102 protein-coding genes and 1 tRNA gene (2 of these 103 cut by a window edge) are annotated in these 115,343 nt (G+C 42.1%); 47 read left to right on the top strand and 56 right to left on the bottom strand.

Going from position 1 to position 115,343, the window contains the following annotated elements; genetic code table 11:
• From AC1DV1_RS08070 to AC1DV1_RS08145, 16 genes are all read right to left on the bottom strand, one after another.
• Positions 1-174, bottom strand: partial view of a CIS tube protein gene (locus AC1DV1_RS08070; RefSeq protein WP_477357347.1) — the beginning only. 510 nt of this gene lie to the left of the window's left edge; the window shows 174 of its 684 coding nt (coding positions 1-174); the start codon lies at positions 172-174; the stop codon falls past the left edge of the window.
• On the bottom strand, positions 174-332 hold the full coding sequence (locus AC1DV1_RS08075; protein ID WP_477357350.1) for a DUF5908 family protein: 159 nt from the start codon (positions 330-332) through the stop codon (positions 174-176). Before AC1DV1_RS08075 ends, AC1DV1_RS08070 begins: the two co-directional genes overlap by 1 nt.
• A gap of 6 nt (positions 333-338) precedes the next feature.
• Complete coding sequence (locus AC1DV1_RS08080) at positions 339-806, bottom strand: phage tail protein (protein ID WP_147056196.1); 468 nt, start codon at positions 804-806, stop codon at positions 339-341.
• A gap of 1 nt (position 807) precedes the next feature.
• A complete protein-coding gene (locus AC1DV1_RS08085; RefSeq protein WP_477357352.1) occupies positions 808-1,245 on the bottom strand; it encodes a phage tail protein in 438 nt (145 codons plus the stop codon).
• A 170-nt stretch (positions 1,246-1,415) separates the two neighbouring features.
• Positions 1,416-2,855: a phage tail sheath family protein gene (locus AC1DV1_RS08090; protein WP_477357354.1), complete on the bottom strand. Its 1,440-nt coding sequence runs from the start codon at positions 2,853-2,855 to the stop codon at positions 1,416-1,418.
• 24 nt (positions 2,856-2,879) lie between these two features.
• Positions 2,880-4,064, bottom strand: coding sequence for a hypothetical protein (locus AC1DV1_RS08095; RefSeq protein WP_477357356.1), 1,185 nt, complete (start codon positions 4,062-4,064; stop codon positions 2,880-2,882).
• An 8-nt stretch (positions 4,065-4,072) separates the two neighbouring features.
• Positions 4,073-4,687, bottom strand: a complete 615-nt coding sequence (locus AC1DV1_RS08100) for a Pvc16 family protein (RefSeq protein WP_477357358.1) — start codon at positions 4,685-4,687, stop codon at positions 4,073-4,075.
• A gap of 1,653 nt (positions 4,688-6,340) precedes the next feature.
• A complete protein-coding gene (locus AC1DV1_RS08105) occupies positions 6,341-7,801 on the bottom strand; it encodes a glycoside hydrolase family 30 protein (protein ID WP_477357360.1) in 1,461 nt (486 codons plus the stop codon).
• Positions 7,802-8,010: 209 nt separating this feature from the next.
• Positions 8,011-8,859 carry a glycoside hydrolase family 16 protein gene (locus AC1DV1_RS08110; RefSeq protein WP_477357362.1) on the bottom strand — a complete coding sequence of 283 codons (849 nt, stop codon included), beginning with the start codon at positions 8,857-8,859 and terminating at the stop codon, positions 8,011-8,013.
• Positions 8,860-8,918: 59 nt separating this feature from the next.
• A complete protein-coding gene (locus tag AC1DV1_RS08115; protein ID WP_477357364.1) occupies positions 8,919-9,761 on the bottom strand; it encodes a PKD domain-containing protein in 843 nt (280 codons plus the stop codon).
• A gap of 19 nt (positions 9,762-9,780) precedes the next feature.
• Positions 9,781-11,328 carry a RagB/SusD family nutrient uptake outer membrane protein gene (locus tag AC1DV1_RS08120; RefSeq protein ID WP_477357366.1) on the bottom strand — a complete coding sequence of 516 codons (1,548 nt, stop codon included), beginning with the start codon at positions 11,326-11,328 and terminating at the stop codon, positions 9,781-9,783.
• Between the two features lie 11 nt (positions 11,329-11,339).
• On the bottom strand, positions 11,340-14,768 hold the full coding sequence (locus AC1DV1_RS08125) for a TonB-dependent receptor (RefSeq protein ID WP_477357368.1): 3,429 nt from the start codon (positions 14,766-14,768) through the stop codon (positions 11,340-11,342).
• 267 nt (positions 14,769-15,035) lie between these two features.
• Positions 15,036-16,067, bottom strand: a complete 1,032-nt coding sequence (locus tag AC1DV1_RS08130; RefSeq protein WP_477357370.1) for a FecR family protein — start codon at positions 16,065-16,067, stop codon at positions 15,036-15,038.
• A 331-nt stretch (positions 16,068-16,398) separates the two neighbouring features.
• Positions 16,399-16,980 carry an RNA polymerase sigma-70 factor gene (locus AC1DV1_RS08135; RefSeq protein ID WP_477357372.1) on the bottom strand — a complete coding sequence of 194 codons (582 nt, stop codon included), beginning with the start codon at positions 16,978-16,980 and terminating at the stop codon, positions 16,399-16,401.
• A gap of 547 nt (positions 16,981-17,527) precedes the next feature.
• Positions 17,528-17,659 (bottom strand): hypothetical protein, encoded by a 132-nt coding sequence (locus tag AC1DV1_RS08140; protein ID WP_477357649.1) that lies wholly within the window; start codon positions 17,657-17,659, stop codon positions 17,528-17,530.
• A gap of 823 nt (positions 17,660-18,482) precedes the next feature.
• Positions 18,483-18,555 (bottom strand) — tRNA-Phe (locus AC1DV1_RS08145).
• A gap of 287 nt (positions 18,556-18,842) precedes the next feature.
• Between AC1DV1_RS08145 and AC1DV1_RS08150 the strand changes: the two genes are divergently transcribed.
• On the top strand, positions 18,843-19,208 hold the full coding sequence (locus AC1DV1_RS08150) for an iron chaperone (RefSeq protein ID WP_477357374.1): 366 nt from the start codon (positions 18,843-18,845) through the stop codon (positions 19,206-19,208).
• A gap of 35 nt (positions 19,209-19,243) precedes the next feature.
• Here AC1DV1_RS08150 and AC1DV1_RS08155 read toward each other — a convergent pair whose 3' ends face one another.
• From AC1DV1_RS08155 to AC1DV1_RS08190, 8 genes are all read right to left on the bottom strand, one after another.
• The gene (locus tag AC1DV1_RS08155) at positions 19,244-19,684 is read right to left on the bottom strand and encodes a hypothetical protein (RefSeq protein ID WP_477357376.1); all 441 of its coding nucleotides are present in this window, start codon (positions 19,682-19,684) and stop codon (positions 19,244-19,246) included.
• A gap of 181 nt (positions 19,685-19,865) precedes the next feature.
• Positions 19,866-20,588 (bottom strand): hypothetical protein, encoded by a 723-nt coding sequence (locus AC1DV1_RS08160; protein WP_477357378.1) that lies wholly within the window; start codon positions 20,586-20,588, stop codon positions 19,866-19,868.
• Between the two features lie 86 nt (positions 20,589-20,674).
• Positions 20,675-21,421, bottom strand: coding sequence for a DUF72 domain-containing protein (locus AC1DV1_RS08165; protein WP_477357380.1), 747 nt, complete (start codon positions 21,419-21,421; stop codon positions 20,675-20,677).
• Between the two features lie 86 nt (positions 21,422-21,507).
• Complete coding sequence (gene mmuM, locus AC1DV1_RS08170) at positions 21,508-22,434, bottom strand: homocysteine S-methyltransferase (RefSeq protein WP_477357382.1); 927 nt, start codon at positions 22,432-22,434, stop codon at positions 21,508-21,510.
• 145 nt (positions 22,435-22,579) lie between these two features.
• Entirely contained in the window at positions 22,580-23,368 is a 789-nt protein-coding gene (locus AC1DV1_RS08175) for a hypothetical protein (protein ID WP_477357384.1), read from the bottom strand.
• Between the two features lie 132 nt (positions 23,369-23,500).
• Entirely contained in the window at positions 23,501-24,229 is a 729-nt protein-coding gene (locus AC1DV1_RS08180; protein WP_477357386.1) for an SDR family oxidoreductase, read from the bottom strand.
• A gap of 94 nt (positions 24,230-24,323) precedes the next feature.
• Entirely contained in the window at positions 24,324-24,896 is a 573-nt protein-coding gene (locus AC1DV1_RS08185; RefSeq protein ID WP_477357388.1) for a Pvc16 family protein, read from the bottom strand.
• A 147-nt stretch (positions 24,897-25,043) separates the two neighbouring features.
• A complete protein-coding gene (locus AC1DV1_RS08190) occupies positions 25,044-25,376 on the bottom strand; it encodes a hypothetical protein (RefSeq protein ID WP_477357390.1) in 333 nt (110 codons plus the stop codon).
• Between the two features lie 164 nt (positions 25,377-25,540).
• Between AC1DV1_RS08190 and AC1DV1_RS08195 the strand changes: the two genes are divergently transcribed.
• From AC1DV1_RS08195 to AC1DV1_RS08205, 3 genes are all read left to right on the top strand, one after another.
• On the top strand, positions 25,541-26,842 hold the full coding sequence (locus AC1DV1_RS08195) for a hypothetical protein (protein ID WP_477357392.1): 1,302 nt from the start codon (positions 25,541-25,543) through the stop codon (positions 26,840-26,842).
• A 210-nt stretch (positions 26,843-27,052) separates the two neighbouring features.
• Positions 27,053-29,533: an AsmA family protein gene (locus AC1DV1_RS08200; protein WP_477357394.1), complete on the top strand. Its 2,481-nt coding sequence runs from the start codon at positions 27,053-27,055 to the stop codon at positions 29,531-29,533.
• 342 nt (positions 29,534-29,875) lie between these two features.
• Complete coding sequence (locus AC1DV1_RS08205; protein ID WP_090652399.1) at positions 29,876-30,736, top strand: sigma-70 family RNA polymerase sigma factor; 861 nt, start codon at positions 29,876-29,878, stop codon at positions 30,734-30,736.
• 254 nt (positions 30,737-30,990) lie between these two features.
• Here AC1DV1_RS08205 and AC1DV1_RS08210 read toward each other — a convergent pair whose 3' ends face one another.
• Positions 30,991-31,182: a cold-shock protein gene (locus AC1DV1_RS08210; RefSeq protein WP_090652398.1), complete on the bottom strand. Its 192-nt coding sequence runs from the start codon at positions 31,180-31,182 to the stop codon at positions 30,991-30,993.
• A gap of 149 nt (positions 31,183-31,331) precedes the next feature.
• Positions 31,332-33,269 (bottom strand): alpha-amylase family glycosyl hydrolase, encoded by a 1,938-nt coding sequence (locus tag AC1DV1_RS08215; protein ID WP_477357396.1) that lies wholly within the window; start codon positions 33,267-33,269, stop codon positions 31,332-31,334.
• A gap of 326 nt (positions 33,270-33,595) precedes the next feature.
• On the opposite strand from AC1DV1_RS08215, the gene AC1DV1_RS08220 reads away from it, so the two are divergent.
• Entirely contained in the window at positions 33,596-34,147 is a 552-nt protein-coding gene (locus AC1DV1_RS08220) for a hypothetical protein (RefSeq protein ID WP_477357398.1), read from the top strand.
• A 103-nt stretch (positions 34,148-34,250) separates the two neighbouring features.
• Entirely contained in the window at positions 34,251-36,431 is a 2,181-nt protein-coding gene (locus AC1DV1_RS08225; RefSeq protein WP_477357400.1) for a TonB-dependent receptor family protein, read from the top strand.
• Between the two features lie 57 nt (positions 36,432-36,488).
• Here the strand turns inward: AC1DV1_RS08225 and AC1DV1_RS08230 are convergent, their stop codons facing one another.
• Positions 36,489-36,857, bottom strand: coding sequence for a response regulator (locus AC1DV1_RS08230; protein WP_477357402.1), 369 nt, complete (start codon positions 36,855-36,857; stop codon positions 36,489-36,491).
• 165 nt (positions 36,858-37,022) lie between these two features.
• Entirely contained in the window at positions 37,023-37,595 is a 573-nt protein-coding gene (locus tag AC1DV1_RS08235; protein ID WP_477357404.1) for a thymidine kinase, read from the bottom strand.
• Between the two features lie 272 nt (positions 37,596-37,867).
• On the opposite strand from AC1DV1_RS08235, the gene AC1DV1_RS08240 reads away from it, so the two are divergent.
• Positions 37,868-38,881, top strand: coding sequence for a hypothetical protein (locus AC1DV1_RS08240; protein ID WP_477357406.1), 1,014 nt, complete (start codon positions 37,868-37,870; stop codon positions 38,879-38,881).
• Positions 38,882-38,977: 96 nt separating this feature from the next.
• Here AC1DV1_RS08240 and AC1DV1_RS08245 read toward each other — a convergent pair whose 3' ends face one another.
• Together AC1DV1_RS08245 and AC1DV1_RS08250 are read right to left on the bottom strand one after the other, a co-directional pair.
• Positions 38,978-41,557, bottom strand: a complete 2,580-nt coding sequence (locus AC1DV1_RS08245) for a family 20 glycosylhydrolase (protein ID WP_477357408.1) — start codon at positions 41,555-41,557, stop codon at positions 38,978-38,980.
• A 219-nt stretch (positions 41,558-41,776) separates the two neighbouring features.
• Positions 41,777-42,703 carry a cobalamin-binding protein gene (locus AC1DV1_RS08250; RefSeq protein ID WP_477357410.1) on the bottom strand — a complete coding sequence of 309 codons (927 nt, stop codon included), beginning with the start codon at positions 42,701-42,703 and terminating at the stop codon, positions 41,777-41,779.
• 203 nt (positions 42,704-42,906) lie between these two features.
• Here AC1DV1_RS08250 and AC1DV1_RS08255 point away from each other — a divergent pair, with 203 nt between their 5' ends.
• The gene (locus tag AC1DV1_RS08255) at positions 42,907-43,530 is read left to right on the top strand and encodes a LysE family transporter (RefSeq protein WP_477357412.1); all 624 of its coding nucleotides are present in this window, start codon (positions 42,907-42,909) and stop codon (positions 43,528-43,530) included.
• A 159-nt stretch (positions 43,531-43,689) separates the two neighbouring features.
• Here AC1DV1_RS08255 and AC1DV1_RS08260 read toward each other — a convergent pair whose 3' ends face one another.
• Complete coding sequence (locus tag AC1DV1_RS08260) at positions 43,690-44,934, bottom strand: aminotransferase class I/II-fold pyridoxal phosphate-dependent enzyme (RefSeq protein ID WP_477357414.1); 1,245 nt, start codon at positions 44,932-44,934, stop codon at positions 43,690-43,692.
• 353 nt (positions 44,935-45,287) lie between these two features.
• Between AC1DV1_RS08260 and AC1DV1_RS08265 the strand changes: the two genes are divergently transcribed.
• Together AC1DV1_RS08265 and AC1DV1_RS08270 are read left to right on the top strand one after the other, a co-directional pair.
• Positions 45,288-46,922 (top strand): hypothetical protein, encoded by a 1,635-nt coding sequence (locus AC1DV1_RS08265; RefSeq protein WP_477357416.1) that lies wholly within the window; start codon positions 45,288-45,290, stop codon positions 46,920-46,922.
• Between the two features lie 14 nt (positions 46,923-46,936).
• Positions 46,937-47,737, top strand: coding sequence for a hypothetical protein (locus tag AC1DV1_RS08270; RefSeq protein ID WP_477357418.1), 801 nt, complete (start codon positions 46,937-46,939; stop codon positions 47,735-47,737).
• Between the two features lie 105 nt (positions 47,738-47,842).
• On the opposite strand, the gene ftsZ is transcribed toward AC1DV1_RS08270, so the two are convergent.
• The 13 genes from ftsZ to mraZ all read right to left on the bottom strand — a co-directional run bounded on the left by ftsZ (position 47,843) and on the right by mraZ (position 63,789).
• The gene (gene ftsZ / locus AC1DV1_RS08275) at positions 47,843-49,453 is read right to left on the bottom strand and encodes a cell division protein FtsZ (RefSeq protein WP_477357420.1); all 1,611 of its coding nucleotides are present in this window, start codon (positions 49,451-49,453) and stop codon (positions 47,843-47,845) included.
• 127 nt (positions 49,454-49,580) lie between these two features.
• The gene (gene ftsA / locus AC1DV1_RS08280) at positions 49,581-50,921 is read right to left on the bottom strand and encodes a cell division protein FtsA (protein WP_147056140.1); all 1,341 of its coding nucleotides are present in this window, start codon (positions 50,919-50,921) and stop codon (positions 49,581-49,583) included.
• Between the two features lies 1 nt (position 50,922).
• Entirely contained in the window at positions 50,923-51,783 is an 861-nt protein-coding gene (locus tag AC1DV1_RS08285) for a cell division protein FtsQ/DivIB (RefSeq protein WP_477357422.1), read from the bottom strand.
• Positions 51,776-53,134, bottom strand: a complete 1,359-nt coding sequence (gene murC / locus AC1DV1_RS08290; RefSeq protein WP_477357424.1) for a UDP-N-acetylmuramate--L-alanine ligase — start codon at positions 53,132-53,134, stop codon at positions 51,776-51,778. Before murC ends, AC1DV1_RS08285 begins: the two co-directional genes overlap by 8 nt.
• 61 nt (positions 53,135-53,195) lie before the next feature.
• Complete coding sequence (gene murG, locus AC1DV1_RS08295) at positions 53,196-54,359, bottom strand: undecaprenyldiphospho-muramoylpentapeptide beta-N-acetylglucosaminyltransferase (protein ID WP_477357426.1); 1,164 nt, start codon at positions 54,357-54,359, stop codon at positions 53,196-53,198.
• Between the two features lie 48 nt (positions 54,360-54,407).
• Positions 54,408-55,553, bottom strand: coding sequence for an FtsW/RodA/SpoVE family cell cycle protein (locus AC1DV1_RS08300; RefSeq protein WP_090652420.1), 1,146 nt, complete (start codon positions 55,551-55,553; stop codon positions 54,408-54,410).
• A gap of 108 nt (positions 55,554-55,661) precedes the next feature.
• Positions 55,662-57,047 (bottom strand): UDP-N-acetylmuramoyl-L-alanine--D-glutamate ligase, encoded by a 1,386-nt coding sequence (gene murD, locus AC1DV1_RS08305; RefSeq protein WP_477357428.1) that lies wholly within the window; start codon positions 57,045-57,047, stop codon positions 55,662-55,664.
• 78 nt (positions 57,048-57,125) lie between these two features.
• Positions 57,126-58,367 (bottom strand): phospho-N-acetylmuramoyl-pentapeptide-transferase, encoded by a 1,242-nt coding sequence (mraY, locus tag AC1DV1_RS08310; RefSeq protein ID WP_477357430.1) that lies wholly within the window; start codon positions 58,365-58,367, stop codon positions 57,126-57,128.
• Between the two features lie 94 nt (positions 58,368-58,461).
• Complete coding sequence (locus AC1DV1_RS08315) at positions 58,462-59,922, bottom strand: UDP-N-acetylmuramoyl-L-alanyl-D-glutamate--2,6-diaminopimelate ligase (protein WP_477357432.1); 1,461 nt, start codon at positions 59,920-59,922, stop codon at positions 58,462-58,464.
• A complete protein-coding gene (locus AC1DV1_RS08320) occupies positions 59,919-62,033 on the bottom strand; it encodes a penicillin-binding protein (protein ID WP_477357434.1) in 2,115 nt (704 codons plus the stop codon). The genes AC1DV1_RS08315 and AC1DV1_RS08320 overlap by 4 nt, the downstream gene beginning before the upstream one ends.
• Positions 62,020-62,433 carry an FtsL-like putative cell division protein gene (locus AC1DV1_RS08325; RefSeq protein WP_147056126.1) on the bottom strand — a complete coding sequence of 138 codons (414 nt, stop codon included), beginning with the start codon at positions 62,431-62,433 and terminating at the stop codon, positions 62,020-62,022. The genes AC1DV1_RS08320 and AC1DV1_RS08325 overlap by 14 nt, the downstream gene beginning before the upstream one ends.
• Positions 62,430-63,332: a 16S rRNA (cytosine(1402)-N(4))-methyltransferase RsmH gene (rsmH, locus tag AC1DV1_RS08330; RefSeq protein ID WP_147056124.1), complete on the bottom strand. Its 903-nt coding sequence runs from the start codon at positions 63,330-63,332 to the stop codon at positions 62,430-62,432. The genes AC1DV1_RS08325 and rsmH overlap by 4 nt, the downstream gene beginning before the upstream one ends.
• Positions 63,325-63,789 (bottom strand): division/cell wall cluster transcriptional repressor MraZ, encoded by a 465-nt coding sequence (gene mraZ / locus AC1DV1_RS08335; protein ID WP_090652428.1) that lies wholly within the window; start codon positions 63,787-63,789, stop codon positions 63,325-63,327. Before mraZ ends, rsmH begins: the two co-directional genes overlap by 8 nt.
• Positions 63,790-64,100: 311 nt before the next feature.
• Here mraZ and AC1DV1_RS08340 point away from each other — a divergent pair, with 311 nt between their 5' ends.
• A complete protein-coding gene (locus AC1DV1_RS08340; protein WP_477357436.1) occupies positions 64,101-64,520 on the top strand; it encodes a DUF4259 domain-containing protein in 420 nt (139 codons plus the stop codon).
• A 49-nt stretch (positions 64,521-64,569) separates the two neighbouring features.
• On the opposite strand, the gene AC1DV1_RS08345 is transcribed toward AC1DV1_RS08340, so the two are convergent.
• The 3 genes from AC1DV1_RS08345 to AC1DV1_RS08355 form a co-directional block, all read right to left on the bottom strand.
• Positions 64,570-65,298 carry a copper homeostasis protein CutC gene (locus AC1DV1_RS08345; protein WP_477357438.1) on the bottom strand — a complete coding sequence of 243 codons (729 nt, stop codon included), beginning with the start codon at positions 65,296-65,298 and terminating at the stop codon, positions 64,570-64,572.
• Between the two features lie 46 nt (positions 65,299-65,344).
• Complete coding sequence (locus AC1DV1_RS08350; RefSeq protein WP_477357440.1) at positions 65,345-66,556, bottom strand: PepSY-associated TM helix domain-containing protein; 1,212 nt, start codon at positions 66,554-66,556, stop codon at positions 65,345-65,347.
• Positions 66,557-66,735: 179 nt separating this feature from the next.
• Positions 66,736-69,198: a TonB-dependent siderophore receptor gene (locus AC1DV1_RS08355; protein WP_477357442.1), complete on the bottom strand. Its 2,463-nt coding sequence runs from the start codon at positions 69,196-69,198 to the stop codon at positions 66,736-66,738.
• A 170-nt stretch (positions 69,199-69,368) separates the two neighbouring features.
• Here AC1DV1_RS08355 and AC1DV1_RS08360 point away from each other — a divergent pair, with 170 nt between their 5' ends.
• Positions 69,369-70,679 carry a polysaccharide deacetylase family protein gene (locus AC1DV1_RS08360; protein ID WP_477357444.1) on the top strand — a complete coding sequence of 437 codons (1,311 nt, stop codon included), beginning with the start codon at positions 69,369-69,371 and terminating at the stop codon, positions 70,677-70,679.
• Between the two features lie 18 nt (positions 70,680-70,697).
• Here the strand turns inward: AC1DV1_RS08360 and AC1DV1_RS08365 are convergent, their stop codons facing one another.
• The 3 genes from AC1DV1_RS08365 to AC1DV1_RS08375 form a co-directional block, all read right to left on the bottom strand.
• Positions 70,698-71,117 (bottom strand): hypothetical protein, encoded by a 420-nt coding sequence (locus tag AC1DV1_RS08365; RefSeq protein ID WP_477357446.1) that lies wholly within the window; start codon positions 71,115-71,117, stop codon positions 70,698-70,700.
• Between the two features lie 120 nt (positions 71,118-71,237).
• Positions 71,238-71,507, bottom strand: a complete 270-nt coding sequence (locus tag AC1DV1_RS08370; protein WP_477357448.1) for a hypothetical protein — start codon at positions 71,505-71,507, stop codon at positions 71,238-71,240.
• Positions 71,507-73,372 carry a CocE/NonD family hydrolase gene (locus AC1DV1_RS08375; protein ID WP_477357450.1) on the bottom strand — a complete coding sequence of 622 codons (1,866 nt, stop codon included), beginning with the start codon at positions 73,370-73,372 and terminating at the stop codon, positions 71,507-71,509. The genes AC1DV1_RS08370 and AC1DV1_RS08375 overlap by 1 nt, the downstream gene beginning before the upstream one ends.
• A 361-nt stretch (positions 73,373-73,733) precedes the next feature.
• On the opposite strand from AC1DV1_RS08375, the gene AC1DV1_RS08380 reads away from it, so the two are divergent.
• Positions 73,734-74,972, top strand: coding sequence for an endo-beta-N-acetylglucosaminidase H (locus tag AC1DV1_RS08380; protein WP_477357452.1), 1,239 nt, complete (start codon positions 73,734-73,736; stop codon positions 74,970-74,972).
• Positions 74,973-75,023: 51 nt separating this feature from the next.
• Here the strand turns inward: AC1DV1_RS08380 and AC1DV1_RS08385 are convergent, their stop codons facing one another.
• The 6 genes from AC1DV1_RS08385 to AC1DV1_RS08410 all read right to left on the bottom strand — a co-directional run bounded on the left by AC1DV1_RS08385 (position 75,024) and on the right by AC1DV1_RS08410 (position 80,362).
• The gene (locus AC1DV1_RS08385; protein WP_477357454.1) at positions 75,024-75,452 is read right to left on the bottom strand and encodes an N-acetyltransferase family protein; all 429 of its coding nucleotides are present in this window, start codon (positions 75,450-75,452) and stop codon (positions 75,024-75,026) included.
• Between the two features lie 67 nt (positions 75,453-75,519).
• Positions 75,520-76,710: a phosphoglycerate kinase gene (locus AC1DV1_RS08390; protein WP_477357456.1), complete on the bottom strand. Its 1,191-nt coding sequence runs from the start codon at positions 76,708-76,710 to the stop codon at positions 75,520-75,522.
• Between the two features lie 101 nt (positions 76,711-76,811).
• The gene (locus AC1DV1_RS08395; protein ID WP_477357458.1) at positions 76,812-77,246 is read right to left on the bottom strand and encodes a GNAT family N-acetyltransferase; all 435 of its coding nucleotides are present in this window, start codon (positions 77,244-77,246) and stop codon (positions 76,812-76,814) included.
• An 82-nt stretch (positions 77,247-77,328) separates the two neighbouring features.
• A complete protein-coding gene (gene gap, locus AC1DV1_RS08400; protein WP_477357460.1) occupies positions 77,329-78,330 on the bottom strand; it encodes a type I glyceraldehyde-3-phosphate dehydrogenase in 1,002 nt (333 codons plus the stop codon).
• Between the two features lie 113 nt (positions 78,331-78,443).
• A complete protein-coding gene (locus AC1DV1_RS08405) occupies positions 78,444-79,547 on the bottom strand; it encodes an MraY family glycosyltransferase (protein WP_477357462.1) in 1,104 nt (367 codons plus the stop codon).
• Positions 79,548-79,624: 77 nt separating this feature from the next.
• A complete protein-coding gene (locus tag AC1DV1_RS08410) occupies positions 79,625-80,362 on the bottom strand; it encodes a glycosyltransferase family 2 protein (protein ID WP_477357464.1) in 738 nt (245 codons plus the stop codon).
• Between the two features lie 177 nt (positions 80,363-80,539).
• On the opposite strand from AC1DV1_RS08410, the gene AC1DV1_RS08415 reads away from it, so the two are divergent.
• From AC1DV1_RS08415 to xrtY, 34 genes are all read left to right on the top strand, one after another.
• The gene (locus tag AC1DV1_RS08415; protein ID WP_477357466.1) at positions 80,540-81,238 is read left to right on the top strand and encodes a polysaccharide biosynthesis/export family protein; all 699 of its coding nucleotides are present in this window, start codon (positions 80,540-80,542) and stop codon (positions 81,236-81,238) included.
• Positions 81,238-83,658 (top strand): GumC family protein, encoded by a 2,421-nt coding sequence (locus tag AC1DV1_RS08420; RefSeq protein WP_477357469.1) that lies wholly within the window; start codon positions 81,238-81,240, stop codon positions 83,656-83,658. Before AC1DV1_RS08415 ends, AC1DV1_RS08420 begins: the two co-directional genes overlap by 1 nt.
• 21 nt (positions 83,659-83,679) lie before the next feature.
• The gene (locus AC1DV1_RS08425) at positions 83,680-84,192 is read left to right on the top strand and encodes a UpxY family transcription antiterminator (RefSeq protein ID WP_477357471.1); all 513 of its coding nucleotides are present in this window, start codon (positions 83,680-83,682) and stop codon (positions 84,190-84,192) included.
• Between the two features lie 164 nt (positions 84,193-84,356).
• Complete coding sequence (gene asnB, locus AC1DV1_RS08430) at positions 84,357-86,147, top strand: asparagine synthase (glutamine-hydrolyzing) (RefSeq protein ID WP_477357473.1); 1,791 nt, start codon at positions 84,357-84,359, stop codon at positions 86,145-86,147.
• Positions 86,140-87,258 (top strand): glycosyltransferase family 4 protein, encoded by a 1,119-nt coding sequence (locus AC1DV1_RS08435; RefSeq protein ID WP_477357475.1) that lies wholly within the window; start codon positions 86,140-86,142, stop codon positions 87,256-87,258. The genes asnB and AC1DV1_RS08435 overlap by 8 nt, the downstream gene beginning before the upstream one ends.
• Positions 87,255-88,118 carry an ABC transporter permease gene (locus AC1DV1_RS08440; RefSeq protein ID WP_477357477.1) on the top strand — a complete coding sequence of 288 codons (864 nt, stop codon included), beginning with the start codon at positions 87,255-87,257 and terminating at the stop codon, positions 88,116-88,118. Before AC1DV1_RS08435 ends, AC1DV1_RS08440 begins: the two co-directional genes overlap by 4 nt.
• Complete coding sequence (locus AC1DV1_RS08445; protein WP_477357479.1) at positions 88,118-89,410, top strand: ABC transporter ATP-binding protein; 1,293 nt, start codon at positions 88,118-88,120, stop codon at positions 89,408-89,410. Before AC1DV1_RS08440 ends, AC1DV1_RS08445 begins: the two co-directional genes overlap by 1 nt.
• Positions 89,411-89,419: 9 nt before the next feature.
• On the top strand, positions 89,420-90,052 hold the full coding sequence (locus AC1DV1_RS08450; protein WP_477357481.1) for a CatB-related O-acetyltransferase: 633 nt from the start codon (positions 89,420-89,422) through the stop codon (positions 90,050-90,052).
• On the top strand, positions 90,036-90,677 hold the full coding sequence (locus AC1DV1_RS08455; RefSeq protein WP_477357483.1) for a CatB-related O-acetyltransferase: 642 nt from the start codon (positions 90,036-90,038) through the stop codon (positions 90,675-90,677). Before AC1DV1_RS08450 ends, AC1DV1_RS08455 begins: the two co-directional genes overlap by 17 nt.
• The gene (locus AC1DV1_RS08460; RefSeq protein WP_477357485.1) at positions 90,664-91,533 is read left to right on the top strand and encodes an alpha-1,2-fucosyltransferase; all 870 of its coding nucleotides are present in this window, start codon (positions 90,664-90,666) and stop codon (positions 91,531-91,533) included. Before AC1DV1_RS08455 ends, AC1DV1_RS08460 begins: the two co-directional genes overlap by 14 nt.
• Entirely contained in the window at positions 91,518-92,567 is a 1,050-nt protein-coding gene (locus tag AC1DV1_RS08465; protein ID WP_477357488.1) for a glycosyltransferase family 2 protein, read from the top strand. The genes AC1DV1_RS08460 and AC1DV1_RS08465 overlap by 16 nt, the downstream gene beginning before the upstream one ends.
• Positions 92,567-93,700, top strand: a complete 1,134-nt coding sequence (locus AC1DV1_RS08470; protein WP_477357490.1) for a glycosyltransferase family 4 protein — start codon at positions 92,567-92,569, stop codon at positions 93,698-93,700. Before AC1DV1_RS08465 ends, AC1DV1_RS08470 begins: the two co-directional genes overlap by 1 nt.
• Before the next feature lie 27 nt (positions 93,701-93,727).
• A complete protein-coding gene (locus AC1DV1_RS08475) occupies positions 93,728-94,750 on the top strand; it encodes a glycosyltransferase (protein WP_477357492.1) in 1,023 nt (340 codons plus the stop codon).
• 8 nt (positions 94,751-94,758) lie between these two features.
• Positions 94,759-95,709 carry a nucleotide-diphospho-sugar transferase gene (locus AC1DV1_RS08480; protein ID WP_477357494.1) on the top strand — a complete coding sequence of 317 codons (951 nt, stop codon included), beginning with the start codon at positions 94,759-94,761 and terminating at the stop codon, positions 95,707-95,709.
• Complete coding sequence (locus AC1DV1_RS08485; RefSeq protein WP_477357496.1) at positions 95,649-96,494, top strand: FkbM family methyltransferase; 846 nt, start codon at positions 95,649-95,651, stop codon at positions 96,492-96,494. Before AC1DV1_RS08480 ends, AC1DV1_RS08485 begins: the two co-directional genes overlap by 61 nt.
• Complete coding sequence (locus AC1DV1_RS08490; protein WP_477357498.1) at positions 96,491-97,273, top strand: DUF5672 family protein; 783 nt, start codon at positions 96,491-96,493, stop codon at positions 97,271-97,273. The genes AC1DV1_RS08485 and AC1DV1_RS08490 overlap by 4 nt, the downstream gene beginning before the upstream one ends.
• Positions 97,222-98,226: a glycosyltransferase family 2 protein gene (locus AC1DV1_RS08495; protein WP_477357500.1), complete on the top strand. Its 1,005-nt coding sequence runs from the start codon at positions 97,222-97,224 to the stop codon at positions 98,224-98,226. Before AC1DV1_RS08490 ends, AC1DV1_RS08495 begins: the two co-directional genes overlap by 52 nt.
• A gap of 78 nt (positions 98,227-98,304) precedes the next feature.
• Complete coding sequence (locus AC1DV1_RS08500) at positions 98,305-99,255, top strand: FkbM family methyltransferase (protein WP_477357502.1); 951 nt, start codon at positions 98,305-98,307, stop codon at positions 99,253-99,255.
• Between the two features lie 3 nt (positions 99,256-99,258).
• Complete coding sequence (locus AC1DV1_RS08505) at positions 99,259-100,197, top strand: glycosyltransferase family 2 protein (RefSeq protein WP_477357504.1); 939 nt, start codon at positions 99,259-99,261, stop codon at positions 100,195-100,197.
• Positions 100,190-101,407 (top strand): acyltransferase family protein, encoded by a 1,218-nt coding sequence (locus AC1DV1_RS08510; RefSeq protein WP_477357506.1) that lies wholly within the window; start codon positions 100,190-100,192, stop codon positions 101,405-101,407. The genes AC1DV1_RS08505 and AC1DV1_RS08510 overlap by 8 nt, the downstream gene beginning before the upstream one ends.
• Before the next feature lie 36 nt (positions 101,408-101,443).
• A complete protein-coding gene (locus AC1DV1_RS08515; protein WP_477357508.1) occupies positions 101,444-102,595 on the top strand; it encodes a glycosyltransferase family 61 protein in 1,152 nt (383 codons plus the stop codon).
• Positions 102,583-103,119 carry an acyltransferase gene (locus AC1DV1_RS08520; RefSeq protein WP_477357510.1) on the top strand — a complete coding sequence of 179 codons (537 nt, stop codon included), beginning with the start codon at positions 102,583-102,585 and terminating at the stop codon, positions 103,117-103,119. The genes AC1DV1_RS08515 and AC1DV1_RS08520 overlap by 13 nt, the downstream gene beginning before the upstream one ends.
• Entirely contained in the window at positions 103,112-104,023 is a 912-nt protein-coding gene (locus tag AC1DV1_RS08525; protein WP_477357512.1) for a glycosyltransferase, read from the top strand. The genes AC1DV1_RS08520 and AC1DV1_RS08525 overlap by 8 nt, the downstream gene beginning before the upstream one ends.
• Positions 104,024-104,061: 38 nt before the next feature.
• Complete coding sequence (locus AC1DV1_RS08530; protein ID WP_477357514.1) at positions 104,062-104,979, top strand: hypothetical protein; 918 nt, start codon at positions 104,062-104,064, stop codon at positions 104,977-104,979.
• Positions 104,964-105,941, top strand: coding sequence for a glycosyltransferase family 2 protein (locus tag AC1DV1_RS08535; RefSeq protein ID WP_477357516.1), 978 nt, complete (start codon positions 104,964-104,966; stop codon positions 105,939-105,941). Before AC1DV1_RS08530 ends, AC1DV1_RS08535 begins: the two co-directional genes overlap by 16 nt.
• A complete protein-coding gene (locus AC1DV1_RS08540) occupies positions 105,942-107,093 on the top strand; it encodes a glycosyltransferase family protein (RefSeq protein ID WP_477357518.1) in 1,152 nt (383 codons plus the stop codon).
• Positions 107,094-107,106: 13 nt separating this feature from the next.
• Positions 107,107-108,315, top strand: coding sequence for a glycosyltransferase (locus AC1DV1_RS08545; RefSeq protein ID WP_477357521.1), 1,209 nt, complete (start codon positions 107,107-107,109; stop codon positions 108,313-108,315).
• Positions 108,305-109,270: a hypothetical protein gene (locus AC1DV1_RS08550; RefSeq protein WP_477357524.1), complete on the top strand. Its 966-nt coding sequence runs from the start codon at positions 108,305-108,307 to the stop codon at positions 109,268-109,270. The genes AC1DV1_RS08545 and AC1DV1_RS08550 overlap by 11 nt, the downstream gene beginning before the upstream one ends.
• Positions 109,267-110,547, top strand: a complete 1,281-nt coding sequence (locus AC1DV1_RS08555; RefSeq protein ID WP_477357527.1) for a glycosyltransferase family protein — start codon at positions 109,267-109,269, stop codon at positions 110,545-110,547. Before AC1DV1_RS08550 ends, AC1DV1_RS08555 begins: the two co-directional genes overlap by 4 nt.
• Entirely contained in the window at positions 110,534-111,427 is an 894-nt protein-coding gene (locus tag AC1DV1_RS08560; protein ID WP_477357530.1) for an FkbM family methyltransferase, read from the top strand. Before AC1DV1_RS08555 ends, AC1DV1_RS08560 begins: the two co-directional genes overlap by 14 nt.
• Positions 111,428-112,582 (top strand): glycosyltransferase family 4 protein, encoded by a 1,155-nt coding sequence (locus AC1DV1_RS08565; protein ID WP_477357533.1) that lies wholly within the window; start codon positions 111,428-111,430, stop codon positions 112,580-112,582.
• The gene (locus tag AC1DV1_RS08570; protein WP_477357536.1) at positions 112,572-113,981 is read left to right on the top strand and encodes an exosortase Y-associated Wzy-like protein; all 1,410 of its coding nucleotides are present in this window, start codon (positions 112,572-112,574) and stop codon (positions 113,979-113,981) included. The genes AC1DV1_RS08565 and AC1DV1_RS08570 overlap by 11 nt, the downstream gene beginning before the upstream one ends.
• Complete coding sequence (locus AC1DV1_RS08575; protein WP_477357539.1) at positions 113,978-115,117, top strand: XrtY-associated glycosyltransferase XYAG1; 1,140 nt, start codon at positions 113,978-113,980, stop codon at positions 115,115-115,117. The genes AC1DV1_RS08570 and AC1DV1_RS08575 overlap by 4 nt, the downstream gene beginning before the upstream one ends.
• Positions 115,114-115,343, top strand: the start of a protein-coding gene (gene xrtY, locus AC1DV1_RS08580) for an exosortase Y (RefSeq protein WP_477357542.1). The gene runs 1,186 nt beyond the window's last position; 230 of the gene's 1,416 nt are visible here — the first part of the coding sequence; its start codon is at positions 115,114-115,116; its stop codon lies beyond the right edge, outside the window. The genes AC1DV1_RS08575 and xrtY overlap by 4 nt, the downstream gene beginning before the upstream one ends.

A 115,343-nucleotide genomic window follows, 5' to 3' on the forward strand; every position in this document is an offset into this window, starting at 1 on the left:
GGTGCCTGCCTGGCCTACCGGCTTCTTTTCATTCCAGTCAATGGTTTCATTAATGGCTATGTTTTCAGGATTAAACATGGCCAAAAAGGGCACGCCTAAACTGGGTATACCATTCTCATCGGTCGATATTATCTTAAGGTTAAAGGGCAACATTGCCGCGCTTTGCGTATCCATCAGCGTTCGTTTTTTTCTTTAATTATTTCAAGTATTTTTTCAATTGCTTCGTATTCCGAGCTATTGTTATTTGCCGCCGGCGCCGGCTGACCTCCCTGGCCTACCGGCGCTGTATCAACTATCGTCCGGATGATTACTTCGTTTATCTGTACAGGCATAGCTTTTTACATTTTTCGTTCAAAATATTGATAAGCGAGCTCTATCGTTTCCACAACAACAGAGTTATCTGTAGCTTTGAAATCGGAAGTAGACCACTTTAGCGGATACGCTTGTACCACGTTCCAGACGGCATAGGGCTGGCCTGCTTCGTCCATCAGTGTTATCAGCATATCAGCCGGTTTAAAGTCATAAACAACTACTGTAAAATAGGTATTCATGGCAGAGTGAAACCAATCAAGCAATTTGGTGCCTTTTAACAATCCTCTTTTTAAAACCAGGTTTGGATACTTGGCCCGTTTTGGGAATTTGTAAACAAACCTGTTCTCGCCTCCTTCGCGCAACTCCTCCACTTCAACTTCGACTGTCAAACCGCTAACTTCCTGGAAACGTTGTTCGGTATCGCTATCGGCACCGCTTACCCCAACAAATTCCACTTTAAAGTAAAAGCCACCCGGTGGATAATAGGTTGCCATTTTAAATTGCTGCTACTACTATTCCTTCGTGCACTATTTCAATCGATTCGATTGCTATCTCGTTACCGGTTGCTTTTAAACCGGGGCCTTCAATTTTTACCGGCCATGCCTGTGTTACACTCCAAACAAAAACCGGGTTGTTTTCGTCGTTCAACATGGTAATTGTCAGGTCGCGACGATCAACGCCAGGATTACCACTGTTGTTGAGCCAGTTATAAAAATTGTTATCTTTTTCAATGTATCCTTTTTTCAAAGTGATATTGCTTGCTTTTTTAAGGCCCGGTCTTTTAAGCGGCAAGGTGGTGTATGACATTAAGCCATCACGGTAATCTATTGCCTGTACCTCTTGCGTAAGCCCGCTTACTTCTGAAAAACCGATAGGTGCTCCGCCCCCCAATGAAACACTGAAATGGAAGACTGGAATTGGGTAATTTGCCATTTTATATTGTTGTTGATGTTTTTATAATACAGTTAAATACTTGTTTTTTGCGATTAGTGCTAAGTCAATAGTACTAAGTCGTAAGTCTAAAGTTGATTTTTTTCATTTTTTGGCTTAGAACTTAAGGCTTTAGGCTAAAGACTATTCGTCAATCTATCGTTGACACGACATTAAGATGTTTGCAGCATTTGTTCGAAACGAAGCACTACAAACTCGGCAGGCCGCGCTACAGCCATTCCAATTTCAATAATCATTCGTCCTTCAAGGATATCAAGCGATGTCATGGTGCTGCCCAAACCTACGTTTACAAAATAGGCCTGGTCGGGTTTAGCTCCGGCAAGTGCACCATCGCGCCATTTTAAAAACAGGTAATTTGATATCATTGCCTGTACCTTAACCCAGGTTGTTGAAGTATTAGGTTCGAATACAAATGATGCAGTGGAATTTTTAATAGACTGTTCAACAGTTATAAAAAAGCGGCGAACGTTAATATATTTCCATTCATTATCGTTTCCGTCCAGGGTGCGGGCGCCCATAACCAATGTGCCAAAATTAGGTGAGTTCAAAATCGCGTTAACCGATTTTCCACTTTGATCGTTTATGTTCAGCAGGTCCTGTTCGCCGCGCGTTACCGATATTACGGCCTTGTTTACCGCGTTTAAAGAAATATTTGCGGGCGCTTTCCAAACACCCCTGGTTGCATCTACATTGCAATAAACACCTGCTATTGCTGCCGAAGGAGGCAGTGTAATAAAATAGCCCTGGTATTGAGCAAGAATAGCGTTGTATAATAACGAAACGGTAGTTTTAAGTGATCCAAGCGCTACACCGGCGTTGGGGCTTGCAGGGTTTGGCACTGCTCCGTTAACGGTGTAAGTGGTTATGGTAAGTGCATCAAAATTAAAATTATGATTATAAGATGTTTGCAGGAATGGATAATACACTGCTCCGTATGAACTTTCGGGTTGCCCGGCTGGTAAAGGAGTAATGGTAGCGCTGGTATCCGAGGCTACCGAACTTGTACTTTTAGGTACAGTTGTTATCGCGGTATCAATAATGGCAAACCTATCGCCCAGGGTTGATGCCTGTAAAAGCATAGCCTGGTTAAAGGTGTTGGGCGTAGCCGATGATATAGCCTCGGGGCACAATAAAATGGTAGGCCCTTCTGTTGTGCCCAAAGTTGTAAGGCCCGCTTCCAGATCGGTCTCCGAAATGCTTCCACTGTATTTCCCGACTGAAACGATATAGCAGCGTGTACCTCCGTTTGCAAAATAAAGTTTTACCGCATGGTACAAAATATGCTTGCTCATGCCCGAGTTAGCAAACGTCAGTTTAGCGGTGTAACCAGTTGTTTTGCCTCCTGATTGCTGCTCGTCAACCGCTATTGCCAGGTTTGATGCGCTTTCAACATCCGCCCCCCCAAAAAGTTGAATATAATCGGCCATGCTGTTGATGGGCGTGGGCACCCCGGCCAGATCGTCTGTTGCCAGGTTAGTAGCTATCTGTGTATAGCCTATAAAAGCGGGTACAGCAGATTCTACTTCTGCAATTGAAGGTGGTAAGGTGGATATTTCTTCTACATATACACCTGGAGATCTGTAATTTGCCATTTTTATTGTTTTTTAAAGTGTTTTTTAAAGTGATATAAATATGTCTGAATAAATAGCTGGAGGGCTGCTTGCATTGATGACGCCTGTTGACGGGTACGCCAGGTTTGATTTTATCTCGGTTTTGTTGGTTGTAATGTGTTTGTATAGTGTAAAAACGAGCGGGGCACCGGTGGCGCTTGACGAGAGGATATACTTTTCCTGCAGTGGAATATTAGCCAGCGATACAAACACAAAACTCAGATCGGTATTTGAAGCCAGCTTGAATTTGATACTAGCATCATTACAGGTAATACTGAGCTGATTGATATAGTCTGTTTTTTGTGCTGGAGTTAACTTAGCCATCTCCAGGTAAATAGGACTGGTAGTTTGCAGTTGAATATTGTAACGCCAAAAGGTTGGCCGGTTTTTAAACAAAACAGTATAGTTGGGCCGTGCGGGCAGTAACGATTGGTCGGCTTCAATTATCCTATAATTGGCAGCTAATGTTGCAGCGAGGATAAGTTCGATAATGCCGAACACAGGCTGACTGGCCATAGTACCCAAAAAATAAAATGAATCGGTAAGCACATTGCTGATCAGTAACTGGCAGCGACCCGACGGCAATGCTGAAAGGTTAAACGATAACATTGAGTTTGTACCTTGCACAATAACCGATGTGGCATTAACGGTTACGCCCGTTAAAAGGTGTTTAACTACTGCCTGGGCAGTTGTTACAACGCCAGCAAAACTGTACTTATAATTGGCATCCGCTTTTTTTACCTGGTCGTTGTTTCCATCAACGCCAAGTTTATTTTTTGATAAATGCAGATTGGTACGCAAGGCAGCATTATCAACTACCTGGTTGCTGAAATAATAGATATTGCCGGCCGTCAGTTGCGTTGGCAGCAAATCAAAATTTACCGCGTTACGATTATTCAGCAGCATAAAAAAAGTAAGTTTATCTGCATTGGTAACCCTGTTTTTCAAAAGGGGATTATCTGAAAGATTGGTACCCTGGGTACGTGCCATGATGGTAAAACCACCGGTGGTATCAGTATTTTTAAATACCATATTTTTTGCTTTCAAAAAAGTAAGGCATTCATCAGTTGGCACTATGGTGAAATCCAATTTGGGGGCAGTGGTGTACGCCGCGCAAATGCCGTTTCTATAAAACTGTTGCATTACCGACAAGGTGAGCAGTTGCGAATATTTTACTGTTAGCGTTGCCATAATTTTAATTAGTTTTCAACAAAATCAAGTTCACTAACCGAAGTAACCACATCATTGCCCTTGGTTTCAAACGCGGTAAGGAGCTTAACCCGGTAAACCGCACTTGGCATATATTTTGAACTTAACATGCCCCAAAGGTTATTTTGCTGCTCAAACGTCAGGCTAACCAATTTGAAACTCAGCCTGTCTATCAGTTGCCAGGGTTTATTAACGGCATCGGTTACCGAGGCGTTAAGAGAAGGGTAACCCTGGCTGTCAAACACGGAATGTGATTGAAAAAAGCCAATAACATCCGATAGATCACGCAATGCGGTTGGGTAGTCGGAATTATTTGCAACAAACAGCAGAAACAAATCAATTTCAACCGGAGGATTAAGCCTTAAATACTTTTTATCGGGTGTTGGTAAATAGTAGGCTTGCTTACCTTCCCTTCGTTCCTCCTCAATATTCACCAGCATAATAGTAACATGCGTAGAATCTGTAATATTGATATTACCATTAGGTAAAACAATGGGTTTCAAATCAACCACGTTGCCTGTTTTATAGCTGCCGGGGTCATTCTCCCGGTTAACCATGTAGGCTTCAAGTTCGCTTTGTATAAATTGAAGTGCGGTACGGATCATATAATAAGGCAGATAAAGGTTTTTTATTAGTTCAGGAGCTTTTTAATATTTGCACAATAGTATTTTATTACTTATTACAATAAGCATTCAATATCTATTAGTTAACAAATATTTAATCTTTAGAATAATTGGGGCGAGATATCGGGAACGTACGGATCAGGGGCCGTGTTATTTTCCGAAAACCTATGAGGGTAAAATTATCTGCTAATGCACTGTATAACAATAGGGTTTGTACGTGTTCAGGAACGTATTTTTACGCAAGCTATACGGTGGAAAACCGAATCAAATAAAAAATAAAATTAGAAATTACGCTTTTTTTAATTTAAAAGAAATAATAATCAAAAGTCATTAATTAATTATATTTATTAGATAATAGACATTCCCCACAACATTTCGGGAAAATTCTGCCAGGTAAAATTATTTTAATTTTCGTAGAAGATTCAGTGTTGCAAAGCCTCCGATTCATTCAGAAGTTTTTGATTTGTAGTATCAGCAGAGATCGAACCAGCAACAAAAGGACTTTCACTCCTCTACTGTACCAGTTTAAAATGTGTTTTAAGAAGGAAAGCACAAGGCCATACGAAAATTATTTTATCTTGCTAATTATGAAGCCTTACCTATTCCCGGAAACAGTTAGCATCAAAAAAGTACTGCTATATCATCTTTACATTCTGATAATAGCTTTATCCCCGATATTGATATCGATGTTGGCCGGTTTTATAGGCTACTGTTTGGGTTGTCAAATCAACGAAGCAGGAACCGACGATTGCGTGAGGGCGGGAATTGCCTTTGGAAAAATATTTAATCCTATTGGATCTCTTTTCTGGCTATCTATAATTACTATACCATTTGGGGGGATAGCAACCATAGTGTTGATTATAATTGCTGTTCATGACACCGTATATCATCATAGAAGATAATCAGGGAAGTATTTATTACGCTCGTCCTTGTACCTGATTGCTATAAGCGCGGAGGGTTTCGTAATTCGTCCATTCACTTCATCTAAACACATAATGAAACAAGTTTTCAGAATCCCGTAAAAATGCGGTTGAGATTTCTCCAAAAAAAAGCCTCTTAGAATTAACTAAGAAGCTTTTGAATTGTGGTGGCTACTGTACAAATCTCGAACTATTTCCTGTCTGATTTGCGTTAATCGCCGATTTGGATTTATAAATTGTCGGTTACGCCGCTATAAATATTTCTTCCATATTACCGGCTGTAATGGCATTGGCAATATGGCTCAAAAGAGGCAGAGACTACAGTATGTTATGAACAGCTAAAAATCTGATTGTCAATTTCGGTAAGTATTTACATGTTCCAAAAGGTTAACACCGCCATTGATACGATTAGTTCAGAAAGAAATCCGGCAGGGCCTGTTGAGTTTGGCAGTTTGCTCCTGTATCACCAATGGCCCGAATTAATCGCTGATAGATATTGCCAACTTTACTAATCCCATTCTTTGCATATAAGTAATATCTATAGATCTGAGCATGGCATTATTATAGGTTTGCTGCCCCACGTAAATTTCCCCCACGCGGGTTAGCACACATAGCAGGCCGATGCACTGCGTGAGGGCAACAATAAGGGGGGGGGGGGAGACAGTATTAAAAAACTATAGCATCCAACTTTTGCTTTTTATGTTGAGTTAACAGGTTACTGCCAAATATAGGTGGCCACGGCTCCGGCTTTTAACGATGTGTTAATCATTTTTGATTTATAACTAATATTAAAAGGCTGGTCGGCAGTTCCGGCATTTAAAGCAACCAGCACTTTGGTGCCATCGGTATTTTTAAAAGCTACGGTTAGTACATTGCTTACCAAATCGGATGCTATCCTTACTGCGCCGGGCCTTACAAATTTTGATGCATGTGCAATAATATAGTAGGATACGTTACGGGATACGCTGGTGCCAACGGTAATTGCACCTAAACATGAAGTGCATCCGCCTACGGTATGCGGGTTTTGGTTAGGGTCTGAAGCCAGGTTCCACTCGATAACATTACGGCTCCAGTTACGGGTAGCACCAATGATAAGGTTGCTTACATGGTAAGCTAAATCGCTGCCAAAGTTGCCGCCGGCAAAGGTTGCCTGTTCTGTAAAGTAGATGTTTTTTGCAGGGTATTGGTCATGCACGGTGCCAAGTGCGTTGATGAACCCGCCGTAAAGGTGAAATGCCGCGCCGTCAACAAAATCGGCCGCTGCTTTATCTGCAAAAATATCTGTAGCATACTCCGGGTGATCGGCGTTGTGGTCATAAACTATTATTTTGGTTGCAATTCCGGCTGTTTTAAATGCAGGCCCTAAATTGTTTTTTACAAACTTACCCTCATCTGCCGATAGCATTAACATGCTGGGGTTATTATAGGCGTTAAGCGGCTCGTTTTGCGGAGTAATAGCATCAATGGTTATGCCCTCGGCCTTCATCGCCTGAATGTATTTTACAAAGTATTTGGCATAGGTATCAAAATATTCGGGTTTTAAGCTGCCGCCATAAAAGCTATTATTATCTTTCATCCATGCGGGGGCGCTCCAGGGGCACGAAAGTATTTTTATATCGGGGTTTATGGCTAATATCCTTTTAAGTATTGGCAAAAGATCCACCTTTTCTTTATCAAGGTTAAAATTAGTAAGGGCTACGTCTCCGCTTACATCGTCATAACTAAAAGGTGCCGCGCTAAGGTCAGATGCGCCAAGCGTTATACGCAAATAACTTATACCTATATTGGTTCCATCGGTTTTAAACAGTTCATTCAACAGCGCAGTTTTATTGGCCTCGCTTAACGAGTTGATAAGCGAAGCACTGCCCCCGGTAAGTGCAAAACCAAATCCATCAATAGGCTGGTACACTTTTGAATCATCTACGTTAATGGTAGGGTTGGTACTGGTGTTGGTATTAAACACCAGCGAGATATTTTGCTGCTTAAACAAAACCGCCTGATCTGCCGTGGTAAGCCACATGTTTACATCGGTAGTAACAGGAGTTACGGGATCAACCGGCTTAGTTGGTGTGGTTGGTGTATCATTGCCGCCGGTTGATGATTTGCTGCAGCTATATTGAGTTACAGCCAAACCAATGGCTAAAATACCAAGCAGGTATCGCGAATGTTTTTTCATATTTTTAGAATACTTAGCGCAAATTATAGGAAAAAGGGATTCAAAACCGGTTTAACGCCGATGCAAAACCACAGATAATATTTATCGTTTTTTTTAGTGTTAAGTCAGTAGTATTAAGTCGTAAGTCTAAAGTTGAATTTTCTCTTTTTCGACTTAGAACTTTAGACTTTGGGCTAAAGACGATCCGTCAATTTATCGTTGACACGACACTAATTTGTTGTAGTCATTTTGTAAAAACGCACGTAATCTACCTGCATCGAAACGGGGAAAATACTATCGTCGACCCCTTGTACACCGCCCCAGTTACCGCCAATGGCAAGGTTTAGTAATACGTGAAAAGGTTTATCAAAAGGCCAGCCTGCAGATCCTTTGCCATCATTGGTATAAGTAAATACCAGCTGATCATCGTAATAACCTTTTACAGATGTTGGTGTCCAATCGGCACGGTACAAATGATACTCGGTAAAGGCAGTAGGGATTTCTAAAGTACTTGTTTTTGCATTGCCGCCGTTATATAGCTGGTTGTGTACACTAAAATGAACCTTGTTCGGATCGTAGCCCACATGTTCCATAATATCTATTTCGCCGGAGTTTGGCCACGCGCCGTAAGCATAATCGTTTGGCAACATCCATATTGCAGGCCAGGTGCCTCTGCCGGCAGGCAGTTTGGCTTTCACCTCTACGCGGCCGTAAAGCATATCGCTGCCATTTTTTGAAACCATCCTTGATGAGGTATAATTCATTCCGTTCAGGCTTTCTTTTTTGGCGGTAATTGTTAGTACGCCATCTTTAATAACCGCATTGTTGGTGGTGTTTGTATAATACTCCAGTTCGTTATTACCCCAGCCGCTTCCGCCAACATCGTAGGTCCATTTTGCAGGGTCGGGTGCACCGTTGGTATCAAATTCATCAGCCCAKGTGGCGGCACTTTCAAAGCCGTATGTTTTAACAGGCTGTTCTATTTGTTTAAAGGGCTCCATCGTCGAACTGCTCTTTTTTGAGCACGATGGTGCAGCTAAAACGAGCAAGGGATATATAGCAAATATTAGCTTTTTCATGTTTTGATAAGAGTAAGAACAAGGCTGCATGAGCTCATGCAACCTTGTTCTGTTATAAATTATTGAACCCCGCGAAGTGTTACCTTGGTAAACTCGATGCCGGTTAAGCCAAGGTTATTACCTCCGCTTTTAATAAGTAAATACATTTTACCTGTTGCGGCAGCAGTAACAACATTACCACTCCCGGCGCATTGTATGGCAGATAGTTTACCATTAAATGGTGTTTTACCACACCCCGTCCAGGTGTTTATAGCAAGGCGTGCACCACCATCGCTGTAATCTGATCCGTTAACAGGTTGTTTTGTGCCAAAGTAAACTTCAAACCAGGTGTCAGATGCGCCGCTGCCATCAACGTTCATATCTATTTGATATCTGCGCCCGGCAACAACGTTTATTGCCTGCCAAATGCCGGCATGACCATAGCCACCGCCTTTTGCAACCATTTTGCCATTATCTATAGCAAAGGTAACACCGTTTGATATGGTTATATGGTTCCAGAAAGCATCATCGCTTGCAGCCATATTCGATCCCAGCACCAGGTTTCCGGCAGATGGATCAGAGGTGGCTACGCTAATATCCTGGGAAGCGGTTTTTGTTTCGCCGCCTTTACCTATTGCAGTAAGGGTAACGGTGTATTTGCCCGCATCGGGGAAGAAAACAGTGTCGGTAGGTTTGCTTATTGCAGCGCCATCGCCCAAGTCCCATTTTACAGCTAATACGCCTTTCGTATCGGCATTTAATACGTAATAGTTTGCTTTGCCGCTTACCGGCGTTACGGTGAATGCAGCTTTAAGGTCGGTAGAGGTTAAGCCATTACCATCATATTTTTCTGGCCTGCAGCCTTCGTACATTCCAATAGCAAGTACCCCCAGGGCACAGGCTTTAATAATGTTTAATTTCATAATTATTTCAATAAATTAATTATAACGTACCACCCCACTCTTTACCTTGCTTAAGCTTGGTGTTGTTTAAATCATTAAGCGGGATAGGTAAAATTTCATTTTTACCGGCAGTAAAGCCTCTTGAACCCAACACTGTTGCAGCATCGCCCCAGCGTACCAGATCAAACCAGCGGTGCCCTTCACCGGCAAGTTCAAGGCGGCGTTCCCTTTTCAAATTTTCGAAGGTGGCAGCCAGTCCGTGCGTTACACCGTCGTTATAAGCCCGGGTGTGTACGGCGGTCATTAACGCTGTTGCACGTGCCGTGTTGCCTGCACCACGAATAAGCGCCTCGGCTTCCATCAGGTAGGTATCGGCTAACCGTATTTCGTATAAATTTTGCGGATAATTTAGTTCGGGAGCACCGCCGCCGGTAGTTTTATCGGCAACATGCCCGGCAAATTTGCCCAGGAAATAGCCGGTGTTCATATATCCCGGAGTATAGTCGGCAATGCCGTTTGCTTTTAAACTGTCTAAATTTGCCACAGTTGCCTTGTTACGCGGATCGAAATGTATGGCATCGAATAAGTTTTTGGTAATAGGCAAAAAGCTGTATCCTGAAATATAATCCGGCGCTCCGGGTTTCAGGGCCTTGTAATCTCTCGGGCCAACAATAATATTTAAAACGTTACCCTCGGTACAGGCAATGCATGACCAATCGCCTCCTGATTTTGATGAGTGACCAACCTCAAGTATCGACTCGCTGTTAAATTTATTTTGTGTTTTCCACAGGTCGGCAAAATTTGCAAGCAGTTTGTAACCATATTTTGTGTTTGCCTGGCCGGGTGTTGTGCCATTTACTTCGGCAAACTCTGCTGCCGCTTCCGTCCATTTTTGCTCATAAAGGTAAACTTTGCCTAATAAGGCATGTATTGCGCCTTTTGTAAGGCGGCCGCCATCTGTTGTTATGTCTATTTTATCGGGGATATTTCCGTCGGCTATTGCTGCTTTCAAATCGGTTTCAATTTGCTTATACACTGCTGCAGGGGTAGCTTGCTCTACATTGTAAATCTGGTCGGCCGGTATCGACTCGGTTAATAAAGGCACATATTTAAACAGCCTTACCAAGTCAAAATAGAAATAAGCGCGCAACGCGGTAGCTTCAGATTTGTACCTGCTTTTCAAGCCCTCGTCCATCGGAACGTTTGGCAATTTCTGGATCAGCACGTTTGCGCGGAATACTCCGGAAAAGCCGGCTTTCCATAACTCGTATGACGGGCCCACCGATGGGGATAGCGTGTAGTTTGAAAATACCTGCAAATCGTTAATATCGGTAGCGTTACCACCACCTGCATAATGATCGTCAGAACCGGCATCCATGGCGCCTTCTTTGGTTACAAAACCGCCGCCTTGCCATCCAACAACATCGTAAACAGCTGTAAGCCCATTATAGGCCTCGGTTTGGTTACGGTAATAGCTCGATTCCAGATTGGTGCCTTTAGGCTTTACATCCAGAAAACTTTTTTTACAGGCGGTTACCGCAAATGACGCCGCCAGAAAAAATGATAAATATTTTATACTCTTCTTCATTTCATTAATTATTAAAATCCAACACTTACACCCAGCATATACGATTTTGCCTGCATATAAAAACCACGATCGATACTGTAGCTGCCGCCGCCAATCTCCGGATCGTAACCAGAGTATTTGGTAAAGGTGAACAGGTTCTCGCCGGTTACATATATTCTCGCCCTTCGCATACCAATTTTGCTAATCAGATTTTTAGGGAGGCTATATCCTAACTGTAGGTTTTTGATGCGGAAGTAATCGCCTTTTTCAAGGTAGTATTTAGAGTTATAGGTGGTGTTATGGTTGGGGTCGCCATCAACTACACGGGGCTCGGTGTTTGACGTGCCCGGGCCAACCCATCTGTCTAAACGTTTAGTGGTGAAGTTGGAGTTACCGATATCTAAACGGTGTAAGCCCTGGAAAATCATGTTACCTGCCTGGCCTTGTCCAAACACAACGATATCGAAGTTTTTGTACGATGCATTAAAGGTTAAACCATATATCCACGATGGTGTAGGGTTACCAATATAGGTACGGTCCTGATCGTTAATAGTTCCGTTACCATCAAGGTCGGCCCATTTAAAATCGCCGGGCTTGGCATTTGGCTGTATTTTATGGCCGCTTGCCGATACATAGCTGTCAATCTCTGCCTGTGTTTGAAAAACACCCATGTTTTGGTATCCGTAAAAAGAATTGTAAGCCTGGCCAACAGTGGTACGTGTAATACCTCCTTCAACTCCCTGGAAACCCGCGCCATCAAGGAATTTTTGACCGTTACCTAAATAGGTAACTTTGTTGGTGATGTGCGTTACATTGGCGTTAACGTTTAAGTTAAATTCGCCTATTTTTTTGCGGTAAGCCAATTCTAACTCAAGGCCTTTGTTCTCCATATCGCCAATGTTAGCAGCAGGGTTTGATATAGCGCCCACATATAACGGGATTGGCGGGTATTGTAAAATGCCGCTGGTTTTCTTTTTAAACCATTCAAAGGTTAGGTTAAAGTCGTTAAATAGTACGGCATCAAAACCCACGTTGGTTTGTGCTGTTTCTTCCCAGCGAAGGTTAGGGTTTGATGGCGCATTAGGACTGTAACCGCTTATGTAGGTATCGCCGGTGCCAAAACTATAGTTACGGCCACCGCCAATAGTTGAAAGGAAGGCATTGTCTGCAATGGCATCGCTACCAACCACACCGTAACCGCCACGGAATTTTAAGAAGTTAACAGTTTCGTTTTTAGGCCAAAACGCTTCTTTTGAAGGCACCCAACCCAAAGAAAATGACGGGAAAGTACCGTACTTAAAGTTAGCTCCAAACCTTGATGAACCATCGCGGCGGATAACGCCCTCTATGATATAACGCTCATCATAGTTGTAGTTAACACGGGCAAATAACGAGCTGATGGTGTGTGCCTGCCCTTCGCTGCCGTAACCAATTCTGTTAGCGGCTGGTATGCTGTAATTTAAAGATGCGCCCTGGAAGTTATCAACCGGCAAGTTGTAATAAGTTACGCCATCAGTATAGCGGTTGTTTTCTGAATAAGCTCCCTGGCCAACCAGCACGGTGGCGCTATGTTTACCTATTGTGCGATTATACGATGCGGTGTTTTCAATGTTCCAGTTAAACAACCTGTTACTTTCGCGGTTGTAGCTGTTTTGCGAGGTTATGGTAGATGAATTGAGGTAGGCTACCGGGTTAAACGATTCGCCGCCATAAAAAGCAATCTTGGTGCCTACTGTCGAGCGTAGTTTAAGGCCCTTTATAGGTTCTAACTCGCCGTATACATTGCCTACAATGTTATGCGCCCAGCTATAGTTACCTAAATGGGTTGATATATATGCAAGCGGGTTGGTAATTTCCTGGCCTACTATATTTGATATACCGTAAGGATAGCCCAACGAATTTCTGCGCACAGGGTTATTGGCGTATACAGGGGCCGAAGCAGCAGTTTGGTCGGTTACAACCGGAACCGTAATAGGATCGAGGTTTAAAGCCGAACTGATAGGGCCGCCAAACTCGCTGTTGGTATTACCCAGGCCGATTGATTTGTTATAAGTATAGCCAAGGTTTTCGCCAAAGTTTATCCATTTTGCAGGCTTGTAGGTTTGGTTAACCCTAAAATTGACGCGTTTGTATTTTGATATATCTGTGGCAACAATACCATCCTGCTGTAAATAACCAAAGGATGTATAGTAGGTAGATTTATCGTTACCGCCGCTAACGCTTAGCTCGTGATTTTGGCGTTTAGCGCTGTTGTTGAAAATAACGGATTGCCAGTCGGTTCCAACACCTAACGATGCCGGATTGGGATATACAATGGCGCCGCCGCCGGCAACACTTGCTTCGTTACGTAAGGTAGCATATTGCTGGGCATTTAATAAATCAATTGTGCGCGCTGGTTTAGATGTGCCATAATAACCTGAATAATTTATCTGCGGCTTCCCTTCGCGGCCTTTTTTGGTGGTTACCAAAATTACGCCGGCTGCGGCACGTGTACCGTAAATTGCTTGCGAAGCAGCATCTTTTAACACTTCAATCGATTCGATATCTGATTGGTTAAGGTAGCCAATACCGCCATTATCAACCACAACACCATCAACCACCCAAAGCGGGTCGTTATTGTTAAATGAGGTGATACCCCTTACACGTACGGTAGCGCCCTCGCCTGGCTGGCCATTGTTTGCGGCAATGGTTAAACCAGAGGTGCGGCCCTGTAATATTTGCTCTACGCGTGTAACCGGCAGGTCTTCAAATTCTTTGGCGGTAACGCCAGATATTGCACCGGTAGTTACACTCTTTTTTTGTGTGCCATAACCTACAACCACTACTTCGTTTAATCCTTTTATATCTTCGATGAGGGTTATGGTGATAAAGGTTTGTTTACCAACATTAACTTCGGTAGAGCGGTAGCTGATAAAATCGACAGCCAAAACCGCGTTCTCGCTGCTAACGTTCAACTTAAAGTTGCCATTTACATCTGTTTGTACACCGTTTTGCGTTCCTTTTTCACGTACGCTTGCACCAGGCAACGGCAAGCCTTTTTCATCAACTACTTTACCTGCTACCACGATACCGGCTATTGCCTGGTTAAGCTCAGCGGATTTGTCGGCAGAGGTAGCAGTACCTTCGACTGCTTTAATATCGGCAGGTTTTCCCAGTACTATTCTGTCTTTTAAAACCTCGTAGTCAATGCCATTGCTTTTTAGCAACTGGTCAAGAACGCTTTTTAAACTTTTGTTCTCAAAATTCACAGTAACTTTTTGCGACAGATTTATCGAGTTTTTACTGTAGATAAATTTGATGTCGTTGTCTTTTTGCAGGTAGTTTAAAACCTCTTGTACGGTAACCTGTTTAAACGACAGGCTAACCGTTTTGTCAAGTACGCTTTGCGCCCTTAACGGGCTTGAATAAGCTAAGGTGCTTAGCAAAGCTGCTATCAATATTTGACTAAATGTAATCTTCATGATTTTAGACCAGGGAATAGGCTTTCGCAAACGAAATTTCATATATTTGTAATGTTTCTTTGTTAAAAATGAGACAATTAAATGCCCGCTACACCATTTTATGGTGCATCAGTATTGGGCTTTTCGAGCTTAGGAGTGGTCGCAACACTTCTAAGCTTTTTTATTTTACGGGTGAATTTGCAACCTCAGGAACTGAGGTGCTTTTTTAAGTGGGTATCTTACTTTTCATAGGCTTGTCAGGTTAATTTGGGTTAGTAATTAATTGGTTTAATTAAGTTCAATAGTGTTATTGTCCTTTATCTGGTAATTTACATTGATAGATTTTTTTAGGGCCGCCAACACATCCGGCAGGTTAAAGCCTGCAAAATCGGCATTAAGCATATAATGGTTCAACCTGTCATTAGCTACCTTTATATGTACTCCATAAGTAGCATTAAGCACCGGGATAATTTCGCGCAGGGGTTTGTTATCAAATGAAAGATTAACCTGGCTCCATATTTTTAATGCCGGCTGATTTACTATGCCTGCCGGTTTCAATAAATGTTTATCTACCAGGTAAACTGCCTTTTGGTTCCGATAAAGCATCAGCTCGTGCTTTTCTAAATTGGTGTTCACGTTGTTATCCTGATCGTTGTTTTTAATACTTACCGATACCTTGCCAGTTACAACCGATACATCGGCAGTGTTGCTGCGATAATTATCACGTATTAAAAAACTGGTGCCCCAAACCTTGGTAATTATAGTTCGGCCGTTGATAATAAAAGGTCGCCTGGGGTTTTTAGTTATCTCAAAAAAGCCTTCGCCGTACATGGATATGATCCGGACATTTTTTGCAAATGTTTTAGGATATCTTATGTTGCCTCCCGGACTTAGCCAAATGGTGCTGCTATCGGGCAATACTGCTTTGTAAATTTGATTTGAATTGTTGGTGATATCAACCTGTTCTACCTGTTGAGGGGCAACTTGTGCTACTTGTGATGATGGGCTTTTTGTGTTATTAACCCAATAAAAAGCACCCAGTAAAAACGCAGCAACGGCCGCGGCGGCAGACCATTTTAATATACCGAGGTATCGTACATTACCTGTCTGTCCCGGGATATTATCAACTTCAATATTTTCGGTAATCCGGTTATATATCCGCTCTTCTATTTCTTTTTCATCGGCTTCGCTTGCGCCCGAGATATAATCATAGTCATCCTCAAAAGAATGATACCATTGCTTAATCAATGCTATCTCTTCTTCTGTGCAATTACCATTCAAATACTTTTCCAGTAATTCTACGGGTATAAGTGGTTTCATGAAAACTAAAATATTAGCGGTTTATAAATAATTGACGTTTGAAAAGAGCACATCCCCTACGCGTTAATAAAAAAATATTTTATGGCTCTATGCCGTTTTGTGTGGGTAAGGCAGATGGGATGCTGATTAGCGTCTAAGGATATATTTTGTTGACACATCGGGGGGCTTGTTCAACACGTCTTAGAGGCGTAGCCTCGGTCAATCTTGTAGCCGCGGGTTTAACCCGGGAAAAAAAATGAAGAGAGCGATTGAAAACCATAGGTTCGGGACATATGAGCCATGCTAATATATGGTTGAACAAATTAAAAATACCTGGATTACAGAACCAAAATTATTTTAGCAGAAGAACTATCAGCAGGAGAAGGTAGTTATTAAGACTAAGGCGAAGTTTGTTAAGGGCTTTTGTCAAGTGATTTTCGACGGTTTTTTCTGATATGCCAAGCTCGGTGGCAATTTCTTTGTTGGTTTTATGGCTAACCCTGCTCAACTCGTAAACAGACCTGCATTTATCTGGTAACTGGTTTACCACATGGGTTATATTCAGTTGCAGATCTTTAAGCATGATGGCTTGTTCGGTAGAATGGTCGGCCTCGGTGTAACCAAGCTTGAAAGATTCCTGGTGTGTTTGCCGGGTAAGTTCTTTCCGAAAATGATCAATTACGCGGTAGCCAACGCTTTTATAAAGGTATCCCCCTATGGTTTGATGGATATTTAACGCATGCCGCTTATGCCAAAAAGCAGTAAACAATTCCTGCACAATTTCTTCCGAAGCCTCCTTGTCCTTCAAACGTTTGTATGCTTCTGCATATAATGCTTTCCAGTAACGTTGATAAATCTCCTTAAATGCGCCAAGAGAATCTTGTTGCATCAGACTAATCAATTGCTCCTCATCAAACTTAGTAAAATTGGTCATGCGTATCTTGCAGAAGATTAATTATATATTATTTATTAATTAACCTTTTACAAATCTCCCAAAAAAAACAATCAATACCAAGGATTTAGTTTTATCTTAAAATATATGTTACAGCATGGTATTAAGCTTTTGAAAAGTTGGTTTTAAATTTAACATAAAACTCCCGCTCCGGCTGAAAGAAAAATCCCTTTGCATTCGGGAACCGCATGGCGGGTTGTGCGGTGATTGTGCATGGCTGTGATAGCCGCCTGTTTTTGCTCGCCGTACAGGATAAAGGCGATCCATGAATGTTCATTAAAACGATCAACAATCTTTAACTGCGATCTGATCATCCGGTCAACTTCTGCTTTTCTCGGGATGAGCAACTTTTCTTCCTGTGCGCGGATAAAACGGATATAGGTGTCGCGCTTTTTGACCAGTGTGTTTTTTAACCCAGGTTGCAGCTATCCTGACGTAATTGATGTGCGGTGTCGATCATCGGGTGTGGACGTTTTTCACCTTGGTTGAAACACTAATCAGGTGACTGTTTAATTGCCAGGCTTGCTGGTTAAAACCCTTTGGCTTTTTTGCGCTCGTTACCCCATTCGGAAGATTCAATTTCTCTTTCAACGGCACATTCTGATGGTTTTCCGTTGACCGTGATCCTTAAACAAACCAGCATCGGGCCTGATTTATTTATAACTCCTTGGCTTTTTCAAATAGTAAAGTAACTAAAATTTGCACTCATGATGTTTACTTAAAGAAGGTGAACAAAAGTACATTTGCAAACCTCGACAATTAATATGTTGTAAAATGCATTACGCCACCTCCAAGACTCGAAAGTCAGTCGATATATGCCCCGGCTAAGTGATATCAGAATGAATTTTAGATTTTTTGGGTAAATTTGATTCTAAGCATTATATGGAGATTCCGCTCAAACTGACCACCTGATTCCGATTTAAAGTAACCAGGGTATTCCGGACCAAAGTGACCACCCCCTTTTTTGTTTTATGCTTTAGATACCGGCTGTTCTGTTTAATGCCAGATACCGTTTCCGGAGGAACAAGTTGACCGGGAGCCCCATCATGTATGTAAAATCGCTCTGGAATGCCGCTATTAAAGCGCTGAACGGCCATAACCGAATGGACATATCAGGTAACTTACCCAAGTATTAAGCTTCGAAAAAAATAAAGAGGTTGTAGCTGGAGCAGCGCCAGGCTAAATGGAAATTGGTAAATAATTATCTTTGTTTATGCTACTAAAGCATGAGCTGCATTTCTTTGCCAGCAAACAGGTGGTCAGTTTTGCCACGGAATAGGGTGTAACATATCTCCGAAACACCCACCTTAAAAACCGATAAATTCCATTATCAATTATTTATCAATTTTTTTAGACCCAGTTCGACAAACTTTTTTGCTGAATTGCAAAGACACCTGATCGGGTTACCATAGAAGAATTAGCCAAATATAGGCTTTTTTATTAAAAAAGGCCATTTCCAATTTGAAAATGACCTTTTTTGTTTGTGGTATCAGCTGGGATCGAACCAGCGACACAAGGATTTTCAGTCCTTTGCTCTACCGACTGAGCTATGATACCTCCTTTTGGGGAGTGCAAATGTAGCTTTTTTTTTGTGTTTGGAAATTATTTTTTAAAAATAGTTTTTAAAAAGCATCCAACACACTGTAATAAAGGCCATTATTTTTACCATAACCCATTTAAACTGCCCCCTTGGACCGCCGTACCTTTCTATTTATTCTCTATCCTGCGATACAAAAAATTGTTACACAAAACCTATATCACTTAGCGCGCGTAATATAGGTTTTGTATATTTAGGCGCTCTATCTATTTATGACCCTGGCAACCAAATACTTAAAACCAATGTTATGACAACAACCAAACCAGCCTCTATCGACGATTATATTTCAGACTTTCCTGAGGATGTTCAACAAATATTACAACAGGTACGCGCTACCATCAGGCAGGCGGCCCCGGAAGCGGAAGAAAAAATAAGTTATGCCATGCCTGCCTTTACTTTGCATGGTAACCTAATTTACTTTGCAGGTTATAAAAGCCACATTGGGCTTTACCCAACGCCAGCGGGGATAGACGAGTTTAAAGATGACCTTGCCAAATACAAAGGTGCAAAAGGGTCTGTTCAGTTTCCCATTGATCAACCTATGCCATTGGATCTGATAGGCAGGATCACGAAATTCCTGGTAAAGCGAAACCTGGAAAAAGCAAAAAAATAAAGTATAACCGCGTCAATCAGATTAACGGTTAATCGTCACTTTTTAAGTGTAATGATCCTGTCATACCAGCCTTCGGGGGTCAGGCCGCCGGCGCTTAAAATAGCGGTATGACTATCGGGACGGGTAACATCATAAATGGTTTCGGAACCGCGAATAGTAGCACTCCCGGCATGCACAACAGAATAATCAATTACCACTTTACCGTCGCCACGAAAATTATAGGTAGCCGAATCTACCAGGCTTTTTACATGGGCAACCAGCCGGCCATTTGCTGTAAATTCATAAGTATCTGCAGCTTCGCCAATGTATTTACTACCACCGCCTTTAAAGGGGCCTCCACCGGCCAATGAAGATGAATCGCTAAGCAGCTGCCACTTGCCTGTAACACCAACGTTTTGGTTGTCGTTTTTGCCGCAGGCTGATAAGCCTATAACTATTAAAGCTAAAAGACTGATAGGGTAAAGGTATTTTATCATGGTTTAGTAAGTATTGGATAATATGACTATACGTGAAGGTTAACGCAAATGCTACATCATCCTATATTTATACTAACCTATATATTTATATAGCAATGGATTAAAGCCATTGCCGCCCATCAACCCTAAACCCTGTTAATGGAGTATGCAGAACATTTTAAAAGTATTGCCTGATGTTAAATTAGCTGCTTTTCAAAGCAAAATGCGCAATTACTTTAAAATTTGCAGCCACCACCGCAAGGCAAAAAACAAACCACAGTGTAATTAGTAAAGGCGTACCAGGCATCAATACCATGTTTAATACTCCTTTCTGGAGGATTCTGTTTAGCAGTATCAATATAACCACGGTATCCAAAATCAGCGGTGCAATAAGGAAGCTTATGAAAACCAATAACTTTCGTTTATTGGCGATGGCTTTGCCTGCAGTTATAAGTGGTGGTAAACAAATAACCGAAACAGCTAAAAACCCAATTATCTTTATCAGCAAGGCATTGGAATGGTCGTGGTTTAAAAATACCTGACGAAGCCCCCACTGCTCATCTCCAGAACCCACAGCGGCCATGTACATGCGCCCAAACTGCATATTTCCTAAAATCAGCACCAATCCTAACGACTGATGTTGTGCTGATTGACCAAACTTTACCATGTACCGGCCGAGCCAAAGCATTATAAATGTAAAAACCGGACCAGCAAAAGTAGCGAGTATAGCTGCCGGATGTTGCTCCAGGCAGTTGGAGCATACATCCCAAACGTTAAAATCTCTTTTGCCCCAGCAACCACAAATAAGCCTGCCTGTAATAATATGAGCCTGCTCATGCAGTTCATGCATCGCAAAGAAAAAAAATACAAATACCAGCAGATTTTTAAAGGTAAGCTGAATAAATAATTGCGGTTTAGGCTTCATAATAACGGTTTGCCGGATATGACCCGTGTTATGCAATCAAGGTTACACCTTATATAAAAGTAAATTTACCTAAGAGCCCTTCTGTCTCAGTGGGCATACTTATTCAGTAATTGCAGGTTGTTTAAAGCATCGCCCATGGTATTGTTAAAATACGCGTAAACTGTTTTACCCTCTGCCTCCCATTCTTTTATGTATTGCGCATACTCAAATAAAAAGTCATCGGCATAGCTGCCACGGTATCCGCCATCGGGCCCATGGAACCGCAGATAAACTATATCATCGTTAACCGCAATTAACGGGCTGGCTGATGCAGGCATATCATGCAGTACCATGCCCATATTATATTGCCTTAGTAGCTCATAAACATCATCATGGTACCAGCTCCGGTGCCTAAACTCAACCGCTACTGCCCATTTATTACCCGGGTCATTCAGGCGAATAATGCTAATCAGTTGCTCAAATGCGTGCAAGTTGCTCACCTGTATACTGGCCGGAAACTGCACCAGCAGGCAGCCTTTTTTATTGGAGGCGTTGTTTATAGCTTGCATAAAGCGCTCAACATCCTCTGGTTTAAAAGCCAGGTTTTTATTGTGTGTTATCTCCCGCCATAATTTATAAGTAAACCTGAAATTATCCGGCACCTCGGCAGCCCATTTGGCAACGGTTTTACCTATGGGCAATTTATAAAACGAGCTATTAATCTCGATAGAATTGAACAACGTTGCGTAAAAACCTAACCGGCTTAAATGTTGAAATTTTGCCGGAAAATCGCGCTTGGGTATGGGAATTTGTAAACCACTTATACCTGCGTAAAATAAATTATCGTTGTCCACCCAAGTATAATAAAACAACAGGCCCGATTGTTTTATATCGAAACGATCATTCCGATATAAAACCAAGCCCCTTTTTGACTTTTGACTTAGCCCAACTGCTGCAATTGCCTGATATCTTCGGGCGTTGTTCTGCAACAGCCGCCAATAATTTTGGCGCCCGCTAAATACCAGCTTTTTGCACCATCATAAAAATGGCTATCACCGGCATTGGCCGGTAGCCAGCATTTATTTGCCGCATCCCAAACCTCGCCTTTATTGGGATAAACCAGGATGTACCTATCTGTATTTTCGGCCGCTATTTTTACCAGCGATGCGATGTGCTGCGGGGCCGTACAATTAACCCCAACAGCCACAACCTGTGCCGATTGATTTAATAGTTTTACAGCTTCGGCAAAATCTTCGCCGCTGCTCAGCTGAGTTGCATCTTTACAGCTAAAACTTATCCAGGCTTGTACACCGGGAAATTCCGCCAGTAATTCCTTCAAAGCGACGGCCTCATCTATGCAAGGGATGGTTTCGCAGGCCAGTACATCCGCCCCGGTTTCAATCAGCACCTGCATCCGGCGGCGGTGGAATGTTTTCAGATCCTTGATACTTACCCCATAATTGCCCCTGTACTCAGATCCATCGGCCAATGAAGCCCCATAAGGACCAACAGAGGCCGCTACAACAGGCTTTTCGCGTCCGGGGAACGCCTTCATAAACTCGTCACGCGCATCGAAAGCCAACTGTACACTTAGTTGCATCAGGGCAAAGGCTTCGTCGTCGGTATATCCGTGTTTTGCAAAACCTTCAAAGCTGGCCTGGTAGCTGGCTGTTGTTATAACATCGGCGCCGGCCACTAAATAGTCATAGTGCACCTGCTTAATCAGTTCCGGATTTTCGCTCAGCAACTTTGCCGACCATAAACTATGATTAAGGTTAGCGCCCCTTGCTTCCAGCTCAGTTGCCATTGCTCCATCAAGTACAACGAAACCGTTTTTTTGAATAAAATTATCGAAGATGTTTTTCATGCCTAAAATTCCTGCATGCAAGGTAGTAATTGCATAATTTACGGATTACACCTTACAACTTAAATTTTGAAGAATGTACCCTGCGACGACACAACAATTCCTCTCTCAAAGGATCACATTTAACAATTGTATCTTATAAACATCCCTATCGCCGTTTATTTAAATGCTTTAAGGTTACCAGTTTGTTGCCTCTCGTAAAATCGATATCATCACGGAATTTTATTCTGATTTTATTATTGGCTACTTTTTGTACAAGTCCGCTAAACGCTTTTAGCTCGTGTTCTATCCTCCGGTTGAGGGTATCGTTTTTTATATTGACTTTCTTATCCAGCCCAAATAAACCATATTGACTTACTGTTGTTGGCAATGGCGGCAATTGCCACCCCCAAATCGGGAACGAATACAGCTGCTGCCATTTATGACCTTTGAAAGTCATTATAGTATATGAGTTTAGGCTCGACCAATCAGCATTGTCTATTACAAAAGATATCTCATCGGTGCCGTCGCCATTTAAATCGCCTTCATTTTTTAAGAAAGTCAATCCAAAATTATCTTTCGATGCAAATTGTAATTTACTTATATTCTTGTTATTACACATTAAGACTGATATTGGTTTCTTCCTGATAACCGACTCAACCATACCATCATAATCTACATTCTCATAAAACTTATTGGTTTCTTTATGGTCTATGCGGCTAACAAAATGTTCGGTAAGGGTGTCTTTTTTGTCATCTCCATCAAAATCGCCGGTGATTACAAAACGGTAACCCCAAACGGGCTTCGGAGGTTTTACGTTACCCGTTTTATCTTTTGATTGCTCATTTTTTAAAGAAACAATCCTAACCGGCTGCGTACTGGCTGGCTTTTTTTGAGCGTTTGAGCAGGCGTAAGTCAGCAGGCAAATAAAAATAAGGCTCGTAAAAAGGCTGGACATGCTAAAAGAAATATTGCCTTAATTTAAGCAATAATTATCAGTGTTATTGTAAGCCTGCAAAATATAAAAGTTGTTAAATTTTGCAGGCTTAAATACCGGTATCCAGGGAAACAAGATATTAATACAGCTACCTTACACCAGTACCGTCCCCCCGTCAATTACCAGGCTCCGGCCTGTTCCGTATTGTTGTTTCATCAGGTAAATAAAGCCTAAGGCTACATCGTCTGCCTCCCCTACTCTTTTCAGTAGCAGGCTATTTTGCAGGTATTGATACATACCACCGCGCTGCTCGTCGGTCATGGAATCCCAAAGGTTGGTTTTAATAACACCGGGCACCACGCAATTTACACGGATAGGCGCCAGCTCGACAGCCATGGCCCTTACAAAGCCCTCCATGGCACCACAAATAGCCGATGCAACCGACCAGCCCGCGCCAGGTCTTTGACTGGCAGTGCCGCTGGTAAGCGATACAGAGCCACCTTCGTTAATGTAAGGCGCGCCATACTTCACAGCGGCAAACGCACTCCAGAAACGGAGGTTAAAAAAACCTATGGCTTCATTAACAACTGTATTACTGATATTGCTGAGGTTAAGGTTTTCGCCGGCAGTATATACGAGGTGATCAAACCGGCCCACTTTTTCAAAAAAGGCTTTAATGTTTTCTTCTATACTTAAATCTACAGCATAACCTTCGCTGCCCGGCGGTAGCTGCTCCAATGCTTTATCAACGCGCGCCTGGTTACTGGATACTATAACCACTTTGGCACCCTCGGCTGCCGCCGCTACGGCTGTTGCCAGGCCCAGGCCGCTGCTGGCCCCCAATAATATTACTCTTCTATTTACTAATGATTGACTGTTCATCGTTTTTTAATTTTGATGGTACAAAATTCGGCACGATGGCGGTCTATCCACTTAACAAATGGTAAAAAGCAAATCTTGATTAAAAATACTTTCTTCAGCTCATCCGCTCGCGTGCCTCAAACTGTTTAATAATGCCGCGTCTTTCCATAGGGTTTTGTCTCGGGAGCTCTGCCATTCGTACACGGTATACCATATGCGGAAACTGCCTGCCGCCCATGGTAGTCCACAGGTTACTGGTTTCTTCAAAACCGGGCGAGTAATTTTCGACAGTGAGCCTAAACCTCTCTGTACCAGTTTCCGTGCCGGGCTTAGCAGGCCAGGTAAAGACGTTGTTGCTGTCAAAAAAGTTTATGATGTGCGAAAGATTTAATAACGACTGATCGTACGAATGGTAAACGCACGACGATATCAGCACATAAAGGCTCAGATGGCGGGATGCCACCCGGCCAATATTGTGTGTATTATCCGGAAAGTGCTTTACAGGATTATCTTCAGATGCAATTACCAGGGTAATAAGCACGTTGTTTAGCCTGTTAATTTCTTCGCCCGTTAAATGCGCAACGTTGCGCAGCTGAACAAAATCATCGGGCATGCCGCCATCGCCGGTTTCTGTTTTCAGGTTATTGTTTAATTGCTGGGCCAAAAGTTTTACTGCCTGGTAAATCATCACTTTAATTTTAATGCTTTGCTGCAGTAAAATTGGCCATAAACAGCTTTTTTATAATGAGTGCCGGTACTAATATTGGCGCGTATAATTACGCGATTCTGTTACGTATACCTACTGGGACAGGCCATGATTTTTGGCTTACCGCAATTATTTCACCACCCTAATTTTAGTGACTATAATATAATTGTATGTGGCAAGAATGCCTGTATCCTTTTTGTAATTTAAATTAACGTTTATTGGGAATCGGGTATTTTCATTAATCCCCAATTGGGCCAGCGAGGAGTTGATATGATAATAGGAAGGTGGATTTTTTGCAGTGTCGTTTTTAATGGTAATGAGCAGGCCGCCACATAAAAGCGAAGGGCACATACGGAGGTCATAGCCTGTTAAAACCCCATCGCTTCGATACGGGGTTTCGTTATTCTTTTTACAGGATGCAAATAGCAACCCTAAACAAAAGATGATAGCAAGCAATTTCATGGTTAGTTTTATTATTAATACGGTTGCACCACCCGCAGCGATACAGGCGATTAAAAATAATTCAAAACCAGCACTTTATCTGCAATTAAATGCAAATACCAACGAAATAACTTATATTGGTTTTTGCTTTTGATTTAGTACAACATCAACCTTATTGCCTGTAAATGACACCTACCCAAACCAATGCACCATGGCCAATATGGAGGCTGATAGCCTTCCGATTTTTTTTTATTTACCTTACGTTGCAAATAGCCCCGCTGGCCTGGCTGGGCGAAATCCCCGGAGTCGATAAATTATTGTCTTTTTACTATTCCTTTGTTGATTGGGCTGTAAACACATCCAACAAGCTATTTTTTCATGTTCGCGAAGTATTGGTGCATCCAAACGGCAGCGGCGATACATCATGGGCCTGGGCGCAACTGTGGGCAATGTTGTCTGTAGCGCTCATTGGCTGCCTGCTATGGTCGGTACTTGACCGTAAGCGGACCAGCTACACCCACCTTAACTACTGGCTTTGCCTGGCAGCCCGTTATTACCTCGCCTTTTTTGCCTTCAGTTATGGCATACTTAAAATATATGCTTTGCAAATGCCCTTTCCTAACCTGCATCAGCTGGCCACCCCGTTAGGCGATTTATTGCCCATGCGTTTATCGTGGATGTTTATTGGTTACTCCAAAACCTACCAGGTATTTTCGGGCATTATGGAAACATTGGTAGGCCTGCTGCTGATTAACCGTCGTACGGCTACACTCGGCATATTTATGGCGGCAGGCGTATTTGCCAATGTAATGATGCTTAACCTGAGTTATGATATCCCCGTTAAGCTATTTGCTATCGAGCTTACTTTTGTAAGTTTGTTTTTACTGGCTAACGAAGCCAGCCGGCTCTATTATTTTTTTGTACTCAATAAGCCCGCGCCTATTGCCGAAACTTATCATTTTAAATATACCCAAAAATGGATGCGCATTGGCCGCATTGTAGTCAAATGCGTATTTATAATACTGGCAGTGTTTATGGAAATTATAAACAACTGGCAATACTACCAGGAAACAAATGCAGCGCCAGCTAAGCAATATCTCAAAAATGGGATGTATGAAGTTGCCATTTACTCGGTAAATAAAAAAGACATCCCCTTGTCTGTTGCAGATACTTTACGATGGCACGACTTGATTTTGGAAAATGGCGCAGGCAGTATCAAAACCGCCGACACCGCTTTCAGGCAGCGCTATAAACGGGGGTATTTTGCCTATACAACCGATGAGGCTAAACATATTTTCAAAATAAAAAAACTGGCCGGTGACAGCCTATGGATGGCTAGTTTCAGGTATGAACAGCCGGATAGCACAACCATAAAGTTATGGGGCAAATTGCGTAACGATAGCCTGTATGTAGTACTGAAACGGACAAACCGCCACTTCCAGCTGGCGGAACGGCAGTTTCACTGGCTAAGTGAGCGCAACAGGTAATTGTGATATCTGTGGTGTGTGGTGTGAGATCTGAGGTGAGTAGCCTATAGTGTGAACCGGGCTTTTACCTTCGAGTACTTCAGACCTCAGTCCCCCCCCCCAGAACACAGAAGCCAGACCACAGACTCCAATTGTAACAACTTTACTGTTTAAATCTGTAGCTATCAAACAATTAATCACATCAGTGCTTTTTAGATAAAATAGTTAGCAATGCCTAAGTGGATTAAAATAATATCGAGAATATTCGTGGCGTTAATAGGTGTTGTAATCATCGCCTTTGCGGGTATTTCTATGTATATCATTTTCAATAAAGAGAAAGTGCTGAAAATGATGACGGCCGAATTGAATAAAAACCTAAACGGCACAATTACCATAGCCAAACTCGATCCCACATTTTTCAAGGGCTTTCCTGGTGTTTCGGTAAGCCTTAAGGATGTGGTTATAAAAGATAAGCAATGGCCGGTTCATCATCATACCCTGCTGGAGGCCAAAAACTTTGATGTATCGGTAAATGCTGCCGCATTACTGCATGGCAGCGTGGAGATTAACAAAATAGATATCAGCGATGCCGCAATTGACCTGTTTACCGATAGCAGTGGTTATAGCAACACCTCCGTTTTTAAAAGCAAGCCAAAAGATTCTGTTAAGGTTGAGAAAAACACCAGCCCATCTACCCAGCTCAAACGCTTTGGGCTAAGCAATGTAAACTTTACTGTTGATGACCGCAAGGCTTATAAGCTTTTTAAGTTTGAAGTACAGGACGTTGATGGACGCATGCAATGGCCATCAACCGGCTGGCATGCCAATATTAGCCTAAAAACGATGGTTAAAAGTTTTTCCTTTAATACCAGGCAAGGCAGCTTCATGAAAGAGAAATTGCTCGATGGCGATTTTGACATCACTTATAATGAGCCATCAAAACTAATTACTGTAGCCCCTAAAGTTTTGAATATCGGCGGCGAAGCGTTTACCATAGGCGGCAAGTTTGACCTGGGCAAACCCAATGTTAATTTTGTATTGAACATTGTGAACGATAAAATTTTGTGGGTAAACGCATCAAATCTATTGTCGCCAAACATTACCAAAAGCCTCAGGATGTTCAACATTGAAGAACCGATAGCCGTAACCTGCGATATTGCCGGAGCGTTTGGCGGTGGTGGCGACCCATCAATATTTGTTACCGCCAAAGTGATGGATAACGTGGTTACCACCCCTGGTGTAAAAATTGAAAACTGCACTTTTAATGGTGTGTTTTCAAATAACTATATTAATGGCAAAGGCTATAATGATGCAAACTCCGTTATCAAACTCTACCATTTTAATGGTACCTATAAAAAAGTGCCGTTTACTATCGATACCGCTTTCATCAACAACCTGAATACCCCGGTGGCAACGGGAATATTTAAATCGAGTTTTGATATTGCCAAACTTAACGGCGCCATTGGCGATGACGACCTGCGTTTTACCAAAGGTTATGCCGACGTTAAGCTTGCTTACAAAGCCGACCTGGTAAATTACAGAATCTCGAAACCTCAGCTTGGTGGCACTATCAACATCAAAAACGCCGATGTAAGTTACGTACCGCGCGACCTTAATTTTAAAAACAGCGCAATCACCATCAAATTTGCCGGTAACGATTTATTACTGAACAACATTCGCATGCAATCGGGTCGCAGCATTGTTTATATGGATGGCCGGGTAAATAACTTTTTAAACCTGTACTATACAGCGCCCGAAAAAATAATATTAAAGTGGCAGGTACATAGCCCGCAATTGCACTTGGCCGAGTTCCTGGGTTTTTTAAATAGTACCCAACCCGTTGAAGAGGTGAAAACCAAAGGCAAAAAAACCAATATTAATGACGCTTTAAGTACCGCTTTTCAGAAAGGCAAGGCCGAAATTCATTTAAAGGTTGATAAGGTATACTACAAAAACTTTTTGGCCACCGATGCCACTGCCGACTTTTTAATGGCCGATAACAGCATCAGGGTTAACAATGTAAGCGTTAAACATGCAGGTGGTTCACTAAAGCTAAACGGCAACTTTGTACAAAGCGGCAAGCTGAATGATTTTACCGTAAATACTAAAGTTGATAACGTAAATACCAGCGCCTTTTTTGCTGCGTTTAATAATTTTGGGATGGATAGTTTTACATCTAAAAACCTAAGTGGTTTTTTATCGGCTCAGGCCCACCTTACGGGCAAAATTAACGGTGCCGGCAATATTGTACCCGGCAGTTTAAAGGGCTTAACAACTGTTGATTTAAAAGAGGGTGCATTGCTAAACTTTAAACCCATTACAAGCGTAGGTAAATTCGCTTTTCCGTTCAGGGATTTAAAGAATATCCGCTTTCAAACGCTTAATATGAAGTTTGATGTTGATGGCGATAAAATAAAAATAAGCCCGATGCAAATTAATTCAAGCGCCATTAACATGAATGTAGCCGGCGTTTACTCCTTATCAAGGGGCACAAATATAGCGTTGGATATACCTTTACGTAACCCAAAAGGCGATACGGCAATAATTGACGCAACCGAACGTAATAAAAAGCGTATGAAGGGAATAGTATTGCACATTTTGGCCGCCGATGGCGATGATGGCAAAATAAAAATCAAGTGGAACAAAAACCACGATAAAGACAAAAAAGATGACAAAAAAACAGAAAATACCGATGAAAAAACGGGCTACTGACAATTATAAAAACGGCACGATATGTGCCTCATTTATAACAAATAAAATAGATGTATTTTTGACACAATAATAGCAATTGAATGCGTATCTTTGTGCATCCATTAAAGAGAGATCACGTTTGATTAAACACTTACCGGTAACTGCAACATATTTCAATACGGTAAACACCGCGCATCCTACTGCAATAGTATCAAAAAGTCAACCCCTGCATCATCAGTATCCCGGGTTCAGAAAAAAATTAGGAGCACCGTTAAATGATCATATTTTTTGTAAAGCAGGTTAAACCAACCGTGTAAATTCTTATCGGACATATAATTAGCTGAAATAAATCTATTCAATAAAATGAGACAACTCAAAATATCCCAATCCATTACCAATCGTGAATCTCAATCACTTGAAAAATACCTTCACGAGATAGGTAAAGTAGATTTAATATCTGCCCAGGAAGAAGTGATCCTGGCGCAAAAGATCCGTGAGGGCGACCAGGCCGCATTAGAGCGTTTGACAAAAACAAACCTTCGTTTTGTGGTATCTGTGGCAAAGCAATACCAAAATCAGGGTTTAACCCTTGGCGATTTAATTAACGAAGGTAACTTAGGTTTAATTAAAGCGGCTAAACGTTTTGACGAAACAAAAGGCTTTAAATTCATTTCATACGCAGTATGGTGGATTCGCCAGTCTATATTATCTGCCGTTGCCGAGCAGTCACGTATTGTGCGTTTACCTTTGAACCAAATTGGTTCATTAAGCAAAATTCATAAAGCAGCTTCAAAATTAGAGCAGGAATTTGAAAGACAACCAACCCCAGAAGAACTGGCCGAGGATCTTGAAATATCTGTTGATAAAATTGCCGATTCATTAAGCAATGCAGGCCGCCAGGTATCTATGGACGCTCCGTTTATACAGGGCGAAGAAAATACCTTGCTTGATGTTTTGCAAAGCACCGATGCAGCAACCGATACCGAACTGATGATGGATTCATTGTCACAAGAGATCAAGCGCTCATTAGGTATCCTTGCCGAACGCGACCGTGAGGTTATTATCCTTTTCTTTGGTTTAGGTGGTTATGCTGCCCATTCGTTAGAAGAAATTGGCGAGAAATTTAACCTTACCCGCGAGCGTGTACGCCAGTTAAAAGATAAAGCGTTGATGCGTTTACGCCACAACTCAAAATCAAATCTTTTACAATCGTATTTGAACTAAGAAACGATCTTACAGATTATAAGAAACGCGGATGATGAAAATTATTCGCGTTTTTTTGTGCCACAATTCCCCCTCCTGTCATGCTGAGGAACGAAGCATCTGCACGCCGTGCAATATTGGTCTGGCACAGTTCGCGAATAGATGCTTCGTTCCTCAGCATGACAGCTTTTTTTTGATACAAAACTTTACCCCACAAAAAAAGCATCTGCCCTTTAAGAACAGATGCTTGTACGATTATAATAATAGTTTATTTATTAACCTACTTTTACATTTACCGCATTTAAGCCTTTTTTACCTTGTTCTACATCGTAGGTAACGCTATCGTTTTCACGGATAGTGTCGATAAGGCCTGAGGCATGTACAAAAACTTCGGCACCACCATTTGTTGGTACGATAAATCCGAATCCTTTGCTTTCATTGAAAAATTTTACTGTTCCTTGCATTATATTTTTATTTAATTAGGCGAATGTACAGTTAAATAATTAACAATCTGTTATAAATAAGGCAATTAAAGTTTTACCACATAAAAAAACTTTAAATAACAAAGGCCCCGGGGTTACCGCGGGGCCTTTATTATTAGCATGTTAGCCTGTTATTAGTGTGTTAAAGCGGCGCTGCTGTACACATGATACTCGCCTGGCGCAAGTGTTACCGACATGGTTGCCGAGGTAACATTTAGTGTTGCCCCCGTTAATGCATCGGTATAAGTACCGGTCGACGGGAAGGTAATGTTGGCAGTTTGCGTTACCACATCAAAGTTTCCTACTACTTCCACATTGGCGCTGGCATCTTTTAACTGGATGCTTTTAATATAACCTGATAAATCGTACACATAATTTGTTGATGCAAATACCGCGTTCTTTTTATGCAGGTTAATCATTGCCGAATAAACTTTATATAGCTGCACCCGCTGCGCATCTGCAAAATAGTTCCACAAAATAGGTTTATTACCTGTGCGGCCGTTCAGGTCGATAGATTTATCGTAACCCAACTCGCCAAACTGCCATAACATTTTAGGGCCCGGTACCGAGAACAGGAATGCCGCCGCCATTTCTTCGCGTTTCAGGCCGGTTGTAATATCCTTGACATTATAACCACCCGATGCGTTTCCGTAGCTTTCATTTTTAAACATCAGGCGCTCCTCGTCATGGCTTTCAAAATAACCCACCAGTTGGTATGGCAGGGTAAAGGTATGCTGATCGTAAAATATCCCTTTAAAATCCCAGCCGGTAATGTAGCCCATGGTAGCCTGGTTGGCTGCATAATTCAGGTTGTTCCAAAGCATCATGCCCTCGCCGGATAGTTCTTTTTCTTCCTGGTTGGCTGCAAAATGCTCCAGTATTACATAAAAGTTATTATTGTCGATACTTTTGATGTAATTGTTGTAATCCTTCCAGATGGCAACGCGGCTGGCATCATACTGCCCCCAGGGACCTACCGCGGCATCGCTGGTACCATAATTTACCTGCGTGAAGCCCTTGGAAAGATCAAACCGGAAACCATCTATCTTATACTCCTGCATCCAGAATTTGAGCACATTTTTTACAAAGTATTTGGTAGCAGCGCTTTCGTGGTTAAACTGGTAGCCTACATTGTACGGGTGCGTAGGATCAACATTGTACCAGGGGTTATTTGCCGCCGGCTTGCCCGCGGCGGTATTAAAATACATTTGCACCATTGGCGACTGACCGAACGAATGATTTAACACCATATCCTGAATAACCGCAATCCCCCTGGAGTGGCATTCGTCGATAAATGCTTTTAAAGCATTCTTAGTGCCATAATATTTATCGGGCGCAAAGTAAAATGAAGGGTTATATCCCCATGAAAGGTTGCCTTCAAATTCATTTATAGGCATCAGCTCAATGGCATTTACACCAAGTTTTTGCAGGTAGTTTAATGAATCTTTTAAGGTTTGATAATTGTGATTGGTAACAAAATCGCGCACAAGCAGTTCATATATCACCAGGTTCTTTTTCTCAGGGCGTACAAAGGTTGGTACCTTCCAGCTATAAGCAGGCTGGTTTGCCTGCAGCACGCTTACATTTCCGGTTGTTTTGCCGCTTGGGTAAGCTTTTAAACCAGGATAGGTAGTTGCCTCTATATAGCTGTCATTGGCAGGGTCCAATACTTTTTGGGTGTACGGATCGGCTATCTTAAGTGTGCCGTCAATCAGGTACTGGTAGGCATATTCAGTATTGGCATCAAGGTTATCAATCTGTATCCACCAGTTTTTGCCATCGGGCGTATGGTTCATGGCATACTTGGCATCGGCCGTCCAGTTATTGAAATCGCCTATAACGCTTACCGATGTTTTTGATGGCGCGTACAAATTTAAAATAACCGACTTGCCCGAGTTGATGTAAGTAACCCCGTCAACAGCGCCCGAGGGCAACGCTTTACCACCTGTAACCACCGTCGTGGTATCTCCGGGAACGTTCCCGGAATTATCTCCGGAAGAAGGCTTCTTGCATGAAGTAGATCCAATCACCAAAAAGGTGACCAGCAAAAAGTAAACATTTTTGATTATCATATATTTTGTGTTTATAAAATTGGCCGTATAAAAGTAACCTGAATTTTCTATTTTAAGTATAACAACACCCAAAATAAATTTCTCAAAAACAGCATCTGAGGTTATGCTATGAAAACCAGGCGTTTACAAAAGTATATAATTAGGTTTTAAGAAACAATAGGCGCTATCACTTTCAAACAACCGAATTTCGCGGCAAGGAAGCTACGCAGCAGAACGGTTGCCTGCAAACTTTAATGGAGCCAGATGCGGAGCAACATGAATATTTTCAAATTAAACCTATAAATCAAAAAAATTATGCTTAGCATTGCCCTTATTTAGAATCATTCTTGAAAAGAGCGTTTGCCATCGTATTACTCATTGCCCACCTTTTTAATTTAGGGGGATACATGCTGCTGAGCCAATACCTGGTTTATCGCTCGGATAAGTTTGCCAGCGAACAGATAAGCAAAGGCAGGTATGATACCGCAAACCTCATCGAAATAAAAATTCCGCAGCACCTGCCTGGTATCAGCAATTGGAAATCATACATCAGGGTATCGGGGCAAATTCAACTGGAGGGTGTTGCTTATAACTATGTGAAACTTAAAGTAACGCGCGATACCGTATTTGTGCAATGTATACCCAATTACCAAACCACCAAACTGCTAAGCCAGAATGTGATTTATGCCAGGCAACTGAGCGATATCCCGGTGAGCAAAAAAGCGCACGAATCGTCGGGCAAAAGAACCGGGGTGGATAATAAATATAATCACCCGATAATAGCCTATAGGTTTACGCCCGGTGTATCGGCGGTTAAAAAGCCTCGCGGGGTTATTTTCATCAAGATAAATCCACCATTAATTTCGGTTAGTGCCCGGCCGCCCGAGCTTATAAGTTAGTAAGCAATATATTATTTATCAATAACAACATTAATAGCTGCATAACAGGCCTGGGTATTTTACCCGTGGGCTGGTTATGTGCATATATCATCAATTTAAACTCATGAATAATTTTTATAAAATAACACCATTTATACTAATCATCGTGGCATCCGGCTATGCCCATGCGCAAAAAAGCACTAAAGATACGCTGCACCTGGATAGTGTGATAATTAAAGAAAGCAGGGCAAAATACCTGCCCAATGTACAGGGCACTTATATTTTCGCCGGCAAACGCACCCATTTAATTTATCCCGATGCCGGCAAAACAAACCTGGCCAATAATACTGCCCGAATGCTGTTTGCCAAAGTACCTGGCCTAAATGTTTGGGAAATGGATGGCGCCGGTTTGCAATTGAACATAGGCAACCGGGGTACCGATCCGCACCGGTCTATCGAGATGAACATGCGGCAAAACGGATACAATACCAACTCCGACGCGTTTGGGTACCCGGAAAACCATTATAACGTACCCTTCCAGGCCATTGGCGAGGTACAGTTTGTACGGGGCTCGGCCGCTTTACAGTTTGGGCCCCAGTTTGGCGGCATGGTAAACTACAAAATTAAAGAGGGCGACAGCACCAAGGTTTTTGGCTTCGAAAGCGAACAAACCGCCGGTTCAAATAATTTTTTCAACTCATACAACGCCGTTGGCGGTAAAGTTGGCAAACTAAGCTACTACGCGTTTTACTCCACCCGCCGGGGCGATGGCTGGCGGCCTAACGCGGCTTTTGCTTACCACTCGTACTATGCCAATATCAAATACCAGTTTAATAGCAAAGGCAGCATAGCATTGCAGTTTTCACGATCAGATTATGTGCAGCAAATAGCGGGCGGCTTAACAGATGCTCAATTTGCGGCTGATAACCGGCAGTCATTCAGGGCAAGAAACTTTTTCAACCCCGAAATTAATATCCCGGCATTGTTATTCAATTACGCGTTTAACAGCAATACCCGGTTAGAGATTACATCGCATGTGGTATTTGGCCAGCGTAACAGCGTGCAGTTTATCAATACACCTAACATTAAAGACACCGTTAACACCAGCCTGAAAACTTTTAACCCACGCCAGGTAGACAGGGATTATTATGCAGGCTTTACCACCGAAGCGCGTTTACTGCATACCTACAAATTGGGCTACCTTAAAAGTACCTTTACCACCGGGGTAAGATATTTTGAAGAAACCACCAAACGCAAGCAAAAAGGAGTAGGTACCATCGCCTCCGATTTTGATTTAACACTGGTTAAACCTTACGGAATAGATTTAAGGCTGCACTCCATCAACTATGCAGCCTTCGCCGAGAATATTTTCCAGGTTACGCCACAATTTACGGTAACGCCAGGAGTACGGTACGAGGTTATCAAATCAACCACCTCGGGCGTTATCAGTAATGCTACCTTCCCCATTGGCTACAAAGGGAACCGCAGCTTCCCGCTGTTTGGCACAGGGTTACAGTACCAGTTCGGCAATGGCAGCCAGTTGTACGGCAATATTTCGCAGGCTTACCGCCCCTACCTGTATGCAGCCGTTACTCCTGCCGATAACCTGACAGTTATTGACCCTAACATTAAAGATAGCCGGGGATATGATATAGATATGGGTTACCGCGGCAACATCGGCACCATATTTAGTTATGACATCAATGGTTTTTATGTGCGCTACAACAACCGGGCAGGCACGCTCACCCAAACCGACGCTCAAAATGTAAGCCATTTGTATTTAACTAATATTGGCAATGGCGTGGCCAAGGGGGTCGAGGCTTATACCGAAGTATCATTACTCCGCTCGTTTGATACCCGTGCCGGCAGCGATATCCGCTTGTTCAACTCGCTGGCTTATACACACGGTCGCTACATCACCGGGGCAATTAACCAGGCAGGTAAAAATATTAGCCTGGTGGGCAACCACCTTGAAAATGTGCCCGATTGGATAAACCGTACCGGCCTCACCTTTTTAAGCGGGCCGGTGAGCAGCACCCTGCARTTGAGCTATACCAGCAAAAGCTACAGCGACGCCAATAATACGGTATTCAACTCGACCGGCGCTACAGGAATAGTACCCGCTTATCATGTGGCCGACTGGGCATTCAACTACTGCTTCATGAAAAACTACCACATCAGCGCCGGTATCAATAACCTTTTTAATGCCCAATATTATACCCGGCGTATTAACATGTACCCCGGGCCGGGTATTTTACCGGCAGATGGCCGAATATTTAATGTAGGCTTTGGGATTAAGCTGTAAATAAAAAAGGCCTTCCGGGATTATCTGGAAGGCCTTTTTGTTTAAACGTTTTACAAATTATTCTAAATACTTTTTCACTATTCCGGTTAGCTCGGTTAAATCGAATGGTTTTTTCAAATAACCGTTGGCGCTTCCGGCTTTGGTAATTTCTTCAATATTGTTTACGGCCGATATCATGACAACCGGTATATGGCTTGTGGTTGGGTCGCTTTTAAGTCCTTTGCTTATTTCCTGGCCGCTGGCATCGCTTTTCCAGTCGGTAAGCCAGTTATCCAGCAAGATAAGGTCAGGGTTTATTTCTAAAAGCTTTTTTAATATCCGGGCATTGTCCGAGGCTACAACTTCGTAACCCTCCTCTTCCAGAACGTACACTATAGTATCCCTGATGTCTTTATCATCTTCGATCACTAAAATTTTCTTAGCCATAAGGTATTGATAGTTAATACCGAATATAGTTAACTTTAATTAAAAATTATAAAAATTTCCTATAATTCATTTTAAAATTAAACAGGTCCGGTGTTATAATAACAAACAGACCACTTTTTGTTTTGGCAATTAAGCTGATACAGGAAAATATTTTCGGCTATTACCTTAGCTATTATAGCAAATGCGGCAGCGGGGTTCGTAGCTTTCTTTCTCGCCCAACAGGATGCGGGCATTATCGGGTACAAGGCGATAGGAATACATAGCTGGGTTGCCGCACTGCACGCAAACGGCATGCAGCTTGGTAACCGATTCGGCAATGGCCATAATGGCTGGCATAGGGCCAAAAGGGCGGCCCTTAAAATCCATGTCTAACCCGGCAACTATTACACGAATCCCCCGGTTAGCCAGTATGGTACATACTTCGGGCAACTGATCATCAAAAAATTGAGCTTCGTCTACTCCTATCACGTGGGCATCATTGGTGAGCAATAATATAGCCGAAGCACTATCAACCGGTGTTGAGCTAAACCTGTTGGCATTGTGCGAAACGATGGCATCTTCGCTGTAACGCGTATCTGATTTAGGGCTAAATATCTCCACTTTTAGTTTAGCGATGCGCGCACGGTTTAACCTACGGATAAGTTCTTCGGTTTTACCCGAAAACATAGATCCGCATACCAGTTCAATACTGCCACCTGATTCGCTTTTACGCCTGAAAACATCTTCGTGGTAAACCATTCTTTAAATAAATTCTAATCCTAAACTCTAAATTCTAAAAACCAAGCTCTAAATCCTAAATCCCAAACTCTAAATTTCAAAAACCTGGTGTAATTGCCAAATTTGATGTTAGATTCTTGACTCCTTAACCCGAAAAGAAAAAAAGGAAGATGTAAAACAAAGCAACTGATATTCATATTGTAACTACAGCATACAACGTGTATAGTATAGCACGGCGCCAAATATCAGAATTTTATCCTATTTTTGGTAAGCATTTTCCCAACATTGAAGCCATGAAGCAAATGGATATTTTTAAAAAGATTGGTGGTATTTTACAGGAGCTTAATGACCAATATGATTACCTGAAAGCCGAAAGCAGCGATTTGAATGAACTTGAACTGGAGCTTTTTGTAGCCAATGCCCATTTTTTAAAAGATCATGCCGAAATATTGCGCAAAATACATGAGCGCAAAACCACACCGGCCGAGAAACCGGAGCCTGTTGCCATTAAGCCGGAACCAGTAATTGAAAAACCCAGGCCGGCGGTTACAACAACACCGGCATCAAGACCAGAGCCCTTGCATGAGCGCCGCTTTTTTGAGCCTGTAGTTCAGCAAAAACCGGTAGTTGAAAATAGGCTGGAATTAAGTAAAGAAGCCGAAACGCCTGTTCACGTGCCTTATAATCCGGTAAAACCCGAAATAGAATTGCCTACTGCCGCTAACGATGAACCGATCGGGTTTATCGACACCGAAGCGGATAACACCATAGATTCATTTGAAGCAGAACAGCCCGAAATATTAAAACAAGAATTAGTTTTGGATGAGGCCGAAGAATCTGAAGCGGATTTTAAAGATGCCGAACCCGTAACGCAGATTGAAGAACCGATAGTAGTAAGTGCTCCCCCCGTTGAAAAACCGGCACCTGCGCCACAGCCCGAATTGTTTAAACCGATGGTGGCTAAAACTGAAACAGCTAAAGAAGAAATCCTCACCTTTAACCAAAAGATGTCGGCCCAGAAAACCGAACGGGACAACGGTTTATCGGCACATGTAAATGCATTGCCTGTTACCGACCTGAAATCGGCCATAAACCTGAACGATAAATTACTTTATATTAAAGACTTATTTAACGGTTACAGCCTGGCCTACAGCGAAGCGATTGAAATAGTAAACCGCTTTAACACTTACGAAGAGGCCGAGCGCTTCCTGAAAACCAATTACGTTGCCAAAAACAACTGGGAAAGCAAAGCTGCCACAGCCGAGAAATTTTATGCTCTTTTAAGAAGAAGGTATCCTGCGGTTTAGTCATTAGTGGCAAAAAAAATCCGCAGTCAATTGTTTGATCTGCGGATTTTTTTTGTTTTTATTTTGACTTTCGACTCAGGGCTTCGGACTTTCGACTTACAACGTCGATCCTTGTTTTTTTCCTTCTGTCGCCTCACCGCCTGTTGCTATGTTACCTCCCCTGCCTTTTGGGTCAAAGGCGCGGAATTTAATTTCGCCTCCTTTATAATCAACCGGTGCAGTATATACTTTGCTGTTAGCATCAGGGTCTTTACCGTTGGTGGTGTAACGGATGGTTAGGCCCGGAAATTCGATATTGCTGGCGTACTTACCATCCTGCAAGCTGATGCCTGGCTTAGGCACGCGGTAATTATAGCCGCCATTATAATAACTTAGGCGGGGTAACTCCCGTTTACCCAATACATTCAAAAATGTCGACCACGCTAAATCGTACTCTTGCTTTGCTTTTATGGGGTCTTTTTCGGTAGCCCAGGCCGGGTCTGTCGCCCAGGCGCGCTCGGCCAGGCCAAACAGGCGGGGGAATATCATGTAATCCATACGCTCGGGCCCTTTAACTGTTTCGGCCCATAGCGCGCCCTGTAAACCAATAATGTTGGATTTACCATAATCGGTAAGGCGTTGCTTGCCTAAAAATATATTTTGATTTATGGGTGCCCCGTTCTTGTCAACATCTGCATTCTTAAAATAATCATATGGGATAAAGGAGTAAAATTTATCGATACCTAAAAACGCGCCCCAATAGTAGCCTGGTTCATCAAATGATTTGTAGTTGGCCATATCAAAGTACAAGTTGGTAACACAGGTAAGCACCACCTTGTAGCCGCCATTGGCCAGTTTGTAGGCCAGGTCTTCCTGTCCGCCACCTAACACGTTGTTCCATACATCGGCCTGCAGGTGCTCGCCGGTAAAATCGGGATTGGGCACATAGGTGTCGTTACCATCTATCTTTGTTTTGCGCAGGGCCATCTCTTCCCATCCCGCCAGGTGAATTCCTTTGACTTTTAGTATCTGGTTTACCCGGCCGTAAAAATAATACCATAAATCGCCTGTGTTTTGAATTTCGGGGTGGCTGACCTTTAGAGCCAGGTAGGCCGGCGATTTTTCCCAAACATGAGGTGGCACTTCATCGCCGCCAAAGTGAATACCGGGCAATGGCGCACCGGCTTCTTTGTAAATGGCTATCAAATCATCAACAACCCTTTCAACAAAAGTATAGGTTGATGGCAAGGATACGTTGATCACGTTATCATTCCAATATTGTACAGACCGGTATTCGGATTTATCGTCCAAATCGCGCAGTAAATATTTGGCGGCTTCGTCTTTTTTGCCTTCGGTCACCAGGCGGTCATAGCGGGCATCCATGGCTTTGATAGATGCACGGGCATGGCCGGGTGTTTCAATCTCGGGGATTACGATGATGTGCCTATCGGTAGCGTATTTTAATATTTCAATGTACTCCGCCTTAGTATAAAAACCCGAACCGTATGGATTATTTACATCAGGTCCCGAACCATGGGATGCAGGCAGATGATTTTTACTATCCAGCGTATGCCCGCGTTTTGAACCAACCGAAGTAAGTTCGGGCAATGATGGGATTTCAACTCGCCAGCCTTCATCATCCGTTAAATGCAGGTGCAAAACATTTAGCTTATAAAGGCTCATGGCCTCAATCAATTTAATAACCTGTTTCTGTGTTTGAAAGTTGCGGGCCACATCCAGCATCACGGCGCGGTGGGCAAAACGGGGAGCATCCTTTACATCCACACAAGGAATTTTAATACTCCTTTCGGTTTTAACCCATGCAGCGGGCGAAACCAGGTTTGTTAACGACTGGATGCCATAAAAGGCACCGGCAGCTGTAGAGGCGTTAATGACAACACCTTGTGCACTTACCTTAAGTTCATATCCTTCGGGAGCAATGCCATCAACTTTTTTTAATGCGATAACTGTACCCGCTGCGCCTGCCGAAACAGTTAACGGCCTGCCCAATATTTTACTAAAGCTGTTGGCCAGGTAAGCTGCTTCTTTGGCAAAGGCGCCATCGGCAACAACCGACGTTCTTCCGTCAACGGTAAACGTACCACCGGTTTCGGTATAGCTTACCGGCGTAGGCAATATTTTAGGCAATTGATCGGCAGGAATATCGGTAACCGTTTTATTCCTGTCGTAAACAATTTCGGGAGTAACCAGGCCTGCGTAGCTTGGTTTGTATGGCTTGATATCAAAAGAGCCAATACTGTAGCCTTGTTCGGGCTGCTCATCCCAGACCATATATATACCTTCGGGAGCATCGGTAACGTTTACCACAGGGTCGTCGTTTACGTATTCTATCCGGGCCGATTCGCCTGGTTTTAAATCTTTAAAACCAGCCGTTGGGGTAATGCTGTATAAATCGCCGTTTACCTGGTTTATTTTGGCGTTACCGCTTACCGCGCTCTCGGTAAAACCACGTCCCGAGTTAAAGTAAAACTTCCACCCGCCGGCCGGTAAGACGGTTTTACCACTATTGGTAATTACCAGTACGGTTAGCGCTTCATTTTTATTCTGATAATTGTTATCTATCACCTCCCAACTGATGCGCAGGTCGGCGGCATTAAATTTTACGCCATCCGTAGTTTTGAAAGCTGTACTCATAAAAAATGCTGCAAACAGCATCAGGATAAAGATTTTGCGCATAGTAGGATTATGTTAGATAATAAAGGGCAGCTAAATATAGGCAACTTTTTAAATAATTTTAATAAGTTGAAATATTATTATCTCTGTATTTTTCAAAACCTTCGCAAACTTTATGCTGTGTGTACCGGTACAGGTAAAATACCCTGGTACACGGTGGTACACCTCCACTATCAAAGTCATTGATTAAAATGTGCAACACTTTAAAATAAATCCGACAGCCTATACCCCAAACTTAATCCACCCTTCGCCCTCGTACCCAAAAGCAAATTGTTTTGGGCGGATGATTTCGGCCAGGATTTCAATAGAGTCCACAATCCGTGGGCCAGGGCGGTTAAAATACTGGTTGCCATCGGCTATGTACAATTGATTGTTTTTTACGGCCTTCAAATCGTCAAAGCCCGGTAACTGCATTAAAACATCAATCTCTTTTAAAGTACGCTCTATCGAAAAGCCGCAGGGCATCACTACTATTATTTCGGGGTTCTGTAGCCGGATATCGTCCCAGCTTACGTAGGGCGAATGCTTTCCGTCCTGTGCCAATACGGGGGTACCGCCGGCAATACTAACAAGGCCGGGCACCCAGTTACCGGATACCATCATAGGTTCAAGCCATTCAATACAGGCCAGAGTAGGCTTGCTATCGGCAAATTTCAATTTATGTTTAATAATATCTACCCGCTCATTTAACAGTTCCAGCAGTTCGGCGCCTGCCTGTGGTACGCCCAGGGCATCGGCAATAGTGGCTATATCGTTAAAAATATCGCCGAGGCTGTTTGGGCGCAAAGAAATTATCCGGGCTTTTTTATCAAGATAATTATCCAAAGCAAGTTCAACATCGGCCAATGATACGGCGCAAACCTCGCACTGATCCTGCGTAATTACTACATCAGGGGCCAGTTGTTTAATCACTTCGCGTTTAACGGTGTAAACGGATAAGGCATCGGCCAGTAATTCTTTCACCTTTACATCAATAGCGGCACTGCTTAATCCATCCGGGAAATTAGCCCCGGTACAAACCGGCAGCTGTTTTACAAATTCAGGATAATCGCATTCGTGCGATCGGCCCACCAGGTTATCCTGAAGCCCCAGGGCACATATTATTTCGGTAGCGGATGGAAGTAGGGAAACTATTTTATCAGTTGACATTGTTTTAGATGTGCAGATTATCGATGTGCAAATGTACGGAAGATGGATGGATTAGATGTGCAGATTTCAGATGTGCAGGTGTGCAGATGAAAAAATTGATTTGCAAAGATCAAATTAAAATTTGCACATTTGAAATCTGCACATCTGAAATCTGCACATCTATAATTTGCACATCTGCACATCTACACCCTATCTTTGTGCCAATGATATTTCTTACCTTTTTTATCGGGCTTATCGCCAATTTTATTGGTTACATCCCGCCCGGTAACATCAACCTGGCACTTTTGCAACTTACTATAAACCGCGGCATGAAAGAAGCCATGCGCTTTATTATAGCTTTCTCGTGTGTAGAATTTTTTTTTACGTACTTTATTATGCACGCTGCCAACTGGCTGTCAAGCCAGATGCATTTAAGCGTAATTATAGACTGGATAATGGTTGTTTTATTTGCTGTTATGGGGGCAATTACCTGGGCCAACCGTAAAAAACCACCAGAACCCCGCAAGTCGGAACATGATAGTATTAAGTATGGCATTTTGTTGGGTTTTTTAAACCCTGTACAGGTGCCGTTTTGGATGATAACCGGCACCTACCTTATTACACATGAATGGATCCTTACCGGCAAAGTTGCTTTGGTGATATTTAGTATTGGCTCGGCAGCTGGTGCTTTTTTATGCCTCTTTTTGTATGCGGAGTTTGCCCGGTACATGCAAAGCAAATTTGCCCTTAGCAACCGGTTAATCAATACAGGCATTGCCATACTATTTTTCGCGTTTGCAGCCTATCATATTGTAAAACAGGTGTATCTGACGTTTTTTAAGCACTAAGCTTTTGATTTGAGGATTTGAAAATTTGAAGATGAATGCCTGGTGACCACTAATTATTGGCGTAATAAAAAAGGCCTCATCACTGAAGCCTTCTAACTCATATTACATTTGAGGATTTCATTTTCAAATCCTCAAATTTTTAAATCTTCAAATTCAAGATTATGCTATCTCCAGCTTGTTCTCTTTATAATATCCGGCTTTTAGTTTTTCGCCCATTTCGCTGTAGGCGTTTAGGGTGCGCTCTACATCTTCTAAGGTGTGTACGGCAGTTGGGATAAGCCTTAATAATATTAATCCTTTAGGGATAACCGGGTAAATTACTATTGAGCAGAAGATGCCATAGTTTTCGCGCAGGTCGCGGGTAAGGCTGGTGGCTTCGTAAAGGTCGCCCTCTAAAAATACGGGGGTAACCATGGTATTGGTAACGCCCAGGTTAAAGCCGCGTTCTTTTAAGCCATTTTGCAGTGTTGTTGCTACAGTCCAGAGTTTTTCGCGTAGTTCAGGCTGCGATACCAACAGTTCAAAACGTTTTTTTAAGCCTAGCACCATTGGCATCGGCAAGGCCTTGGCAAACGTCTGCGAGCGCATGTTGTAACGTAGAAAGTGTACTATTTGCTCATCAGCCGCAACAAAAGCGCCTATACCTGCCATTGATTTGGCAAAGGTGGCAAAGTATACATCCACACCTTCAATAACATCCTGCTCCTCGTGCGTACCTGCGCCGGTTTTACCCATGGTACCAAAACCGTGCGCGTCATCAACTAATAAACGAAAATTGAACTCTTTTTTCAGATCTACTACTTCTTTCAGTTTACCTTGCGCACCCGACATACCAAAAACACCTTCGGTAATCAACAAAATACCACCGCCGGTTTGCTCGGTTAGTTTGGTAGCACGCTCCAGTTGCTTTCTGCAACTTTCAATATCATTATGCTGGTAAACAAAACGTTTGCCCATATGCAAACGAACGCCATCAATAATACAGGCATGCGATTCGGCATCATAAACTATAACATCGTTCCTGTCAACCAGGCTATCTATAATAGATACCATTCCCTGGTAACCATAGTTCAATAAAAACGCGGCTTCTTTACCTACAAACGCCGCCAGGTTATTCTCCAATTCTTCGTGGTGAATGGAGTTACCCGACATCATACGGGCTCCCATAGGGTAGGCCATGCCGTAATCGGCAGCGGCTTTGGCATCAGCTTCCCTTACTTCGGGATGATTGGCCAGGCCAAGGTAGTTATTAAGGCTCCAAACCAAATGCTCTTTCCCATTGAACTGCATATGCGGCCCAATTTCCCCTTCCAGTTTGGGAAATGAAAAATAACCATGTGACCATTTTTGGTGCTGACCCAGCGGCCCGCCCAAGCTTTTTGTTATTTTATCAAATAAATCCAAAATAATTTACCGTTAATCGTGAATAATATGCAAATATAGCTGTAAATAGAAGCCGATACAATAGCTATAACTTTTTAGAATAGCTTATAACTGGGTAGAGGTATCAAGTAGTAAGTATCAAGTAGTAAGATTTTTTCCTGGCACCAAGTTAATGACATCGAGGCATCAAAGTAGATTTTCATTTAACCAAAAAAGCCGATAGTAAGAATGGGCTATTACTTATAACGGCTTTGCGATTTTTATCTTGATACATGCGACTTACTACTTGATACTAATTGATACATTTATATCAATTAATCATCAATAGCAAATTTACCGTTCTTTCTGCATAAACCCTGAGCCAATTAGTTAATATGAATCCGTACAACCAAAATTTAAATAGCGCAGTTTGCGCTGTTTTGCAAACCCAGGCCCTGACATTAAAAACGCTTAAAGCACAGCATACCGCTTCCATGTTTACGTTATATTATACGCAAGGGGCAAAAATTGCAGCCACGCAAAATCTGGTATATGCTAAAAGCCAGTTAGCGACACACCATATACCTATAAAACAGCTGGCTAATAATGCAACTAACTTATCGGCCAATGTGTTGACAAGTGCCGATCAGGCAAATCAATATGTAAAACAGGCGGTTACAAACGGGGCGGTTGCCGCCGCAAATATACAAGTAGCGGCCAATGCCATTATCAGGCTCGCAAGCGATGCGGGATCGATTTTCAGTATTGTAAGCGCTGCAGACTTTGATTCAGAAATATACGAGTTGGCAAAAAAAATGCGCGAGCTGTTGAATGAAACCGCTTATGGTGCAGAACAATTAGCTGAGGATGCCATGGAGGCATCAATGAAAATAGCCGAAGTTTCCGCAGCCACAGTTTACGATGATGCAAAAAATGCAAATTTATCAGCAGGTAATTTGTTTAAAATAGTATCTGCCCACTTTGATGCTGCCCTACAAATAGTTAACGCTGTCAGTGATAGTCTAACTGCAGTGGATATCAGGGAGAATACTGCCGAAGGCAATTACACCGATATTGAAACCAGTGTAACAGCAGCGTTAGCAGCCTACACAAGCACTAACAACACCCTCAATCTTAATTTAAATGTAGTGGTAAATAATGTGCCGGGAGGATATTTCAGTATCTCGTTCACTCCCCTGCATAACCCATTTAAACACGACGTAGCCAACGTAAATCCCATTAAAGCGTACTTTATTTTATTGGTTAAAACTAGTAAGGCCATAGCTTTTAATATTATTCAGGCTCAACAACTGCACGCTATTAACGCACGATGCTGTGTCGCAGTTACCGAATCTGTAAGTGATAAAGTGCTTAGCCAGCAAATAAGTACAGGAACGGCCTGGGATGCCGACGATGAAGCCATCATTCCCGGCAACCAATACGTTGCCTTTATATTTGCCATATTCACAGATAGATATAAAAAGGAGCTGAATGCTTTCGATGATTTTCTTTCGGCTCCATCCGCTCCGTTTGCATATTCCATCCCTTTAAATACACCGGAAAACAGCAGCATATGGGTTGAAGATAATAATTCAAACATTATTGAAAACGCTGCCGATCTGCAAATATCGCAAGCAGTAAAATTTTCGCTGCCGGCCAATACACCCGGCTTAGCTGTAGAGTATCGCTGCATATTTTTAACTGTAAAAAAAGCCGGGAATGAAAAATTGAAAAAGAACACGTTCGGCTTTATATTTAACGATGTGCTCGCGGAGGCTATTGCATCCGGCAACTACGGCGTGGCAGTTCCTGCTACCGGCGCAACAAATGAAACAATTACCTACAACACGGCTATTACACCCGCCACTACCGACAACTTTGGAAACCGGTTAATTATTAACAATGAGTACGTGCCGGCAATATTGGCCGTTTACAGCGGAGGGGAAGCAGAGAAGCAAGCCTGGTATAAGCCAACACTGTCAGACTTTTATACCACAGCAAGCTTTAAGTATTTGGCAAGCCATAATTAACGTTAAGAAAAAAGATGAAAATACATTTAAGCCCTCATTCGCAAAAAAGTCACGGCGTTACCGAAGCGAAAAAAGCAGAATTAGACTCACTTACAAGCCAGGTACTTGATGCTCAATTAGCAGTTGATACCCACCAAGCAATAGTAAATTCAGTTGCTGCCAAGCAGGCTAATATACAAACATTGTTAAGTATTGCTGATAACAACAAAGTCGCGAGCTTAAACAATCGGAACCTTGTCGATGAGCTTGTACAAAAAGTTATTGAACTAAAGGCCAATTCTGCTATAGCTATGGCAGAAACGCAGACTGCAAACACTTGTACCGATAAGATAGCTACAGGGATAAAAACGTTAATTGACCGACTCATATATTCCGCGGAGATAGTTAATAAGCTATCTGCTTTAATCATCAGGAGAAAAGCCATAAATCCACTTGTATCGGATGATTTAATTACAATGGTGGGCACGGCGGGTAATAATGCCAATAACGCGATTTCGCTAACACTTGTAGCATTAACAACATCGTTTGCAGCGCAGGCGAGCAATACAGAAAGTTTGGCAGCTATGACACTGGTGTCTGCCAAGGCGAAACATTTCGCTGATTCCGTTTCCGTTACGCAATTACAAAGCTTACCATCGCTACTTCATGAAGTGTACAACGACAGTTGCCTGCAGTACGACCGTACTTTTAACGCACTTACAATAGTTACAAACCAGCTAAACCTAGCCCAGGCCCAATTAAATAAAGCACAAATCAACCTACAATCGCTTCAGGCAGGGCTGGCAGCTGCAAATGCAGCGGCGCTGGCATCATGACAAAGCCAACAGTTTTTTTAACTATATTAAAAAGAAAACGCCGCCATAAAGTAAATACTCTATAGCGGCGTTTTTATCTTGCTACTTGATTCCAACTACTTGATACTAATCTGCATTATCATGCAAAAACGAGTTATTTCTCCTTATCTCGGTGTTGCCTTCGTTATCGGGCATCAGGCTGAAACGGGAAATGGCGCTTTCGTCAGATTTTGGGGTATCCTGCAGGGCAACTTCTTTACGTTTGTAAGCAGGTACATTTTCCAGCTCCTGGATGTTGCCTGTACGTAGTTTCATGCTCAAATCTTTAAGGCGCATGATACGCTCGCGCGATTTTTTCAGCTGCTCCTCTATCGATTCATTTGTTTTATTATCATCAGCACCTGCAAGGGCTACCGGTTCCGGCTCAGGAACAGGAGTTGGCACAGGCTCGGGTTTGCGTGCTTCCTGTACAGGCGTACTGTAAGTTTCAGGCTCACTCATTTTAAAAGTGAATCCAGCCATATCCTGCTCGTTTTCTTCTTCCTGCTCCTCTTCGTGCAGGTTAAACTTAACTACATCGTCGTCCCTTTTTTCGGTGGCTCCAAACATATCAAACAAACCGGTTTGCTTAGGCTCCTCTTTGTGTTTAATATATGGCTGAGCAGGCGTGTTGGCCTTAACCGGGTTTATGAATTCATTTACAGGTTTTACCAACGGTGCGTTCTCGGGAACCAACATTGATACTATCTTTTTGTTGTTTTGCTCTTTTGCGCGCTCGTCCTGGGTTTGGAAACCTGTTGCTATAATGGTAACCGAAAGTTTATCTTCCAGGTTTTCGTCAACGCAGTTACCCCAAATCAGGTCGGCGGCCAAACCGGCTTCTTCCTGTATATAATCGGTAATAATGCTCACTTCATCCATGGTAACCTCTTTAAGGCCCGAGCTGATGTTAAGCAAAATGTAACGTGCACCTTCTATCTCATTATCTTTTAATAATGGCGATGCCAAAGCACCTTCAACCGCCTTTAAGGCGCGGCCTTCGCCTTCGGCGCTGCTGCTGCCCATGATACATACACCGCTATCTTTCATTACGGTGCGCACATCTTTAAAGTCGACGTTGATATAGCCCGGTAAGGTTATAATCTCGGCGATGCCTTTTGCAGCTGTGGTTAATATATCATCTGCCTGGCCAAAAGCCGAGCTCATGGTTAGGTTACCAAAAATCTGGCGCAGCCTGTCGTTCGAGATCACCAGGAACGAATCAACGTATTTACGCAGTTCTTCCATCCCGGCATCGGCCTGCATTTTGCGGCGTTTACCTTCAAAAGAGAATGGCGTAGTTATAATACCCACGGTTAATATATCCATTTCGCGGGCCGCTTTAGCAATAATAGGGCTTGCACCTGTACCGGTACCACCGCCCATACCTGCGGTAATAAACAGCATTTTGGTATTAACGCCCAGCATTTGTTTTATATCGTCGATATTTTCGATAGCCGAGTTTTTACCGACTTCGGGAATCGAACCGGCACCCATACCTTCGGTAAGGCTGGCACCCAATTGTACCTTGTTGGGTATAGGGCTAAGTTCCAGCGCCTGGGCATCTGTGTTACAAATTATAAAGTCGACACCGGTAATACCTTGCCTGTACATATGGTTCACCGCGTTGCCGCCACCACCGCCAACACCAATAACTTTGATGATTGACGATTTTTCTTTTAACATCTCAAACTGCATAATCTTCGTTTTCAGGTATATGTGATTTAACCACTATTTAGATTTTACCATCGTAATAATAATACTTTTTCAACAACAGTTTTCCACAAATGTCTACAATGTGGAAAAACTTAAGCGTTGTGTATAATTATTTCAAAAAGTCCTCATCATTTATATCATCCTTAATAAAGGTGATGCTTTTCTTTAACAACCTGTCAAATAAACCACCCTCTTTTCCTTTGCCCTCAAACTTGGGCTTCTGTGCTTTTTCAACCGGTACATCTACACTCATGTACTCTGTTTTCTGGATACCTTTTATCAAAAGGCCTATACCGGTAGCAAACGTTGGGCTTTGCAGCTCTTCGTAAATATTTTTTGGCAGCACTTCATTCTTGGCCAAATGCTCGGTAGGGTAGCCTACGCGGCAATCTAAACCGGTAACAAATTCTACCAATTGACGCAGGTGTTTAAGCTGCGCACCACCACCTGTAATTACTATACCGGCAATCAGTTTTTTCTCGTAGCCCGATGATTTAATCTCGTAATACACATGCTCCACAATTTCTTCCATGCGGGCCTGTATCACGTAAGCCAGGTTTTTAACGCTGATCTCTTTTGGTTCGCGGCCACGCAAGCCGGGTACACAAACAATCTCGTTTTCCTTGTTCTCATCTGCCAGGGCCGATCCAAACCTTACTTTCAACTGCTCGGCTATGTTGCGCATTACAGAGCAGCCTTCGCGGATATCTTCGGTTACGCTGTTACCACCAAAAGGGATAACGGCGGTATGGCGGATTATGCCTTCATGGAAAATGGCCACATCGGTAGTACCACCGCCAATATCAACCAACACTACACCGGCTTCTTTTTCCTCTTCGCTCAAAACAGATTCAGAAGATGCCAATGGCTCCAGTATCAGGTCCTGGCTATCCAGGTTGGCCTTGTTAACACATTTTACAATATTTTTAATAGCCGTAACCTGGCCGGATATGATGTGGAAGTTGGCTTCCAAACGTACGCCAGCCATGCCAATAGGATCTTTAATCCCCGGCTCGTTATCAACGGTAAATTCCTGCGGCAACACATGGATAATATCCTCGCCCGGAGGCATTACCAGGTTGTACATATCTTCAATCAGTTTATCAATATCCTTGCGGCTTATCTCCGATTGTAAATCGCGGCGGGTTATTAAGCCGCGGTGCTGTAAGCTTTTAATGTGCTGACCTGCGATACCAACAAATACCACTTTAATATCAACATTTGATTGCGCGCCGGCAATATCAACCGCCTGGGTAATACCCTGTACGGTTTTATCTATATTTGAAACCATCCCACGGGTTACGCCCGCAGATTCTGCTTTACCAATTCCTAATACCTCAATCTTCCCATTCTTGCTCCTGCGACCAACGATGACGCATATTTTAGTAGTCCCGATATCCAATCCTACTACAATTGGTGAACTTTTTTCTTGTGTTGAGCTTTTGTCCATATTACATTTTTATTTGAGATGTATCCTTTTTCATTTTAAGCGAGTCCAGCTTCAATGCTTTCATTTTAGCCGAATCTGCTTTAGTCAGTTCGTTTTTTACACCAATTACCTGGTTGGTGTATTTAATATTAATGGTGCGGTACTTATCCCAGCCCACGTGTGGCAGCACCTGTTTATAAAAGGCTTGCAGGTTCCTTAGTTTTACATTTAACGAGTCGGCATTACCTATCAAAATTCGCTGGCTGCCTACCCTTGGTATCAATTCAATCTCGCGGTCGGTATTCACATATATCTGCGCTATCTGTGCATCCCACAATGAATCCCTACGGATAAAATCGGCTGTTTTATATAAATCTTTTGCAAGCTGTGTATGCAATGAATCAACATGATTGGTAAACAACTCATCGATATAACCATTGGCAACCAATACCCTTGCGGTAAAGTTTGACGACAGCGGAATTTTTAACCCATGCTGATCGATATAAAAATCCATATCGTAATGGTTCATTACCCTTAATATGGGCTGGCGCTGGCTCACCTCAACCATCAACACCCCATCCATTTCGGTGTATACCTTTGCAAACTCAATAAATGGATTTGCCCTTAGTTTGTTTTCCAGGTCCTGGATATTAATATTTTCCAGCTTTTGCCCTAACAGCGTATGGCTGTTGGCTTGTAATATCTGGTCAACCTCCTGTTTATCTATAAAATACTGGTTGCCCGGAATGTTTACTTTTACAGCGGTACAAACCACCGATGCTTTTTTCGATTCGATAAAACCCATAAGCACCACAAGGCCACCCAGGCAAATTACCCAGGCAAATCCTATTAAAAGGCGCTTCCAAATGAGTTTTTTATCCATGCTGCATTACCTCCTTCAAGGGATGTACCAGTGTATCTATATCACCCGCGCCTACTGTTAACAGCAGTTCGGGTTTTTCATTTTTAATAGCGTCCAACGCTTCCTGTTTACTTAGTATGCGTTTATTGATCAACGACATTTTGTTAAGCAGCATGCCTGAAGTAACCCCTTCAATAGGCAACTCGCGGGCCGGGTAAATATCCAGCAGTATCAGCTCATCAACCATGCTCAGCACCTCGGCAAAACCATCGGCAAAATCGCGGGTGCGGGTGTACAGGTGAGGCTGAAAAATGGCGGTCAGCTTTTTATCGGGGTATAACCTTTTTACCGATGATATGGCCGCCCTCAATTCTTCGGGATGATGCGCGTAATCGTCAATATAAATATGCCCCGGTGTTTTCACGATGTACTCAAACCTGCGTTTAACACCGCGGAACGACCCAAGCGCATCTTTAATTGATTCGGCCGGGATATCCAATCTTAAAACAGCTTCGATAGCGGCAACAGCATTTTCGATATTGTGCGTACCTGCAATACCCATTTTTATATCGGGGATACTGATATCGGCATTGATAAAATCAAAGTAAAAGTCGCCACCCTCAATACGGATGTTTGCCGCATGTGCATCGGCCGTTGCATCTTCCAGGGCATAGGTATAGCCGGTATCTAAAGGCAGGCCTTTTTTGTGTACCAGTGTACCGCCGCTTTTTATCTGCGATGCAAATAGCTTAAACGATTCTGTTAAATGTTCATGATCGCCATAAATATCCAAATGATCGGCATCCATGGATGTGATGATGGCCACATCCGGGAACAGTGTTAAAAACGACCGGTCGTACTCATCAGCCTCAACAACCATTACATCGTTTTTGCCATACAGCACGTTGGTTTGGTAGTTGGATGATATGCCGCCCAAAAAAGCCGAACAATCATTACCCGATGCTTTTAACAAATGTGCCACCATGGTTGATGTGGTGGTTTTGCCATGTGTACCGGCAACGGCTATGGTGAACGAGCTTTTGCTGATTAAACCTAAAACCTGCGAACGTTTGAATAACTCAAATCCTTTATTTTTAAAATAGTTAAGTACCGCCGAATCCTTAGGGATGGCCGGTGTATAAATAATGAGTGTATCTGCAGATGGCGCCTGGAAGCTGATGGGGATACAATCGGCATTATCCTCAAAACAAATCTGGATACCCTCGTTGTGTAAATCGTTGGTGAGGTCGGTAACTGTTTTATCGTAACCGCAAACAATACAACCCAGATGCTGGAAATAGCGGGCCAGGCCGCTCATCCCGATGCCGCCTATGCCCACCAGGTAAACCCTTTGTATGTCGCGTAATTCCATTTTGATGTTTTTAAAAAAGGTCCTCCCCTTTTTGGGAGAAGGAGGACCATAACTTTAATTGTTATTTTATTATTTGTAAAAGCTCTTTAGCTATCACTTCATCGGCATTTGGCATAGCCATTTTACCTATGTTAGTGCTTAACTTTTTTTGTAATGATTTGTCGTTCAATAACTCAATCGCCCTATCCACCAATTTCGCTTCGGCATCCCTGTCGGCTACAAAAATGGCAGCGTCCTCCTGCACCAGTGCCAGCGCGTTCTTTGTTTGGTGGTCTTCGGCCACATTTGGCGATGGCACCAGGATAACCGGCTTTTTCACCACGCATAATTCGGCAATGGTGCCCGCCCCTGCTCTTGATATAATAACATCGGCAGCTGCGTAAGCCAAATCCATCCGGGTTAAAAACTCCCTTATCTTAACATCCGGGTGGTAATCTTCGCCCAGTTTTTCGATGATTGTTTTATAATAAAACTTACCGGTTTGCCAAATGATCTGCACGTCGGCAGCTATCAGCTTATCCAAACCAGCCATAATGCTGTTATTTAATGTACGTGCGCCAAGGCTGCCTCCGGTTATCAGTATAGTTTTTTTAAAGGTTGATAACTTGTACAACTCCAAAGCCTGCATGTGCTTACCGGCTATATTTACCGAATCTTTACGAATAGGGTTGCCTGTTTTGATGATTTTATCGGCAGGAAAAAACTGCTCCATATTATCAAAAGCCACACAAATTTTTTGTGCTCCTTTGCCCAGCCACTTATTGGTAATACCCGCATAGGAGTTTTGTTCCTGTATGAGGTATGGTATTTTTTTCATTGATGCCGCGTACAACAACGGCCCCGAGGCATAACCACCAACCCCAACGGCAGCATCAGGTTTAAAATCTTTTATAATTTGTAATGCCTTGCGTACGCTGCCTACCAGTTTAACCGGGAACATCACATTTTTCCAGATAGAATCGCGCTGAATGCCGCGGATATCCAGGCCGATGATCTTATACCCGGCAGCGGGTACCTTTTCCATCTCCATACGCCCAAGGGCTCCCACAAACAGGATCTCGGTTTTAGGGTCGATAGCCTTCAAAGCATTGGCAATAGCAATAGCCGGGAAGATGTGTCCTCCTGTTCCGCCACCGCTTATGATGATGCGCGGCGAAGCCCCCCCCGCCCCCTGAAGGGGGTGCTTTTGATTGGCGTCTTTTGCTTGTATGCTATCCTTTTTCATTTTATAAACTTCTTAAACTATTGTTCCCCCTTCAGGGGGTTAGGGGGCCTACGCTACGCTTATTTCCCCCACCACAACTTTCTTCGGTTCTTCAATATCCCTGCTTACTGATAATATGATGCCGAAGGCCACACTGGTGAACAACAGCGATGTACCACCCATACTTACAAAGGGCAACGGCACACCCGTTACCGGGCCAAGGCCTACTGCCACAGCCATATTGGCAAAGGCCTGTATTGCCAGGCTAAAACTTAAACCGCATGCCAGCAACGCGCCAAACGCCTTGGGCGCCTTGGTAATAATTTTTATACACCTGTACAACAAAAACAGGTAAATGCCTACCAGCGCGAAACCGCCTACCAGGCCGTACTCTTCAACAATGATGGCATAAATTTCGTCCGAGTATGATTCGGGAAGGTAATTCCGTTCGGTGCTGTTACCCGGGCCTTTACCAAAAAGGCCTCCGCTGGCGATGGCTATCTTTGCATGATCGGCCTGAAATGATTTATCTGTTTTGGTTGAATCGGGGTGCAGGAAAGTATTTACGCGCGAAACATAGGTATGCCGCCTTGGCCCCAAAAATATAACACCCAATAATAATATAAACCCTGCGCCGCATACAATAGCTATCTGCTTAATGCTGATACGGCCGATGATTAATAACAAGATACTAACGCCAAACAGCATCAACGCGGTTGATAAATTGGCTAAAGCGATCAATATAAAAACCAAACAAACGGAGCCCATGATAGGCAAAAATGATTCCTTTACATCTTTAATATTTTCCTGCTTACGCGATAAAGTACGCGCCAGGTAAGTAATCAGGGCTAACTTGGCCAAATCTGACGTCTGGAAGCTTAAACCAACAAGCGGGATATTAATCCAGCGGCTTGCGTTGTTGATATGGCTACCAAATACCAGGGTATAGATGAGTAACGGAATAGTCACGATCATCATGATTTTAGACAAGCCTGCATAATACCGGTAATCCAGCTTGTGCGAAATATACATCAGCATAATACCACCCACAACCATAGCCAGGTGCTTCATCAAAATCGACTCGACACCAACGCCACGTTTATAAGCAAGCGTACCCGTTGAGCTGTATACAGCCAACAAGGATATAACAGAAAGCAATATCACTATCAGCCATATCCACCGGTCGCCTTTTGTGTTGTTTAATATCCTATGCATTTTGCTTATGATTCCACTGATTTTTAGATTGATTTCATCGATTTAAGACAGCCCCAACGATTTTACCCGTTCACCATTTTCAAATCTTCAAATACTCAAATTTTCAAATTAAAGTTCCTTCACCGCTGCTTTAAACTGGTTTCCCCTGTCTTCGTAATTTTTAAACAAATCAAAGCTGGCACAGGCTGGTGATAATAAAACAGTATCTCCTTTTTCGGCCAGGTGAAATGCTACCTGGGCAGCCTCCTGGGCCGAGAATGTATTTACTATAACATGCACATCATCTTCAAAAGCATCGTGTATACGCTTGTTATCTTTACCCAAACACACTATTGACCGTACTTTACTTTTTACCAAATCTTTAAGCATCCCGTAGTCGTTACCTTTATCAACACCGCCAAGTATCAGTACCACATCACTACTCATGCTCTCCAATGCATACCAGGTTGAGTTAACATTGGTGGCCTTTGAATCGTTGATAAAACGGATGCCCGATATATTGGCTACAAATTCAAGCCGGTGTTCAATAGCTTTAAAGTTGCCCATGCTCTCTTTTATCGTTCCCTCGCGCAACTCCAGCACCCTTGCTACAATACCTGATGCCATGGAGTTGTAAATGTTGTGCTTGCCCTGTAAGGCCAGTTCTTGAATTGACATTGTAAAATGTTCTTGATTTGTGTTAATGACAATATTGTCGTTTTCGAGATATGCTCCCGGTTCAATCTTGGTTTCAATAGAAAAAGGCAATAGTTGAGCGTCGAATTTCCGGTTGGCCATACCTTTTATGGTTTCCGGGTCATCGGTGCAGTAAATGAAATAGTCGGCCGCCGTTTGGTTCTGCGTAACCCTGAATTTGGATGCCGCATAGTTTTCCAGCTTGTAATCGTATCTGTCCAAATGGTCGGGTGTGATGTTTAGCAATACTGCTATATCTACCTTAAACTTAAACATATCATCCAGCATAAAGCTGCTTAGTTCCAGCACGTATAAATCAAAGTTTTCGGTAGCCACCTGGTAAGCAAAGCTTTTACCTATGTTGCCGGCCAGCCCAACATTTAAACCACCATTTTTTAAAATATGATAGGTTAAACTGCTGGTAGTAGTTTTACCGTTTGATCCGGTTATGCCGATGATCTTCGCGCTGCAATACCTGCCCGCAAATTCAATTTCGGATATTACCGGAACCCCTTTCTCTTTAAGCTTTTTGATGATCGGCGCTTTATCCGGAATGCCGGGACTTTTGATCACCTCAACCGCGTTCAGGATTAAATCCTCGGTATGTTGTTTTTCCTCGAAGCTGATATTCCAGTCTTCCAGTTGTTTTTTGTACTTATCCGCAATGGCCCCAAAATCCGACACAAACACATCATACCCCTGCTTTTGCGCCAGGTATGCCGCACCAACACCACTTTCGCCGGCGCCAAGCACAACAATAGCCCCCCCCGCCCCCTGAAGGGGGTGCTTTTGATTGGGTATGTTGTTTGTCTGGTTCATTTCTTACTTAATTTTTTTATTCTATTCTCTTTGAATCCGTTATCGTTCCCCCTTCAGGGGGTTAGGGGGCTTCGCGTCCTACCTCAGCTTCAACGTTATTATCGTTATTATCGCCATCAGTATCCCGATGATCCAGAACCGGGTTACGATTTTGGCTTCGTGGAAACCTTTCTTTTGATAGTGGTGGTGCAACGGCGCCATTAAAAACACCCTGCGGCCCTCGCCAAATTTCTTTTTGGTGTATTTAAACCAGCCCACCTGCATAATTACCGACATGTTCTCGATCACAAATACACCGCATAATACCGGCAGCAATAACTCTTTACGAATCATGATAGCAAAAACAGCTATGATACCGCCTATGGCCAAACTGCCTGTGTCGCCCATGAATACCTGCGCCGGGTAGGAGTTGTACCACAAAAAGCCAACACAGGCACCAACAAAAGCACCGGCGAAAATCACCAGCTCGCCCGAGTTGGGGATGAACATGATGTTCAGGTAGTCGGCTATTTCGATATTACCGGATACATAGGCCAGTATGGCCAGTGTAATACCAATAATGGCCGATGTACCCGTCGCCAGGCCATCTATACCATCCGTTATATTGGCCCCGTTGGATATAAAAGTGATGATGATGATCACAAAAAACAGGAACACCACCAGCGAATAATACTCATACCCAGGACCAATAAACTTTAATACCTTGCCATAATCAAACTCGTTGTTTTTATAAAAAGGCATGGTAGTTTTGGTAGAGTGTACGTCCTGCGTATAAACCGGTACATTCTTTTTCAAGTGAAAATCAACAGGCGCATTAACTATTACCGGCAACTTTACTTCCTGGCGAATAACAATATTGGTATTGAAATACATTGTCCAGCCCACAATCAGCGATAAACCCACCTGGCCTACAATTTTAAAACGACCTGCCAGGCCCTCCTTATTCTTTTTAAATACTTTAATATAATCATCTAAAAAACCAATGGCGCCCAGCCAAACGGTGGTAATTATCATCAGTATAATGTATACATTACTCAATTTGGCAAATAACAAAGTAGGCACCAGTATACCCAGCAAAATGATTAGCCCGCCCATAGTAGGTGTACCCGATTTTTGCATCTGGCCTTCCAAACCTAAATTCCTAACCGTCTCGCCAACCTGTTTAAAACGCAGGTAATCAATCAGCCTACGACCGTAAACGGTTGTAACCAGCAACGATGTTATTACAGCCAAAGCCGTACGAAACGTGATATACTGAAATACCCCGAGTCCCGGTATGTTGTAGTTTTTATTTAGATAGTTAAATAAGTAGTATAACATGCTCTCTTTTGATTACACCGATTCTTTATATTGATTTCATTGATTAAAATGAACTCATGGATTCTGCTGATTCTTTAATTCTGTAAATTCTGATTCAGACTAACAATTTAAATTGATCTTCAAGTTCTTCCATGTCGTCAAAATGATTTTTCACTCCGTGGATATCCTGGTATTTCTCATGCCCTTTACCCGCCACCAGGATTATATCGCCCGGATTTGCCAGCATGCAGGCTGTTTTAATTGCCTCTCTCCTGTCAACTATGCTCACTGTATGGCGTTTAAACGCCGGGTCAACGCCTTCAATCATGTCTTTGATGATCTGGGCCGGATCTTCCGAGCGTGGATTGTCTGATGTCAGGATCACTTTATCGCTCCATTCGCTGGCCACACGGGCCATAATTGGGCGTTTGGTTTTGTCACGATCTCCGCCACAACCTATTACAGTTATTACCTTCTCGTTACCTTTGCGGATATCGTGAATGGTGCTTAGCACATTTTGCACGGCATCCGGTGTATGGGCGTAATCAACTATACCTATAACCTTATTTGGTGCTACTATATATTCAAACCTGCCTTCGGCACCGGTTAGTTTGCTCAGGCTGGTTAGCGTTTTGGCTTTATCCTGCTCTAACAGCATAGCGGTAGCGTACACAGCCAGCAGGTTGTAAGCGTTAAAGGTGCCAACCATTTTAAACCATACTTCTTCGTTATCAATATGCAGTAACAGGCCGCCAAACTGGTTTTCCAGGATGCGGGCCTTGTAATCGGCCATGCTTTTAAGCCCGTAGGTTTTACGGTGCGCCTGCGAGTTTTGCAGCATGATGTTACCATTCTTATCATCGCTGTTGGTTAAAGCAAAGGCGTTTTTTGGCAAGCCATCAAAAAAGGCTTTTTTGGCCTTCAGATAACTGTCAAACGTTTTATGATAATCCAAATGATCGTGCGTGAGGTTGGTAAACACCCCGCCCGAAAATTGCAAATTGGCTACCCGGTGCTGTGCAACTGCATGCGAACTAACTTCCATAAAGCAATAATCGCAACCCTGCGTTACCATCTCTTCCAGCAAACGGTTAAGTTCAATAGGATCGGGTGTGGTATGGGTTGATGGTATCACCTGGCCATTAATCTGGTTTTCGACAGTTGATAGCAAACCTGCTTTATACCCCAGATCGCGAAACAACTGATAAAGCAGCGTTGCGATGGTGGTTTTGCCGTTGGTACCGGTAACGCCAACCAGCTTTAACTGTGCCGACGGGTTGCCGTAAAAATTGGCAGCCACCAAACTTAATGCCTTAGCCGAATCAGCTACCATTAAAAAATCAACTTCGGCCGCAGTGTGGGCAGGTAAATCTTCGCATATAACAGCGATGGCACCCTGTTTAATAGCCTGGTCAATATAGTCGTGCCCGTCAACCTGTGTACCTTTTACGGCAACAAACATCGAGCCCGGAATTACCTGGCGCGAATCAAAAGCTACAGACGTAATTTCTACATCGGCGCTGCCTTGTAACTCGGTAAATGCTAACCCATCTATTAAATCACTTAAATACCTCATTGCAGTTCAATTGTTATGCGTGATCCTTTTGGTATCGAACTGCCGCCGGTAACCGATTGTGTGGTCACCATGCCGCTGCCGCGTACCGTTACTTTATAGCCTGCATTGCCCAAAACATACAGGGCGTCGCTCAGGCCCATTCCTGTTACTGTTGGAACAGCGCCTTCTTTATATCGTGTATCCTCAAATGGGATACCATTACTGGTATCAACTCCGTTGCCGGCAGCATCTGCCGATGCGTATAGCGGCTTTACACCCAATTTGGCATATACATGTTTTAGTGCCTTTAAATTGCCCTGCTTTACCTTAGGCATTGATGTATTGCCAACCAGGCTTACCGGCGACGGTTGGTTTATCTCCATATCATTGGCATAAACCTTATCGGCAATCTCCCTGAAAATAGGCCCGGCAACCTTAGCCGCCAGGTACGATCCGCGGGTGGGGTTATTTACCACCACGATCATGGAATATTTAGGATGATCGGCCGGAAAATAACCGCAAAACGATGCCTGGTATTTTTTTACTTTATAACCTTTTGTACCATCGGCCACCTGGGCTGTACCTGTTTTGCCGGCCACCGTATAACGCGGGTTTTTAATTACGCGCTTACAATTACCTTCCTGTACAACACCCTCGAGCATGCTTTTCACTTTACCAAGGGTAGCATCCGAGCATACTTTTTCATTAATCACCCTGGCGTTAAACTGCTCAATGGTGCTGCCCATCCTCCTGATCTCGCGCACAAAAATGGGTGCTATCATTTTACCATTGTTGGCTACCGAATTATAAAACGCCAGCATTTGCAATGGGGTAAGGTTCATTTCATAACCGTAGGCCATTTCGGGCAGGGTATAATACTTGTTCCAGCTGCGGTTGGCCGGGTTTTTAATAACAGGCCTTCCTTCACCGGGTATCTGCAAGCCCAGCTTATCATTTAAATGATAGCTGTACAGCTTATTGATAAACTGCCATGGGTTATCTTTATAATGACCGTATACCAGCTTAGCTGCCGCCACGTTTGATGATTCTTCAAAAGCCTTTTTTACCGTCATTTCATAGTTGTCATGCTCGGTATCGGTAATGGTTGGCCCCTTTGGGAACTTGTATTTACCACCCTCGGCATTCACTATAGTATTGGTATCCAGTTTATGCTGATCAAGCAGGGTCATATAAGATACCAGCTTGAAGGTAGACCCCGGATCAATTGCATTGCTGATGGCATAATTAAAGCTCTCTTTAAAAGTATTTTCTTTTGAACGGGTAAAATTGGCTATAGCACGCACCTCGCCGGTGGCAACTTCCATCAATACCACGCAGCCATGATCGGCGGCGCTTGAATCCAGCTGCCTTAACAAAGCCGCCTGCGCTATCTCCTGGAAATTTACATTAATGGTCGACATGATGTCGGCGCCATCTTTTGCCGGGATCTCGTCTTCGTCGTTATTTACAGGCATCCACGTTCCGCCCGGAATACGCTGCATTAAGCGCCTGCCGTTTTCGCCATTGATGAATGACGAGTAAGCACCCTCCAACCCTACCGGGTTTTTAATGTTTTCGTTTTTATAACCAATAGTACGCGCGGCCAAAGCATGAAAAGGCAAAATGCGCTTGTTTTGCTGCAATACAATCAGGCTGTTTTTAGTTTTCCTGTTTTTAAACACCGGGAACTCACGAATCTTTTTTAATTCCTGGTATGTTACCCTGCGGCGTAAAAGCTGGTAACGCGAGCCGTCTTTACGTGCATCGCGCAGTAACCTGGCATATTCGCGTGGCGTTCTATCGCCATATAATTGCGATAAATCTGCCGACAGCACCTCTACATTATCATTAAAAACGCTATCAATGGCAAGGCCGGCACCCAACATATCCATGTGCAGTTCATACTCGGGTACCGATGTTGCCAACAGGCTGCCATCTACCGAAAAAATGTTACCCCGCGCGGCCTCTACATCCCTGAACTGGGCTGTCATGTTTACTGCTTTGGCTTTCCATTTTGCGCCCTGTATAAATTGCACCCGGCAAAGCTGTACCACAACCGCGAACGAAAAAAGCACAACAAGGCCAAAGGCAATATATACCCTAAGCAATATGTTAGTCCTAATTTTCATCATTATCCTCCTTCACCGTTATCTTTTTTGGCGGCTCAACGCTTTGCCTCACCCCAAGGGTATCGGCACGTTTGGCCACTTCAATTAATGTACTTTTAAAAGCCATATCGGCTTTTGTGGTTTTAAAATCCCAGCTGCGTTCTTTTACTTCTTTCGTAAGGTCATCAATATCGCGGATGGTTTTTTCGGCCAGGTGCATATTGCCAATATATACCATACCCAAAAAAGCAATGAACAGCACAAAAGGCAAGGCGTTGGTAGCCTTCTCGCTTGTAATAAAACGTTTGGTGAAAAATTGCGTGAAGAAATTATCCGGGATCTCCCTTTTCCGGGGTTTATCCTCAACAATAAGCTCTTCCTCTTCTTCCTCCTCCTGAATTTCTGTACGTAAACGATTGCTCATATCTTTACAGCTATCCTTAATTTAGCGCTCCGTGCCCTGTTATTGTTACTTATCTCATCTGCCGATGCGGTTATAGCCCCACGGCTTACAGCATCAAGCGGCCTTTTATTATTGCCGTATAAATCCTTTTCTACCTCGCCGCTAAACTTGCCTTTGGCAATGAAGTTTTTTACCAGCCTGTCTTCCAGCGAGTGGTAGCTCATGACTACCAGCCTGCCGCCAACAGCCAGCACCTCGGCACTCTGTACCAAAAATTCCTTCAAAGCTTCCAACTCCTGGTTAACTTCGATGCGCAGCGCCTGGAAAACCTGTGCCAGGTACTTATTTTCTTTCCCCTTCGGGATGCGGTTAATAATAGCGTTCTTCAAATCGGCTATGGTTACTATCGGGGCATTAAGCCTGGCAGTAACTATAGTTTCGGCCAATGATTTGGCGTTTTGAATTTCGCCGTAAACACCAAAAATGCGGTGCAGTTCGGCACCTGTATAATTGTTTACCACATCCTTGGCCGTAAGCTCGCCGCCCTGGTTCATCCGCATATCCAGCTCGGCATCAAAGCGAATTGAAAAACCACGCTCGGCCTGGTCAAACTGGTATGATGATACGCCTAAATCGGCCAGTATGCCATCAACCGGGATAGCACCGTGCAAACGGGCAAAGTTTTTCAGGTACCTGAAATTCTGATCTATAAAAACAAAGCGCTCATCGTCAATTATATTTTGCTGCGCATCGGTATCCTGGTCAAACGCCAGTAAAGTACCTTCGGGCCCCAAATGTTTCATAATCTCGCGCGAATGCCCGCCGCCGCCAAAGGTTACATCCACATAAGTGCCATCCTTTTTTATAGCCAGGCCATCAATGCATTCCTGCAGCATAACCGGTGTATGGTACTCACTCATCTATCCTCCTTGCTTTACTACCCATTACCGCTTCGGCCAATTCGGCAAAATTATCAGGCTCATTATTTATCATTTCGGTATGGGCAGCCTTATCCCATACTTCAATCTTGTTTAATACACAGGTTAAAACAACATCGTTACCAATGCCGGCAAAATCAAGCAAACTCTTTGGCAAAAGTACCCTGCCGGCCGAATCGGGCATCAAAGCCGTGGCGCCGCCGGTGAAATACCGAATAAAACGCAGGTTTTGCCGGTCGTATTCGTTAAGTTTGCTCAATTCGTCAAGTCTTTTGTCCCATTCGGATTTTGTGTAAATAACCAGATACTTCTCCAGGCCGCGATTGATCATAAGGCCCTCGCCGTCAGCTTCAGGAAGCTGCTTTTTGAGGCCCGCAGGGATCATCATCCGCCCTTTGGCATCCAGTTTACATTCAAATTCTCCGGTTAAATGCGGCATTATAAGACTATGGCTTAATTTAATAGGTAAAAGTAATTTTCTTTTACCACAAATTACCACTTTTTACCACCAAAAAGTTTTCAACATTTTTGGTGGCTTTTGACGCTATGCGGCAAATCCCAAAACGGCAAAATCCAGATTCAAAAGCCGGATTGATGTCGTTAAGCGTGACCTTTTAATTGAACAAAAAAGTTTACTATTAACTATATAATTCAACAAGTATTGATGGATATTCTCTATTTTATATCAATGCTGCTTACTATTTTTTCAATTTTTGTTACCATCTTTAGCATATAATAAAACAGAATATTATGGGCACCTGGGGACATGGACATTTTGAAGATGACACAGCTTTTGATTTTATGGCGGAAGTGGAAGAATCTGACGATCCCAAGAAAATTTTCAACGATGCGTTTGATTTCGCTATAAGTGTTGACTATTTAGAATTTTCTGAAGCAAATGCAGTCATTGTTTCGGCAGCCTACGTGGATGGACAAATCAATGGAACAAAATTTTCGTCGCCGGCTGATGAAGACCCTTTAGAAGTAGACTCGTTTCCAAACAGGCACCCCGATTTGGATTTTACAGATCTTAAAGAAAAATCGGTTTTGGCTTTACAAAAAGTTTTAAACGATAATTCAGAATTAAATGAACTTTGGGCAGAAAATGAAGAATTATATCCTGTTTGGAGGCTTGGTATAGAGCAGCTTATTGAACGTTTAAGAAACTAATGATGGCCCAATAAAGCAAAGTTTATTACATTTCTCTGTAAACTTAAAATCAATTTCCCTTCAAAACTGCCACCATCGCCCTTACTTCATCCTCATCGGCAATATATACATTGCCGTAATCGCTTACTTCTTTATTAATATAAGTTAAAGGATTTGGCGCTATAGCGCGTGCTGATGAATGGAATTCTGTTGCATTACTTTCGGCTACCAGTTTTTGCAGGTTGGTTGATTTAACACCGGCACCGGGCATAATGGTAATGCGACCGGCGGCTTGTTTAACCAGCTCACCTAATAGCTGGCCGGCATCAGGCGCCGCGCTTTTTTGGCCGGAGGTGAGTACCCGTTGGCATCCGCAGGCTATCAGTTCTTCTAACGATTTAAAAGGATCGGGCGTACCATCAAACGCCCGGTTGCAGGTAACGCTCATTGGCCCGGCCCATTCAACAATGCGTTTCAGCCATTCGGTGTCAATTTCGGCATCTATGGTTTGTGTACCCACCGAAATGCCATTGCAGCCCAGCTCGCGGCAAATTTGTATGTCGTGCTTAATAATAGTGTATTCATCCTCGTTGTAAAAGTAGTTTCCAGACCGCGGCCTGATGATGGGGAACAAATCGATACCTATTTTATCACGCACCTGTTTTATGGTGCCATAACCTGGCGTGGTGCCGCCTTCAATAGGGTTGTCACATAACTCAACCCGCGCAGCACCGGCGCGTTCGGCTATAATACAGGTTTGAATAGTAAAGGCGCATACTTCGAGGATCCTGGCTGGCATATTTTATTATTTTGCTGAGTTGTAAACATACAAACTATCAAATAATTTAAACCAATTCCATCTTCCTATAGGTTTTAGTTTTTTTACGGGTACGGTTAAGCCACATCATTACCCCTGTTACCGGGAATATGAGCGATAAAAGGCATACAATAAAACTGATTATTTTGGTAGGTAAGCCGTAAACCGAACCGGTATGTACCGGTTTTACGTAAGCCCTTACCCGCTGGCCTAAGCTTTTGGCGGCAAACAATTGCGCGCCTGCTATGCCGCCGCTATATTGGTCAACGTAATAGGTATCGGCGGTGGTTTCAACTGCACCCTTAGGTAAAATGTTTATGCTGTAAACGGCCAGTGAGTCTTTAGGCACCCTTACTGTATAATAATCTGCCAATGCGGTTTGTGCTGTTACCGCCTGCAATGCGGCATCTACCTTTAAAGCTTCGGCGCCGGCCTGGTATTTTGATTGCGGTGCTTTAGGCTGCTCTTTTACCAGCTTTGAACCGGTTATAGCAAACAACGCCTGGTTAGCCAGCTTAAACGTCATGATTAAACCCGTTAACGCAATCACAATTAAAAATATCGAAGTGTAAAACCCCGTAACCAGGTGCAAATCATGTACCAGCCGTTTGGTACTGCCGCCCCATTTTATTTTTAACCGCTGCTTCATAATGTTTTTGGTTTTAGGCCACCACAGTATTACCCCGGTTATTAATATAAACAGGAAAAGTAGTGTCGAGATTGACACCACCCAATCGCCCAGGCTATCCTTACCTGCCAGTAAAAACCGGTGAAACATCTCGGCCGAGTACAGGAACGATTGCCTGCGGCTGTATTGCCCTGTTACCTGGCCGGTGTAGGGGTTTACAAACACGCTTAAATTTGCCCGGTCGGCATCCTTACCTTTTTTATCTTTATCGCCCTGCGTCTTTGCGGGCCTGCCCTTTTCGGCCTGGGTGGCATTACCTTTTTTACTTTTCTTCTCGGGTACAATTAAGCCAATCTCAACCGTTCTGGCAGCATCATTATAAACCATTGCCGAGGCCAGCTTTGCCTTGGGCGCCTGTTTAAGGGCTGCCTTAATCATTTGCTCCAGCGGTACCCGTGTAGCTGCGGCCGGCACGTAATAAAGTTTGGGGTGCAGGGTATGCTCAATTTCTTTTTCAAAAACCAGCATGGTGCCCGTGAGGCACGAGCAAACAATAACAATGCCTGCCGCAAGGCTCAAATAAAGATGTATGGTACGGAAAAATACTTTCATGGCTTTCATTACAAAACCGGGTATACTAAGGCATATCCCGGTTTGTTTATTAATATGTATTAGTAAGTCAATAGTTCTAAGTCGTAAGTCTAAAGTTGATTTCTTTCTCTTTTACTTAGAACTTAAGACTTTAGGCTTAAGACTATTCTTCAATTTATCGTTGACACGACGTTAATGTATTAAAAACTATAGCTCACGGTAGTTAAAAACTGCCTTGGCGCTATTGGGTTAATACTGTAATTTTCGTGCACATTGTAATTAAGTACATTGCCTATATTGGAGATTTTACCAATAATGGAAACCTTTTTATAGGTGTAACCAACCGAGGCATCAACTGTGGTAAAGCCCGGTACATTAACCAGCCTCGATATGGTTTGGGTTTGCCCAACCGTATTGGCATTCCCGGCGGTACGGTTACCCAGGTAATACACAGAAGCCCCTACTTTAAAGCCTTTCAAATCGCCATTGTAAAAGTTGTAGAAGGCGCTGGCATTGGCGGTGTGCTTAGGTACGTTAATTAATGGCTGGCCGGCTATATTACTGCCAACTGATGTTGATGTTTTTGAATAACGCGCGTTGGTGTAGCTGTAACCCGCCATTAAATCAAGCTCTTTTACGGGGTGGCCCGCAATATCAAGTTCAACACCATCGCTTTTGGTTTGGCCAACAAGCTCTTTAATATTGGTGTTAATGTTCACTGTGGTACCATCGGCCAAAAAAGGCGCTGTTTGGGCAAGGTTATTATTAATGATACGGTAAGCTGTTACATTTACTGATAAGTTACCATTCAGGAAATCGTTTTTAACCCCGGCCTCGTACTGATCTACCAATGATGGCGAAAGTGGTTTGTTATTAACATCTACACCCGTGTTGGTGATAAACGAGTTGGAATAGCTGGCAAATAACGCTGTATTGGCCACAGGCTTATAAACGATACCAACGCGGGGCGAAAATGCCTTATCCTCTTTCCCTGCCGCCTGGGTTGTTAAAGCCGGCAGATAATAATTGGTTACCTGCGTTGGCGCAATGTATTGGTACGACCAGCGGATACCTGCCAACACCTTAACTTTATCTGATATGCTTATCAGATCATTAAAGTAAGCCCCAAAGCGGTTGGTTTTTGTAAGGATGCTGTAAAAAGGGTTCATCTGCGGCTTATCGCTGCGCAGGGTGTATTTATTTACATTAAAAATATTGATGGTATCGTAAACGGCAGATTTTAATGATGTGCCATTATCCCAATAACTTGATACCTTATTGACGGTGGCTACGTAGGTATAAGCCGTGTTGTTGTACCTGTCGGCATCAATACCGGCCAAAATATTATGCTTTATGGCGCCGGTGTTAAACTGGCCGGTTACATTAAACTGGCCGGTGTAATAATCTTCCAATGTTTTTGCGCGGTTAAGCGTACGTCCCCAATCGCCGTTTGCATTGGGTAGTACACGCTCGGTTGTTTGGTATTGCCTGTTAAAATGCTGGTAATTTAAGCCGCCGCTTATTTGCCACAAGCTGTTAATTTGATGATTAATGGTAACCGTACCTGTTGACTGTTTGGTATTACCTGTTGACCATGAAGCACCCAGGTAGCGGTTGCGCGGCACATTAGCTATTACGTTGTTTATTTGCCCGGTTCCAAAATCGGGTGTAAAATCGTAGTTCAGGTAATCGCCCTCTACAATAACAGTTGTTTTGTCGCTTATTTTATACAGGAACGATGGGTTAATATACTCCCTTTCGGATTTTACATTATCGCGGAAACTGTTTGCTTTTTCGTAAGTACCGTTTAAGCGGTAGGCCAGTTTTGAGGTGATAGGCCCGTAAACATCAAACGAGGGGCGGTACAAATCATAGCTGCCATAGGTCATAGATACTTTACCGCCGGCCTCAAACAATGGTTTTTTAGTTACCATGTTTAAAATACCGCCGGGTGCTACGTTGCCATATAATAAAGCCGCGCTGCCTTTTAGTATTTCGATACGGTCAAGCGAGCTCACTTCAGGCACAACACCCGAATTTACCCGGAAGCCGTTTTTAAACATATTGGTGCTCGAAAAATTGTAGCCACGCGCACCAAAAGTTTCCTGGGTATTGCCGCGGGCGCTATACAGGTAAACGCCATTAACATTCCTGATTACATCACTTAACCTGATAGATTGCTGCTGCGCAAGCGTATTGCTGCTGATAACCGTAACACTCTGCGGCAAATCCATAGGCGCCACATTCATTTTACCAATAGTAAGCTTTTTGGTGTTGATGGTTTTTGTTGAAGAAATAAGCACTTCATCCAGCTGCGCCGAAGTTTCGCTTAAAGTAAAGTTTACCTGGGTAGTTTGATTGGCAACTACGGTAACCGTTTGCTGCTCGGCTTTAGTACCCATAAAGCTGGTAACTAAAGTATATACTCCCGGCTTAAGGTTAACAAAGGTAAACGAACCATCATCAATGGTAGTGGTGCTTTTGTTTAAGCCTTTGATAGCTACGGTTACGTATGCTGCAGGTTTACCATCGGTTGTTTTTACAAAGCCATTAATTTTGCCACTATTGCCATCATCATCGGCCTTAAGGATTAAGATATTTATAAATACGAAAAGAAAGAGGAGCGTAAATTTTTGCAGGTAATTCTGTAGAGGATTCAACATTCTATTTAGATTAAGTCTAATTAAGCGCAAAAATAACAACTCAATTTTAATTCACAACTTTTATTTAGAATTAGTTTAAATAAGGCAAGGGCTGAACAGCATAACTATTTCGTTACAACACCAAAGCGAGCAGGCATCTGCATATATTAGCAGGTGTAAACCTTCCTCAAATGAAAAAGCTTGTTGTTGCTCTGTTGCTCATGGCATTGTTTATAAACTGTTTAAAGGCGCAGCCGGGTAAAACCGAGATAACTAAATGGCAATACGGCCGCAATGGCGCAGTATCTATCACCTGGGACGATGGCTCCGTTAACCAATTTAAGGTTGCGCTGCCAATTTTAAACAGACTGGGGATTAAAAGCACGTTTTTTATTATTACGGGGCAAATACCTGGTTCGCAATACCGGGCAAAATTTATTGGGAGGCCTTTGAAACAGATAATTGCCGAAACCGCCACAACACCTACCAACAAGGATAATTTTTACGAACGTGCATCGGCAGCGGGGCACCTGGGATTGATTGGTACGCTCGAATATCATTATAAAGCCGGCTCATTAATTGACGATAATAAGCCCGAAGCGGCCTATAAGGTGATAGACGAACTATACAGTAAAGTGCGGCATGGTGATTTTAAACCGGGCGTTGAGCATAATACCGAATACAATGACGCGCATGGCACCACCTGGGCCCAAATTAAACAATACGCAGCGCAGGGGCACGAATTTGCCAGCCACATGGTTACCCACCCCCGCCTGGCCGCGCTCGACGAGCCCAATATGCTTTATGAGATGGAGAAAAGCCGGCTGGATATTTTGCATAAGCTTGGCCTGAGATACACTTTTAGCGCCGAAGGGCCCTTTGGCACCGAAAACGAGCGGGCAGTATCGTACCTAAGCCGGGTTTACCCCGCACTACGCAACCGCATGCCCGAACCGTGGCTGAAAGAGATTAGCCGGGGTAATAAAGATACGCCGGGCAATACCGGCAAAGCGTATGTGCAGTACCAGCGCGGCGCCACCACCAAAACGCCCCTGCCCATGATGAAAGCCTGGGTTGATACCACCCTGAACAGGCACGATACATGGCTTGTACTTACCCACCATGGTGTGCAGGGCATTGGCTGGGAGGCCTTGCCGGCTACCGAGCTGGATGAATATTTTACCTACATCAAAAACCACCAGGACAAGCTTTGGATTGCCACCTTTGGCGACGTTACCAAATACATGCGCGAACGCCAAAGTGCAAACCTTACCACCGGCGTGCAAAATGGCCGGCTGATAATTAAAGTAAGCCACCCGCTTGATAAGCGTTTTTACAATATACCGCTAACACTCAAAACTTACTTGCCCTCCGGGTGGAAAAATGCCGAAGTTACCCAAAATGGCAAAGCTGTTGATGTTAGCTTGATGCATGATAAAAAAGGCGATTATGTACTTTACCAGGTTAAAACCAACACACCTGCCACTATAACAAAACGATAGGGCCGATGGCAAATGCTCTTAATCAAATTCAATTGTATCCGGCCCGGATATTTTAGATATATGACAATTGCAACCACCGGCAATTTTTAAAGTGGTCGTTTTAGTTTGATTAGTAAGGGAATCTGTAGCGGTAATTTTTACATCGTCGCCTTCGGTCGAAAAATCTTTGATGTTTGCATCCGAGGTTATTAGCACAAAACCAGCAACAAAATCAATGGCCGGTGGATATTGCATTGGCGTTAAAGTTTTGCTGGTACGTAAATTAACAGCGCTAAAATTTTTAGGCGTTACAGCATGGCCTTGGTTATCGATAAGCCGGATACCCAGGTAGGCGAAGCTGGCGGTACAGGGTTGCATACCACAACCGTTGCTTTGCTTGTTGTTTTTGCAGGAGAAACAGAATGCGATTAACAGGAGTGGTAATATTTGCTTCATCATGATGACGGTTTATAAATTGCTTATAAAACATTACGGATGATAAAAACTAAATGATACAACAGAAAAAAAAGGCATCCTGCTGAAATTAACAAGATGCCTTTTTTAAATTTAAAACAATTCTCAGGACAAAATATCAACTCTGACAATTTTATTTTCCATTTCTTTTAAGTAGATCAGCTTTTCGGGGCTTTCATATTTTACCAGAAAACCAACATCGGCATGATTATCAGATCTTACTCCCTCAATTGTGGCGATTTGACAACGCTGTATACCATCCGCGGAAAAAAGAAACATTCCTACTTTAATTTCGCCACTTAGGGGTATGCCGATAATGCCAATTAAGTTTCTCGAAGTAATGGTAAATACCGATTTCACCAAAAGCTCTGCCATTATTCTATCACCCTAACTTTCAAAAAGCTTGGCTCATCTTTGGATGTATAAACCTTATGGGTTGCCTTTTTAAAATCGGTGTCCTTAGCTTTCATAATATCCTGGAATTGCTGGGTATTGCGGTCAATAAGCGGAAACCAACTGCTTTGCACCTGCACCATCAGGCGGTGGCCTTTTTTAAAGGTGTGCAGCACATCCTGTAGTTCAAAATTAACAGGGGTTACTTTGCCTGGTACAAAGGGCTCGGGTTTATCAAAGCCATTACGGAATTTACCGCGCATGGCCTCGCTGCGTACCATTTGCTGATAACCACCCAGGTATACGTCTTTACCCGTAAACTTGTCGTTCTTAGTTGAATCGGGGTACACGTCAATAACTTTAACTATCCAATCGGCATCTGTGCCGGTGGTTGATACTTTAAGGTTGGCCCATATGTTGCCTGCAAGGGTTACATCTTTGTCAAGCACATCGGTTTCATAAGTCAGCACATCCGGGCGTTGCGCTGCAAAGCGCTGGTCGGCGGTCATGTATTCGCGCTTCATGTCGTTTTCAATCGTGCTGATGAACGGCACCGGTTTATTGGGATCTGATACAAACTCATCAAAATTACCACCCGCCGCGGGAGCGTCAAATGAAAGTTTACCCCCGGGCAGCAGGTACAGGCTTTTATCAACGGCTTCTTTTGGAGGCCAGGTTTTATAAGTTTTCCATTGGTTTACACCCGTTTCAAACGTAGAAACCGGTTCCAGTTTAAGGTCGGTACCTTTTAAGTAATGGCTAAAAAAAGCAAATTCAATTTTTTCGCGGTAAAACGGGCCTGTAGGGCCGCCAAAACCGATATCGCCTAAATGATCGCCGTCGCCACGCGCCCAGCCACCATGCACCCAGGGGCCCATGGTAAAGTAAACCGGGGTTTTAGGATTTTCCTTAACCAGTGTTTTGTATGTGTTGATAGCGCCGTACAAATCTTCGGCATCGTACCATCCGCCGGTTACCAGTACTGCGGTTTTAATATCGTGCAGGTGGTAAAGTACATTACGATCTTTCCAGTGCTGATCATAGTTGGGATGATCGAGCATCTCATTCCATAAACKGATGGTATCTTTATAGTATTTATCGTTGGAGTTTTTTACCGACCCCATCCTCATAAAAAAGGCGTAACCATCATTTGTGCCGGCATTAAATCCGTTGCCGCGGCGCTGTGTAGGTTTATCATCCTGGCGGTTGGTAAAAAATGGGTAGAAACCAAAGTTCGCGGTAAGCATAAATGCGCCGTTATGAAAAGCATCATCGCGGTACAAATCGGCCATTGGCGCCTGCGGCGATGCAGCTACCAGGGCAGGGTGACGACTTAACAATGCTGCCGTTGTATAAAACCCGGGGTAAGAAATGCCCCAGACGCCTACTTTGCCGTTGTTGTTTTTAATGTTCTTAAGCAACCAGTCAATAGTATCATAGGTGTCAGTACCTTCATCAACATCATTTTTGGTTTTGTGCACTTCCTTTTCGGGAGTCATCTCTTCAAAAATGCCTTCGCTCATCCATCGGCCGCGTGCATCCTGGTAAACAAAAATATAACCATCGTGCACAAATAACGACGACGGACCAAGGGCGCCCCTGTAGGCATCAACACCATAAGGCGCTACACTGTAAGGCGTTCTATCCATCATGATGGGGTATTTTTGGGTTTGATCTTTTGGTACATATACCGATGTAAACAGCTTTTTACCATCGCGCATGGGCACGTTGTACTCGTACTTGGTATAATTAGCCTTTATATAATCAGCATCGGGGCTTTTTGGCTGGGCCTGCGACCAAATGGCCGAAAAAACAAAGCATAAAGCGATGAGGAGAGATTTTTTCATATCATGTTAATAGTTGCCCTAAAATAGTCGAATAAAATAAATTGGGCAACCCGGCGGTCTGGCATTTTATAAAATGCGTGTATTTGTTACAAAAAGCGATGCCTCTTTTTCGAATTAAACCATCGAGATAATTTATATTAATCAATATATTATTTTAATAAAATAATAAGCAATATTTGTAAGCGATATCGCCAATTAAATTGTCCTTTTGTTATAAACCAATAACCTGAAGTATAAATTCCCCGGTTATACACAGGCAACCTGATAAGATAAATAAAATTGATGTTTCACTAATTCCTGGCTGCACTGCGAGGGAACAAGACCTTTTTATATCTATTTATTCATCATTTAAAACAACACTATGAGAACAAATTTTAATGTGTCCCTAACCAAAAACTTAACAGTTTTATTCGGTTCGCTTATGCTTATGACTGCTGCCTGCAAAAAGGACCAGGCACCCGCTCCTCTCGCATCGTCAAAATCAAACAACGCTTCAAAAACAGGCACCAATGCCATAGGCGTAAGCGGCCCAAAAGGCGTTTGCTATGTAGAGGTAAACAACAATGATATCCGGAATGTGGGCAATTACTACCTGTCAACCGGGCAACAGTTGTTTGATATTGCTATTATTTTTGCGGCCAATATCAACTACAACACAACAACACAAAAAGCCGAGCTATTTTTTAATACCCAGGTAACTAATGTACTTAGCAACAAAGCAACTTATATACAACCACTCCAGGCCAAGGGTATTAAAGTTTTACTATCCATTTTAGGCAACCACCAGGGCGCGGGCATCTGCAATTTTCCAGACCAGGCTTCGGCGCAGGCCTACGCGCAAATACTTAGCAATGCTGTAACAACCTATGGCTTAGATGGAATTGACTTTGACGACGAATATGCCGATTATGGCACCAACAACACCGGGCAGCCAAATTCAAGTTCGTTTGTTTACCTGGTAACTGCTTTACGCCAGCTAATGCCTAACAAAATCATTTCCTTTTACGATTACGGCCCCGCGGCATCTCGACTGAGCTTTAATGGCGTAACTGTAGGGTCGAAAGTTGATTATAGCTGGAATGCCATTTATGGCACTTATTCGGTACCCAACGTGTCCGGACTTGCTGCTGCTAACCTTGGGCCCGCGGCCATTGACATTCAAAGCACCAGCGCATCAACGGCGGCATCATTGGCTACCCAAACTGTAAATAATAATTATGGCGTTTATTTGTATTATAACCTGCCAAACGCCGATACACATACTTATTTAACCAGCGTATCTAACGCACTTTATGGCAAGGCCACCACTTTTAATACCGGAACGCCTGCGGCAGGCGTTAATTTTTACCAGGATATTAATTACGCCGGTACTGCAACAGGTGCCATACCTAAAGGCAATTATACTTTAGCGCAGTTGCAGGCTTACGGCTTTGTAAACGACTGGGCATCGTCTATAAAAGTACCGTCAGGATGGACTATTACCATGTATAGCAATGATAATTTTGCCGGTACATCGTGGACAATAACTGCCAATACCACCAACTTTACAACCCTATCGCCAAATGCCAATGATGTAGTATCATCGGTTAAGATAAATTAAAAACAAAGCGGGGCTTTTCTTTTGGAAAAGCCCCGCTCGTTTGTTAGATACCTAATTGTAGCTCATCAAAAAATAATCTCCCGGCCTACCTTCTCCCCTCTCCTGAATTTGCCAGCCCTGCGATCTGTAAAATGCTAAAGCATTTTCGTTACGGGTTAAACATTTCAGCGTAACAGGCCTACTCAATTTTTCTACAACCGATTTTAACAATGCTTTGCCTACACCATGGCCTGTATAAGCAGGATGCAAAAACAGGTGGTGAATAAAATTATCGGGGAACCAGTAGGATATAAAACCAATTACAGCACCTTCATAGTCGGCTACCAGGATCTGTTCTCCTTCGGTATCCCTGTCAAAATCATCCAGGCTATATCCAGAGGTATCAAACCAGGTAAATGTTTGTTTTCGGCTTATGAGGTAAATGTTTCTAAGGGTATCGCGGTCATCGTCTATAAAATCCCTTACTTCCAATTGAGTCATGGTTAATTAAAATACAAAAAGTCCGGCCGTTTAGCGGCCGAACTTTTCATTTTATGTTTCTTTATTTTTATTCGTTGATAGCTTTTACACCCGGTAACTCTTTACCTTCCATGTATTCCAGCAATGCGCCACCACCGGTTGATACGTAGCTAACTTCATCTGTCAGGTTAAATTTAGCAACAGCTGCTGCGGAATCGCCACCACCAATCAGGGAAAATGCGCCATTTTCGGTTGCTTTAACCACGGCCTCGGCAATAGCTTTGGTACCCACCAAAAATGTTTCCATTTCAAATACGCCCATCGGGCCATTCCATAAAATGGTTTTTGATTCTTCAACCACTTTGCTGAATAATTTTACAGTTTCGGGGCCAATATCCAATCCCATCCAGTTATCAGGAATTTCGCCGGTTTTGGCAACACCGGTTTTAGCATCGTTTGAGAAAGCGTCGGCAATAACGTTATCTACTGGCAAATAAAGATTTACGCCTTTCTCTTTAGCTTTTTGTTTCAGGCTGATAGCAAGATCAAGTTTATCGGCCTCTACTAACGAGGTACCAATATTACCACCATCTGCCTTGGCAAAAGTGTAAGCCATACCACCACCGATGATAAGATTATCCACTTTATCCAATAGTTTTTCAATTAACTGAATCTTGTCAGATACTTTAGACCCTCCCATGATAGCCGTAAAAGGTTTTGCAGCGCCATTCAGGATTTTTTCGGCGTTAGCCAATTCGCCTGCCATCAGGTAACCAAAGTATTTGGCATCCGGAAAAAACTGAGCGATGATTGATGTTGAAGCGTGTGCACGGTGAGCTGTACCAAAAGCATCATTTACATATATATCGCCTAATTTTGAAAGCTTTTCGGCAAAAGCAACATCACCTTTTTCCTCTTCTTTATAAAAACGAAGATTCTCTAACAGCAGCACTTCGCCATTGCCTAGGTTTTTTGATTTTTTAACAGCTTCTTCACCAATACAATCATTGGCAAACTGAACCTGCTGGCCCAACAGGTCAGAAAGGTGAGCAACTACGTGTATTAAAGAGTCTTTTTCGTTCGGACCATCTTTTGGCCTGCCCAGGTGCGACATCAGGATAACCCTGCCGCCATCTTTCAAAATCTTTTTTATAGTTGGCAATGCTGCCGTCATCCGGTTATCGTCGGTAATGTTATAATCTTTATCCAAAGGCACGTTAAAATCAACCCTGATAAGGGCTTTTTTGCCTGCAAAACTAATTTGATCTACGGTTTTCATATAATTATATGGGTCGTTTAATGGTAAGGCGCGCAAATTCAGCATTTTATTCTAAATTCTTAACTAAAAAAGTAAAAAGCCGGTCTATTTCACCCAATATTTCACATTAACTTAACGTACATCACAAAATGCGGCCCTATTCCGGGTACCTCAAACTCGGCCGAAACAATCTCGAAACCAGTATTATGGTAAAACGGCACTGCCTTCTTGCGGGCGTTACACCAAACATAATTTGCCTTTTGCCCACGCAGGTAGGTAAGCGCAAAATTAACCAGTTGGTTGCCCAGCCCCTGGCCTCTGTATTTTTCAATTGTAGCCATGCCCCTTAACTGGTAACCTGTGCCAATAAATTCGCCATAATTTTGGGGGTGAAAAGATACAATGCAGGCCAGCTCATCATTTTTATAGTACCCCAAATGAAAAGCCCCTGCTATTTTATCGGTAGGAAAACGGCATTCATCTGGCGTAAGGCGTCCTTCGCGCAATATTTCATTCCGGATAGGCAGCAGTGCTTCAACGTCAATAAATTTTATCATGTTTAAAAATAATTGCCAATAGGGTACATTTTTCACCATGTACAACAACCATCAGCCTTGTTGTATCAAAAAGTAAATCAACTTATGTTTTTTTGAATTGAGCTATTTTTTGAACCAGATCGGCAAGACGACTGCTGTAGCCCATTTCATTATCGTACCAACACACAACCTTTACCAGCCCTCCTACTATTGAAGTAAGTTGGGCATCAAAAATACAGCTATGGGGATTATCCAATATATCTGTTGATACTATCGGATCGTTGGTGTATTCCAATACATTTTTCATTGGGCCATCGGCCGCATGTTTAAATGCAAGGTTAATTTCTTCCACGGTAGGTTGCTCTTTCAAACTACAGGTAAAATCTGTTAACGAGCCGTTAAGTACCGGAACCCTTATGCCGGCCCCACCTAAATGGCCGTCTAAGTGCGGAAATATAGCCGTTATTGCTTTGGCTGCGCCAGTTGTGGTTGGAATTATAGAGGCTGATGCTGCGCGGGCGCGCCTTAAATCCTTATGTGGCGCATCGTGTAAATTCTGATCGCCGGTCATGGAGTGTACTGTGGTAATGTAGCCGTCAATAATACCCCAATTTTCGTCGAGTATTTTCACCATGGTTGCTACATTGTTGGTGGTGCATGAAGCATTTGATAATATAGGCGACGATAAATCAACCTCGCCATCATTAACAGCCAATACCACTGTTGGCACACCTTTACCAGTTGGAGGAGCCGATATGATAACTTGTTTTGCGCCCGCAGTTATATGCTTTTGCGCGCCATCTTTTGACGTAAATTTACCCGTCGATTCAATTACAAGATCGATATGCAGGTCTTCCCATGGTAATGCCAAAGGATCACTCTGGGCCAAAACTTTTATGGCTTTACCATTAATATACAAATTACTGCTATCAAAATGTACCTCGCCCTTAAAACCGCGGTGAACCGAATCATATTTAAATAGGTGGGCAAGGGTTTCAGTATCGGTAAGGTCATTAATAGCCATAACCTCAATACCTGGCCGGTTTAGGATGTTGCGCAAAAATATACGCCCGATCCGGCCAAAACCATTTATAGCAATCTTCATCTTCTTTGTGTGTTATAAAGGGCGCAAAGTTAATGAAGATGAATGGCTATTTATAGCAACCCCGATTTAGTGACGCTAAAACTACTTTACAAAAGACGGTACAACAGGCGTAATCAAGCAAAAAAATTGCGAAGGGCAAAATGCTCGCGCTCCTTTGAGCGCAGGCTAAATGTAATAACCCAGTTAGCAATTATTGAAATTAACAGGATTAGAACTATAAGTAAGGAATTGCTTACAGTACTGAACAAAAACACCATGCCTATTGACAATAAATTTATTGCCGACAAGCACAAGGTTGCCTGCAGGTGATTAAGCCCTAATCTCAATATACGGTGATGAATATGGTTTCTGTCGGCCTCAAAAGGCGATTTACCACCTGCTATGCGCAACGTAAACACCCGTAAAGTATCAAACACAGGGCCTATTAATATGGCTATGGTTAATGCAGGGGCGCTACTTAAAGCCGGCACACCTATATGCGCAATTTTTGTAACCTCGATAAATTTAATGGCCATTACCGCCGATATTAAGCCAATGAGCAATGCGCCGGTATCTCCCATAAATATCTTAGCAGGAGTAATATTATATTTCAAAAATCCAATAGTTGCACCTACCATAGCCAGCGAAATAGCCGCAAGCTCATATTGTCTTATATACATAAATAAAAAAGCAAAAGCGCTGTTTACAATAATGCCCGTAGTAGCAGCCAAACCATCTATTCCGTCTATCAAATTAAAAGAATTTACGATGAGCATAATGAGTAGTATGGACAATGCCGCGCTTGGTATGTATGGTAATTGCGTAATGCCAAACACACCATACATACTGGTTATTCGAATATCGCCAAGCACTACCAATATAAACGCTACCACAAATTGAATCAAAAACTTAGTACTTGAATTCACGCCCGAAAGATCGTCCTTAAGCCCCATTGCAAAAAGGATAATGCAGGAAATAAGCAGGTAACTGATGGGCAGCGCTTTATCAATTACACTGAATAACAGGATAGTTATGGTAAAGCTTACAAAAATAGCCACGCCACCCAAACGCGGAATACCATGATCATGCTGTTTCCTGAAATGGCCAACATCGTCATAAAGGTGCCTTGATCGTGCCACATGTAAAATTGAAGGGATACATAATAGTGTGATCAATCCTGAAAACAGAACTATCAAAATATCGTAAATAAGATGTGACGAATGTAAAAGTTCAATCATTGTGTAGGGGAATTTTGATTATTATTTTCATTGTTAAGCCGTTATACGCAAGCGCCTAACAAAGGTTTAATTTCAAATTAAAAAAATTGATAAATCTTTCGGAGGGGCTTTAATGCAAGCGCAAGCACGGGAATTAAGATGTTATTGTTCTTCATGGCTTTTAAATCAAAACCCCAGGCCTTAAACCTGTTTTTTAAACTTCTATTACTTACGCCCCCATCCTGCATAATTACCATCACTTTATTTAAGAAAAAACTTTCTGTTTTATGTTGATGCATAAACCTTACCATCAATTCGTAATCGGCAGCAGACCCGTATTCAAGACTGTAAAACCCCAATTTTTCAAACAATTCCCTTTTGCAATAAAATGTAGGATGCGGGGGCATAAATCCCCGATTAAAGGAATTAACGCTACACTGTTTAGAATTCCAATTACGTTTAATTGTGCCGTTGGGATGCACATATATCAAATTTCCATAAACTACTTCCGCGCTACGCTCTGTAAATACTTGAGATACTGCCGATAAAACATCCGTATCAGCCAAACAGTCGTCGGCGTTCAGTGTTCCTATAATTTGACCGGTAGCCAGTTTAATCCCTTTATTAATGGCATCATATATGCCTTTATCCGGTTCGGAAACAAAAAGGTTGATTGATGAGCGGTACCGGTTGATTATTTGAAGCGTATTATCAGTTGATCCGCCATCAATGACTATATATTCAATATCGGAGTGTTTTTGGCTGATGACGGATTCGATACATCTGGCAATTGTATCCTGGGCATTATAAACAACTGTGATTATTGATATCTTCAAACCCTGAAATTGAAAAAATACACCGTGGTTATACCCGCAAATTGTGTAATTTTGAAATTATATACAATTATAACATATTAAGCATAAGTTATCGTCGCGATGCGTATAATAATCTACTTTTTTTCTTTCTTTTTAATAACGCTTGTTTTAACCTCATGCTCAGGCAAACAATATCAGATGTTTTTTGAACAAAAGGTGGCTAATACAGATACATCGCGAAGCAGGAATAATGATTTGGTTAACTATCATATAAAACCACAGGATATGCTGCAGATCAGAAACCTGCAAAACATCAAATATGTAGTTGATGAAACCCCGTCGACATCGGGCGCTGGTGGCGGAAGCGGCGGTACCGGCCAGGTTTACCAGGTAGATGAAGACGGCTCGGTAGCCCTGCCTGTTATTGGCCATGTAGCTGTGGCAGGCCTTACCCGCGTGCAAGCCGCAAAACTTATTGAGGACCTTTACCGTAAAAGCCTGCTTAAAGACCCAATAATTGAATTAAAAATTACGAATTTGAAGGTTACTTTACTTGGAGAATTTAAAGGACAGGGAAACTTTCCTTTGGTAAAAGACAGGACTACTTTGGTTGAAATGATTGGACAAGCGGGGGGCCTTTCAGACAAGGCGAATGAAACAAATATAAAAATTATACGAGGCGACCAATTGAATCCGCAGGTGACCTACATTAACCTAAGAGATATACAATCAATAAACGACCCCAGAGCCATACTTCAAAACGGCGATATTGTTTATGTATCCCAGAACAAGCGTTCAATACGCAATGAAAACCTACAAAATGTATCAACCCTTGTACAGCCCATATTACTTTTATTTAATACGGCCTTAGTAATATTATCGCTTTCACGCCGCTAATGGAAGAGACAGAAAAATTTCAAAGAAAACTCCCCAATCAAGAAATTGATTATTTTAAGATCGGCAAAATATTGTTTAGCCGCTGGTACTGGATAGCAGCATCTGTATGTATCGCAGTAATTATATCCTATACCTATTTATGGTATACACCAAAAACCTACGCAACATCAGGCACGCTTAAAATTGAAGAAAAAAAATCTGAAGTATCTGACCTTATAACTGTTATGACAGTGCCCGAGCGTGGGCCCTCAAAAATACAAAGCATCACATCGGTACTGCAAAGCCGCAACGTTATACTTAGCGCCATTAAGGACATTGATTACCGGGTAAGTTTTTATCTGTCTGGCCGTGTGCGCACTACAGAAACCTACCCATCCAAACCCCTTAACATTCAATTGATAAAATTTGATAGCTTAAACTTTTTTCATGAACAAATTAGCTATAAACCGATTGACCGGCAAACATTTAGCCTGAGTTATAAAGCCGGCGATAAAGAAATAAAAAACAACTACCAGTATAACAGCCCTATTACAATTGGTAATACAAGCTTCAATATAAAATATCCGGGCGCTATTGACAATAGCACCATTTACATCTTTAACTTTAACATTCCGGAGGATTACATTGGCAGGGTGCAGGGTGGCTTAAGAGCTGGCGAAACCGGAAAAAACACCAATATACTTTTTATCCAGGAAACCGACTCGAACCCGCAATTTGCGGCCGACGTACTTAATAATATCATGAAGGAGTACGTAATTTTCGATCGTAACCAAAAAGCGCAATCGGCTTCGCAAATGATCGATTTTATTGACAGCCAGCTATCATTCCTGTCAAACGAGGTAAAGGGGTCCGAAAGTTCTATAGAAAAGTATAAAAACAAAAATAAGATACTCGACGTGAATTCAGCGTCAACTTCGTCTGCCACAAAGGCTGCCGAAATTGAATCGAACAGATCATTATTAAAAATTCAACTTATTTCGCTTGATCAGCTTAAAGATCAAATTACAAAAGAAAAAGATAATGTGACGTTAAATTTCAGCGCTGGCGGAACAGATCTACCTGCACTTAATGCGCTTATAAATAAGTTAGATGGACTGATATCAGAAAGATCGACCTTATTAAAAACGTTCACCCCAAACTCGCAGCCACTACAGGACGTTAACCAGCAAATTTTACAAACCAAACTCACCGCACTAAATAATATCAAGAGCATTCGTGGCAGTATTGAAAAAAACATTGTTTATTTGGATAGCCAGTTATCGCAGATAAATCAAACTATAATGGCTTTACCTGCTGCCCAACGCGACCTGGTAAGCTTACAAAGGGATTTTGAAATCAATGACAAGGTATACTCCTTTTTATCTGAGAAAAAACTTGAAGCCCAGATAAGCCGTGCCGGAATTTTGCCTGGCGCTACAGTAATTGAATTTGCCCAGCCCAACTTTAACGCAGTATCGCCAAATGAACATGATATCCATCGGTCGGCAATAATTTTTGGCCTGGCAATTGGCCTGGGGCTTATTATTTTGATACGCGTTTTAAATCCTTATATTTATGACAAGGAAACCATCGAAAGCCTTACCGCCATACCAATATTAGGTATTATCAGAAAATATCCCGAAGTAATTAATGAAAATAGCAAACAGATTTTGGCGCTAAGCAAGCCTCGTTCTATTTTTGCCGAATCTGTACGTTCTGTGCGTACTAACCTGAGTTTTCTTGCCTCAGAAAAACTGAGCAAAGTAATTTGCATCACATCTGAAGTTGCCGGCGAGGGCAAATCGTTTGTAGCGCTAAATTTATCAAGCACCCTATCTCTTATTGATAAAAAAGTAATCCTTATCGGGGCCGATTTAAGACGATCACAATTACATAAAACTTTCCATGTGCCAAATGACCGGGGCTTAAGCAACTATCTTGCTCATCAAAGTGAGTTGGATGACATTATTTTACATTCCGACCAGGAGAATCTTGATTTTATTGTTTCGGGTCCTGTACCACCTAATCCATCTGAGTTGCTACACAGCGACCGGATGATGACCCTGATAAGCCAGCTAAAATTAAAATATGATATAATAATGATTGATACCGCGCCTATTGGCCTGGTATCTGACGCCATCCCGTTGATCAGGGTAAGCGATATTAATGTTTTTGTAATCCGGTCGGGCAAATCAAAATTTTATGCCGCTACCGTTCCACAGCGAATTGCATTGGAATATCACCTTGATAACACCGTGATAGTTCTTAATGCCTTTGAAGAGGACCTTTTACATTCAAGATATTATACGACCAAATTTGGCGGCGATAATACGGGAACCAGATACTACTATTATGCGGATTATAATGGCTATTCAGGATCCGGATATTACGTGGACGACAAAAAAAATAAATGGTGGGATATACGGCAATGGTTTAAATAAAAATTTGCTTATTTAAAAAGGATGAATTTAAATGCAAGTTCAACAAAAAACTGGTACCCGGTTTATACTCAGCCACGGGCCGAAAAAAAAGCATTCCAGGCATTAACCGATAAGGGTGTTGAAGCCTACCTACCGTTGCACCGCCAGTTAAAACAATGGAGCGACCGCAAAAAATGGGTTGAAGAACCCTTCATTAAATCGTACATATTTGTTAACATTGCCCAACATGAGCAGGCTGATATATTAATGACAAAAGGTATATCGAGGTTTTTATATTTCATGGGGAAGCCTGCATCAATGYCCAACCGCCAAATAACCGAGCTAAAGTTATTAATGGCCAGCCCTTATGAGTTAGAAATAACCGAGGAGAACCTGCAGACCGGGGAAAAAATCATGATAAAAGCCGGGCCGCTAAAAGGGATGACAGGTGAAATAATATCGCAACGGTCTCAAAAGCAATTAATATTAAGGCTCGAAAGCATTGGCTGCTCTATAATAGTTCACGTTGCAGCATCATACATTGAAAGATTTTAACTGAAATTATTTATTTTTAAATAAAGAGTAAAACCGGCAGTTGCAAACAGGTAAACATGGCAACGGCCGCTTATATTAAGTGAAAAACAAACAGCTGTTTTATAATAAGTTACAGATATGCCCTGTGACTTACGGGGCGAAGCTATGAACAGATCAAACTAACAATGTGCCGGATAGCAGGAGTAATTAACAACCATATACAGCCTCAATTAATCAGAGGGCAGGTTAAGGCCATGTGCCAGGCACTGCAACATGGCGGCCCCGATGATGAGGGTATGTTTTTTGACGAAAAAAACAATCTTGTTTTTGGTCACCGCCGGTTATCTATTATTGATCTGAGCGCAAACGGACACCAGCCCATGGCCGATGTAAAGCAAAAAACATGGATAACTTTTAACGGCGAAATTTACAACTATCTTGAACTGAGGAGTGAGCTTTTAAAGCTTGGAGCACAATTTACTTCGGCTACTGATACCGAGGTTATAATAGCCGCCTACATGCAATGGGGTACTGATGCCTTTGCGCGGTTTAGGGGAATGTTTGCTTTTGCATTATTTGACAGCATTAAAAAGCTTACTTATCTTGTACGTGATACCGCCGGCATAAAACCTTTGTATTATTTTACCAGGCCAGGCCAGTTAAGTTTTGCATCAGAAACCAGGGCTTTTATTGCTGCAGGCATAGCAACAGAAAATGAGGCCGCATGGCCAATTCGCTTTTTAGCTTTTGGTCATGTGCCAGAACCTTATACTACCCTAAAAAATGTGTTCAGCCTTGCCAAAGGCCATTATTTATGCTGGGACCACGCGTCTGCTACCCATGTTATAAATGCTTACAAAATAACAGGACAACCTAAAGATCAGATAACCGATCCTGACGAAGCAAGGCACCTGATTAAAAAAGCTTTGATAAAGGGAGTATACCGCCAACTGATAGCTGATGCTCCATTGGGCGTATTTTTAAGTGGCGGCACCGATTCCAGCCTGATTACGCTACTGGCAGATAAAGAAAAAAAGGAGCAGCTTAAAACCATATCTATTTTTTTTAACGAAAAAAGCTATGATGAACAAGCCTATCAGCGCCTTGTGCTGGATAAGGTAAGCGGGCAAAACTTCTCGCACCTGGTAAAGCAACAGGATTTTGAAAACCACCTGCCACAAATCATCAGCGCTATGGATATGCCAACTACCGATGGCATCAATAGCTGGTTTATCAGTAAATACGCTCACGAGGATGGTTTAAAAGCAGTATTATCGGGTGTAGGCGCCGATGAATACTTCGGCGGTTATCCTTCATTTAACAGAATCAGGCACATAAAACACTTAAAAAGGATCCCGCCGATCCTTTTCTCTGCCGGTCATGACTTGCTGCCCGACCCATACAAAAAACTTGCCTTTTTGGCAAATGATCACCCGATAGCCGACTATCTTCTGTTGAGGGGGCTATTTTCGCCCGCCGACATCGCCCGTGCACTTGACATCAGCACCAACGAGGTAAAAGATGTGCTTTTTGGCAGTACCGATTTGCCTAAAGAGTATAATTATGACGCGAAACAAGCATCATGGTTTGAAGCAAACATTTACATGCAAAATCAGTTATTAAGAGATACCGACGTAATGAGCATGAACCATGGCCTTGAAGTAAGGGTGCCCTTTTTAGATGAAGATTTTACAAACCTTGCCGAGCACATTTCGCCTGCGGTACGCTTTAGCGGGCAACAACCCAAAAAGCTACTTATCGATAGCTTCCACGATTTGCTGCCACAGGCCGTTTGGAACAGGCAAAAAATGGGCTTCAGTTTTCCTTTACAACGCTGGATGGCCGAATATAAGCCAATAAGCGATAGTACGTTATACAAAGGAAAACTTGCACAAAACGCGATAAAAAACTTTAACAACAACCAAATCCACTGGTCAAAAGCTTTTGCACTTTACCAGATACAACCTTATGTCTAAAAAAGTAATCTTATTTACATTGCAGACGTTTAGTACCACAGGTGGTATCCAAAAAATGACCCGTACATTGGGGCATTCCTTATATCAGTTATCGCAAAATATTAACTTGCATTTTGAATTATGGTCGGCGTACGACAGGCCGGATGATTTGATGCCTCAATACCTGCCTGCCAGTGCTTTTAAAGGCTTTGGTGTAAACCGGATAGGTTTTGTTTTAAAAGCCATAAGCAGATCTGTAAAACCGGATATAATCATTTTAAGCCATATCAACCTTGCGGTTGTCGGCTTATTTATAAAGTTGATTAACCCCAAATGTAAGGTATGGGTTATTGCGCATGGCATTGAAGTTTGGCGGCCGCTTTCGCTGGTTAAAGAATATTTGCTAAAACGCTGCGACAAGGTAGTATGCGTAAGTAATTTTACCCGTGGGCAAATGATAGTAAGGCATAACCTTAATCCCGCTATTTGCGTTGTTTTAAATAATGCCATTGACCCTTTTATGAAATTGCCCGCCAATTTTCAAAAGCCGAAGTATTTATTGGCACGTTATAGTTTAAACCCAACCCAACCAGTAATTTTTACGCTAACCCGCCTGGCATCTACCGAGCAATACAAGGGTTACGAGCACGTAATATTGGCGGTAAGTAAAATAAAAAGCAGCTACCCTGATATTAAATATATCCTGGCAGGAAAATACGATGACGAAGAAGAAATCAGGATAAAAAAACTAATAGAGCAACATGATGTAGCCAACCAGGTAATATTAACCGGTTTTATTGAGGAGCACGAGCTTGCTGATCATTTTTTACTTGCTGATATGTTTGTACTGCCAAGCAAAAAAGAAGGGTTTGGCATTGTGTTTATTGAAGCGCTGGCATGTGGCCTGCCTGTTATTTGCGGCAATGCCGATGGCAGCATTGATGCCATCAGAAACGGCGAACTGGGCAGAGCCATTAATACCGATGACGCTGCCCAGCTATACAAATGTATTACCGAATTTCTGGAGACTCCTTTAACACCGCTTAAACGCGAAAACTTACAAAAAAAATGCCTGATGTATTTTAACGAAACAGATTACATGCAAAAGCTACTATTACTTTTAAACGAATGAGCACACCTACCAACGAACAATGGGATATTGAATTAACCCCGCACAGCAGCTTACTCGATTTAAAACTTAATGACGTTTGGCATTACCGAGATTTGCTTATACTGCTGGTACGGCGCGATTTTGTTTCTTTTTATAAGCAAACTATACTTGGCCCGCTTTGGTTTTTTATTCAGCCGGTGTTTACCACTATCATATATACTTTTGTATTTGGAAACCTGGCCAATATATCTGCCGATAATTTAGACAAACCTTTGTTTTATATGGCCGGCATTACCGCGTGGAATTATTTTGCCGATTGCCTTACCAAAACATCTACAGTGTTTGTAGCCAATGCTGGTTTATTTGGCAAGGTTTACTTTCCCCGGTTAATAATTCCACTAAGCATAGTGGTTTCTAACCTCATTCGTTTTGCTGTTCAAATGGTGCTTTTTTTGTTAACCATGATCTTTTATTCTATTCACGGCTCAAACGTACATCCTAATATTTACCTCTTGTTGTTTCCGTTTTTGCTTGTGTTAATGGCTATGCTGGGCTTGGCACTTGGGATGATTATATCTGCATTAACCACAAAATACCGCGACCTGAGCTTTTTGATCACCTTCGGCATCCAGCTGATGATGTATGGAACTACGGTTATATACCCACTATCTGCGGTAAAAGCAAAATACCCCAAATATGCCTGGCTGGTAGAGTACAATCCCATGACGCCTATTATAGAAGCTTTCAGATACGGTTTTTTGGGCAAAGGAACATTTACCATGCTATCGCTGGGTATCACCACACTAATAACTGTCGGTATACTTTTAGCGGGAATAATAATTTTTAACCGTGTTGAACGCACCTTTATTGATACTGTATAATGGCCACGGTAATTAAAGTCGAAAATCTTTCAAAAGCTTATCAGCTGGGAGAAATAGGAACAGGAACCCTGTCCCGCGACCTGGAACGGTATTGGGCAAGAGTGAGAGGTAAAGAAGATCCCTTTTTAAAAATAGGCGAGGTTAACGATCGTGCAAAGAAAGGCGAAAGCGATGTTGTATGGAGTTTAAAGGATATCAATTTTGATATAGAGCACGGCGATGCTGTTGGCATTATTGGCCGTAATGGTGCCGGCAAAAGCACATTGCTTAAGATACTAAGCAGGGTTACTGCTCCTACTACCGGCTCGGTTAAACTAAAGGGGCGTATAGCCAGTTTACTGGAGGTTGGTACAGGTTTTCACCCTGAACTGAGTGGCAGAGAAAATATTTTTCTCAATGGTGCTATCCTGGGTATGCGCAAAGCCGAAATTAAGCGAAAATTTGATGAGATAGTAGATTTTTCAGGAGTTGAGCGATATGTGGATACGCCGGTAAAACGGTATTCATCGGGCATGTATGTGCGCCTTGCGTTTGCCGTGGCTGCTCACCTGGAATCGGAAATATTGATTGTCGATGAAGTATTGGCCGTTGGCGATGCCGAATTTCAAAAGAAGTGCCTGGGTAAAATGGGCGATGTAAGTAAAGGCGAAGGCAGAACTATTTTGTTTGTTAGTCATAATATGGCAGCTATAAGTCAGCTTTGCTATAAATCCATCTTATTAAAAAACGGGCAGGTGGCCATGAATGGCCTGACAAGTAAAATTGTTGATGACTATTTAAAATCTGATCTTTTAACCGAAGCTTACGTAAACCTAAGCGAACCTACATCAGTTGGAATAGGTAATAGAAAAGTTAGTTTTCAAGATGTTTATATAAAAAAGAAAGGACAACCAGAGAGTACGCGGCTATTCTCGTTAGGCGACGACATGCATATTTATATCCATATGCAATTCAAAAACCCCAACCAGAGCCAGGTCCGCACATCTATTGAATTAAAAACCGTTGATGGCATTAAAATGGCTAACATGATTGATGAAGATTCATGTTTTCAGGTAACAGCATCACCCGGAAACACCGCTCTTTACCTAATAGCATTAAACGACCTGCGCTTATATCCAGGCACATATTATTTAAGTCTTTATTGTGGTGATACCTCAAGCACCGAAATATATGATTACCGGGAGGATTGTATCTCTTTTGAAATTATTGATGGAGGCAAACTAACCAGCCGCTACTTGCCAAAATCGACAGGGTTGTTTTTCTTTACGCCGGAGTGGAAGAAAGTTGAGTAGGAATTAAGCATGTTATTATCCCAACTAAAAAAATTGAAGATTATATGGTATGATTTTTTAAAAAAACATACAGAAGAGCAAAAACGAATACAATACTTCAAAAAAAAGTCAAACAACATTCATTCTGACGATGTGGATGAAAAAGCCGTTACAGGACACAACATAACTGTTTTAAAAGGGTCATATGTTTGTGCAAACAGCACAATTGACAGTTATACCTATATTGGTTTTAATACATTAATTTCAAAGACAATTATAGGCAGATATAATTCTATTGCCAATAATGTAAATATAGGGCACGGAGAACACCCGCTTAATTTAATTTCAACATCCAGCTTTCTTAACGATACACCTTACGAGGTATTAACACAAAAAGAGTGCATCATTACACACGATGTTTGGATTGGCTCTGGCGCCACTATAAGACGAGGGGTAACTCTTGGAATTGGGTGCGTTGTTGGGGGCAATGCATTTGTTAATAAAGATGTTCCGCCTTATGCAGTTGTTGGCGGTGTACCTGCAAAGATTTTAAAATATCGCTTTCCACAGGAAAAAATCGATAGAATTTTGGCTTCATCATGGTGGGAAAAAGATGTTGAACAAGCAAAAATAATTGTAAAAAAACTTGAAGAAGAGAATTAAAAACTGGCTAAAGCAATTTTTCAATTATAAGTCAAAGGCACAAAACCGCGATATTAGCATACCTGATTCAGGCTCAAATAATCCTTTTGTTAAAATTGGAGAGAATTGCTATGTCGACAATTGCACTATTGGCAATTACACCTATCTTTCCAAAAACGTATCGATGATGAATACCGAAATCGGTAAATTTTGCTCTATTGCACAGGGAGTTTCCATTTGCTTAGGAAAGCATCCCGCGGCTAAATTTGTAAGTACCCATCCGGCTTTTTTTTCTATTCACAAACAAAATGGTATGACATTTAGTGATAAAGAATACTTTACTGAAATGGGCAAAACTATCATTGGTAACGATGTGTGGATTGGTGTAAATGCAGTTATTATGGATGATATTACAATTGGTAATGGTGCAATAATTGGGGCAGGCGCTGTAGTAACAAAAAACATCCCCCCCTATGCCATTGCTGTTGGAATACCGGCAAAGGTTATAAAGTATCGGTTTGAACCGGAGCAAATATCCTTTTTGGAGAAATTTGAATGGTGGAATAAAGAACATGAATGGCTGCAAGAACATTTTAGTGAACTACATGACATTGATGCTTTTATAAATAAATATGCTAATTGTTAAAATTCATGGAGGATTAGGGAATCAATTATTTCAGTACGCTTTTGCAAAAAGCCTGGCCTGTAAAAACAACACTGATTTCAAACTTGATATCCATTTTTTTGATAACCAGGCATTACGTAGCTATAACCTGTGCAATTTCAATGTTATAGAAAACATCGCATCGTTAAATGAAATTTCGGTATTTAAGCAAACTAAAAGTTCAGCATTTAATTTTCTAAAAAGTAAGCTTTTTAATACTGAGGCACATATAGTTGAAGAAAAAAGCCTGGAATTTAATTCAGTGTATTTCACCCGCTCAACTAATGCTTATTTAAGCGGATACTGGCAATCTGAAAAATATTTTTCAGATATAAAAACGCAAATACAAAAGGAATTTACTCCCAAAACTGCCCCATCCGCCACAAATTGCGCGTTGCTTGATAAAATTAAATCAAACAACGCGATAAGCTTACATATACGCCGGGGGGATTTTGAAATGGATAAAGCCGTGAACAAAATTCACGGCACATGCTCATTAGCTTATTACCAAAATGCTGCTGATTTAGTTGCCAATAAGCTTATTGATCCCATTTTTTTCATTTTTTCAGATGATATAAACTGGGCAAGGTACAACCTCAAACTAAACTATAAACTGCATTTTGTTGATATTAATGACGAACATTCGGCGTTTGAAGATCTTCGTTTAATGTACAACTGCAAACATCATATTATTGCCAACAGCACCTTTAGCTGGTGGGGAGCGTGGTTAAACACTAAACCCGACAAAATTGTGGTTGCGCCAGTAAACTGGTTTAATGACGCCGGATTAAATTACCAGGCAAAGGATATTGTACCCGAAACGTGGATAAGAATATAACCAATCCCATTGTTAGCATAATAATGCCGGTTTATAATTGCGAAAGCTTTATTACCGCTGCCATTGACAGTATGCTCAATCAAACCCTTACAGCTTTTGAACTCATTATAATTGATGATTGTTCTACTGATAAAACCATTGAAATTATCAGTAGCTATAAAGATGAAAGGGTTAACCTAATCCAAAAAAAAATCAAAAGCGGCCTGGTTGCCAGTTTAAATATAGGCATTAACCTATCCAGGGGCAAGTATATAGCCCGTATGGATGGAGATGACATTAGCAACTTAACCCGGCTTGAAAAACAGGTAAACTACTTTGAGCAGCATTCAGAAACTGATCTATGCGGAACTGCTTATGAACTGATAGACACTCAAAAAATTGTAAGCTTCCCTATTGGTCATGATGATATAAAGTTAAGCATGCTTGAATCTTGCCAGTTGGCTCATCCTACTGTGATGATAAAAAAAAGCTTTGTTGATAATAACAACCTCAGATACTTAAATGAATTTGAATGTGCCGAAGACTATGAACTATGGACCAGGTGTGTATCACTTGGTAAAGTAAATAACATGCCCGATGTATTGCTTTCATACAGGCACCATGATAATCAATTCTCTATTACCAATAAAAGCAACCAGGATAAAAATTCGGCTATTTGCAGGGTTAATATGCTAAGCCAGGTTTGGGAAACGGCTTCTTTAAATGATCTATATACACGTGAGCTGCTTTTCCAAAACGAAAGCTTCGATAATATAAACAAACTAAACGATGTGATTGGTTGGATGGACCAACTGGTTGATTTAAATATTCAGAAAGCATGTTTTGATGCACACAAATTTAAAGACTACATAAACATAAAAAAAAAACGCACCATCCGTCGCTTCTATTTAAATCAAACTACATATAGCCCAAAGGTGCTATACCAATTTCTGAGAGTTTATCAGAATTATAAAGGTTGTTTCAGCGCGTTGGAGTATTTTAAACTGGTTTTAAAATGCCTTGCGTTTTGGAAACCAACCTTTGCCGTGAGATAATGATTAAAGCCGCAAATAAACATATTATTATCGTCAAATTATTTGAGTTTGGAGGCAGTAATAGTCACCTTAAAGCATTAATAAAATACCTCGGTAAAGAGAATATTATACTACTGCTGGAAAATGAAGATCAACTCCTTTATTTAAAAACCTTAGGTGATACAGCCGGCATTATTATAAAAATCAAACAAAAACTACACGGCTACGCCAATTTGAGCAACAGGTTTACCACCAACATAAAAGAACTATTCCAAATACTTCGATCAGTTTTTGCCATACAATTATTATGTTTCAAATACGGCAATGCAAGTGTAACTATCTGCTCGGTTGAACCAGAAAAATATTTATACCTGCTGTGGTTGCCTTTGAGCAAAGTATATTACATACTGCACTCTACCCCAAATAAAAAACATACGCGCTTTACATCGTACACCAGCAACACCAATTTGGGTAAACACAAAAGAATAATAACTGTATCGCAATCAAACAAACAACTCATTTGTAAAAATTGGGATATAGCTCATAATAAAGAAAAATATGTTAACGTGGTTTATAATTGCCTGTTAACAGTCGAGTCGAACTACATAAAAACACAAACCACAATAAGTAATAATCAACAACATATCATAACTATGGGTCATGTTATAAATTATAAAAACCCCTATGTTTGGTTAGATGTTGCCAAACTCGTAACATCTAAATATAGCAATGCCATTTTTGTATGGCTTGGTGACGGACCGCTTTTAAAAGAATTTAAAGATGCTACAAAAATGCTTGATAACATTCGTTTTGAAGGTTATAAAGCTGATACCGACACGTATTTAAAAAGCGCGTGTATTTATTATCAACCAAGTTTACAAGAAACACATGGCATTGCTGTTGTTGAGGCCATGGCCAATAAGTTACCATGTGTAACATCTGATGCAGGTGGCCTTCCCGAATCGGTACAACATCAGTTTAATGGATTACTCCTAAGCCCTACTGATGTACAAGGCCAGGCAAACGCTATATCAACGCTGTTGAATGATGCGGACTTGTGCAGGCAATATGGCCTAAATGGTTATTTAAAATACAATGAACTATTTAGTTTCGAATCTTTTAAATCGAATATGGATGCGTTATATAACGCTTAAGAATATGTTTATTTTAAAGTTTTGTAAATGCAATTAGGCGTATCAGTTATCATCTGTTGTTATAATAGTGCTAAACGCCTACCTGAAACCCTGAAACATTTGGCAATGCAACTGGTACCCGCAAATATTTTATGGGAAGTTATTGTAATTGATAATGCATCAACAGATAACACCTTCCAGGTTGCTTCTCAGGAATGGGAGAAATACATTACTCCAAATGCTGGTTTCAGGGTATTGTCCCAACCAATTCCCGGTAAAAATCATGCTCATAAAATGGGAATCATCGCTGCCAGGTATGAATATATACTTACCTGCGATGATGATAACAGGTTATGTGCCGACTATGTGAGTACAGCTTACGAAATTATGTGCGCCGATAATAAAATTGGCGTGCTGGGCGGTTGTGGCATATTCGACCCGGAACAGCCCGCCTGGCCGGATGTTGAAAAACATAAGCAGTCTTATGTAAATGGCTCGCAAACCTGGGCTGCAACAGAACATTGGGTATATGGTGCAGGATGTGTTTGCAGAAAAAGTTTATTTACAAACCTTTATAATAAAGAGTGGCAGCAAATTACATCCGGAAGAAATGGCACCAAATTAATTTGCGGCGAAGATGTTGAAATTTGCTTTGCTTTTTACCTAACTGGTTACAAAATAGTAGCAAATGACCAATTAACTTTTCATCATTTTGTGMCGTTAAAAAGGCAAAACTTAAAATACCTTCTAAATTTACAGTACTGGATAAGCTACTCTTATGTATTACTAAACAATTATCTTATGCTGATGGATGGAGATAAGCGCTCAGTAAAGAAAAAATTAAATGATTGGTTTATTTATAATGTAAAAGCCCTGATCATGTTTACAGTAAAATTGACCAGGCAAAAACTCACAAAATGGCAGCCCCTAAGTGTTGATGAAAAATTGAAGCTACAATCCTACCTTGGTTCCCTGCTATCAATTTTCAATAACCGAAATAAAATCATAAAGCATCATGCTCAGTTAATGAGTATGTTAAAAAAACAGGAGATACTTAATCAGGATTATTGAGTTTGCAGATGTTTAGTACGCCAATACTTTTTTTAATTTTCAACCGTCCCCAAACTACAGAAAAGGTTTTTGAAAAAATACGCAAGCAAAAACCCAAACGCCTATTTATTGCCGCAGATGGTCCGCGAAAAAATAACCAGGCCGATGTTGAACTATGTAAAATCACCAGGAACATTGTTTCAAAAATTGACTGGGAATGCGAAGTAAAAACTTTATTCAGGGAAGAAAATTTGGGTTGCGGATTGGCGCCTGCCGAAGCCATTACCTGGTTTTTTGAAAATGTTGAACAGGGCATAATACTTGAAGATGATATAGATACCGATCCGTCGTTTTTTACCTTTTGTGAAGAATTGCTTAATTATTATAAAAACGACGAACAAATAATGCATATAAGCGGCAGTTACTTTTTTACCGACTTAAAACCTAAAGACACCACAAACAGCTACTATTTTAGCAAACAGATACATGGCTGGGGCTGGGCAACATGGAGGAGGGCCTGGAAATTTTATGATTATGACATGAAAGACTGGTCGTCATCAAACACTGATGTGCAACTGAAAAGCTATTATGGCGATCATTACCCTTTTTGGAAGAATATTTTTTCAAACATGCAATTTAAAGGAAACGACATATGGGATTACCAGTGGATATTTGCGGTGTATAAGCAAAACGGCATTGCTATAAATCCAACAGCAAATTTGACCAAAAATATAGGTTTTGATACAAATGCTACGCACACAACCAACCCCAATTCAAATTATGCTAAAGTAAAATTAGATTCTATATTGCACATTAGCCACCAGGGCAACAGAGATATTAACACCGAAAACGACACATTGTATTATAAACACTACCTTGGTTTTGATTGGCGTGCTGAATTAGAAAAACAAAAACTTTCATGGAAATTAAAAAACAACTTAAAAAGGTTAAGAAGAAAGTTACTGAGCTTTTTAAGGTAGATGATCAAGCGCTTTCGGTTAAAGATAAGCGGCTGCTTCAAAAACAGGATCGATATCAACCTGTAGATGTGCCTTTTCACGGTAAAACAATAAAAATTGTCGACGCCGTCACTTTTTTAGGTTCTTATGATGAAATATTTGTACATGGCATTTACAAATTTGAGCCAACAAATAAAGAAATTACCATAATTGATTGTGGCGCCAATATTGGTCTTGCAGCCATTTATTTTGCGATAAATTATCCCACTGCAAAAATTGTTGCTTTTGAGCCCGACCCTAATATTTTCAAAGTATTAAAGCAAAACGCTGCTACATTTGGCAATGGTTCAATTATTTGCCGTAACGAGGCTTTATCCAACCGGGATGCCCTGTTAACCTTTTGGCTGGAAGGAGGCCATTCGGGCATGATTGTTAATGAAGCCGGCGACAGGAAAACATCACAGGTAAAAGCAACACGTTTAAAATCATTCCTGGGTACTTACGAAAACATAACCTTTTTAAAAATTGATATAGAGGGAGAAGAAATTAACGTAATACCTGATATAGCAGAAGAGCTAAAAAAGGTTGATTACCTGTTTTTGGAATATCACTCTTTTATTGATAAACCACAGAACCTTGAATTACTGCTAAGCTATATTACAGCTGCCGGCATGCGCTATTACATCAAAGAAGGCGCGCATAAATCATATCCGTTTATTAACAAAGAGATATTTTTGGGGATGGACATGCTGATCAATATCTTTTGTTACCGTAGCCAGCCTGTTGCCACCCTAACGCCACAATGAGTAACCTTGTAGCTGTAGTTATCCCTATATATAAAAAAAAGCCAGATAGTACCGAGCTTATGTCATTGAAACAATGTCTATCTGTTTTAAAAGACTATCCCATCATATTTTTAGGCGCTGAAAATTTTGATGCTGCCGTTTACAGTGATCTCTGTGGTAATATCCCGTTTAAAATGGCAACTTTTGACGAATTTTATTTCGATAGCATTGCCGGGTATAATCAACTGATGTTATCGCCCGGTTTTTATAAACGGTTCCTTAATTATAAATTCATCCTTATTTACCAGTTAGATGCCTATGTTTTTAAAGATGAGCTAACGTACTGGTGCAATCAAAATTACGATTTCATTGGCGCGCCGCACATACCTCACGAAAACCAAGCTACCGGCATTCAATTTTTAAGGGGATATTCCAAGTTCATTTCCTTTGTTAACCGGGTTTTTAAAACAAAGCATCAAATAAGCAACGTAGGCAACGGTGGCTTTTCTTTAAGGAAAACCAAAACATGTTACTGGTTGCTTAAAATACTAAAAGGAAAAGTTAAAGCCTGGGGCACCCATAATGAGGATGGTTTTTTTAAATATTGGGGAAATGTATTTTACCCGCTTTTTAAATTGCCTGCCGATGAAGTGGCCCTAAGGTTCTCGGTAGAAGAGTCGCCGGCCCAATCATTAAAAAAACTTAACGGCCAACTGCCTTTTGGCTGCCATGCCTTTGAAAAACATGAATGGGAAACCTGGAAACCACTGATATTAAAAAACAGTCAAACACCAAATTGAACCTCCCACTTCCTGATCTTGCAGCATACCGTTCTTTATTCCAAAAAAAGGGAGTAGGTTATCCTTTACCTGTAGTGGCATCGGCAAAAGATGGTTTATTAAAATTACTGCCCTGCCCCGGGGGTAAAACCGGCTGGCCGTGGACAGAAGAAAGCAGCCCGGCTATTTATGCCGATAACACAACATGGCCTAAATTAACTATTGTTACCCCGTCCTTTAACCAGGGCCAATTTTTAGAGCAAACCATCCGGTCGGTGTTGTTACAAAACTACCCTAACCTGGAGTATATTATAATAGATGGCGGCAGCACAGATAATTCCAAAGATATCATTGAAAAATACTCGCCATGGATCAGTTACCGGCAAAGTGAAAAAGATAATGGCCAAAGCCATGCTATTAACTTAGGCTTTAGCCTGGCATCGGGCAATTATATGGCCTGGGTAAATAGCGATGATTATTATCTAAAAGATGTGTTTTACTTAGTAACCCGCAAGTTTATTACCACCGGGGTCGATTTTATATATGGCTATGCATATAACTTCCACGTTAAAACAGCACAATTTGAATTAATAAAAGTTAATCCTTTATTAGATTATTTTATACGTATCCCAGTGCTGCCGCAGCCATCCTGTTTCTGGGCTGCCCGCATTCATCAGCCGGTTAATGAGGCCTTACAATGTTCGTTAGATTATGAACTTTGGCTGCGCCTGGTAAAAGGCAATACACGGTGTTTAATTAAACAACCATTGTCGGTGGCCAACGTACATGCGGATGCAAAAACATCAAGCCCGAAATTGGATGCGGCACGGGAACAAGACCATTGGCTCATTTGCAGCCCCGATGGCCACGGCCCGGTTAATGACTGGGACAGAAGGATATTGTTTCACCGGGCATATCTCAAAATCATGCTCATTTTAGACAAGATTAGCCTTAATAAAAACGGTGAAAGCTAATGTCCATAACGTCTTTATAAACCACATAAAAAAACGCTTTTATACTTCATTACAATAACACCTGATTAATAACCGATTTTGAAAAATCTTGTCAAAAAATTACTTTCCGTTTTTAGCATCAAAGTCACGATTGAAAATAAAAAACACCATTTACTTAAGCTGGGCCTGGATAACAATAACTACAAATTGGTGGATAATGGCCAAAGGCTGTTATTAACAGATTTTTCACTCTTAATAGATCCGCTAAAACATGATTATATTTTAAAAAGCATCAGCTATTTATATGATTTAAAGGAAAAACAAAACGCACAATTTGAATTTGACGACAATGAAAGGTTAATTGTTAAAATAGGCTCGTTAGCTTATAATATTCAAACCTATGAAGAGTTTTTTATTTTAAATGAGGTTTTTATTCATGGAGTTTACAACATTGAAACTCCGGGCAAGTTTGCATTGATTGATATAGGGATGAATGTAGCCATCACTTCTCTGTATTTTGCGGGCAACGCCGATTGTTTATCTATTTACTCGTTTGAGCCATTTAAATTAACATTTGAACAAGCATTGTTCAATATGTCTTTAAATCCGGGCATAAAGAATAAGATTAACCCGGCCAATTTCGGCTTAGGTGATACAGCAAGACAGATAACCGTACCCTATGATAAAATAATCAAAGGCAATATGGGCATCAATGGTATTCCCAGCCATTCTATGCGTGCAAACCAGGAGATTTTGAACGACGAAATAGAAATCAGGAATGCAGCCGAAACGCTTTTGCCAATTATAAAATTGATAAAAGAAACAACCGATACTATAGTTTTAAAGGTAGATTGCGAGGGTGCCGAATATGAAATTTTTGAATCATTTGCAGCTTCGGATTTGCTGAGCAGCTTCAATGCCATTATTATTGAGTGGCATGCTAAAGGCCCCGAACCCATATTGACATATCTGAAAGAGTCAGGATATACCATATTCGCTTTTGACCCGGCAAGTAAATCGGCCGGTATGATTTATGCCTTTAAAAAATAGGCTTTGACAACTGCTCTTAAATACTCGCTTCTTGTTCCCTGTTATAATTCAGAAAGGTTTATCGACGGCTTTTTAGCCAGCATCGGTAAATTGAATAAAGCTTTTGACGAGGTTTTGTTTTATGACGATGCAAGCACCGATAATACAGTTTCTGTGCTGCAGAAAAGGGGCTGCACTGTAATAAGAGGCGAAACTAACAAGGGGCCGGGCTTTGCACGCAATACGCTTGCATCAGCGGCAAAAGGCCAATGGTTTCACTTTCATGATATTGACGATCTTTTAGAGCCCGACTACCTTGTAAAAACGGCAGCCATAGCCCAAACCGGCAATTACGACGTTGTGCTTTGTAACGTTGACTGGTATAGTACCGATCAAAAGACTATTTTACTCAGTTGGAAGTACTCCAATGAACAGATAAAACAAAACCCGGTTTCGTACACCATCGGCCACCCTATTGGCGGTATTAACGGCCTGTACCGAAAAGAGAAATTTACAGCAGCAGGCGGCTTTGATACCAGTTTGCGTATCTGGGAAGATGCCGACCTTCACGTGAGGTTGGCCGGCGCCGGTGCCAGGTTTTATGTTATTGAGGAAGTACTTTCTATTTCTATCCGGTACTCAAATTCGGCAAGCCAGGATCAAACAGCCGGCTGGCTAACCAGGTTAAGCCTTTTGCAGGCTTATCAAAAGCAGTATGCTGATAAAATCATTAGGGATATGATAGGCCGGCAGGCACAGCTTACAGCAAGTAAGCTTATCCTTTCGCGGCAATATGATGCAGCAAAATCTGCCTTAAAACTAAGCGAGCTATGTGGTTTAAAAGTACCGGATAGCAAAAACCCGGTTTGGAGAGTACTGAACACTATTTTGCCGGCACGGTTAAGAATTAAGTTAAGGATGGAACAACTAAAGTTTGCATTTAAAAACAGCGCTAATGATTGAGAAAAAAACACCTCCGGTTTATGATAACAAGCTGGAAGGACTGAGAGGTTTTTGTGCGCTGGCTGTAGTATATGCTCATTTGATCCCCTGGGGGTACTTTCAATCGTCTAAAATGTCGCCCAACAATCCTTTACGTTACCTTGATTTTGGACACGAGGCTGTTCTTATATTTTTTATGCTTTCGGGCTACGTCATCGGGTTAAATCATATCCATACCCCTTTTAATAAAATAAACGTTATTTCTTATCTTAAAAAAAGGGCCGTCCGTTTGTACCCAATATACCTGATGGCAATTATCATTTCATTTTTGATTATCACAAATAAGGCGTTTTCTGTACAACAATTAATAGGGCACCTGTTTTTTACACAGGAAATTCTTGTAACAACTATTTCGTCAAATAGCCCCTTATGGTCGCTTAGCTATGAGGTTGTGTTTTATCTGTTTTTTTTAGTTTTATGGCGGGCAGGCAAATACAACACTTATTTATGTTTAGCAATTAGTATTTTATCGGTTGCTTACATATTGAAAAATCCCGGAGCCACAATTTTAAAATCGCTATTGATTGGCGCAATCTTCTGGATGCTTGGCCTTTATATAGCCCAAACTAAAACCTTGATTATAGCAACAGTCAAAAGAAAATGGCGTTCATTTATAAGCTATTTTGCTATAATCCTGTCAATTCATTGTTTTGATACCCGCGAGCTTTTCCATCAAATGGTACATTTAAAACTCGACTATATTTTTAAAGTTACTTTTGGGGATTTACTTTATTTACCGGTCTGCTTTATTATGATTATGGAGCTAAGCAACAGGAGCGTAAAATATATAAATTGGATAAAGCTTGCTGCGTACGCAATCCCGGCACTCCACTTGTTTTTATTGCTTTACTTTAAACATCACTTGTTTTCGAAGCCCGATTGGATTTACGGAACATGCTATTTCGCCTTCGCGGTTATCACACTACCCATCAATTTTAAAATTGACTTTTTTAAGCGGTTAAGTAAATTGGGGAGTATCTCATACGCCCTGTATGTTTTCCATTTCCCTGTATTTTATTTTTTAAATAAATGTCTTGCAAAATATCTTTCGGGAGTTCCTTTATTTGTGTTGGGCATATCGGCATCAATAATAATTATCGGTGCCCTGTCAACAACTGCCGAGCTCGTTGTTCAACCGCGGATAAAAAGATATCTCATCGGTAAAAGTTAACTTTGATAATGCAATTAAAAACCGCAGGTTTATAAAATGATCATAGAACTTTTAAAAAAATTGTGGATCAGGTACTTCACCGGTAACCCATACCAAATTAAAAGTTTTATAGACATATACCGTCCCCAAATAGGCGAAGCTATTGACCGTCCCGAATCGCTTACCGGCATTTTACTGCATGAGCCGGGCAAGCCGGTGGCTTACCATTTACCGCTTATAACTTATAACCAAACCGCCCCTCAGCAAACTGTTGGAGAACAGCCAAGGTTTAAAACCAATGGTGTGTTTAAAGAGCCTGAACGGTACCTGTACAGTGTATCAAAAGGTACAGTGTGGTGTGCTATCGGTTTGGTATACGATAGCCAAAGGCGATGTTTTATTGATGAATCTGCAAAGGAATGGACAGTTGATTTAAGGGACTCCGTTTTTACCAACGTAATTCATTTTCCGAAAAAAACTTACGTTGAAGGCACCACCCTGTGCTGCCTTACTAATGGGGCCGACGGCGGCTTTTATCATTTTTTATTTGAATCCATAGTCAAAATCCATTTTGCCATGCCAATAATAAAGCATGTTGATCATATCCTGTTTAACGGCCCGGCAACCGATTGGAAATTAAAGTGGCTGCAAAGGGCAGATATCGATACGTCAAAAATAATCTGGGCTGATAATAAGGCTCATTTTGAATGTGAGCAGCTGTTATTTACCAGCAGGCTGGTTAGTGATCAGCAAATAAACCCATGGGGCATTGGAGCCCTAAAAGCGCTGTTCAACATCACACCAACAAATCAAACGACACCCGGTAAAGTACTCTGGATCACCAGGAAAGAGACTAAATCACGAAATATTGCATGGGAACACCAGCTTATGGAACACTTCCCCTCAATTGAAATTATTGACCTTTCGGGTCTGAGCTTTGCTGAAACCATTCAAAAAATGCAATCCGCCACACATATTATTGCACCTCATGGTGCAGGTTTAAGTAATATTTACCTGTGTAACAAGGGTACACATATTTTGGAGCTATACCCCGAAGGGATGCTTTTTAAGCCTTGTTTTCACAGGCTGTCGTCGGTATGCGAGCTGAAACATCATGTAGCCTGGCTCAATTTTGAAGATGAGCACGACACTAAACAGGGCCTTCCTTTTTTGAAAACATTATTGAATGATTTTGTATGTCAAAATTAATAAGTAACCTGTACGCCATTTTTTTCAGGTTGATGGGCATAACTATTCGCAAGCCTGTTATCATAAAACCAAATACCTTTTTGTCGCGGGGCTTTTTGAACGGGCAAAAGGGAGAGATCACGATTGGCTCACAGTGTGAGTTATCAAGAGGCGTAATTATCAAGGCCTACGGTGGGAGAGTTAACATAAACAAAAACACTTTTTTAGGCGAATACGTATGTATTTACGGTCACGGAGATGTGGAGATAGGCGAAAACACATTGATTGCTATGCATACATGTATTGTTAGTTCCAACCATACCATCCCCGATAAGGCTACGCTAATCCGGTCGCAGGGCGATATTTTGCTCCCGGTTAAAATTGGTAACGACGTTTGGATAGGCGCCGGGGTTAAAGTTTTAGGCGGTGTTACCATTGGCGATGGCTGTGTTGTTGGTGCCGGTTCGGTAGTTACCAAAAGCCTGCCGCCCTATGCTATAGCAATGGGGGTGCCCGCAAAAATAGTGAGCTACAGGAATGGCTGATATGCTAAGTGTTATTATCCCCACTTACAACCCTGATGCAAACAGGCTTGCTAAAACGTTAACCGGTTTACAAAAGCAAAGCCTGCCAATACAGGCATGGGAACTAATAATAGTTGATAATAACTCGAGCCAACCCATTAATGCAGAACTTGGATGGCACCCTAATCATAAAATTGTCAGGGAAACAGTGCAAGGGCTAACCTACGCCCGGCTAAAAGGTTTTAATGAAGCCCGCGGGCAGGTATTGATATTGGTGGACGATGACAATATACTGGATGAAAACTACCTGCAAAACACATTAAAAGCATTCCAGGAACAACCTAAGCTTGGTGCCATAGGGGGTAAATCACTTCCTTTGTTTGAAAGCGACCCGCCGGCCTGGCTATCGGAGTTTTATTCAAGCCTGGCGTTACGCGATCTTGGCGACGAGGTGTTAACTGCGTCATGGGATTATAAATACCCCGTTTGCGCACCCATTGGTGCAGGAATAGCCATCAGGAAAGCGGCGCTGAACACTTATATCAAAAAAATCTCCACGCAAAAAAATGTCATTACCGATAGAAAAGGCGATTCCTTAAGCTCGGGTGGCGATAACGATATTATTTTAGAAATACTGAAAGCCGGCTGGCACGTGGGGTATTTACCAGGCCTGGTATTGCATCATATCATCCCGGCGCAAAGGATGGAAGCCGGCTACATAGCCCGGTTAATCAATAATAGCAGCAACTCCTGGGTTCGGCTGCTGCAAAGCCACGGTATAAATCCCTGGCCGCAAATTTCAGTCTGGACAGTTTTTCCGCGCAAAGTAAAGGCGTGGTTTACTTATAAAGCCTGGATAAATAATGTAAACTACATCAGGTGGCAGGGCGCCTGCGGTACTTTTGATGGTTTGGCCAAACAATGAAAAGCCGTCATTTATCTATTTTAAATCAATATTTATAGGTGCTACAGTCTGTAATTAACGTTTTATATCGTTACCCAAAAGCCCGGCTAAATCATTTTAGCCGTTTTGGCGGATATTTTAATTACCGCAGAATGTTGCAGGGGCAAAAACTGATGCAGCAGGCATCCGCTCATTTACCTCCTGTTCAATCGGCGGTTGATGGCCTGGAGATATACTTTTTAACCGGAAAAAAGTACCTGTACCAAACACTGTTTTGCATCCAATCGTTAATAAAAGTCAGCCAAACTCCTTTTAAATTTATATTGGTTGATGACGGCAGCTTTGACGAACAGTTAATTAAACAAATAAATACCCAATTGCCCGGCGCCGGTATAGTGAACAGGCAAATGGTAGATGAAAACCTCGACAAAATATTGCCAAAACACCAATACCCGGTTTTACACCACAAACGCCAGGTTTACCCGCATATTAAAAAGCTGACAGATGTACATACCATTTCCGGTAATAACTGGAAACTCGTCTTAGATTCGGATATGCTGTTTTGGGATGATCCGCTGGACTTAATTAATTGGTTAAAAAAACCCCAAAAACCTGTATACATGCAGGATTGCCAGGAATCGTACGGTTACAGCAGGCAATTGATGGAACAGCTTTGTAAAAACAGGATTCCAACGCTACTAAATGTAGGCGCCATTGGCCTCAATAGCAGTATGATAAATTGGGACGATTTAGAAAGCTGGACAAAAGCACTTGAAGAAAAAGAAAGCAGTTCATATTATCTTGAACAAGCTTTAACTGCTATGTTATTAGCCAATGTTGATGCAGTGGTTTTACCTGCGGATGAATATATTGTTAACCCGGATGCCAGCAGGATTGATCGCCATATGGGGGCACTACATCATTACGTAGATTTATCAAAAGAAGGGTACTTTAAGAAAGCATGGAAAACGATATAAAGAACATGTCTGTTTCTGCACCTTTAGTTTCTGTATGCATTCCTGTTTATAATGGTGAAAACTATATAAGTGATACTATTAATGCGGTTATCAATCAAACCTACAGCAACATCGAAATAATTGTGGTCGATGATGGCTCTACAGATAGCACCCCCAGTTTATTAAAAAACCTGCCGCATCAAAATATCAGTGTTTATTATCAGCAAAACCGTGGTGCTGCCGCTTCCCGTAATTTGGCTTACACTAAATCAACAGGCCGGTATATCAAATTTTTAGATGGCGACGATACCATCAATCCCCAAATGGTTGAAAGCCAGGTTAAGCTTGCCGTTGAAAACCCCGATTGTATAATTTCGGCCAAATGGGGCAGGTTTTACAACAACAGCCTGGATACTTTTAAGTTGAGCCCCGAAGATTGCTGGCAAACACTGCCTGCTTATGATTGGATCTGCTCGTCATGGAAAAACGGCCATTCGATGACACAATCCGGCATTTTTTTATTGCCAAAGCAAATCATCGAAAACGCCGGCCTTTGGGACGAACAACTTACCCTGATTGACGATCTGGATTTTTTTACCAGGATTATACTGAAATGCAAATCGGTAGTGTTTGATCCAAATTCCATATTATACTACCGGTCGGGCAATAGCGGTAGTTTATCTGATCGTAAACAGCAGGAGGCCATGCAATCGGCGTTCACGGCTATTGATAAAGCCACCAAAAACCTGCTGGCCGTAAAAACAAGTGCCGAAGCCAAGCTGGCCTGCGCCAATACCTGGCAGCATTATGTATACATTGCTTATCCCAAACAAAGGCGGCTGGCAAACGAAGCCCAAAAACGGGTAAATGAGCTTGGCGGTTCTACATTAAAATTCATGGCCGGGGGCATAACCAAAGCAATTGCCGGTTTAATTGGCTGGAAAGCCACAAAACGCTTTAAACAAATATTTAACATCCATTAATTGAGAATCCTCCTTTCATTTTTACAGGATAATGGTGGCCAGCCACATGCCATACCCGCATATCGTTTTTGGACATACTATATCAAAAACGGTATAGAGGAAGCCGGAATGCAATGGACCGAAATACCGGGCCTTGACTGGGCTGCCGGCCTTGTACCTTATGAAAATGACCCTGCCCTGCAACAATGGAAACAGCAGGCATGGGAAAAAACTATAAACCACATTAAATCAAACCGCGGGCAAATAGATGTTTTTTTGTGTTATTTATATCCCAAACAAATAGATACCGGGGCAATAAAACAAATTAAAGCGATGGGAGTACCATGCGTTAATTTTTATTGCGATAATGTGCGTTCGTTTACCAAACTACCGCGCCAGTTTAAGGTTTTCGACCTGGTATGGGTGCCTGAATTTGAAGCCTTGCGCCTTTATCAAACCGCCGGGGTTCCGCATATTAATTTGCCCATGCCCATGTGGGTTGATCCACAATACCGCGATTTTAACAGGCAGGAAATTGATGTCATCTCCTTCATCGGGTCAAAAGATGATTTACGCGCACAGCTTTTGGCAGACGCAATTGCCGGGGGCATCCCTATACAAATCAGGGGAAATGGCTGGAATGATGACACAAATGAGCCTGCAATAAAGCCACCGTTACAAAGTCCATCGTCCAAAATGAAAAACCAGTTCAACCTGTTGCGCAACGTAGGGATCAACGGATTTGTAGCGTATCATCGTAAACGTAATGAAAAACTAACCGAAGCGCATATCCCCGCCGGTAACATACTTGAAAAGCCGGACTTTGATGAATACATCCGGCTTAGCCGCCAAAGCTGTATAACACTCGGCATTAACCGGGTGCCCACATTTAGTAAACACATGGTAACCTATAGCCGGCTCCGCGACCTGGAAGCGCCCATGCTTGGTGCCTGCTACCTCACTGAATATACTGCGGGCTTAGCCCAATTATATGATTTGGGCACCGATATGGAAACCTACACCAATGCCGATGAACTGGTTTATAAATGCACGGAACTCATCGCATCAAAAAACAAGCGTAAAGAATTAAGGATAAAAGGGCAGCAGCGAGCACTTACCACCCATTCCATACCACAATCATTACAACTCATAAAAACCCGGCTATTTAGCTAAAAAAGGTAAAATATTGCCAAAAAGAATCTGCATTATCACACAATCGCACCTTTGCCGAAATCCCAGGGTTTTAAAAGAGGCGGTTACTTTGGCTACGGCAGGTTATGATGTTATTATTTTAACAAACATTATTTCTGCAGACCTTTACCGGCAAGATCTGTTAGCGATAGGCGCTTTTCCTGGTATTAAGTTGCAGGCAATATCAAACCTTTCCGCATCAAACCTTAATTCATTTAAAGATAAGTTTTTAAGTAAAATTGGCCGCCTGCTTGTGTATAGCTTTAAAATAGAAAACAGCCTCGCACTTGGTTATGGTGCTGCGCGCTATTATAATAAAGCTAAAGCAGTAAAAGCAGACTTATACATCTGCCACCAGGAATTGGCTACTTACATAGGCACGCGACTATTAAATGAAGGCTGCAAGGTGGCTTTTGACTTTGAGGACTGGTACTCGGAGGACCTGCTGCCCCAAGCACGCGCCGAAAGGCCCATCAACTTGCTTCGGCGGATAGAGGCTATCGCTTTAAATAAAGGTACCTATTGCATTACAACCTCAAATGCGTTGGCTAAACAATTATCGCAGTTGTATTTATGCCCGCAACCAAAGGTTATCTATAATGTTTTCCCATCGCCTGGCTCCGTTCAAAATAAAATAAAAAGATTTGACAAGCCCCTAAAGTTATTCTGGTTTTCGCAAACTATTGGCCCGGGCCGGGGGCTTGACCAGTTTATGAACGTATTGAGCATGTTAAGAACACCTCTTGAATTGCACCTGTTGGGCAACATAACTACCGGCTATCATGCAATACTCACCTCCCTAATGCCCGCGCAGCACCATTTATATTTTCATTCCCTTGTTGGCGAAAATCAATTGGCCGCAAAAATAGCCGGCTTTGATATTGGCCTGGCCCTGGAGCTGGATACGCCCCCAAGCCGCAATTATACCATTACCAATAAATTTTTTCAGTATATCCAATCCGGTCTGCCTGTTATAGCCAGCGAAACAGTGGGTCAGCATGAAGCATTTGATAAATTTAAACCGGGCTTCAAATTATCGCAACAGCCATCGCCGGAACAGATAGGCGAGTTGGATAGTTGGCTTAGCAATCCCAGTGAATTACAATTGGCCCAACAACAAGCCATTGAGGCCGCTGCGTTTTACAATTGGGAAAATGAGTCGAAAAAATTACTTCAATTAGTAAACAACGCTCTTGAAAAATAAGGTAAGCCTGCAAATTAACCTGGCACCCGGCGATTATCCGCATGCCAGGTATATCCTTAAACACCAGTTAGCTATTTTAAGTACGCAGGTAGATGAAATTATATTAACCGTTGATACCCGGCCAAGCAAAGGCCGCTTTGCTGAAGGGTGGGAAGAAAATAAAGAGTTACTAAACCAATTCCTATCGGCAGAAATTGAATGCAGCTACAACGTTAAAATTGTCCCGGTTGATTATTCCGCAGTAACCAAACAAAAAGTTGCAGGCTATTTCTTCGGCAAAAAGGACATGCCTGATAAAGACTTTAGAGGTGGCCCTTTTTACGCCTATTTTTTTGGAATATATACTGCGGCCAATAACCTTGTTTTCCATTTAGATTCTGATATGTTTTTAGGTGGCGGAAGTGGAGAATGGATTGCTGAAGCAACACATTTTTTTGAAACTGATACAGCTTGTTTTGTTACTGCGCCTTTGCCGGGCCCGCCCAATAGTATGGATACTTTGACCGGGCAACAGGTAATTAATAAAATTGCCCCTTATACCTGGCAACTGGCAGGTATGAGCACCAGGATTTTTATGATTGATAAAAGCCGGTTTAAAACCGGTAAACTCATATTAACAAGGCCACCAATGCGGGGCCAGTTGAAAGCAATAATTGAAGGCAATGCTAATGCCGATTTGCCCGAACACCTGGTATCGTCCTACATGGACAGTCATAAGTTAAAAAGGATTGATTTTTTAGGGAGCGGCAAAGGCTTATGGTCGTTACATCCCCCCTATCGTACCAATGCTTTTTATGATGGGCTACCGCAACTGATTAAAAATATAGCAGCCAATAACCTCCCTGAAAAGCAGCAGGGTTTTTACGATATTATTGATGAGGTCTGCGACTGGTCGGCAGCGCGGGAAAAAATCAGTAGCAATCGCTGGTGGAAAAGGGCTATAAATAATCCGTGAAAAAACTGCTGATCATATCTCCCTATTTCCCACCCGTAAACGGGGCCGATATGCAGCGCATCCGTATGAGCCTGCCCTACTTTGCAGCTAACGGCTGGGATGCCGAAGTAATAACCGTAGACGAACAATACACAGACCTGCCCGTGGACGAATTGCTTTTACAAAGTATCCCTGAACACCTAAAGGTTCATAAGGTTAAAGCGTTAAAAAAAAGTGTAACATCCAAACTGGGGCTGGGCAGTATTGCTTTGCGGTCGTTGTGGTTTTACAGGGAAAAAATAAAGGAGCTTTTAAAAACACAAGCCTACGACCTGATCTATTTTTCGACCACCCAGTTCCCTGTTTGCATTTTGGGCGCTTATTTTAAAAAACGCTATGGTATCCCCTACGTAATTGATATGCAGGACCCCTGGTTTTCTGATTATTATGAGGATAAACCCAAAGCACAAAGGCCACCCAAGTACTGGTTCTCCTATCGCCTGAACAAATACCTGGAGCCCCGTGCTATGAACCATGTGGGTGGCCTCATCAGCGTATCTGATAATTATATCAGCGATCTGAAAAATCGCTACCCGGCAATTAAGGGCATTCCATCCGTAACCATAACCTTCGGTGCATTTGAACCGGATATGCAGATAGCCGAACAGAACAGGAATACTTTTCCCAATCTTCTCGATTCAAAATACATCAATATAGTGTACATAGGCCGCGGCGGTGCCGATATGCACCGGGCGGTTACCCCATTGCTAAAAGGCCTCAAAGCAGCATTGGATAAAGGCAACGAAGCTTTAAAATCATTACGGTTTTATTTTATAGGCACAAGTTATGCGCCCACCGGACAGGGCAAACCAAGCATTTTACCGCTTGCCCGGCAAATGGGCGTTGCAGGCAATGTAATTGAAATTACCGATAGAATAAGCTACTATCATACACTGATAACCCTGCAACAGGCAGATGGGTTGTTTATACCAGGTTCCGACGACCCTAAATACACGGCCTCAAAAATTTATCCGTATTTGCTTACCCCAAAGCCTTTACTGGCTATTTTTAACAAGGCAAGTTCGGCTATAAGTATCATGAGAGAGTATGGCGTTAAATCGGTTTATGACTACGATTCAGTTTCCGATGCCAACATCAGCATATTCCTGTTATCTTTAATCAATGGCGGTGTTCAACCGCCTAAATATAATCCCGAAGCTGTAAATAAATATTCGGCCAGGCAAATGACCATACACCAGTGCAAACTTTTTGACAGCGTTATCAATGGGAAAAATTAAAAGAACATTCGGCTTTATATTGAACCACCCTTTAGGTAAAAGGCATCCGCTTAAAGCGTTTATCCGTTTTTTAACCTGGCAGGTTCAAAGCAGTATGCAGCCCGCTAAGTTTATGGTAAAACCATTTATTGCCGGTATAAATTTTTATGCACGCAAAGGTTTAACAGGTATTACCGGCAATATTTATACCGGCCTGCACGAGTTTGATGACATGGCTTTTTTGCTGCATTTTTTACAGCCCGGCGATGTTTTTTTTGATATTGGCGCCAATGCAGGCTCGTATACCTTATTGGCTTCGGGCGTTTGTAATGCCAAAACCATTGCTATTGAGGCCTCTGCAAATACTGCAGCTATAACCGCCAAAAACATCGGCCTGAATAAACTGGAAAATAAAGTTACTTTAATAAACGCTGCGGCAGGCGCCACAGCGGGCATATTAAGCTTCTCCAAAAACGAAGATACCACCAACCACATTATTAGCCCCGGCGAAAGCGCAGAAACCGATGCGGAAACAGTAAATGTGATCAGTATTGATTCACTGATCCTTAATGATAAACCCTCCCTTATAAAAATTGATGTGGAGGGCTTTGAAACCGAAGTGTTAAAAGGGATGACCGACACCTTAAAGCTGCCCATACTTAAAGCCATCATTATTGAACTGAATGGCAGTGGTTTGCGCTACGGTTTTAATGAAGATGATATTCACCAAACACTTTTGTCAGTAGGTTTTAAACCATGCCAATATGATCCTTTTAAACGGGAACTACAGTTGATGGATTCATTCGGCAGCTATAATACTATTTATTGCCGCGACGAAGTATTTATAAAATCGCGTGTGAAGGCATCCAAAGGATTTAAAATAATGGGCGAAATTATTTAGATGCGTTTAGCTATCATTACTACCCATCCCATCCAATACTATGCCCCGGTATTCCAATTATTGGCCGAACGAATAGACGTTAAAGTGTTTTATACCTGGGGCGATGGGGCGCAGAAAAAATTTGATCCGGGCTTTGGCAAAACCGTTACCTGGGATATCCCGCTGCTGGAGGGTTACACCTATGAGTGGGTTAAAAACACAGCTCCAAATCCGGGCTCACATCATTTTAAGGGAATAATCAATCCAGGCCTTATCAATCAAATAACATCCTGGCAGGCAGATGCTGTTTTGGTTTACGGCTGGGCATATGATAGCCATTTAAAGGCCATAAGGCATTTTAAAAATAAAATACCGGTTTACTTTCGTGGCGACTCTACCTTGTTGGACAGCAAAACCGGTGCAAAACAATTATTGCGATCGTTTTTTTTGAGATGGGTTTATAGCCATGTTGATCATGCTTTTTATGTAGGCAGCAATAATTGCGCTTACTTTAAAAAATACGGATTGAAAGCCCGGCAGCTTAGTTTTGCGCCGCACGCTATAGATAACGATAGGTTTGCCGCCGAAAGAGGTGTGGAAGCTTCCAAAATCAGGTTGGATTTGGGGATTAAGCCGGCTGATATTTTAGTATTGTTTGCCGGTAAATTCGAAGACAAAAAATCACCGCTTTTATTACTGAATGCTTTTTTAACTTTGAACATGCCAAACGTGCATTTATTATTTGTTGGTAACGGTATTTTGGAGGACGCTTTAAAAATAGCAGCAGCTAAAAACAGCCATATTCATTTTATAAACTTTCAAAACCAGTTGGCAATGCCTGCTTTATACCAGGCCTGTAACTTGTTTTGCCTGCCTTCGCAGGGACCGGGCGAAACCTGGGGGCTCGCCGTAAATGAGGCAATGGCGGCTGGTAAACCCGTATTGGTATCTGATAAATGCGGTTGCGCCGCCGACCTGGTAAACCCGGGCGTTACCGGCGAAATATTTGAAACGGGTAATATATCATCCCTAACAAAGAAACTGGATGCCCTTACAGGTGATAAAAACAGGTTAACAATTTTAGGCCACAACGCAAAAATCAACATAGCCAACTGGAGTTTTAGCAAACAGGCCAATGCTATATTAAGCGTAGTCAATACTATCAATGCAAACTAAGCAGGCACCGTTAGAACGCATTATTGTGTTATATGTACCCTGGGCGCTGGCTGCTTTATTAAGCAGCGATCCCCAGCTGTCGTATATAATAGCCTGGTTTGGATCGTTCCTGATATTTTTGCTGACTTTAACAGGCTGGGTTAAGCCAATACCGGATGACTTAAGCATAGCCGAACAATTGATGCGTCCGATTTTTTTGGTACAGATAATTTTCGCCGGGTACATGGCCAGTACCTCCATATTTTACTTTTTGGATGTATTGGGCTATCAAAATTTTGAAAAAGCAGGCTCAACACTGGTCGATCAGGATCGTTTACAATACACTGCGCAATGCCAACGGTACTATTGCCTGGGGCACGCGGCTTTTGTATCGGGTATTTTAATTTTTATGGATTATGGTACCAAGTCAAAATACTATATGCCAAAAGAAAAACTGGCAAATTTGCTATTGATGTTTGCAGTTGTCAGTTTCCCGGCTTCCATATTTTTTATCCGGATTCCGGGATTATCACAATTTGCAAATCAATTTAGTTCGTTAAGTTTTATAGCCGGTACGCTGGCGCTTGCTTTTGCTATCCCGCTAAAAAAAATTGGCAATACGCTTATTTGCCTGGCATTTTATTTTTTTAACTTTTACACTGCCTTAACTTCGGGCTTTAAGGAGCCCATTATCATCAGTGTACTGGTTTTGGGGGTTTTTCTGTATCCCAATTATAAAAAGTTGGTTGCGGCAATCTTTATCCCTGCCCTGCTACTCTTATTTATGTTTTTGCCAACGTATAACCGTATTTTCAGGCAAAACGCATGGTCGGGCGATGCCTCGGCCGATGAGGCAACTCAATTGGCGCTTGATGCAGCATTAAGCAGCGATTCGGGCGACGATGATGATTCAAACTGGGGCTTTTTGGTGTACCGGCTAAGCGAAATTGATATGTTTATCAAATTCACCCAATCAACCCCAAAAAACGTTGATTTTTACGGCACAAAATTGCTCGAGCAGTCGGGCATGGCTATCATCCCCAGAATTTTCTGGCCCGATAAGCCCAGTACCGAGGATTTGATTATGGAACGGGTTTACGATGCCGGGGTGGTTAACAGGGCTTCGGTTGTATCGGCCAAACCGGCTTTTATTGTAGATGCTTACCTTAGTTTTGGAGGTTTGGGTGTATTTGTAATTATGCTGGTGTACGGTGCAATAGCACAAATTATCTCGGTAAAGGCCGAGAAGCTTTTTGGCGGATACATATTGGGTACCGCTCTGGTATTTAGCGGCCTGTTCCAGATCATGTGGCGTGGCCTTAGTTTTGAGTTCCTGATCAATACCGTGTTCTGGAGCTACGTAAGTATGCTGGTGATCCATAAAATACTTACAGTATCTAATATATTAAAAGAGGTTTGAGGATTCTACAAATTTCGGCGTCATACAAACCGGCTTATGTTTACGGTGGGCCAACCATGTCGGTAGCCATGTTAAGCGAGCAACTGGCAAATGCAGGGTGTGAAGTGTGCGTATTTGCCACAACCGCCAACGGTGTAGCCGAACTTGATGTAAAACCCAACCAACCGGTAATGGTTGACGGTGTAAACGTTACCTATTTTAAACGCATTACAAAAGACCATAGCCACCTTTCGCCCGCGCTATTAAAAACCGTTTGGAAAAATGTCAAAACTTACGATGCCGTGCATATCCATGCCTGGTGGAACCTGGTTTCAGTTCTCTCCTGCCTTATCGCGGTAATACGTAGCGTTCCGGTAGTGGTATCTGCCAGGGGGACTTTAAGCCCCTATTCTTTTCAAAATAAAAACAGGGCAATCAAATTGCTCATCCATAACTTATTGAGCAAACCGATATTAAAACGCTGCCATATCCATGCCACTTCGCAACGCGAAAACGAGGCCGTGAATAGCATCATCGTGCCTAAAAGCTCAACCACTATACCTAATTTTGTAAGGCTGCCTGTTTACCAGCCCTCTGCACAAAACTCAGTAGCGCCTCCAATTAAGCTGATTTTTTTTTCAAGGATAGAGGAAAAAAAAGGACTCGATTTGTTGCTCAACGCATTAATTTTAATCAAAGCCCCCTTCCATCTTACCATTGCAGGCAGTGGCAGCGAAGCTTATGTTAACAGCTTGAAACAATTAGCTGCCGATAATGGCGTTAGCGATAAGATAACATGGGCCGGCTTTATTAATGAAGATAAGTTTGAGGTGCTGCAAAAACATGATCTTTTTATACTACCGTCATATGATGAAAACTTTGGCAACGCAGTAATTGAAAGCCTGAGCGTTGGGACGCCGGTACTCATTAGCCATGAAGTTGGCCTTTCCGATTATGTTAGTGAAAATAAGCTTGGCTGGTTATGCGAAACAAGCGCTGTGTCTGTTGCAGAAATTATTAACCAGGTTGTGGCCCTTCCTCTTGAATTGGAACGCATCAGGCAACAAGCACCTGGTATTATCCACGCTGATTTTAGTGCTGGCAGCCTGGTTGAAAAATATTTAGGTTTGTATACAAAAATCATCGCAAAGCATTGATCCCACCATATTCATTTATCATTATTACCTATAACGAAGAACAGCACCTACCGCGATTGCTGCAATCTATCGACGGGTTAGATGCGCCTGTTTTTATTTTAGACTCAGGCAGCGATGATCATACTATCGTGATAGCACAACAAGCCGGCGCTACCATTTTGCAGCATGCTTTCGAAAATCACCCTAAACAGTGGGACTTCGCCCTAAAAAACTTCGATATCAAAAC

This window comes from Mucilaginibacter sp. P4_D1, assembly GCF_056401935.1.

Coding starts and splice junctions, on each gene's coding strand:
- ftsZ (WP_477357420.1), bottom strand. CDS start 49,453: ATGCAGTTTGAGATGTTAAAAGAAAAATCGTCAATCATCAAAGTTATT.
- AC1DV1_RS08150 (WP_477357374.1), top strand. CDS start 18,843: ATGACAACAACCAAACCAGCCTCTATCGACGATTATATTTCAGACTTT.
- AC1DV1_RS08390 (WP_477357456.1), bottom strand. CDS start 76,710: ATGAAAACCGTAGATCAAATTAGTTTTGCAGGCAAAAAAGCCCTTATC.
- AC1DV1_RS08345 (WP_477357438.1), bottom strand. CDS start 65,298: ATGCCAGCCAGGATCCTCGAAGTATGCGCCTTTACTATTCAAACCTGT.
- AC1DV1_RS08245 (WP_477357408.1), bottom strand. CDS start 41,557: ATGCGCAAAATCTTTATCCTGATGCTGTTTGCAGCATTTTTTATGAGT.
- AC1DV1_RS08215 (WP_477357396.1), bottom strand. CDS start 33,269: ATGATAATCAAAAATGTTTACTTTTTGCTGGTCACCTTTTTGGTGATT.
- asnB (WP_477357473.1), top strand. CDS start 84,357: ATGTGCCGGATAGCAGGAGTAATTAACAACCATATACAGCCTCAATTA.
- AC1DV1_RS08515 (WP_477357508.1), top strand. CDS start 101,444: ATGATCATAGAACTTTTAAAAAAATTGTGGATCAGGTACTTCACCGGT.
- AC1DV1_RS08315 (WP_477357432.1), bottom strand. CDS start 59,922: ATGAGGTATTTAAGTGATTTAATAGATGGGTTAGCATTTACCGAGTTA.
- AC1DV1_RS08480 (WP_477357494.1), top strand. CDS start 94,759: ATGTTTAGTACGCCAATACTTTTTTTAATTTTCAACCGTCCCCAAACT.
- AC1DV1_RS08130 (WP_477357370.1), bottom strand. CDS start 16,067: ATGAAACCACTTATACCCGTAGAATTACTGGAAAAGTATTTGAATGGT.
- mraY (WP_477357430.1), bottom strand. CDS start 58,367: ATGTTATACTACTTATTTAACTATCTAAATAAAAACTACAACATACCG.
- AC1DV1_RS08520 (WP_477357510.1), top strand. CDS start 102,583: ATGTCAAAATTAATAAGTAACCTGTACGCCATTTTTTTCAGGTTGATG.
- AC1DV1_RS08565 (WP_477357533.1), top strand. CDS start 111,428: ATGCGTTTAGCTATCATTACTACCCATCCCATCCAATACTATGCCCCG.
- AC1DV1_RS08100 (WP_477357358.1), bottom strand. CDS start 4,687: ATGATCCGTACCGCACTTCAATTTATACAAAGCGAACTTGAAGCCTAC.
- AC1DV1_RS08560 (WP_477357530.1), top strand. CDS start 110,534: ATGGGAAAAATTAAAAGAACATTCGGCTTTATATTGAACCACCCTTTA.
- AC1DV1_RS08135 (WP_477357372.1), bottom strand. CDS start 16,980: ATGACCAATTTTACTAAGTTTGATGAGGAGCAATTGATTAGTCTGATG.
- AC1DV1_RS08300 (WP_090652420.1), bottom strand. CDS start 55,553: ATGCATAGGATATTAAACAACACAAAAGGCGACCGGTGGATATGGCTG.
- AC1DV1_RS08510 (WP_477357506.1), top strand. CDS start 100,190: ATGATTGAGAAAAAAACACCTCCGGTTTATGATAACAAGCTGGAAGGA.
- AC1DV1_RS08190 (WP_477357390.1), bottom strand. CDS start 25,376: ATGAAATTGCTTGCTATCATCTTTTGTTTAGGGTTGCTATTTGCATCC.
- AC1DV1_RS08450 (WP_477357481.1), top strand. CDS start 89,420: ATGTTATTATCCCAACTAAAAAAATTGAAGATTATATGGTATGATTTT.
- AC1DV1_RS08535 (WP_477357516.1), top strand. CDS start 104,964: ATGGAAAACGATATAAAGAACATGTCTGTTTCTGCACCTTTAGTTTCT.
- AC1DV1_RS08270 (WP_477357418.1), top strand. CDS start 46,937: ATGAAAATACATTTAAGCCCTCATTCGCAAAAAAGTCACGGCGTTACC.
- murD (WP_477357428.1), bottom strand. CDS start 57,047: ATGAACCAGACAAACAACATACCCAATCAAAAGCACCCCCTTCAGGGG.
- AC1DV1_RS08125 (WP_477357368.1), bottom strand. CDS start 14,768: ATGAAGATTACATTTAGTCAAATATTGATAGCAGCTTTGCTAAGCACC.
- murG (WP_477357426.1), bottom strand. CDS start 54,359: ATGAAAAAGGATAGCATACAAGCAAAAGACGCCAATCAAAAGCACCCC.
- AC1DV1_RS08180 (WP_477357386.1), bottom strand. CDS start 24,229: ATGAACAGTCAATCATTAGTAAATAGAAGAGTAATATTATTGGGGGCC.
- AC1DV1_RS08380 (WP_477357452.1), top strand. CDS start 73,734: ATGAGAACAAATTTTAATGTGTCCCTAACCAAAAACTTAACAGTTTTA.
- AC1DV1_RS08075 (WP_477357350.1), bottom strand. CDS start 332: ATGCCTGTACAGATAAACGAAGTAATCATCCGGACGATAGTTGATACA.
- AC1DV1_RS08385 (WP_477357454.1), bottom strand. CDS start 75,452: ATGACTCAATTGGAAGTAAGGGATTTTATAGACGATGACCGCGATACC.
- AC1DV1_RS08195 (WP_477357392.1), top strand. CDS start 25,541: ATGACACCTACCCAAACCAATGCACCATGGCCAATATGGAGGCTGATA.
- AC1DV1_RS08415 (WP_477357466.1), top strand. CDS start 80,540: ATGTTTTTTGAACAAAAGGTGGCTAATACAGATACATCGCGAAGCAGG.
- rsmH (WP_147056124.1), bottom strand. CDS start 63,332: ATGAGTGAGTACCATACACCGGTTATGCTGCAGGAATGCATTGATGGC.
- AC1DV1_RS08285 (WP_477357422.1), bottom strand. CDS start 51,783: ATGGATAAAAAACTCATTTGGAAGCGCCTTTTAATAGGATTTGCCTGG.
- AC1DV1_RS08175 (WP_477357384.1), bottom strand. CDS start 23,368: ATGTCCAGCCTTTTTACGAGCCTTATTTTTATTTGCCTGCTGACTTAC.
- AC1DV1_RS08490 (WP_477357498.1), top strand. CDS start 96,491: ATGAGTAACCTTGTAGCTGTAGTTATCCCTATATATAAAAAAAAGCCA.
- AC1DV1_RS08570 (WP_477357536.1), top strand. CDS start 112,572: ATGCAAACTAAGCAGGCACCGTTAGAACGCATTATTGTGTTATATGTA.
- AC1DV1_RS08230 (WP_477357402.1), bottom strand. CDS start 36,857: ATGGCTAAGAAAATTTTAGTGATCGAAGATGATAAAGACATCAGGGAT.
- AC1DV1_RS08470 (WP_477357490.1), top strand. CDS start 92,567: ATGATTAAAGCCGCAAATAAACATATTATTATCGTCAAATTATTTGAG.
- AC1DV1_RS08525 (WP_477357512.1), top strand. CDS start 103,112: ATGGCTGATATGCTAAGTGTTATTATCCCCACTTACAACCCTGATGCA.
- AC1DV1_RS08350 (WP_477357440.1), bottom strand. CDS start 66,556: ATGAAAGTATTTTTCCGTACCATACATCTTTATTTGAGCCTTGCGGCA.
- AC1DV1_RS08185 (WP_477357388.1), bottom strand. CDS start 24,896: ATGATTTACCAGGCAGTAAAACTTTTGGCCCAGCAATTAAACAATAAC.
- AC1DV1_RS08405 (WP_477357462.1), bottom strand. CDS start 79,547: ATGATTGAACTTTTACATTCGTCACATCTTATTTACGATATTTTGATA.
- AC1DV1_RS08200 (WP_477357394.1), top strand. CDS start 27,053: ATGCCTAAGTGGATTAAAATAATATCGAGAATATTCGTGGCGTTAATA.
- AC1DV1_RS08460 (WP_477357485.1), top strand. CDS start 90,664: ATGCTAATTGTTAAAATTCATGGAGGATTAGGGAATCAATTATTTCAG.
- AC1DV1_RS08205 (WP_090652399.1), top strand. CDS start 29,876: ATGAGACAACTCAAAATATCCCAATCCATTACCAATCGTGAATCTCAA.
- mmuM (WP_477357382.1), bottom strand. CDS start 22,434: ATGAAAAACATCTTCGATAATTTTATTCAAAAAAACGGTTTCGTTGTA.
- AC1DV1_RS08440 (WP_477357477.1), top strand. CDS start 87,255: ATGAGCACACCTACCAACGAACAATGGGATATTGAATTAACCCCGCAC.
- gap (WP_477357460.1), bottom strand. CDS start 78,330: ATGAAGATTGCTATAAATGGTTTTGGCCGGATCGGGCGTATATTTTTG.
- AC1DV1_RS08395 (WP_477357458.1), bottom strand. CDS start 77,246: ATGATAAAATTTATTGACGTTGAAGCACTGCTGCCTATCCGGAATGAA.
- ftsA (WP_147056140.1), bottom strand. CDS start 50,921: ATGGACAAAAGCTCAACACAAGAAAAAAGTTCACCAATTGTAGTAGGA.
- AC1DV1_RS08120 (WP_477357366.1), bottom strand. CDS start 11,328: ATGAAGAAGAGTATAAAATATTTATCATTTTTTCTGGCGGCGTCATTT.
- AC1DV1_RS08265 (WP_477357416.1), top strand. CDS start 45,288: ATGAATCCGTACAACCAAAATTTAAATAGCGCAGTTTGCGCTGTTTTG.
- AC1DV1_RS08105 (WP_477357360.1), bottom strand. CDS start 7,801: ATGAAAAAACATTCGCGATACCTGCTTGGTATTTTAGCCATTGGTTTG.
- AC1DV1_RS08360 (WP_477357444.1), top strand. CDS start 69,369: ATGAAAAAGCTTGTTGTTGCTCTGTTGCTCATGGCATTGTTTATAAAC.
- AC1DV1_RS08085 (WP_477357352.1), bottom strand. CDS start 1,245: ATGGCAAATTACCCAATTCCAGTCTTCCATTTCAGTGTTTCATTGGGG.
- AC1DV1_RS08485 (WP_477357496.1), top strand. CDS start 95,649: ATGGAAATTAAAAAACAACTTAAAAAGGTTAAGAAGAAAGTTACTGAG.
- AC1DV1_RS08365 (WP_477357446.1), bottom strand. CDS start 71,117: ATGATGAAGCAAATATTACCACTCCTGTTAATCGCATTCTGTTTCTCC.
- AC1DV1_RS08320 (WP_477357434.1), bottom strand. CDS start 62,033: ATGATGAAAATTAGGACTAACATATTGCTTAGGGTATATATTGCCTTT.
- AC1DV1_RS08325 (WP_147056126.1), bottom strand. CDS start 62,433: ATGAGCAATCGTTTACGTACAGAAATTCAGGAGGAGGAAGAAGAGGAA.
- AC1DV1_RS08240 (WP_477357406.1), top strand. CDS start 37,868: ATGAAGCAAATGGATATTTTTAAAAAGATTGGTGGTATTTTACAGGAG.
- mraZ (WP_090652428.1), bottom strand. CDS start 63,789: ATGCCGCATTTAACCGGAGAATTTGAATGTAAACTGGATGCCAAAGGG.
- AC1DV1_RS08090 (WP_477357354.1), bottom strand. CDS start 2,855: ATGGCAAATTACAGATCTCCAGGTGTATATGTAGAAGAAATATCCACC.
- AC1DV1_RS08445 (WP_477357479.1), top strand. CDS start 88,118: ATGGCCACGGTAATTAAAGTCGAAAATCTTTCAAAAGCTTATCAGCTG.
- AC1DV1_RS08160 (WP_477357378.1), bottom strand. CDS start 20,588: ATGAAGCCTAAACCGCAATTATTTATTCAGCTTACCTTTAAAAATCTG.
- AC1DV1_RS08340 (WP_477357436.1), top strand. CDS start 64,101: ATGGGCACCTGGGGACATGGACATTTTGAAGATGACACAGCTTTTGAT.
- AC1DV1_RS08420 (WP_477357469.1), top strand. CDS start 81,238: ATGGAAGAGACAGAAAAATTTCAAAGAAAACTCCCCAATCAAGAAATT.
- AC1DV1_RS08355 (WP_477357442.1), bottom strand. CDS start 69,198: ATGTTGAATCCTCTACAGAATTACCTGCAAAAATTTACGCTCCTCTTT.
- murC (WP_477357424.1), bottom strand. CDS start 53,134: ATGGAATTACGCGACATACAAAGGGTTTACCTGGTGGGCATAGGCGGC.
- AC1DV1_RS08095 (WP_477357356.1), bottom strand. CDS start 4,064: ATGGCAACGCTAACAGTAAAATATTCGCAACTGCTCACCTTGTCGGTA.
- AC1DV1_RS08495 (WP_477357500.1), top strand. CDS start 97,222: ATGGGAAACCTGGAAACCACTGATATTAAAAAACAGTCAAACACCAAA.
- AC1DV1_RS08155 (WP_477357376.1), bottom strand. CDS start 19,684: ATGATAAAATACCTTTACCCTATCAGTCTTTTAGCTTTAATAGTTATA.
- AC1DV1_RS08435 (WP_477357475.1), top strand. CDS start 86,140: ATGTCTAAAAAAGTAATCTTATTTACATTGCAGACGTTTAGTACCACA.
- AC1DV1_RS08235 (WP_477357404.1), bottom strand. CDS start 37,595: ATGGTTTACCACGAAGATGTTTTCAGGCGTAAAAGCGAATCAGGTGGC.
- AC1DV1_RS08370 (WP_477357448.1), bottom strand. CDS start 71,507: ATGGCAGAGCTTTTGGTGAAATCGGTATTTACCATTACTTCGAGAAAC.
- AC1DV1_RS08115 (WP_477357364.1), bottom strand. CDS start 9,761: ATGAAATTAAACATTATTAAAGCCTGTGCCCTGGGGGTACTTGCTATT.
- AC1DV1_RS08080 (WP_147056196.1), bottom strand. CDS start 806: ATGGCAACCTATTATCCACCGGGTGGCTTTTACTTTAAAGTGGAATTT.
- AC1DV1_RS08250 (WP_477357410.1), bottom strand. CDS start 42,703: ATGTCAACTGATAAAATAGTTTCCCTACTTCCATCCGCTACCGAAATA.
- AC1DV1_RS08255 (WP_477357412.1), top strand. CDS start 42,907: ATGATATTTCTTACCTTTTTTATCGGGCTTATCGCCAATTTTATTGGT.